The sequence below is a fragment of the Pandoraea sp. 64-18 genome, from assembly GCF_001899225.1.
Lineage (GTDB): Bacteria > Pseudomonadota > Gammaproteobacteria > Burkholderiales > Burkholderiaceae > Pandoraea > Pandoraea cepalis.
This window is the reverse complement of record NZ_MKVU01000012.1, coordinates 343621-457937: the sequence shown is the minus strand read 5'-3', so window position 1 is coordinate 457937 and position 114317 is coordinate 343621. Positions and strand designations below refer to the sequence as shown.

At 64.9% G+C, this 114317-nt stretch carries 108 protein-coding genes and 1 pseudogene (1 of these 109 running past the window's edge); 48 read left to right on the top strand and 61 right to left on the bottom strand.

All coding sequences use genetic code 11. The features are described from left to right. The 3 genes and pseudogenes from ctaD to BGP02_RS10635 form a co-directional block, all read right to left on the bottom strand. On the bottom strand, window positions 1-749 hold the beginning of the coding sequence (ctaD, locus tag BGP02_RS10645) for a cytochrome c oxidase subunit I (RefSeq protein ID WP_017232688.1). 844 nt of this gene lie to the left of the window's left edge; the window shows 749 of its 1593 coding nt (coding positions 1-749); the start codon lies at window positions 747-749; the stop codon falls past the left edge of the window. Between the two features lie 47 nt (window positions 750-796). Continuing rightward, window positions 797-2014: pseudogene (gene coxB / locus BGP02_RS10640) on the bottom strand (cytochrome c oxidase subunit II); the annotation flags it as partial. 40 nt (window positions 2015-2054) lie between these two features. Beyond that, complete coding sequence (locus BGP02_RS10635) at window positions 2055-2528, bottom strand: DUF2244 domain-containing protein (protein WP_017232690.1); 474 nt, start codon at window positions 2526-2528, stop codon at window positions 2055-2057. Window positions 2529-3107: 579 nt separating this feature from the next. Here BGP02_RS10635 and BGP02_RS10630 point away from each other — a divergent pair. After that, on the top strand, window positions 3108-3935 hold the full coding sequence (locus tag BGP02_RS10630; protein ID WP_286798461.1) for a helix-turn-helix transcriptional regulator: 828 nt from the start codon (window positions 3108-3110) through the stop codon (window positions 3933-3935). Here BGP02_RS10630 and BGP02_RS10625 read toward each other — a convergent pair. The 9 genes from BGP02_RS10625 to BGP02_RS10585 all read right to left on the bottom strand — a co-directional run bounded on the left by BGP02_RS10625 (window position 3883) and on the right by BGP02_RS10585 (window position 13650). Beyond that, window positions 3883-4530, bottom strand: a complete 648-nt coding sequence (locus tag BGP02_RS10625) for a flavin reductase family protein (RefSeq protein WP_017232692.1) — start codon at window positions 4528-4530, stop codon at window positions 3883-3885. The genes BGP02_RS10630 and BGP02_RS10625 overlap by 53 nt on opposite strands. A gap of 48 nt (window positions 4531-4578) precedes the next feature. Beyond that, window positions 4579-5535 carry an FAD-dependent oxidoreductase gene (locus BGP02_RS10620; RefSeq protein WP_017232693.1) on the bottom strand — a complete coding sequence of 319 codons (957 nt, stop codon included), beginning with the start codon at window positions 5533-5535 and terminating at the stop codon, window positions 4579-4581. Then, window positions 5532-6644 carry a threonine synthase gene (locus BGP02_RS10615; protein ID WP_286798460.1) on the bottom strand — a complete coding sequence of 371 codons (1113 nt, stop codon included), beginning with the start codon at window positions 6642-6644 and terminating at the stop codon, window positions 5532-5534. Before BGP02_RS10615 ends, BGP02_RS10620 begins: the two co-directional genes overlap by 4 nt. Before the next feature lie 146 nt (window positions 6645-6790). Further along, entirely contained in the window at window positions 6791-7837 is a 1047-nt protein-coding gene (locus tag BGP02_RS10610; RefSeq protein ID WP_261939309.1) for an ornithine carbamoyltransferase, read from the bottom strand. 121 nt (window positions 7838-7958) lie between these two features. After that, the gene (locus tag BGP02_RS10605) at window positions 7959-8924 is read right to left on the bottom strand and encodes a diiron oxygenase (protein WP_261939310.1); all 966 of its coding nucleotides are present in this window, start codon (window positions 8922-8924) and stop codon (window positions 7959-7961) included. Further along, window positions 8917-10386 (bottom strand): adenylosuccinate synthetase, encoded by a 1470-nt coding sequence (locus BGP02_RS10600; protein WP_286798459.1) that lies wholly within the window; start codon window positions 10384-10386, stop codon window positions 8917-8919. The genes BGP02_RS10605 and BGP02_RS10600 overlap by 8 nt, the downstream gene beginning before the upstream one ends. Continuing rightward, window positions 10383-11438, bottom strand: a complete 1056-nt coding sequence (gene sbnB, locus BGP02_RS10595) for a 2,3-diaminopropionate biosynthesis protein SbnB (protein WP_286798458.1) — start codon at window positions 11436-11438, stop codon at window positions 10383-10385. Before sbnB ends, BGP02_RS10600 begins: the two co-directional genes overlap by 4 nt. Then, entirely contained in the window at window positions 11435-12520 is a 1086-nt protein-coding gene (gene sbnA / locus BGP02_RS10590; protein ID WP_286798457.1) for a 2,3-diaminopropionate biosynthesis protein SbnA, read from the bottom strand. Before sbnA ends, sbnB begins: the two co-directional genes overlap by 4 nt. Before the next feature lie 209 nt (window positions 12521-12729). Next, the gene (locus BGP02_RS10585; protein ID WP_017232700.1) at window positions 12730-13650 is read right to left on the bottom strand and encodes a methyltransferase domain-containing protein; all 921 of its coding nucleotides are present in this window, start codon (window positions 13648-13650) and stop codon (window positions 12730-12732) included. Between the two features lie 103 nt (window positions 13651-13753). On the opposite strand from BGP02_RS10585, the gene BGP02_RS10580 reads away from it, so the two are divergent. Both BGP02_RS10580 and trmL read left to right on the top strand, forming a co-directional pair. After that, window positions 13754-14602 carry a ComF family protein gene (locus BGP02_RS10580; protein WP_157211379.1) on the top strand — a complete coding sequence of 283 codons (849 nt, stop codon included), beginning with the start codon at window positions 13754-13756 and terminating at the stop codon, window positions 14600-14602. A 16-nt stretch (window positions 14603-14618) separates the two neighbouring features. After that, the gene (gene trmL / locus BGP02_RS10575; RefSeq protein WP_017232702.1) at window positions 14619-15089 is read left to right on the top strand and encodes a tRNA (uridine(34)/cytosine(34)/5-carboxymethylaminomethyluridine(34)-2'-O)-methyltransferase TrmL; all 471 of its coding nucleotides are present in this window, start codon (window positions 14619-14621) and stop codon (window positions 15087-15089) included. Here trmL and BGP02_RS10570 read toward each other — a convergent pair. The 5 genes from BGP02_RS10570 to BGP02_RS10550 form a co-directional block, all read right to left on the bottom strand. Next, window positions 15071-15601 (bottom strand): O-acetyl-ADP-ribose deacetylase, encoded by a 531-nt coding sequence (locus BGP02_RS10570; RefSeq protein ID WP_150551805.1) that lies wholly within the window; start codon window positions 15599-15601, stop codon window positions 15071-15073. The genes trmL and BGP02_RS10570 overlap by 19 nt on opposite strands. A gap of 154 nt (window positions 15602-15755) precedes the next feature. Beyond that, window positions 15756-16775: an NAD(P)H-dependent glycerol-3-phosphate dehydrogenase gene (locus tag BGP02_RS10565; protein ID WP_017232704.1), complete on the bottom strand. Its 1020-nt coding sequence runs from the start codon at window positions 16773-16775 to the stop codon at window positions 15756-15758. 63 nt (window positions 16776-16838) lie between these two features. Further along, window positions 16839-17345 (bottom strand): protein-export chaperone SecB, encoded by a 507-nt coding sequence (secB, locus tag BGP02_RS10560; RefSeq protein WP_017232705.1) that lies wholly within the window; start codon window positions 17343-17345, stop codon window positions 16839-16841. A 65-nt stretch (window positions 17346-17410) separates the two neighbouring features. Continuing rightward, window positions 17411-17671 (bottom strand): glutaredoxin 3, encoded by a 261-nt coding sequence (grxC, locus tag BGP02_RS10555; protein WP_017232706.1) that lies wholly within the window; start codon window positions 17669-17671, stop codon window positions 17411-17413. 17 nt (window positions 17672-17688) lie between these two features. Beyond that, entirely contained in the window at window positions 17689-18096 is a 408-nt protein-coding gene (locus BGP02_RS10550; protein WP_017232707.1) for a rhodanese-like domain-containing protein, read from the bottom strand. A gap of 234 nt (window positions 18097-18330) precedes the next feature. On the opposite strand from BGP02_RS10550, the gene gpmA reads away from it, so the two are divergent. From gpmA to BGP02_RS10535, 3 genes are all read left to right on the top strand, one after another. Then, entirely contained in the window at window positions 18331-19077 is a 747-nt protein-coding gene (gene gpmA, locus BGP02_RS10545) for a 2,3-diphosphoglycerate-dependent phosphoglycerate mutase (protein WP_268567194.1), read from the top strand. 429 nt (window positions 19078-19506) lie between these two features. Then, window positions 19507-21030: a S41 family peptidase gene (locus BGP02_RS10540; protein WP_017232709.1), complete on the top strand. Its 1524-nt coding sequence runs from the start codon at window positions 19507-19509 to the stop codon at window positions 21028-21030. A 70-nt stretch (window positions 21031-21100) separates the two neighbouring features. Further along, window positions 21101-21853, top strand: a complete 753-nt coding sequence (locus BGP02_RS10535) for a HesA/MoeB/ThiF family protein (RefSeq protein ID WP_017232710.1) — start codon at window positions 21101-21103, stop codon at window positions 21851-21853. 154 nt (window positions 21854-22007) lie between these two features. Here BGP02_RS10535 and ptsP read toward each other — a convergent pair whose 3' ends face one another. The 9 genes from ptsP to BGP02_RS10490 form a co-directional block, all read right to left on the bottom strand. Continuing rightward, window positions 22008-23744 carry a phosphoenolpyruvate--protein phosphotransferase gene (gene ptsP, locus BGP02_RS10530; RefSeq protein WP_017232711.1) on the bottom strand — a complete coding sequence of 579 codons (1737 nt, stop codon included), beginning with the start codon at window positions 23742-23744 and terminating at the stop codon, window positions 22008-22010. A gap of 144 nt (window positions 23745-23888) precedes the next feature. Beyond that, the gene (locus tag BGP02_RS10525; RefSeq protein ID WP_017232712.1) at window positions 23889-24158 is read right to left on the bottom strand and encodes an HPr family phosphocarrier protein; all 270 of its coding nucleotides are present in this window, start codon (window positions 24156-24158) and stop codon (window positions 23889-23891) included. 3 nt (window positions 24159-24161) lie between these two features. Further along, window positions 24162-24575 (bottom strand): PTS sugar transporter subunit IIA, encoded by a 414-nt coding sequence (locus tag BGP02_RS10520; RefSeq protein ID WP_017232713.1) that lies wholly within the window; start codon window positions 24573-24575, stop codon window positions 24162-24164. Between the two features lie 169 nt (window positions 24576-24744). Beyond that, window positions 24745-25683 carry a glutathione synthase gene (gene gshB, locus BGP02_RS10515; protein WP_017232714.1) on the bottom strand — a complete coding sequence of 313 codons (939 nt, stop codon included), beginning with the start codon at window positions 25681-25683 and terminating at the stop codon, window positions 24745-24747. Window positions 25684-25743: 60 nt separating this feature from the next. Further along, complete coding sequence (locus BGP02_RS10510) at window positions 25744-27036, bottom strand: helix-turn-helix transcriptional regulator (RefSeq protein ID WP_286798456.1); 1293 nt, start codon at window positions 27034-27036, stop codon at window positions 25744-25746. A 435-nt stretch (window positions 27037-27471) separates the two neighbouring features. Next, entirely contained in the window at window positions 27472-28761 is a 1290-nt protein-coding gene (gshA, locus tag BGP02_RS10505) for a glutamate--cysteine ligase (protein ID WP_017232716.1), read from the bottom strand. 357 nt (window positions 28762-29118) lie between these two features. Further along, entirely contained in the window at window positions 29119-30588 is a 1470-nt protein-coding gene (amt, locus tag BGP02_RS10500) for an ammonium transporter (protein ID WP_246181717.1), read from the bottom strand. An 86-nt stretch (window positions 30589-30674) separates the two neighbouring features. Continuing rightward, window positions 30675-31013: a P-II family nitrogen regulator gene (locus BGP02_RS10495; RefSeq protein ID WP_010804740.1), complete on the bottom strand. Its 339-nt coding sequence runs from the start codon at window positions 31011-31013 to the stop codon at window positions 30675-30677. 13 nt (window positions 31014-31026) lie between these two features. Beyond that, window positions 31027-31848 (bottom strand): TorF family putative porin, encoded by an 822-nt coding sequence (locus BGP02_RS10490; protein ID WP_017235618.1) that lies wholly within the window; start codon window positions 31846-31848, stop codon window positions 31027-31029. A gap of 393 nt (window positions 31849-32241) precedes the next feature. On the opposite strand from BGP02_RS10490, the gene BGP02_RS10485 reads away from it, so the two are divergent. Together BGP02_RS10485 and BGP02_RS10480 are read left to right on the top strand one after the other, a co-directional pair. Further along, the gene (locus BGP02_RS10485) at window positions 32242-32490 is read left to right on the top strand and encodes an accessory factor UbiK family protein (RefSeq protein WP_286798453.1); all 249 of its coding nucleotides are present in this window, start codon (window positions 32242-32244) and stop codon (window positions 32488-32490) included. Window positions 32491-32777: 287 nt separating this feature from the next. Then, a complete protein-coding gene (locus tag BGP02_RS10480) occupies window positions 32778-34316 on the top strand; it encodes a YifB family Mg chelatase-like AAA ATPase (RefSeq protein WP_286798452.1) in 1539 nt (512 codons plus the stop codon). Window positions 34317-34338: 22 nt separating this feature from the next. On the opposite strand, the gene BGP02_RS10475 is transcribed toward BGP02_RS10480, so the two are convergent. Further along, window positions 34339-34878 carry a hypothetical protein gene (locus BGP02_RS10475; RefSeq protein WP_017235614.1) on the bottom strand — a complete coding sequence of 180 codons (540 nt, stop codon included), beginning with the start codon at window positions 34876-34878 and terminating at the stop codon, window positions 34339-34341. Between the two features lie 99 nt (window positions 34879-34977). Here BGP02_RS10475 and BGP02_RS10470 point away from each other — a divergent pair, with 99 nt between their 5' ends. Continuing rightward, window positions 34978-35724, top strand: coding sequence for a thioredoxin domain-containing protein (locus BGP02_RS10470; RefSeq protein WP_286798450.1), 747 nt, complete (start codon window positions 34978-34980; stop codon window positions 35722-35724). A gap of 182 nt (window positions 35725-35906) precedes the next feature. Beyond that, entirely contained in the window at window positions 35907-36401 is a 495-nt protein-coding gene (locus BGP02_RS10465) for a TlpA disulfide reductase family protein (RefSeq protein ID WP_017235612.1), read from the top strand. Between the two features lie 117 nt (window positions 36402-36518). On the opposite strand, the gene BGP02_RS10460 is transcribed toward BGP02_RS10465, so the two are convergent. The 11 genes from BGP02_RS10460 to BGP02_RS10410 all read right to left on the bottom strand — a co-directional run bounded on the left by BGP02_RS10460 (window position 36519) and on the right by BGP02_RS10410 (window position 48718). Next, window positions 36519-37874: a sigma-54-dependent transcriptional regulator gene (locus tag BGP02_RS10460; protein ID WP_017235611.1), complete on the bottom strand. Its 1356-nt coding sequence runs from the start codon at window positions 37872-37874 to the stop codon at window positions 36519-36521. Further along, the gene (locus tag BGP02_RS10455) at window positions 37871-39856 is read right to left on the bottom strand and encodes a sensor histidine kinase (protein WP_268567190.1); all 1986 of its coding nucleotides are present in this window, start codon (window positions 39854-39856) and stop codon (window positions 37871-37873) included. Before BGP02_RS10455 ends, BGP02_RS10460 begins: the two co-directional genes overlap by 4 nt. 247 nt (window positions 39857-40103) lie before the next feature. After that, window positions 40104-41390 carry a dicarboxylate/amino acid:cation symporter gene (locus BGP02_RS10450; protein WP_017235609.1) on the bottom strand — a complete coding sequence of 429 codons (1287 nt, stop codon included), beginning with the start codon at window positions 41388-41390 and terminating at the stop codon, window positions 40104-40106. 44 nt (window positions 41391-41434) lie between these two features. Further along, window positions 41435-42229, bottom strand: coding sequence for an ABC transporter ATP-binding protein (locus BGP02_RS10445; protein ID WP_286798447.1), 795 nt, complete (start codon window positions 42227-42229; stop codon window positions 41435-41437). Window positions 42230-42239: 10 nt separating this feature from the next. Further along, window positions 42240-43076: an ABC transporter permease gene (locus tag BGP02_RS10440; RefSeq protein WP_017235607.1), complete on the bottom strand. Its 837-nt coding sequence runs from the start codon at window positions 43074-43076 to the stop codon at window positions 42240-42242. Window positions 43077-43090: 14 nt separating this feature from the next. Continuing rightward, on the bottom strand, window positions 43091-44059 hold the full coding sequence (locus BGP02_RS10435) for an ABC transporter substrate-binding protein (protein ID WP_017235606.1): 969 nt from the start codon (window positions 44057-44059) through the stop codon (window positions 43091-43093). 289 nt (window positions 44060-44348) lie between these two features. Next, window positions 44349-45128: an IclR family transcriptional regulator gene (locus BGP02_RS10430; RefSeq protein WP_017235605.1), complete on the bottom strand. Its 780-nt coding sequence runs from the start codon at window positions 45126-45128 to the stop codon at window positions 44349-44351. Then, window positions 45128-46012, bottom strand: coding sequence for an N-formylglutamate amidohydrolase (locus tag BGP02_RS10425; RefSeq protein ID WP_017235604.1), 885 nt, complete (start codon window positions 46010-46012; stop codon window positions 45128-45130). Before BGP02_RS10425 ends, BGP02_RS10430 begins: the two co-directional genes overlap by 1 nt. Window positions 46013-46381: 369 nt before the next feature. Continuing rightward, complete coding sequence (lipA, locus tag BGP02_RS10420) at window positions 46382-47392, bottom strand: lipoyl synthase (protein ID WP_017235603.1); 1011 nt, start codon at window positions 47390-47392, stop codon at window positions 46382-46384. Window positions 47393-47416: 24 nt separating this feature from the next. Further along, window positions 47417-48124, bottom strand: a complete 708-nt coding sequence (gene lipB / locus BGP02_RS10415; protein ID WP_017235602.1) for a lipoyl(octanoyl) transferase LipB — start codon at window positions 48122-48124, stop codon at window positions 47417-47419. 261 nt (window positions 48125-48385) lie between these two features. Continuing rightward, complete coding sequence (locus BGP02_RS10410) at window positions 48386-48718, bottom strand: DUF2917 domain-containing protein (protein WP_017235601.1); 333 nt, start codon at window positions 48716-48718, stop codon at window positions 48386-48388. A 100-nt stretch (window positions 48719-48818) separates the two neighbouring features. Between BGP02_RS10410 and BGP02_RS10405 the strand changes: the two genes are divergently transcribed. Further along, window positions 48819-49859, top strand: a complete 1041-nt coding sequence (locus tag BGP02_RS10405; protein ID WP_286798446.1) for a transcriptional regulator GcvA — start codon at window positions 48819-48821, stop codon at window positions 49857-49859. Window positions 49860-49927: 68 nt separating this feature from the next. On the opposite strand, the gene BGP02_RS10400 is transcribed toward BGP02_RS10405, so the two are convergent. The 11 genes from BGP02_RS10400 to BGP02_RS10350 all read right to left on the bottom strand — a co-directional run bounded on the left by BGP02_RS10400 (window position 49928) and on the right by BGP02_RS10350 (window position 60496). After that, the gene (locus BGP02_RS10400) at window positions 49928-50200 is read right to left on the bottom strand and encodes a DUF493 family protein (RefSeq protein WP_017235599.1); all 273 of its coding nucleotides are present in this window, start codon (window positions 50198-50200) and stop codon (window positions 49928-49930) included. Then, a complete protein-coding gene (locus tag BGP02_RS10395) occupies window positions 50197-51045 on the bottom strand; it encodes a D-amino acid aminotransferase (RefSeq protein ID WP_017235598.1) in 849 nt (282 codons plus the stop codon). The genes BGP02_RS10400 and BGP02_RS10395 overlap by 4 nt, the downstream gene beginning before the upstream one ends. 2 nt (window positions 51046-51047) lie before the next feature. Next, on the bottom strand, window positions 51048-52235 hold the full coding sequence (locus tag BGP02_RS10390) for a D-alanyl-D-alanine carboxypeptidase family protein (protein ID WP_150562233.1): 1188 nt from the start codon (window positions 52233-52235) through the stop codon (window positions 51048-51050). 252 nt (window positions 52236-52487) lie between these two features. Next, entirely contained in the window at window positions 52488-53117 is a 630-nt protein-coding gene (locus BGP02_RS10385) for an alpha/beta hydrolase (protein WP_017235596.1), read from the bottom strand. A 62-nt stretch (window positions 53118-53179) separates the two neighbouring features. Beyond that, on the bottom strand, window positions 53180-53509 hold the full coding sequence (locus tag BGP02_RS10380; protein WP_017235595.1) for a (2Fe-2S) ferredoxin domain-containing protein: 330 nt from the start codon (window positions 53507-53509) through the stop codon (window positions 53180-53182). A gap of 166 nt (window positions 53510-53675) precedes the next feature. Then, the gene (locus BGP02_RS10375; protein ID WP_017235594.1) at window positions 53676-55217 is read right to left on the bottom strand and encodes an MFS transporter; all 1542 of its coding nucleotides are present in this window, start codon (window positions 55215-55217) and stop codon (window positions 53676-53678) included. 197 nt (window positions 55218-55414) lie between these two features. Next, the gene (locus BGP02_RS10370; protein ID WP_017235593.1) at window positions 55415-56587 is read right to left on the bottom strand and encodes a VanZ family protein; all 1173 of its coding nucleotides are present in this window, start codon (window positions 56585-56587) and stop codon (window positions 55415-55417) included. Window positions 56588-56600: 13 nt separating this feature from the next. Next, complete coding sequence (locus BGP02_RS10365) at window positions 56601-57470, bottom strand: ABC-type transport auxiliary lipoprotein family protein (RefSeq protein ID WP_286798444.1); 870 nt, start codon at window positions 57468-57470, stop codon at window positions 56601-56603. After that, the gene (locus tag BGP02_RS10360) at window positions 57470-58429 is read right to left on the bottom strand and encodes an MlaD family protein (RefSeq protein ID WP_026131916.1); all 960 of its coding nucleotides are present in this window, start codon (window positions 58427-58429) and stop codon (window positions 57470-57472) included. Before BGP02_RS10360 ends, BGP02_RS10365 begins: the two co-directional genes overlap by 1 nt. After that, entirely contained in the window at window positions 58419-59375 is a 957-nt protein-coding gene (locus BGP02_RS10355) for an ABC transporter ATP-binding protein (protein ID WP_268567186.1), read from the bottom strand. The genes BGP02_RS10360 and BGP02_RS10355 overlap by 11 nt, the downstream gene beginning before the upstream one ends. Beyond that, window positions 59375-60496 (bottom strand): MlaE family ABC transporter permease, encoded by a 1122-nt coding sequence (locus tag BGP02_RS10350; protein WP_017233757.1) that lies wholly within the window; start codon window positions 60494-60496, stop codon window positions 59375-59377. The genes BGP02_RS10355 and BGP02_RS10350 overlap by 1 nt, the downstream gene beginning before the upstream one ends. Window positions 60497-60701: 205 nt before the next feature. Between BGP02_RS10350 and BGP02_RS10345 the strand changes: the two genes are divergently transcribed. Genes BGP02_RS10345 through BGP02_RS10335 form a run of 3 tightly spaced genes read left to right on the top strand, consistent with a single transcriptional unit; the run spans window position 60702 to window position 63734 of the window. Further along, entirely contained in the window at window positions 60702-61700 is a 999-nt protein-coding gene (locus BGP02_RS10345) for a biotin--[acetyl-CoA-carboxylase] ligase (protein ID WP_083902290.1), read from the top strand. Then, the gene (locus tag BGP02_RS10340) at window positions 61697-62818 is read left to right on the top strand and encodes a type III pantothenate kinase (protein ID WP_083902291.1); all 1122 of its coding nucleotides are present in this window, start codon (window positions 61697-61699) and stop codon (window positions 62816-62818) included. The genes BGP02_RS10345 and BGP02_RS10340 overlap by 4 nt, the downstream gene beginning before the upstream one ends. Continuing rightward, window positions 62790-63734, top strand: coding sequence for an SPOR domain-containing protein (locus BGP02_RS10335; RefSeq protein ID WP_261939324.1), 945 nt, complete (start codon window positions 62790-62792; stop codon window positions 63732-63734). The genes BGP02_RS10340 and BGP02_RS10335 overlap by 29 nt, the downstream gene beginning before the upstream one ends. 21 nt (window positions 63735-63755) lie before the next feature. Here the strand turns inward: BGP02_RS10335 and BGP02_RS10330 are convergent, their stop codons facing one another. The 3 genes from BGP02_RS10330 to BGP02_RS10320 all read right to left on the bottom strand — a co-directional run bounded on the left by BGP02_RS10330 (window position 63756) and on the right by BGP02_RS10320 (window position 66236). Beyond that, a complete protein-coding gene (locus BGP02_RS10330) occupies window positions 63756-64763 on the bottom strand; it encodes an asparaginase (RefSeq protein ID WP_017233761.1) in 1008 nt (335 codons plus the stop codon). Further along, window positions 64760-65263: a D-glycero-beta-D-manno-heptose 1-phosphate adenylyltransferase gene (gene rfaE2 / locus BGP02_RS10325; protein WP_017233762.1), complete on the bottom strand. Its 504-nt coding sequence runs from the start codon at window positions 65261-65263 to the stop codon at window positions 64760-64762. Before rfaE2 ends, BGP02_RS10330 begins: the two co-directional genes overlap by 4 nt. Before the next feature lie 106 nt (window positions 65264-65369). Then, the gene (locus BGP02_RS10320; RefSeq protein ID WP_026131919.1) at window positions 65370-66236 is read right to left on the bottom strand and encodes a ferritin family protein; all 867 of its coding nucleotides are present in this window, start codon (window positions 66234-66236) and stop codon (window positions 65370-65372) included. Window positions 66237-66959: 723 nt separating this feature from the next. Here BGP02_RS10320 and BGP02_RS10315 point away from each other — a divergent pair. From BGP02_RS10315 to BGP02_RS10305, 3 genes are all read left to right on the top strand, one after another. Continuing rightward, window positions 66960-67520 carry a chalcone isomerase family protein gene (locus BGP02_RS10315; protein ID WP_261939325.1) on the top strand — a complete coding sequence of 187 codons (561 nt, stop codon included), beginning with the start codon at window positions 66960-66962 and terminating at the stop codon, window positions 67518-67520. A 202-nt stretch (window positions 67521-67722) separates the two neighbouring features. Then, the gene (locus tag BGP02_RS10310) at window positions 67723-68160 is read left to right on the top strand and encodes a nuclear transport factor 2 family protein (protein ID WP_017233765.1); all 438 of its coding nucleotides are present in this window, start codon (window positions 67723-67725) and stop codon (window positions 68158-68160) included. A 113-nt stretch (window positions 68161-68273) separates the two neighbouring features. Further along, window positions 68274-68861 (top strand): LysE family translocator, encoded by a 588-nt coding sequence (locus tag BGP02_RS10305; RefSeq protein WP_286798442.1) that lies wholly within the window; start codon window positions 68274-68276, stop codon window positions 68859-68861. Window positions 68862-68888: 27 nt separating this feature from the next. Here the strand turns inward: BGP02_RS10305 and BGP02_RS10300 are convergent, their stop codons facing one another. From BGP02_RS10300 to BGP02_RS10275, 6 genes are all read right to left on the bottom strand, one after another. Further along, window positions 68889-69731 carry an AraC family transcriptional regulator gene (locus tag BGP02_RS10300; RefSeq protein ID WP_150562223.1) on the bottom strand — a complete coding sequence of 281 codons (843 nt, stop codon included), beginning with the start codon at window positions 69729-69731 and terminating at the stop codon, window positions 68889-68891. Window positions 69732-69758: 27 nt separating this feature from the next. Continuing rightward, window positions 69759-71048: a patatin-like phospholipase family protein gene (locus tag BGP02_RS10295; RefSeq protein ID WP_017233768.1), complete on the bottom strand. Its 1290-nt coding sequence runs from the start codon at window positions 71046-71048 to the stop codon at window positions 69759-69761. 122 nt (window positions 71049-71170) lie between these two features. Then, window positions 71171-72082 (bottom strand): PhaM family polyhydroxyalkanoate granule multifunctional regulatory protein, encoded by a 912-nt coding sequence (locus tag BGP02_RS10290; RefSeq protein WP_286798441.1) that lies wholly within the window; start codon window positions 72080-72082, stop codon window positions 71171-71173. A 144-nt stretch (window positions 72083-72226) separates the two neighbouring features. After that, window positions 72227-73048 (bottom strand): enoyl-CoA hydratase/isomerase family protein, encoded by an 822-nt coding sequence (locus BGP02_RS10285; protein ID WP_017233770.1) that lies wholly within the window; start codon window positions 73046-73048, stop codon window positions 72227-72229. A gap of 163 nt (window positions 73049-73211) precedes the next feature. Next, window positions 73212-74363 carry an ABC transporter substrate-binding protein gene (locus tag BGP02_RS10280; RefSeq protein WP_017233771.1) on the bottom strand — a complete coding sequence of 384 codons (1152 nt, stop codon included), beginning with the start codon at window positions 74361-74363 and terminating at the stop codon, window positions 73212-73214. 276 nt (window positions 74364-74639) lie between these two features. Beyond that, on the bottom strand, window positions 74640-75626 hold the full coding sequence (locus BGP02_RS10275; protein WP_286798440.1) for a fumarylacetoacetate hydrolase family protein: 987 nt from the start codon (window positions 75624-75626) through the stop codon (window positions 74640-74642). A gap of 285 nt (window positions 75627-75911) precedes the next feature. Between BGP02_RS10275 and BGP02_RS10270 the strand changes: the two genes are divergently transcribed. The 3 genes from BGP02_RS10270 to BGP02_RS10260 all read left to right on the top strand — a co-directional run bounded on the left by BGP02_RS10270 (window position 75912) and on the right by BGP02_RS10260 (window position 78477). Then, the gene (locus BGP02_RS10270) at window positions 75912-77033 is read left to right on the top strand and encodes a DUF3108 domain-containing protein (protein ID WP_286798439.1); all 1122 of its coding nucleotides are present in this window, start codon (window positions 75912-75914) and stop codon (window positions 77031-77033) included. A 219-nt stretch (window positions 77034-77252) separates the two neighbouring features. Then, complete coding sequence (gene pcaD, locus BGP02_RS10265; protein WP_017232001.1) at window positions 77253-78047, top strand: 3-oxoadipate enol-lactonase; 795 nt, start codon at window positions 77253-77255, stop codon at window positions 78045-78047. A gap of 172 nt (window positions 78048-78219) precedes the next feature. Beyond that, on the top strand, window positions 78220-78477 hold the full coding sequence (locus tag BGP02_RS10260) for a BTH_I0359 family protein (protein WP_017232000.1): 258 nt from the start codon (window positions 78220-78222) through the stop codon (window positions 78475-78477). Window positions 78478-78611: 134 nt separating this feature from the next. On the opposite strand, the gene BGP02_RS10255 is transcribed toward BGP02_RS10260, so the two are convergent. After that, window positions 78612-79004, bottom strand: coding sequence for a rhodanese-like domain-containing protein (locus BGP02_RS10255; protein WP_017231999.1), 393 nt, complete (start codon window positions 79002-79004; stop codon window positions 78612-78614). 146 nt (window positions 79005-79150) lie between these two features. On the opposite strand from BGP02_RS10255, the gene BGP02_RS10250 reads away from it, so the two are divergent. From BGP02_RS10250 to BGP02_RS10240, 3 genes are all read left to right on the top strand, one after another. Continuing rightward, a complete protein-coding gene (locus BGP02_RS10250; protein WP_286798438.1) occupies window positions 79151-80293 on the top strand; it encodes a homocysteine S-methyltransferase family protein in 1143 nt (380 codons plus the stop codon). Between the two features lie 116 nt (window positions 80294-80409). After that, complete coding sequence (gene metH / locus BGP02_RS10245) at window positions 80410-83169, top strand: methionine synthase (protein ID WP_017231997.1); 2760 nt, start codon at window positions 80410-80412, stop codon at window positions 83167-83169. 183 nt (window positions 83170-83352) lie between these two features. After that, the gene (locus tag BGP02_RS10240; protein WP_026131610.1) at window positions 83353-84063 is read left to right on the top strand and encodes an MgtC/SapB family protein; all 711 of its coding nucleotides are present in this window, start codon (window positions 83353-83355) and stop codon (window positions 84061-84063) included. 216 nt (window positions 84064-84279) lie between these two features. Here BGP02_RS10240 and BGP02_RS10235 read toward each other — a convergent pair whose 3' ends face one another. Then, complete coding sequence (locus BGP02_RS10235; RefSeq protein ID WP_017231995.1) at window positions 84280-84606, bottom strand: DUF1840 domain-containing protein; 327 nt, start codon at window positions 84604-84606, stop codon at window positions 84280-84282. Between the two features lie 227 nt (window positions 84607-84833). Between BGP02_RS10235 and argS the strand changes: the two genes are divergently transcribed. From argS to BGP02_RS10205, 6 genes are all read left to right on the top strand, one after another. Further along, on the top strand, window positions 84834-86555 hold the full coding sequence (gene argS / locus BGP02_RS10230; RefSeq protein ID WP_502688477.1) for an arginine--tRNA ligase: 1722 nt from the start codon (window positions 84834-84836) through the stop codon (window positions 86553-86555). Window positions 86556-86621: 66 nt separating this feature from the next. Beyond that, window positions 86622-87293 (top strand): SPOR domain-containing protein, encoded by a 672-nt coding sequence (locus BGP02_RS10225; RefSeq protein ID WP_261939332.1) that lies wholly within the window; start codon window positions 86622-86624, stop codon window positions 87291-87293. Window positions 87294-87542: 249 nt separating this feature from the next. Next, window positions 87543-88226, top strand: coding sequence for a thiol:disulfide interchange protein DsbA/DsbL (locus BGP02_RS10220; protein WP_017231729.1), 684 nt, complete (start codon window positions 87543-87545; stop codon window positions 88224-88226). 46 nt (window positions 88227-88272) lie between these two features. Further along, window positions 88273-89127 (top strand): SDR family oxidoreductase, encoded by an 855-nt coding sequence (locus BGP02_RS10215; protein WP_286798436.1) that lies wholly within the window; start codon window positions 88273-88275, stop codon window positions 89125-89127. 99 nt (window positions 89128-89226) lie between these two features. After that, on the top strand, window positions 89227-89739 hold the full coding sequence (locus tag BGP02_RS10210; protein ID WP_017231727.1) for a hypothetical protein: 513 nt from the start codon (window positions 89227-89229) through the stop codon (window positions 89737-89739). A 225-nt stretch (window positions 89740-89964) separates the two neighbouring features. After that, window positions 89965-91284, top strand: coding sequence for an MFS transporter (locus tag BGP02_RS10205; RefSeq protein WP_286798435.1), 1320 nt, complete (start codon window positions 89965-89967; stop codon window positions 91282-91284). Window positions 91285-91477: 193 nt separating this feature from the next. On the opposite strand, the gene BGP02_RS10200 is transcribed toward BGP02_RS10205, so the two are convergent. Further along, window positions 91478-92560, bottom strand: coding sequence for an MBL fold metallo-hydrolase (locus BGP02_RS10200; protein WP_017231725.1), 1083 nt, complete (start codon window positions 92558-92560; stop codon window positions 91478-91480). A gap of 128 nt (window positions 92561-92688) precedes the next feature. Here BGP02_RS10200 and BGP02_RS10195 point away from each other — a divergent pair, with 128 nt between their 5' ends. The 19 genes from BGP02_RS10195 (at window position 92689) to BGP02_RS10105 (ending at window position 114249) form a co-directional block, all read left to right on the top strand. Then, on the top strand, window positions 92689-93126 hold the full coding sequence (locus tag BGP02_RS10195; protein WP_150562211.1) for a MerR family transcriptional regulator: 438 nt from the start codon (window positions 92689-92691) through the stop codon (window positions 93124-93126). Between the two features lie 243 nt (window positions 93127-93369). Continuing rightward, window positions 93370-93855 carry a PaaI family thioesterase gene (locus BGP02_RS10190; protein ID WP_017231723.1) on the top strand — a complete coding sequence of 162 codons (486 nt, stop codon included), beginning with the start codon at window positions 93370-93372 and terminating at the stop codon, window positions 93853-93855. 98 nt (window positions 93856-93953) lie between these two features. Beyond that, window positions 93954-95135, top strand: coding sequence for an isovaleryl-CoA dehydrogenase (locus tag BGP02_RS10185; RefSeq protein ID WP_286798434.1), 1182 nt, complete (start codon window positions 93954-93956; stop codon window positions 95133-95135). An 84-nt stretch (window positions 95136-95219) separates the two neighbouring features. Then, the gene (gene aceK, locus BGP02_RS10180; protein ID WP_017231721.1) at window positions 95220-97025 is read left to right on the top strand and encodes a bifunctional isocitrate dehydrogenase kinase/phosphatase; all 1806 of its coding nucleotides are present in this window, start codon (window positions 95220-95222) and stop codon (window positions 97023-97025) included. 48 nt (window positions 97026-97073) lie between these two features. Continuing rightward, window positions 97074-97754 carry a carbonate dehydratase gene (gene can, locus BGP02_RS10175; RefSeq protein WP_017231720.1) on the top strand — a complete coding sequence of 227 codons (681 nt, stop codon included), beginning with the start codon at window positions 97074-97076 and terminating at the stop codon, window positions 97752-97754. 144 nt (window positions 97755-97898) lie between these two features. Continuing rightward, window positions 97899-99083 (top strand): acetyl-CoA C-acetyltransferase, encoded by a 1185-nt coding sequence (locus BGP02_RS10170; protein ID WP_286798433.1) that lies wholly within the window; start codon window positions 97899-97901, stop codon window positions 99081-99083. Window positions 99084-99123: 40 nt separating this feature from the next. Continuing rightward, window positions 99124-99801, top strand: coding sequence for an SDR family oxidoreductase (locus tag BGP02_RS10165; RefSeq protein ID WP_150562206.1), 678 nt, complete (start codon window positions 99124-99126; stop codon window positions 99799-99801). Window positions 99802-99928: 127 nt separating this feature from the next. After that, window positions 99929-100534, top strand: a complete 606-nt coding sequence (locus BGP02_RS10160; RefSeq protein ID WP_017231717.1) for a 2-hydroxychromene-2-carboxylate isomerase — start codon at window positions 99929-99931, stop codon at window positions 100532-100534. A gap of 19 nt (window positions 100535-100553) precedes the next feature. After that, entirely contained in the window at window positions 100554-100976 is a 423-nt protein-coding gene (locus tag BGP02_RS10155) for a YchJ family protein (RefSeq protein ID WP_261939336.1), read from the top strand. Between the two features lie 67 nt (window positions 100977-101043). Next, window positions 101044-102651 carry a carboxyl transferase domain-containing protein gene (locus BGP02_RS10150; protein WP_017231715.1) on the top strand — a complete coding sequence of 536 codons (1608 nt, stop codon included), beginning with the start codon at window positions 101044-101046 and terminating at the stop codon, window positions 102649-102651. 34 nt (window positions 102652-102685) lie between these two features. Beyond that, a complete protein-coding gene (locus BGP02_RS10145; RefSeq protein WP_017231714.1) occupies window positions 102686-103477 on the top strand; it encodes an enoyl-CoA hydratase/isomerase family protein in 792 nt (263 codons plus the stop codon). Between the two features lie 313 nt (window positions 103478-103790). Continuing rightward, the gene (gene bioA, locus BGP02_RS10140) at window positions 103791-105167 is read left to right on the top strand and encodes an adenosylmethionine--8-amino-7-oxononanoate transaminase (RefSeq protein WP_286798432.1); all 1377 of its coding nucleotides are present in this window, start codon (window positions 103791-103793) and stop codon (window positions 105165-105167) included. Next, window positions 105164-106372, top strand: a complete 1209-nt coding sequence (gene bioF / locus BGP02_RS10135; protein WP_286798431.1) for an 8-amino-7-oxononanoate synthase — start codon at window positions 105164-105166, stop codon at window positions 106370-106372. Before bioA ends, bioF begins: the two co-directional genes overlap by 4 nt. After that, a complete protein-coding gene (gene bioD, locus BGP02_RS10130; protein ID WP_017233229.1) occupies window positions 106365-107135 on the top strand; it encodes a dethiobiotin synthase in 771 nt (256 codons plus the stop codon). The genes bioF and bioD overlap by 8 nt, the downstream gene beginning before the upstream one ends. Before the next feature lie 59 nt (window positions 107136-107194). Next, window positions 107195-108253, top strand: coding sequence for a biotin synthase BioB (gene bioB / locus BGP02_RS10125; protein WP_017233230.1), 1059 nt, complete (start codon window positions 107195-107197; stop codon window positions 108251-108253). Window positions 108254-108457: 204 nt separating this feature from the next. Beyond that, a complete protein-coding gene (locus BGP02_RS10120) occupies window positions 108458-110479 on the top strand; it encodes an acetyl/propionyl/methylcrotonyl-CoA carboxylase subunit alpha (protein ID WP_286798430.1) in 2022 nt (673 codons plus the stop codon). Window positions 110480-110757: 278 nt separating this feature from the next. After that, window positions 110758-111954 carry a porin gene (locus tag BGP02_RS10115; RefSeq protein ID WP_017233231.1) on the top strand — a complete coding sequence of 399 codons (1197 nt, stop codon included), beginning with the start codon at window positions 110758-110760 and terminating at the stop codon, window positions 111952-111954. Between the two features lie 974 nt (window positions 111955-112928). After that, window positions 112929-113174, top strand: a complete 246-nt coding sequence (locus tag BGP02_RS10110; protein ID WP_017233232.1) for a hypothetical protein — start codon at window positions 112929-112931, stop codon at window positions 113172-113174. A 262-nt stretch (window positions 113175-113436) separates the two neighbouring features. Continuing rightward, window positions 113437-114249, top strand: coding sequence for a helix-turn-helix domain-containing protein (locus BGP02_RS10105; RefSeq protein ID WP_286798429.1), 813 nt, complete (start codon window positions 113437-113439; stop codon window positions 114247-114249). Window positions 114250-114317 lie beyond the last annotated feature (68 nt).

Here is a 114317-nt window from a genome sequence, read left to right as displayed (position 1 = left end):
TGCTGATACATGACCGGATCGCCGCCGCCCGCCGCGTTGAAGAACGACGTGCCGAAGTGACGGTCCGTGAGCAGCATCGTGATCGCGCCGGCGAGCACCGGCATCACGGCGATGAGCAGATAGGCGGTAATCAGCCACGTCCACACGAACATCGGCATCTTCATCAGCGTCATGCCCGGCGCGCGCATGTTGAGGATGGTCACGATGATGTTGATCGCGCCCATGATCGACGACGCGCCGAGAATGTGCGCGCCGAAGATCGCCAGATCCTGGCCCGGCCCCATCTGCACCGACAGCGGCGCGTACATCGTCCAGCCGGCTGCCGTGGCGCCGCCCGGCACGAGGAACGACGAGAGCAGCAGCAGGCCGCCGACCGGCAGCAGCCAGAAGCTGAAGTTGTTCATGCGCGCGAAGGCCATGTCCGACGCGCCGATCTGCAGCGGGATCATCCAGTTCGCAAACCCCACGAACGCCGGCATGATCGCGCCGAAAATCATCACCAGCCCGTGCATGGTGGTGAGCTGGTTGAAGAACTCCGGACGAATAAACTGCAGGCCCGGTTCGAACAACTCCGTACGGATCATCAACGCCATCACGCCGCCCGAGAGCAGCATGACAAACGAGAAGATCATGTACATCGTGCCGATGTCCTTGTGATTCGTCGCGAACAGCCAGCGACGCCACCCATGCGGATGGTCGTGCGCGTGATCGTCGTGACCCGCCACGTGATCGTGAGCGATGGAACTCATACCCAATCTCCTTCCTCGAACTGGTCGAACGGCACTTAACTGTTCTTCGCTGCGCCAGCGTCGGCAGCCCCTGCGGCCTTGGCCGACTTGTTGCCACGCGCTTCGCGCACCTGTGCCGGCTGAATCACGTCGCCGGTCTTGTTACCCCACGAATTGCGCTCGAATGTGATCACCGACGCAAGCTCAACATCGTTCAGATGCGACCAGTTAGGCATCGCATTCTTGCCATGCAGCACGATGCTGATGTGATCGGCCACCGGTCCGTTCGCGATCTTCGAGCCGTCGAGCGCCGGGAAGGCGCCGCCGCCCTTGCCGTTCGGCTGGTGACACACCGCGCAATTCGACGCGTAGACCTTCTGGCCGCGCTCCATCAACTCCTGCACGGTGTAGGTCTTGTTCGGATCGTCGGCCGACGCGGCCATCAGCTTCTTCTGCGACTCGACCCACGTGTTGTAGTCCGCTTCCGAGACGACCTTCACCACGACCGGCATGAATGCGTGTTCCTTGCCGCACAGCTCGGTGCAGAAGCCGCGATACTCGCCGACCTTTTCAGCCTTGAACCACGTGTCGCGCACGAAGCCCGGAATCGCGTCCTGCTTGATGCCGAAGGCCGGTACGTAGAACGAATGAATGACGTCGTTGGCCGTGGTGATCAGACGCACCTTCTTGTTGACCGGCACGACCATCGGGTTGTCGACTTCCTGCAGATACGTGTTGCTCTTCGGCGACTCCCCGTCGATCTGGCTGCGCGGCGTGGTGAGCGTGGAGAGGAACTTGATGCCCTCGCCGTCGCCCTTGAGGTAGTCATAACCCCATTTCCACTGATAACCGGTGACCTTGATCGTGAGATCGGCGTTGGTGGTGTCCTTCATGGCGACCACGGTCTTCGTGGCGGGCAGCGCCATCAGAATCACGATGATGAACGGCACGACGGTCCAGATCACTTCGACCGTGGTGCTTTCATGGAAATTCGCGGCTTGATGGCCCTTGGATTTGCGGTGCTTGAAGATCGAGTAGAACATCACGCCGAACACGCCGAGGAAGATCACCAGGCAGATGATCAACATCATGGTGTGCAGGCTGTGAAGCTCTTGCGCGAGTTTCGTGACCGGCGGCTGGAAGTTGAGTTCGTTGACGGCCGGCCCCCCGGGCATGTCCGTGACCGCCGCCAGGGCCGGAACGCAGGCGAGCAGCGAGGCGCCCGCAAGGAAGGCCGCCAAGGCGTGTTTCGTTTTTTTCATAGCTTCCTTACCCAAAATTACCATCCAAACCTCCCTGGCGGTCGCCCGAGATTGTCTCCATCTCTCAGGCCTGTTGGGCAAGACAACGGCGCAGCTCGCGCGCAAACGTTTCGCGGCGATGCGGCGCAAGGTAGGCACCGACAGTGACCGAGCGGCTACCCGAGCGCAAGACAATGCGCAAACGCGGCGGCTTCTCGATGTCGATGCGCACCCAGCGGGGATTGAACTCGTACTGCGTCAACCTCTGTGCTGAACGTTGCTCGACCACAAGGCTCACGGGCGACAACCGAATGACCTCGTAATCTGTGGCATGCCGGGCATGAATGACAAACGCAACGCCCACCACGAGCAAGTCCAGGCCTGTGAACGGCAAGACCAACCACCCACCGCGCCACGCCGCAATCAAGGCAACACCCAGCGACACGGCGGCCAACGACAGGTAGAACAGGACAAACTGGCGCGGCGATATCGCGCAGTTGCGCTTGTGCTTCCATTCCTTCGTCACCGAATCGGCATCGGAAGAAGAGGCTGCGAGCATCGCCGTCACCCGTGGGGCATTTTGGGTCTTTCATGTCCGACGGCCGGGAACTTGCTGCGTCCGGGCCGCGACAAACTGCCGCATTATAGAACGCGCCTTCTCCAAGCGACAACATTGATACCGAGTATTTGGCGCACCATAGCATTCTCCTGAACTCATTGATGCAAAAGGGAAATCCGTTTATTCCCCTAGTCTGAAATCGCGACGGCGAAGCGACTACGGGATACTCCCTATGCGTCATCGGTTTGACACATTGCAGCAACGCGACGACTCGTTGCGGTGTCCTGACTACCCGAAGCGCCCCTCGCCAACGACCGTCACCCCACTAGTCCAGCACCGCGTCACGCCAATCGCGCAACGCGGAGCACTCCGGCCGCCTTCGCTGCGATGCGGGATTCGTCCGATATCCGTCAACCGTCGATACGGCACCATGGGGCGCGTGCGACGTTATGTCGCGCCCTGAGGCGGCGCGCCGCGGCGGCTGCACGGCGGATGCGCGCCGGCCCCTTGGCGACCCTCGATGCGCGCGACGATACAACGCGTGCTAAAACCGAAACCTGTTCCCCACCTCGCCATGCCATGCGTGCCACGCGTTGCGTCACTCCCCGCTCGTTTGCCGACGGTCTGAGCGCCTTGCGCTCCGCCACCGACTTCGATGCCTTGTGCGCCCTGCTGCAAACGTTGTGCGGCTCGCTCAGCCACCGTTATTTCAGCTATCGCGGACATTTCCCTCTACCAGGCGGGAAACGGGCAACGCCTCGACTCGGCAACTTGCCGCAGGCGTGGCAAGCGCACTACGACGCTCAGCGCTACGCGAACGTCGATCCGGTGCTGGCGCGCGCCAGCCGGCAACTCACCCCCGTCGAATGGACGCCAACGCTCTATACATCGCCCGATGCCCGGCGGCTGCTTCGCGAACAGCGCGCCGCGGGCATGCGCTACGGAGTGACGTATCCGGTATTCACGCCGTCGGGCGCGTCGGGCATGTTAAGCCTCTCATCGACCCGCCCGCCTCCCTGCTATGGGCGGGCACTCGGCGCGCCTGCCTGGAAGCCGCATGCCGGCGCGTTGTTGGCGATGCATGTGCATGAAGCCGTGTGGCGCATCGTGCAACGCGACGCCGTGCATCACGGCGCCCCTGTGCTGACACCGCGCGAGCGCGAGTGTCTGCGGTGGGTGGCGCGCGGCAAGACGTCGTGGGAAATCGGGCGCATTCTCACGCTCTCCGAGCATGGTGTGGTGTTTCATCTGCGCAGCGTCATGCGCAAGTTCGACGTCTCGAGCCGCCATCGGGCCGCGAAGCTGGCGAGCGATTACGGCCTGCTGGACGACTTCGCCGGCAGCGTGTCGCCCGTCATTGGCTCCGCGCCGCGAGATCGGCGAGCGTCTTGTATCGCGTCAACGTGAAGGTGTCGCTCGCGGCATTCACGAACGATCCGCCGCCCAATCGCCCCACGGGACGGAGCGTCTGCAAATCCACGTGATGCGTGACAGGGTCGAGCAACGCGTCGTCGACATGGACCGCAACGACGGTGCCGAGCACGACCCATCCGCCGCCCGGCGCGGCGCTGATCTCGATAATGTCGCGGACCTGGCATTCGTACGCGACCGCAGCCTCCTGAACCCGCGGCGGCCGCACGCGCGACGAGGCAACCGGGGTCATGCCGGTGAGCGCGAACTCAGACTCGCCGGGCGGCAACGGCGCCGCCGAGAGATTCACGGCCTCGATACACGACAGGCTCGCCACGTTCACGACGAACTCCGGCACCGACTCGACGTTGAGCAACGTGTCCTTCTTTCGCTTCGGTGCCGGCGGCACCACCGGGCAGAACAGTACCGTCATCGGCACACAGCACACGCCCATGAAGTACGCATAGGGCGCCAGATTCGGCCGGTCTTGCGCATCGACGGTACTGACCCATGCGATCGGCCGCGGCAGAATCGTACTCATCATGAAGTTGTAGCGACTTGCCTCGTCGAGCGTCGCCGGATCCAGTTCCATGTCGTCTCCCAAGGTTGTCATCCCTCGCCTGCTATCCGAAGGCGGGGGCTAGTTGTGTGATGCCACGCCCGTGAGCCGAAGCACCTCATTGGCGCATCCCCACGACAACGTGAAGCCCCCGCCCCCATGGCCGTAGTTGTGAAGCAGACACGGGTGGTCCGCGTCGCGCGCCACCCGTGTCACCCGTCGCATCGGCCGAAATCCGAGGCGGACTTCAACGACACGCAGCGCGGCGACGCCATCACACAGCCCGGTGCATCGGCGTACGATGTCCTCGACCTGCCGCTCGCCGATCACGGTCGACGTCAGGTCGGGATCGGCGGTGCCGCCCAGTACGATGTCCTCGTTCCGTTCGACCACGTATGTCGGCGCCTGCGGATCGGAATCGTCGATGAAGCAGCCGCGCACGGCGGCGTCGCGCTCTGCCCGAAGCACAATGGCGCGCGACAACGATAAATCGCTGTCGCCAAACGGCCGGCTTCCATAACCGCAGCAATTCACGACGTGCTCGGCGTCACCGAGCAACGACGCCGGATCGCCGACGCGCTGCGCCACATACCGGCCGCCGAGTTCGAGGAACAGCGTCATCAGGTAGCGAAGATAGACCGCTGCGTCGGCCACGGGCACGTCCATGCGGTAAGCGCAGGCGAAACGCGACGGCACGTCCGCTGGCGCCAGACGCTCAAGACCGCTGGCGCATTCCGTCCACCACGGCGGCCCGGCATCGCGTTGAAAATATTCGGTGAGCACGCGCATCCGCACGCCTGACGCCGCGTCGGCGGACAGGCGACGCATCGTCGCGTAGGTTTGCCGGGCGCGTTCGAGATAGACGAGGTCGGGCGCCTGATAAAACGGATGCCAGATGGCCGCCGCGAGCGCCGACGTCGTCTGCGCCGGCCCCTCTGCCGCGTAGATAACGACGTCGCACCCGGCCAACGCCATCGTCACGGCCGTCGTCAGGCCGCTGACCCCGGCACCGAGCACAATGATGCGCGGGCGGATCACGGCTGCGCCTCCGATTGCACGTATCCTGGGTCGTCAGGCATGCGGCGCGGCGCAGCTTCGACATAGCCCCGCAGTTGGCCGGGCGTCACAGCGTCAAAACACTGCGGAGATTTCAGGCCGCTTCCCGTCCCGAGCAGCACCACGCGCGACCGGGGCTCGATGCGCCCCGTCGCGAGACACTCGCCCAATGCGGCGTAGCCGGCGGCCGTCGACGGTTCGAACCACAGGCCGAAGCGCTGCGCGAGATTGCGCGCCGCCGCCATGATCCGTGCGTCACTGAGTGCGACGCACGCGCCGCGCGTGGCGCGCAAGGCATGCAGGGCCGCGAAATGATCGCGCGGACGACCGACCGCCAGACTGTCGGCCACGGTGTCCGGGCTGACCTGCGTGGGCGACGCAGGCAAGGCCATGGCATCGTCGCAGGCGCGCCAATCGCGCGTGATGCTGCTTGCGCTGTCGGCCTGAGCCGCGAGCAATCGCGGCATGGCGGAGGTAATGCCGAGCGAATAGAGATCGAGAAACCCCGCCGCGATGCCTGACAGAATGTTGCCGTCCCCCGTCGGCACGATGACCCAATCGGGCACACGCCAATCGAGCGCTTCCGCCATCTCGAACGCGCATGTCTTCTTCCCCTCGCGCGTGAAGGGATTGATGCCCGTATTGCGACAGCACACGCTAGCGTCGTCGGCCATGCGCTCGGCGATGTCGAAGGCGTCGTCGTAGCTGCCCTCGACCTCGCAGACCTTCGCCCCATACGCGCGAATCTGCGCGAGCTTCACGCGAGGCGTGCTTGCCGGCACGACCACGGTGGCCGACATTCTCTGCGACGCCGCGAGGCACGCCAGCGACGCACCGGCATTGCCGGTCGATGCGGTCACCGCATGCTGGCACCCGGCGCGTTTGGCGACCGCCAGCACCACATCGGTGGCGCGGTCCTTGAGCGATCCGCTTGGGTTCCGCGCCTCATCCTTCACCCAGAGACGGACGCCGCTGTCGTCGCCGCAATCGACCAACGGCGTGGCGCCCACGACCAACCGGCTCGCCCAGTGGGCTTCCACCGGAAGGAGTGCGCCATATCGCCACATTCCCCGTCCCTGAAACGTATTCACGATGTCCGCGGCGCATGGCGAATCCGCGTCCACCCGCCGTTGAATGCGAAGATTCTGCGCACACACGGGGCAGCGATAACGGATCGCGCCCCACGACTGCGGCGTTGCACACCTCACACACACGTAGTGGTACGAAAACGGCGGCCTCACGCGAGGCATCCCGGATTCAGCAGGTGCGCCATCACGGCATTCTGCGCATGAAGTCGATTCGCGGCCTGGAGGAAAACCCACGACGACGGGCCATCGATCACGTCGTCCGTCACCTCCTGCCCCCGGTCAGCGGGAAGGCAATGCAGGTAGCCTGCGTCGGGCGCTGCGCGTCGCATGACGTCGGCGTCGACGCACCAGTCCCGGTACCGCTCGAAGACGTTGTGCATGACGGCCTCGTCGACCGGATCGCCGTGACGTTGCGGAAGATGCGCGAGACTGCACCACGATTTGGCGTAAACGGCGTGCGCATCGGTCACGCCGTCGCGCAGATCGTGGGTCACGCGCAGACGCGCCCCGGTCTGCTCGGCGAACCGCGTGGCCGCGGTCATCACCTGCGGATCGAGGCCGAGCGATGGCGGATGCGCAAGCGTCACGTCCATCCCGGATTTCACTGCGGCGAGCAACAGACTCTGCGGCACGGCCACTGGCTTGTGCCAGCTACCGGAATACGCCCAACTGATGCACAGCCGCCGGCCGGCCAGCCCGCCCAATTGCTCACGCATCGTCATCACATCGGCAAGCGCCTGACACGGATGAAAGCGGTCGCACTCCATGTTGATGACGGGCACCCGACTCGACTGAGAAAAAGCTTCGAGATGACGATGTGCCGCACCGTACACCCACCCGGCCGGTGCGCCATACATGCGAATGGCAATCGCGTCGCCATAGGATGAGAGCACGCGCGCCACGTCGGCCACGCGCTCCGTTGAGTACGGAATCTCCGCCTCGGGTAGCGCGGGCGTATAGATCCCGTTCAGCGGATCGAGGACGATCGCATGGCCGCCCATTCGCGACAGTCCGGTCTGGAAGCTACTGCGAGTGCGTAACGACGCGTTGTAAAACAGAAAGTAGATCGTTCGGCCGCGCAGCGCAGATTCCGTGTGCTGCGGATAGCGGCGCTTGAAGGCGAGCGCCGCCTCAAGGAGTGCGCGATACTCCGCCGCACTCATGGTCAGATCGGGGGCTAGCCAGTGGCAATTCACAGATCTCTCCTGGTGGTGTATCGGCGAAGCGCGGGGACAGCACAACGTTGCCCGCCGGGTTGAACCGGTTCGGCCGCATGATCGCGTGCGTCGCCACGTCAGCGGCTCGACTGGCCGACGCTCAAGGCGGCCGCCAGCGACTCGCTTGTTGCGCGAAGCGTTCCGCGCAGGCCATGCCCAATCGCTCGAACAAGCGCCGTGGCACCCGCGCCGCTTCCATCATCTGCACGCCCACTTCGAGCGGGTCGATGCTCTCGCGGATCACACGATCGGCTTCAGTGGCATCCAGCCCGACGGCACACAGATGCGCTCGCAACACCGGCAATTCAGGTGCAAGAAACGCGGTCATCAGGTCCGGAAGCAGAGTGTCGAGAAACGCGCGGTCCGCTGGGGATAACGACGGAATCCACTCGCTGGAAAAGCGGACAAACGCCGCCTGATGACGTCGTTCGTCGGCGCCATGTTCGCTCAGCATTGCGCGCACGGGCGGGTAGATATCGTCACCGGCCCCCGCCTGCCGCAGCGTGCCTGTGATCAATGTCTCGGTCACCGTTGCCGCTGCGACGATGGCCATCTCGCGATGCGTTTCGGGCACCGCCTCACACAACGCCAGCACGCGTACGACACTCAGCGATGGCGTTCGCGCCAGCTCATACCCCGCCTGTTTCAACAGATGTCTGCGGAATCGCTCCATCATCCACGTGTGAAATCCCTCGTCCGTGTAGATGGCGAGCAGATCGTCACGGCTGACCGACGCGATGCCAGGCATGTCGAGCATTTGCTCGATGGCGCGATTCACGATGTGTAGTTCGACACGTTCCGTCTTGTTCAGGTAATCGGCCAGACGGCGCGCACTCAACTGCTGCCGAGCCGCCTGACCGCGTTCACAGACCAGCGGATGCGTGGCATACGGCATGAGCGACAGGTTGAAGAACAGGTGCTCGGGCCGCAGCGGCGGGAACGGTGCCTCCCCGCCGCCGCGGGTCACGGCGGCGACGTCTCGCCACGGCCGCTGCCCATGCTCGACCGACCCGCCATCGCCGGGCATGCACGTTGCAACGCTGCTCCCCGTATGCCGATCAGACATGCGGGAACGCCGCGACGACAAGCGCCGGTTGATGCGCGCTCAGCGATACCAGGCTGGCCCGTTCCGGCCCTAGTCCGATGCCGGCCAGCGGCGCGCCGATTTGCCGCTCGACGAAATCGACGAAGCCATGCATGGCGGCATCGAGCTTGCCTTCGCGTCCGAGTGTGAGTGAGTGCTCGGACAGTCCGGGATAGATCAGCACGTCGGGCATAACGTCGCTGGACAGCACGTCGCGATTTACACGCATCGGCACGCCCTGATAAGTCGAATGGAAGTAGTGGGCCAGGCAGTCGACCTTGTTGAGGTAGACGCAGTCGATAGCGTGGGCCTTGACGATCTCTCGCAACTGCGCGAGATCGAGCATGCCGATACGACGCGGGCGCCCCGTCCCCGTGCCGTACTCGCCGGTGAGCATGCGAAGCGCGGTGCCCACGTCGAACGGATCGTTGGAGCGCAGCAGTTGTTCCGGCGAGAAGCGTACCTGCTCGTCGGTCACGCCGAGGTGAGACTGGGACGCGTCATCGCAATATTGCGCCGAGCGCTCGCCCCCCAACTCCGACGGAAACGGGCCACGCCCCACGCGCGACATGATGGCCTTCGCCACGCCGATGGTCCGACGGTGGTACTTCGGCGACAGATCGCCCCCCACATACGCATATGCCGGCACCGTGTGGCTCGACGTGACATACGGCTGACAGCCGTCAACGACATCGAGCAACACCGACTGCGCCCCTTCGAACAACACCCTGGCGCCTTGCTTCACGCGATTCGCAAGCCATCCTCGATCGGGTTCGATGTAGGCGCGCAAGGTGTCGGCGACTTTCGGCAGGCTCAACAACAGATCCGACATTTCGGCGACCCAGGGCGACGTTCCCCCGTCCGCGTTGATCATGCGCGTGAAGACATCGCGCATCGAAGCTACGGTGTCCGCCTCGCTATTGAGCAGATCGCCGAGCATCAGATTGACGCGTTTGTCGTTGCGCACACGCAGGGCGCGATCCGCGTAGCACGGCCCGATGCCGTTACCCGTGGTACCGATCGTGCCGCCGCCGCGTCGATCCAGCGCAATGTGGTGGGGCTGCACGAGCGCGGCTCGCGCACTGATGCGTAGCCGGCCCTCGAGCGCGACGCCCATCTCGCGGAGTTGTTCGATCTCGTCAGCCAGCTTCCACGGGTTGAGCGCGCACCCAGACCCGATGTACAGCGTGGCGTGGGGATGAAACACGCCTGAGGGCAGTTGCTTGAGCGCGATGCGGCCGAAGGGCGTGTCGATGGTGTGGCCGGCGTTGGCGCCGCCATTGAATCGGGCGATCACGTCGTACCCCGCAGCGAGGGCATCGATGATCTTCGCTTTGCCTTCGTCGCCATATTGCAGACCGACAAGGACGTCGGCGAAGCCTTCGGCGGGAGGCGAAGCGAGGTGAGCGGCGGGGAAGGAGGCGCTACAGGTAACGGAGGTCATGCGCGTTGCATATCGTGGAAAAAATGGGGGATGGGCGCCTGCTGCGCAGCCAACTGTTCATAGACCCAACGCCCGACGGCAATGTCCAGGATGCCCAGACCGAACGGCGAAAACACAATCGGTCGATCACGCACCGGCGCCTGTCCGCCACAGAGCAAATGCGGCAGCGACGTCGTGACGAAGCGCCGATGACCGGTCTCGACTTCAGCGAGATGAAGCGAGGTCATCGCCCGCAGACAATGATCGATGTCGTCGACGACATTGTGGGACGCAAGAACGACCGCTGGCGCAAGGTCGCGAAGCGAGAGGTGCAGCACGACAGGGCAGTGAGAGAACCATTCCGGGTCGTTCACATAGGGCGAGGGCGCCGTCGTGGTGAATACGATCACGTCCGACGCACGAACGGTGCGTTCGAGCGAGGCTTCGGTACGCGCGTCGTAGCCGAGGCGCGTACTCATGCGGGCGGCAAGTGCCGTGGCGTAGTCCGGGTTCAGGTCGTGCACCGTCACGTCACCAATGGGCAGTGCCGCGAGCGGCAGACACTCGGCCACATGGCGTGCGATCACGCCGGCGCCGACAAATGCCACGCGCAGGCTTCGCGCTGAGGTCTTGGCCGTCGCCTTCGTGGCGAGCGCGTCGCTGGCGAGACACCGTAGCGCGCTGATCGCGCTCGCCGCCGTGCGCGCCGCGCTGATGAGGCTCGCTTCCATGCACGCCATCGGATAGCCCGTCGCCCCATCGTTCAGAATGAGGACGGCCGACGCGCGCGGCATGCCACGTTCGATGTTCGCGGGAAAGCTCGATATCCACTTGATGCCGGTCACCGCCTCGCCGCGGTCATCGCGAAGGTGCGCAGGCAACGCGATGATGCGATTGCGTTGCGCGTCGGGAAAGCGGAGAAACTGACTCTCCGGATTGACGGTGCGCCCGGCGTGATGCGCGCGATACGCCGCTTCGACCGTTTCGAGAACGGCAGCCTTCCCCGTCCCGAGAGTCGAACTGACCTGCGCTCCGGTGAACACACGAAATTGCGGTAGCGGTAGTGCGTTCATGGCAATGAAGGATCGACGGTATCGACGAGTGGCGACGGTCCGCATGGCGAACGCGGGCGGCCATCGATACAGGTGGCGGCCCAATCGGGGTCGTAGAGGGTGTCGAGATATTTGTCGCCCATATCGGGAGCGACGGCGACGACTGTGTCGCTGGCGGCGATCTCGACCGACGACAACTGCACGGCACGCAACACGCTGCCCGTGGACCCGCCCGCGAGCAAACCGCGCGCGGCCAGCGTGTGGCACATGCGGAGGGTTTCGGCCTCGTCAACGTAGACGATGGCGTCCGGCGGCTCGGCCTGCGACGCCTCAGACAACGCCGGGCGGCAACTCATGCCCAGTCCGGGGATGCGGCGAGGCCCGGGCGGGCCGCCGAACGTCACCGAACCGACGGCATCGACCGCAATGACACGGGTCGGCAGTCGATGGGCGCGCACGTAACGCAGGCAGCCCATCAATGTGCCGGTGGTGCCCGCGCCGACAAACAAGTGGTCGACGTTGCGATAGGCCGCGAAGATTTCCGGCGCCGTCCATCGATAGTGCGCACGCCAGTTGCCTGGGTTGGCGTACTGATTGACCCACACCCAACGCGGGTTACGCGCCACTTGCTCACGGATCCACGCGATGCGGGTGCCGAGATACCCCCCCTGCGCATCGCGACGTTCAACGCGCACCACGTGCGCGCCCGCCGCCTGCATGGCACGGATCGCATGACGCGACGTGTTGGGATCCGTGACGCAAGTGAACGGGTAGCCGCGATTTGCGCACACCATCGCCAGCGCCATCCCGAGATTTCCCGAGGACGATTCGACGATCCGCGTATTCACGTCAACGCGGCCGGCCACCTCCAGATCCTCGATGAGTTGAAGCGCAGGCTTCAGCTTGATGGAGCCGGCCGGGTTCAGACCTTCGAGCTTGAGGTGAACCGTGGCGCGACACAGCCCGTCAATCGCCGTGAAAACGGGGGAGGTCGGTCGCAGAAAGGCGCCATCGACGCGCAGCCCCTGGCGATCGCGCGTTGTTTCGCGTTGCGCAGGTTCGACCTGCGGCGACGCCACCCACGTTTCGTGCTGGTTCCCCACCCCGACCTCCCAATGTCTCGCCCGAAGGCGATTCGATGGCGTGGCGTAGCGAAGGCAATCCGCAAGGCCCTGTGCTCATGCACGCCGTGAAGCGCCATTTAAGCGAATCGGGCGTGCGCAGAACACCTGCAAGGTCGTGTAGGACGCAGGATACGGTGGGGTGTCAGGGCGCCAGCGGGAGGGGCCGGGTCCGCGAAACTCAGCGAAACTCAGCGAGGCCGGCCGCCGCGTCCGATGTCCTGAAGGCGAACGACGGCATTGCCGGCCGCATCGGTCTTCTCGGGAATTTTCCAGGCGTGCCCGTAGACGAGTTCGAACGTCAATGCGATCGTGCCGTCCGCACCGCGCTGACGTTCCAGCGCCGCACGCAAAGCCGCAAGACGCGCCCGCCCGGTAAGGCCCCTACGACGCTCGGGTCGTGGATTCACGCCGAGCAAACGCACGTCGCGCAGCAATGTGTCAGGCGTTTCGAACGTCAGCGTGAGGCGCTCCATGTCCGTGACGGGGGTATCGAATCCACTCGCCACCATCATGTCGCCCAAGTCATGCATGTCCGTCGGCTCAAGGGCATGCGGCGCGTCATCGACTTCCGCCCACGCCGCTCGCAACTCCCGCAGGGTATCGGGACCATAGGCCGAAAACATCAGCAAACCGTCGTTGCCAAGCACGCGATGCCATTCGGGAATGACGCGATGCGGCTCGCGATACCAATGGAGCGCGAGGTTCGACCAGACGAGATCGAAGGTGCGCGGCGCGAACGGCAGCGCGGAGAAATCGGCCTGCACGACGCCATAGGGCGGCGCACTGCGCAGCAGTCGGCGCCAACCGGTTGCTGCGCCTGCCGCCGCGGCGGCCTTGACCATCGCGAGCGACGCATCGAGCCCCACGCGATAGGCCTCGGGGTAACGCTCGCCGAAGCTCAGCAAATCGCCGCCCGTGCCGCATCCGGCATCGAGCACGCGGGTCGGCTTCAGCTTGATGTAATCGAGTCGGCTCGCGAGCCGCGATGCCACCTCCCGCATCAGGAAGTCGGCCTGCGGCCAGTTCGGCGCTCGGCGGTCGAACGCAGTGCGCAAAAAGCGAGCGGAGAACGCGGCGGACGGGGTCGGGGGAGCGGCGGAAGGCTTCATGGGACGGGCGAAAAGGCGAGTCGGCAGTATACTCGTTGCTGTCCGAATGCATCGTGCACCGCCACGCGCCCCGGCGCACGCCGTTCCATGCCGAGCATCGACGATGTCGACCGCCCCGCCTTCCCACCACTTCATCGCCGCTATCACCTTGCCCTTCCTCCCTGCCACCTTGCCAACGCTCGCCAAGCTTGCTGGCGGGTGGCTGCGCATGGCGTTGCCCGATCACTGCGCGCTTTGCCACCGGCGCGCACCGCGGCAGATCTGTGCCGATTGCGCACACGCCTTCGACGCCGACCGGCCTGATGCGCCGTTGCGCTGTCGCCAATGTGCGGTCGCATTGCCATCGCGGCCCACTTACGCGGACGAAACGGACTCGCAAGGCATCGGAGGTGCGACAATTTGCCGCACCCCACCCCCGCTCGTGTGCGGACAATGTCTGCGGTTGCAACCTGCGTTCGACACGACACTGACGCTCGCAGACTACGTGGCACCGCTCGATGCGCTGATGATTCGTCTGAAATACCATGGCGCCCTGCCATTCGCACGCGAGTTCGGCGAACGCCTCGGCAACGCCCTCTCGAATTGCCGAGACGAGGCTGCGCTGCTGGTGCCCGTACCGCTTGCGCCGTCGCGACTCGCGACGCGGGGTTTCAACCAGGCGTGGGAACTCGCGCGGGTCGCGTCGCGGCGGGCGCATCTGCCCGCCAGCGCCCACGTGCTGCACCGTGAGCGAACGACCGCCGCGCAGCGACGCCTGTCGCGCGATGAACGCCGACGCAACCTGCGCGGCGCCTTCGTCGCGAGCGACCAAGTCCGTGGGCGTCGGATTGTGCTTATCGACGACGTGATGACGACGGGTGCGACGTGCGACGCCGCGGCCGCCGCCCTCAAACGCGCCGGCGCAGCGCATGTGATTGCGGCAGTCGCATTGCGCACGCCGCTCACCTCATAACTCTGTCTCAACGCTCATGTTCAACGTCGTTCTCGTCAGCCCCGAAATTCCGCCGAACACCGGCAACGTCATTCGCCTGTGTGCCAATACGGGCGCGCGCCTGCACCTGATCGAACCGCTAGGCTTCCCGCTCGACGACGCGCGTATGCGCCGCGCCGGGCTCGACTATCACGAGTATGCCGAGATGAAGGTCCACCGGGATTGGGCCGCGTTTCTGAGCGCAGAAGCGCCGGATCCCACGCGCATGTTCGCGTTGACGACGCGCGGTTCGCGCCCCTTCGGCGAGCTGTCGTTCGCCAAGGGCGATTGGTTTGTGTTCGGATCGGAAACTCGCGGCCTCGCCCCGGAACTGCTCGATACATTCGCCGCGACGCAGCGCGTGCGACTGCCGATGCGCCCGGGCAATCGCAGCCTCAATCTTTCGAATACGGTTGCCGTCGTGGTCTTCGAGGCGTGGCGTCAACAGGGTTACGCCGGCGGGTCCTGACTCGCCAGTTCGGCGCGATAACGCGCCAGCATCGCACCGTCGAAACAAACGAACTCGACGTGCTCGATGCTCGGGAAATGCGGCAGCGCGTCGCGCACGGCGAAGACAGCCAGCGGCACCGCCAGCTCGGGGGGATAACCGTAGATGCCGCAACTGATGGCCGGAAACGCTACGCTGCGACAGCCGTGCGCCGCCGCCAGACGCAAGCTCTCGCGATAGCAGCTCGCGAGCAGCGCAGGCTCATCGTTCGCGCCGCCGTGCCATACCGGCCCCACCGTATGAATCACGTATTTCGCCTTGAGTCGAAATCCCGGCGTGAGCTTGGCCTGTCCCGTCGCGCAACCCTGCAGTTTGCGACAGGCGTCCAGCAATTCCGGGCCGGCGGCACGATGGATCGCCCCGTCGACACTGCCGCCGCCCAGCAGCGATTCGTTCGCGGCATTCACGATGGCATCGACCGACGATTGCGTAATATCGCCTTCGGAGGTGTGGAGATGGGCAACTGGCGACATGGGTTCGACTCCCTTGTGCGAGTGCCGACGACGGGATTCCGCCATCGGGGAAACGGCGCGCCGACTATCCTGCGAAGCATCGCAGGCCGGTCATGCTGCGCCGGGCGAGACCGGACAACGTCGCAACGTGCCAGTGAAGCGTCAGGGTGACGCCTCACCCCGCAGGGGTGTCGTCCTCTCGTTCCGCGCGGGCATCGCGCCGCAGCAGGGATTCCACCGCCGCACGGGCCGGTAGCCCCTCGAACAGCGTAGCGCATACCGCGTCGGTAATGGGCATTTCAACACCGTGCGCGCGGGCCAGATCGCGCACCGCACGTGCACATCGTACGCCTTCCGCGACGTGCCCCAACGATGCCAGCACGTCGTCGAGCGACTTGCCCGACGCCAGTTGCAGACCGACGGTACGATTGCGCGACAGATCGCCCGTTGCCGTCAGGATCAGATCACCCATGCCGGCCAGCCCCATGAACGTCTCGGGCTTGCCGCCCAGCGCGACGCCCAGGCGGGTCATTTCGGCCAGACCCCGCGTGACGAGCGCCGCGCGGGCATTGAGTCCCAGACCGAGTCCGTCGCTGACACCCGTGGCGATGGCGAGCACGTTCTTCACGGCGCCGCCGACCTCGACGCCGACCACGTCGTCACTCGAATAGATGCGCAGCGCGCCGAAGTGACACGCGGCGATCGTCAGTTCGCACAGCGACGGCACCGCGCTCGCAATGGTCAGCGCCGCCGGCAGTCCCTGGGCGACTTCGCGGGCGAAACTCGGCCCGGAGAGCGCGCCGCCCGCCACCTGAGGGAAGACCTCGGCAACGATCTGGTGTGGCAGCAGTCCGGTATCGGACTCGAAACCCTTGCACAGCCAGATCAGGTTGTGCGGCGCATCGGCCGCAAGCGCCATATGGCCGGCCAGTGCCCGCAGGCCGGCCACGGGCACAGCCGCTACGCACAAGGCGCGTTCACCCGTGCCATGCGTGAGCGCCGTTGCGAAGTCGGCTTCGAATCGCAGACGAGGCGACAGCGGCGAACCAGGGAGGTAGAGGGAATTTTCGTGCGAGGCGTTCAGTTGCTTCACGAGCGCCGCATCGCGCGCCCAAAGGACAACCTCATGGCGTGCCGCCATGTGACTCGCCATCGCGGTGCCCCAGGCACCTGCACCGAATACGGCAATCTTCATGAGAGAGGCCTCGACGCGAAGGCCGACGCCGGGCCGGCCGTCGCGTCGATCAAGCGCAAGCGCTTAGTGGGTCTGGGCGGCCGAGCCGTCGGGCATCACGATGCCCGGGGCCGGCGTTTCGCCGTTGGCCGCCTGTTGCTCGGCCAGTTGCGCCAGTCGCTGTTCGTACAGTGCCTGGAAATTCACTTCGGCCAGATGGATCGGCTGGAACCCGGCACGGCTGATGGCATCGGCCACGTTGGCGCGCAGGTACGGGTAGACGATCGTCGGGCAAGCAATGCCAATGAGGGGGTCGAGTTGTTCGACGGGCACGTTGCGAATCTCGAAGATACCGGCTTGCTTACCTTCGACCAGGAACGCGACCTTGTCCTTGATCTTGGCCGTCACGGTGGCAATCACGGCGACTTCGAAGATTTCCTCGGCCAGGCGTTCGGCGGCGACGTCCAATTGCACTTCCACGGTCGGCATCTCTTGCTCGAGGAAGATCGCGGGCGAATTCGGCTGCTCGAGCGACAAATCTTTCAAGTAAGCGCGCTGGATGCTGAAAAACGGCTGATTCTGGTCGGACATTTTGTTTCCTTGGGATAAGACAGCCGCGCAGACACGCGGCTGGGCGCACTATTTTGCGGGCGGTATCAGGCGGCTTGCAAGAGCGGCACGAGGCCGCCGGCACGGTCGAGTGCCGACAGATCGTCGTAACCGCCAATGTGGCGCTCGTCGATGTAGATCTGCGGCACGGTGCGGCGCCCTGTGCGCGTCATCATTTCCTCGCGGCGGGCGGGTTCCTTGTCGATCAGAACCTTCTCGATTTCCTGAACGCCACGCTGACGCAGCAGTCGCTCCGCCATCTGGCAATACGGGCACACTTGCGTGCTGTACATCACGATCTTCGGCATGACTGGCGATTCCTCGATTACTTCACGACCGGCAGGCCGGCTTCCTGCCAGGTGGCAATGCCGCCCTGGAGGCTGAACGCCTCGGCGTAGCCGAGACCGCGCAGCAACGTCTGGACGCGCGCGGCGCCCTGCCCGTTCTTGCACACGATCAGGACCGGCGCGGCCTTGTTCTTGATGACCTGCCCGACCTTTTGTTCGACGTCGTCGAGCGGCAGATTGCGCGCGGAGGGCAAGTGGCCTGCGGCGAACTCTTCGCCAGAACGCACATCGAGCACCACGGCGCCTTTACGGTTGATGAGCTGGGTCGCTTCCACAGTCGACAGACCGCGCCCGCCACGCTTGAATACGGGCCATGCCAGCATGCCCCCCGAAACGAGGGCAATGGCGATCAGCGCGAGGTTGGTGTAATCAGTAAAGAACGTCACAAACCACCTGAAAAATATCAAAAGAATCCGATCATTATAAAATAATCCGTGATTGCGCCGACGGGTTGCGTTGCCAATCGCTGCGCCGGACGTCGGCGGCCCCCTCGCCGCGCCCCCGAACGTCTCTGAATTGTTGCCGCAAATCCCCTTGCCGGGCCTTGCTGCGCAAGGCGCGGCGTGTAGCAATGCGCTCGCCGGCTGCCCCCGCTTTCCAACTCTGACTGACGTTTTCTCATGTACAAGCTCGTTCTCATCCGCCACGGCGAATCGACGTGGAACAAGGAAAATCGCTTCACCGGCTGGGTCGACGTCGACCTGACCGAGAAGGGCGCCGCCGAAGCCATTCAGGCCGGCAAATTGCTCTCTGACGCCGGCTACGCGTTCGATCTCGCCTATACGTCGGTCCTCAAGCGGGCGATCCGCACGCTCTGGCATGTGCAAGACGCCATGGACCAGATGTGGATTCCCGTCATCCATAGCTGGCGCCTGAACGAGCGTCACTACGGTGCGCTCGCCGGCCTGAACAAGGCCGAGACCGCCGCCAAGTACGGCGACGAACAGGTGCACGTCTGGCGCCGCAGCTACGACACGCCGCCGCCGCCGCTGGCCGCGGATGACGAGCGCAGTTCGTACCGCGACCCGCGTTACGCCAAGCTCAAGCGCGACGAGATTCCGCTCACGGAATGCCTGAAGGACACCGTGGCGCGCGTGCTGCCGTTGTGGAACGAGTCGATCGCCCCGGCCGTGCGGGCCGGCAAGCAGGTGCTCGTCGCCGCGCATGGCAATTCGCTGCGCGCGCTCATCAAGCATCTCGACAACATTTCGGACGACGATATCGCCGGCCTGAACATCCCGAACGGCACGCCGCTCGTGTACGAGCTGGACGCCGACCTCCAGCCCATCCGGCATTACTACCTGGGCGACGCGGAGAAGATCGCCGGCGCGTTGGCCGCCGTGGCCGCGCAAGGCAAGTCGAAGTAATCGTCGATCCTCGCCTGCGCCAATTGATGACACCGAGCGCGCCGCCCCCTTGCGGCGCGTTCGCCCCCCGTTTGGCGCGCCGCTACGTCTCTCCCTTCCGCCGCTTTCGCGGCACTTCCCCCCAGCACGTCCCCCGCTGCCCCCTCCAGTAACGCGCCGTAACACGATTTCCATCGCTTTCGGGCATCCTGCCCCGCGAGGTCCAATCCTCGCCAATGCTCGCTCCGCCAGCGAAAGCCCGCCGTTATCGAGCCGCGTGCCGGAAACATCCCCCACAAAGTCGCCGCAACCGGAACTTTTCGTAGAACCACTCAGGAAAACTCCCTGTCGAATGGGCAATGCCCGCCCTGCGGGCAAACGGTTATACTTCGCCAAAGTGCGCGCGCCCCTTGGCGGGCGCCCCGAAAAATCCGGAATTTCCACGCCTATATGCGCCAAACCCTCAAACACATCGGCCTGATCGTGCTGGGCCTCGCAACCGGTGCGGCTGCCACCCTCGCGTTCTCGCAGGCTTCCGCACAAACCGCTACCACGCCGTTGCCGCTCGAACAGCTCCGGCTGCTGGCCGAAGTGTTCGGTCAAATCAAGCGCGAGTACGTGCAGCCGGTCGACGACAAGAAGCTGCTGACCGCAGCCATCAAGGGCATGGTATCCAGCCTCGATCCGCATTCGTCCTATCTCGACAAGGACGAATACAAGGAGTTGCAGGAACAGACGCGTGGCCGCTTCGCCGGTCTTGGCATCGAGATCTCTCAGGAAGACGGCCTCGTGAAGGTCATCTCGCCGATCGAGGACAGCCCGGCCTTCAAGGCGGGCCTGAAGCCCGGCGACCTCATCACCCGCATCGATGACAAACCCGTGCGCGGCATGACCCTCGATCAGGCGGTCAAGCGCATGCGTGGCGCACCCGGCAGCAAGGTCACGCTGACCATCTACCGCAAGTCGGACGAGCGCACGTTCCCGGTGTCCATCGTGCGTGCGGAAATTCGCGTCCAGAGCATCAAGGGCAAGATGCTCGAGCCGGGCATCGCTTACGTGCGCATCACGAGCTTCCAGGAACGCACGGTGCCGGATCTGGCCAAGAAGCTGCAGGAGCTGGCCAAGGATCAACCGATCAAGGGTCTCGTGCTCGACCTGCGCAACAACGGTGGCGGCATTCTGCAGTCGGCCGTCGGCGTGTCGGCAGCCTTCATGAAGGAAGGCGCCACGGTCGTGACGACCAACGGCCAGATCGAAGACGCCAAGCAGAAGTACACGGCCACCTTCGACAACTACCGCCTGTCGGCGAGCCCGGACGATCCGCTCAAGGGCGAAGCCGCCTTCTGGAAGACGGTGCCGATGGTCGTGCTGGTGAATGCCTACTCGGCCTCGGCCTCGGAGATCGTGTCCGGTGCGCTGCAGGATTCGAAGCGCGCGCTGATCATGGGCAAGACGACCTTCGGCAAGGGCTCCGTGCAGACCGTGCGTCAACTGTCGCCGGACACAGCGCTGCGTCTGACCACGGCCTACTACTACACGCCGAGCGGCCGCTCGATCCAATCCATCGGCATCACGCCGGACGTGCCGGTCGACCAGAATCCGAAGGGCGATCCGGAAGACGTGCTGGTTACGCGTGAAATCGACTACCAGAACCATCTGCACAACACGCAGAAGCCCGACGAGCAGAAGGCCATCGACGCCCGCGAAGCCCGTCGCCTGGAAGAATTGCGCCGCCTCGAGGAAGAAAACGCCAAGAAGACGCCGGAAGAGCGCAAGAAGGAGCGAGACGCGCGCCTGCCGGATCTGGGCAGCGCCGACGACTTCATGCTCCAGCAGGCCGTTCATCAGCTCAAGGGCGAGCCGGTCCAACGCACGAAGTCCCGTCTGGAAGCCAACGCCGGCCCGATGCCGAAGGACGCGTCCAAGGCTGCCAGCCCCGCCGCGACGCCGGCCAAACCGTCGGACAAGAAGTAAGCATCGGCTTTACACTACAAACCGTGCCCGCGAAAGCCGGCACGGTTTTTTTATTCTTTTCCGTTTTGCGATGAACGACGACCAGTTGCTGCGTTACTCCCGCCACATCCTGCTCGACGAACTCGGTATCGAGGGTCAGGAGCGTCTGCTCGCGGCCCACGCCGTGATCGTGGGCGCAGGCGGTCTCGGCTCGCCCGCCGCGCTTTACCTCGCGGCCTCCGGCATCGGACGCATCACGCTGATCGACGACGACGACGTCGATCTCACCAACCTGCAACGCCAGATTCTTCACGACACCGACAGCGTCGGTCGGCCCAAGGTGGTCTCCGGACGCGACCGCATTGCGCAGATCAACCCCGGCGTGGTCGTCGACGTCGTCACCGCACGGGTGGACGAAGCGCAGCTCACAGCGCTCGCCCGCGGCGCCACCGTGGTGCTCGATGGGTCGGACAACTTCACCACGCGTCACGCCGTCAATCGGGCTTGTGTCACGGCGAGGGTGCCGCTCGTGTCCGGCGCGGCCCTGCGCTTCGACGGGCAGATCAGCGTATTCGACGTGCGCGACGACGCGTCGCCGTGCTACGAATGCATCTTTCCCGCCGACGAACCTTTCCCCGAGCAGGCCTGCGCCACGATGGGGGTTCTCGCCCCGCTCGTAGGCATTATCGGCAGCATGCAGGCGGCCGAAGCGATCAAGCTCATCACGGGCATCGGGAAGCCGCTCGTTGGGCGCCTACAGATGCTCGACGCCCTCAGAATGAGCTGGCACACCATGCACTGCGCCCGCAATCCGGAGTGCAAGGTCTGCGGCCAGCGCCACTGAAGGCATAGGGTCCGGCCGACGTTGACCGGGCGTCGCACGAACCCTCAAATCGCGCTCAATGCCCGCTGAGCGCGGGCGAAAAAAACGGGCCCCCTGTGACAGGACGCCCGCTTTTTCGTACTTGTGGGGGATGCGCGACGCCCCGGCCTGCCCGTCAGGCCGCCGCCAGGCGCGCCAGCGCCGCCTGCATCTCCTCGGGTTCAGTGGCGGCGAGCAGCTCCTGGACCGGCCGTTCCAGATCCGGCAGATGCGCCCGCAGGATTTCCTGCTTGACCTGCAGCAGTTGGCTCGGATGCATTGAAAACTCGCGCAGGCCCATGCCGAGCAGCAGACGGGTCGCCGTCGGATCGCCCGCCATCTCCCCGCACACTGCCACCGGCACGCCGAACGCATGCGCTTCGCGAATGGTCATGGCGATCAGTCGCAGCACCGCCGGATGCAGCGGGTCGTACAGATGGGCGACGGCGTTGTCCGCGCGATCGATCGCAAGCGTGTATTGAATCAGGTCGTTCGTGCCAATGGACAGGAAGTCGAGCCGCTTCAGGAACATCGACACCGTGAGCGCCGCCGCCGGCACTTCGATCATTGCGCCCAGCTTCACGCCCGGGTCGTAGAGCAGGCCCGCCGCGTCGAGCTGCGCCTTCGCTTCGCGAACGAGTTCGAGTGTCTGGTCGATTTCCTGCGCATGCGCGAGCATCGGGAACAAAACCTGCACCTTGCCGAAAGCCGACGCGCGCAAAATGGCGCGCAACTGCGTGAGGAACATGCGCGGCTCGGAGAGGCTCCAGCGAATGGCCCGCAGCCCCAGAGCGGGGTTCGGCGCCGTCTCGTACGACTCATGACTGTCGAGTGGCTTGTCGGCGCCAACGTCGATGGTCCGGATCGTCAGCGGCAGACCTCGCATCGATTCGACGGCGCGCTTGTACGCCTCGAATTGCGCCTCTTCCGCCGGCGCCTCCTTTTCGTTCATGAAGAGGAATTCCGTGCGAAACAGCCCCACGCCCACCGCGCCGGCGGCGACCGCTGTCGCAGCGTCCTCCGGCAATTCGATGTTGGCCAGCAACTCGATGTGGGTACCGTCGATCGTCTGCGCGGGCGAATGCTTCAGACGCTGCAGACGGCGCTCCTCGAGCGCACGCTCGCTTTGGCGGTAGCTGTACTCCTCGAGCACGATCGGCGCCGGGTCGACGATGACGATACCGTGATCGCCGTCGATGATGATGATGTCGTCCTGCTTGATGAGCAGGCTGGCCTGCGCGACACCGACCGCCGCCGGAATGCCCAGGCTGCGCGCGACGATGGCCGTATGCGACGTCTTGCCGCCAAGATCCGTGACGAAGCCTTTGAACGTCTGCGACTTGAACTGAAGCATGTCGGCCGGCGCGATGTCGCGGGCCACCACGATCATATCGTCGCGTGGCGTCTCAGCCACCACATGGCGAATGCCGGGCGCACCGGCGAGCGCCTTGAGTACGCGCTCGGTCACCTGTTCGATGTCGGCGCGGCGCTCTCGCAGATACTCATCGTCGATCTCCTCGAAACGGGCGACGAGCACCTCGAGCTGTGTGGTCAGCGCCCATTCCGCGTTGTAGCGGCGCTCGCGAATCAGCTTGATGACGGCGTCGGCGAGCAACGTGTCGTTGAGGATCAGCGAGTGAACGTCCAGGAATGCGCCCATCTCGCCCGGCGCATCGTGGGGCAGTTCAACCTTGAGGGTATCGAGTTCGTGCTGGACAGTCGCCTGCGCGCCGTGAAAGCGCGCGATTTCTTCATCGACCTGGGTGGCGTCAAGCAGATAGTGCGGGACATCGAGCGTGGCGGGCGCGAGCAAGTAGGCGCGTCCGATTGCGATGCCGCGGGAAACGGGAATGCCGTGCAGGGTGAAAGACAAGGAAGTCTCCCGGTTCAGAGGCGGATGATTCGACCGAAGTCCGTGTATTTTGCCGCGTACGGGCGGCGCTCGGCACGGTGAGTCGCCATTGGGCACAGGCGCGATCGACGCTCGCGGCGCACCGCGACTCACCGCAACGGCGTGTTACTCCCCTTCGCCGAACTTGCTCGCGATGAGCGCCAGGATTTCATCCATGGCTTGTTGCTCGTCAGCGCCTTCGGTCTCCACTTCGACCGTCGCGCCAATCCCGGCAGCCAGCATCATGACGCCCATGATGCTCTTCGCGTTGATGCGCCGACCATTCCGGGTCAGCCAGACCTCACTCTGAAATTTCGCCGCCAATTGCGTCAGCTTTGCCGATGCCCGGGCATGCAAGCCCAATTTATTTACGATCGTCGTTTCTTGTCGAAGCATGTTTCAGTGTGACGTAGTGTGTGTGGCCGGCGCACCCGCGCCGACTTCCAGAATACCTTTAGATCCGCCCGAAAGCACCTTCTCCACCAGCGTGTCGAGCGGCACCGAGCGATAGCACACCGCCTTGATGAGCATCGACAGGTTCACCCCCGAGAGCACACGCACCTTTGGATCGACGAGTTGCGCAGCAACATTCGACGGCGTGGCCCCGAACAGATCGGTGAGGACCAGCACGCCGTTGTCTTCGTGCAACTGCGCGAGGCGTTCACGCGCCGTGACGACGAGTGCCGCCGTGTCCTGGTCGGGCACAACGTCGATCGCGCCGATGTGCGCCGGACAACCGCCGTAGATATGCGAAACACACTCGCGAAGTGCCGAGGCGAGCGGTGCGTGAGCAATAATCAGAATTCCAGCCATGATGCTAGGTACGCCAAGCGCCGCGCGTGTTTGGAAGACAAACACAACGGCGAACGCGAACCTGTCGTTTTTGGGACTGTTATTTTAGCAGGCGCGCAAAAAACCCGAATTTTCATCAAGTTAGGGGCTGTCTGAAACGACTCGTCGCCCGACCGGCCCCGGATTTGCCTTACACCGCCCGTTCCAGCGCGTCGATGAACATCTTCGGCACGTCGAAGCCGGTTTGCTCCGTAATTTCCTGGAAGCACGTCGGACTCGTGACGTTCACTTCCGTGAGGCAATCACCGATGACGTCGAGCCCTACGAGCAGCAGACCACGTTGCCAGAGGATCGGCGCCAGTGTTTCGGCAATCTGACGATCGCGCGCCGTCAGGTCGCGCGCCTCGCCCACGCCGCCGGCAGCAAGGTTGCCACGCACTTCATTGCCCTGCGGGATGCGCGCCAGCGAGTGCGGCACGACCTGGCCGCCGATGACGAGAATCCGCTTGTCGCCCAGCACGATCTCGGGAATGAAGCGCTGCGCCATCACCGAGCTGGCCCCGTATTCACCGAGCATTTCGATGACCGACCCAAGGTTGCGGCCATCCGGCCCGATGCGGAACACCCCCGTGCCGCCCATGCCGTCGAGCGGCTTGTAGATCACGTCGCCATGTTCGTCGTGAAAGGCGCGCAGGCGGTTCGCGTCGCGCGTGACCAAGGTCGGCGTCACGAACTGCGGAAACTCGGCGATCGCCATCTTTTCGGAGTGATCACGAATCGAACTCGGCTTGTTGAACACCCGGGCACCGGCGCGCTCGGCGACTTCCAGCAGCCACGTGGCGTTGATGTACTCCATGTCGAACGGCGGGTCCTTGCGCATGAGCACGGCGTCGAACTCGGTGAGCGCGCTCACCCGCGTTTGCACCACGTCGTACCAGGCTATCGCATCGCCCGTCAGGCGAATTTCCCTGACGCGCGCATCGACCGCCGCGTTTTGCCATGCCATCTCGTGCGTCTCGCACGCAAAAATGCGGTGCCCTCGACGCGCGGCCTCGCGCATCATCGAGAACGTGGTGTCCTTGTAGATCTTGAACTGGTCGAGCGGGTCGGCGATAAAGAGAATCTGCATCGATCGGCGGGAGTCTTTGGGGGTTCGGATGCACACACCGCGGGCAGCGGCGACAGGCGTCTATTCTAGCCGAGGCGCCATTTTGCCGCTGTGCATCGCCTCGACGAGCGGCGCGCCGCGCCCCCCCAGCGCACGTGCGCCGCTTCCGAGCGCCGCCGTCCCGCCCAGCCCGAGCAGCAGCGATGCGTCGCGCACGGGGTCCAGACGGGCGCGCATGAGCGACAAATGCGTCTTGAGCGTTTGCACGCCAATCGCGCAAGCCTCGCGCGTCTGGGCGCGCGACTGCCCAGCCAGCAACCGCATCGCGATCTCGCGCTGCACCGGGGTCAGTCCCGTCTCCCAGAGCCGCAGCAGCAGCCGGATGGCGGGCGGCACGGCTAGGTGCAGGGCAATGCGCACGCGCTCGGTCGCTCGCCCCCCCATCCCGCACAAGTGCGTGGCGTGCAGATGCAGCGTGCCGCCCGGCACCTCGACCGCCGTGCAGACCGGCACGCCCGGCGACGAGGCATCCGATGGGTGGAGTCTGAGTTCGTCGACCAGCGTCTGACACGCCTGCACCACGACGCACGCGTCGGGCCAAGCCCGCCCCGGCATGCGTTGCCAGACCCGTCGCATGAGCGTCAGCGCCGCGGGGTCGGCCCACTCCGGCTGACGCCGATGCCAGACAATCGTACCCGCCACGTCATCGCCAATCGCGCCCGACGGCTCGGGCCGAAGGGACTGCGCAGGCGATGTCATCGCGGTCATCGGCGGAAAACCGGGGCGCTTGGGTGGCGTGGCGAATTCGGCGGCGGCTGTCTCGAACGCCATCACTTCGCGCGCAGTGAAACGCGGCTGCGACCTGCGGCGCGAAACAAACAATCGCAACACGCCGGGGGGTGCGATGGGCAACAGATCGGCGCCGTCGCTGCGCGCCGCTTCCTCGTCGCACGCCCGGGGCGCCGGCAACAGACAAACGTCGAGCAAGTCCCCGTCGGCGAGGCATCCCGCCAGTTCCGGCGGACGACGCAACGACCAGGGCGCCGCGGCCAGACCGCCCCGCGAGCGCCGCGCATGACCGCATAACAGCTCGCCGTGCGCGAGCGAGCGCTGTAACTCCGCCACCGGCGGCATCGCCCAATCGCTGGCGGCAAACCGCTCGCAGGCCGACAGCGGTGCCTGCGGTGCGTACCAGCAGGTGGCCTCGGCCGTCGCGGCCGGGTCGTCCGACGCATGACACCAGAGCGCGGCGACGCCATCCGCTGCCAGACGTCGGCGCAGCGTCTCCAGCCACAGCGGCAGATAGCCCAGCGTCGGTACCGGCAGTTGATGGATTTGACGAAGGCCCGTGCGCAAATCCCCGTGCATTTCCATGTGCCTCCCAGACACCCCCATTCCGAGGAAATTTCCTATTCCGCATCGCGACGGACGCGCATCCCCCGTTCGGGGGATGTGGTGCACATCAAACGGTCGCATCATCGCTTCAATGCTGAGGCGAACGAGACGGCGGATCGGCACAGTACACCGATCCAACCGTCGAAGGGGGAGCGCAGGAAACCAGTTTGCGGGGGGAACCGCCCAGGGAAGCCCCGATTTCCGGTCGTTGCATGAGGCGACCGGTAAATGTGACGCCCGGCTAGTCGGGGGGCCAGCCGGGCGTCTTTTTCTTTTCGCCCCACGGAATTTGAAGCGTTCAAGGCCGCCGCCGCACAGGCAGGGCCTCACCTCAAATTCGGAAACATCTCAAACCAACGCGTGACCGAAAAGGCGTGAACGGATGCCACTGGTCGCCGCGCCGATCGTGCCGCGTCAATACGTTTCCGGATCCGGATCGGTGCGCTCAAGTTCGACCGACGCCGCGAGCAGCGCCAGACGCGCCACCACACCGTACATATAGAACCGGTTGGGCGGTGCCGCCCCCGGCTTGGCGTGGACATCGGGCAGTGCCGTATGCTCGAAGGCGAGCGGCACGAAGTGCATGCCCGGCGCGTTGAGGTTCTCGTCGGTCCCGCGTCCGGTGTGCACCCGGTAGAAACCGCCGACCACGTACCGATCGATCATGTAGACGACCGGTTCGGCCACGGCTTCGTTGATGCGCTCGAACGTGTAGACCCCTTCCTGCACGATCACGTCGTGCACTTCGAGGCCTTCCTTGACCACACTCATCTTGGTGCGCTCGCGCCGGTTCAGGTTTTTGATCTCGGCGGCGTCGTGCACCATCATCACGCCCATGCCGTAAGTACCGGCATCGGCCTTGATCACGACGAACGGCTTCTCGCTGATGCCGTACTCGCGATACTTCTTGTTGATCTTCTTGAGCACGGCGTCGACCGTATCGGCGAGCTTTTCTTCGCCCACGCGCTCGTCGAAATCGATGCCCTCGCACTTGGCGAAGTACGGGTTGAGCATCCAGGGATCGACGTCGATCATCTTGGCGAACTTCTTGACGATGTCGTCATATGCCGAGAAATGCTGGCTCTTGCGGCGCACCGCCCACCCCGCATGCAGCGGCGGCAGGAGGTACTGTTCGTGCAGACCTTCGAGAATCGGCGGAATGCCGGCGGACAGGTCGTTATTGAGCAGGATCGAACACGGATCGAAATTCTTGAGGCCCAGCCGGCGCGGTGTACGCTCGAGCGGCTCGATCACAACGTGCTGACCGTCGGGCAACTCGATGGTGGTCGGCTCGGTGATGTCGTCCGAGAGACTGCCCAGACGCACATGGAGCCCTGCGTGACGCATGATCGTCGACAGCCGCGCAAGATTCTGCAGGTAGAAGGTATTGCGCGTATGCCGTTCGGGAATGAGCAGCAGGTTCTTGGCGTCGGGGCAGATCTTCTCGATGGCGGCCATCGCCGCCTGCACCGCAAGCGGCAGCACCTCCGGCGCCAGATTGTTGAAACCGCCGGGGAAGAGATTGGTGTCGACCGGAGCAAGCTTGAAGCCGGCATTACGCAGGTCGACCGAACAATAGAACGGCGGCGTATGTTCCTGCCACTCGAGCCGGAACCAGCGCTCGATGGCGGGCGTCGCATCGAGGATCTTTTTTTCCAGGTCGAGCAAAGGGCCTTTCAGAGCCGTGACGAGATGCGGAACCATGCTTCTCTCATATCCAGATGGAATATCGATTGTAGAGCATACGCTCGGCGCCCCCCACCCTTGGGCGGGATCGGAGGACGTAGAGTGCGCACGCCGCGGTGAGAGAAGATGGGGACGAAGCGGGGAATCGCAAGCGAAAAAAACGGGTACCCGCCGGGTACCCGTCCAATGCCGGGGGCGGCTGTCCGACCAGCCACCGGCAACCTCTCTTGCTCGCCCTGGGCCGAGGTTGGCAGCGCATCGTTGCCGATTCGCGGGCGCTTGTTGGAAGTCACGCCTGGCCGGAGCCGGGCCTAAACCATGCGATGTCACAGCGTCGAGCGGTGGGGCAAACGCCCCCCACCGACGTCTGCGTCATCAGTTGTGATAAGCGGATTCGCCGTGCGAGGTGATGTCCAGCCCCTCGCGCTCTTCGTCTTCCGGCACCCGCAGACCCAGCACGATGTCGGCGATCTTGAAGGCGATGAAGGCGACCACGCCCGACCAGACGACCGTGGTGAGCACGGCCTGCAGCTGGATCCAGACTTGACCGGCGATCGAGTAGTCCGGCGCCACCTTGTTGGCCACGTAGTCGTAGATGCCCGTGCCGCCAAGCGACGGGGCCGCGAACACGCCCGTCAGAATCGCGCCGAGCATACCGCCCACGCCATGCACGCCGAACACGTCGAGCGCGTCGTCGGCCTTGAGCAGGCGCTTCAGGCCATTCACCCCCCACAGGCAGATCAGACCGGCAAGCAGGCCGAGCACGATCGAGCCCATCGGGCCGACGAAGCCGGCGGCCGGCGTCACCGCCACCAGACCTGCGACAGCCCCCGAGGCACCACCGAGCATTGACGGCTTGCCCTTGCCGATCCACTCACCCGCCGTCCATGACAGCGTTGCAGCCGCGGTGGCGAGCAGCGTGTTCACGAAGGCGAGCGCGGCACCGCCGTTGGCCTCCAGCCCCGAGCCGGCGTTGAAGCCGAACCAGCCGAACCAGAGCAGCGAGGCACCGATCATCGTCATCGTGAGCGAATGCGGCTTGAACGCTTCCTTCCCGAAGCCAACACGCTTGCCGACCATGTACGAGCCGACCAGACCGGCGATAGCGGCATTGATGTGCACCACCGTACCGCCTGCGTAATCGAGCGCGCCCTTCTGGAAGAGCCAGCCGGCATGTGCCGTGGCGGCGTCGGCGGCGGCAGGGTCAGTGTAAGCGTCCGGACCCGACCAGAACCACACCATATGGGCGATCGGCAGGTACGAGAACGTGAACCAGATCACGGTGAAGAGCAGCACGGCCGAGAACTTGGTACGTTCGGCAAACGCCCCGACGATCAGCGCACAGGTAATGGCGGCGAACGCGGCCTGGAACGCCATGTACGCGTATTCCGGCACATTCACGCCCTTGCTGAAGGTCGCGGCGATCGAGTCCGGCGTCATGCCCTTCAGGAACAGACGATCAAAGCCCCCGAAGAACGCCCCGCCCTCGGTGAACGCGATACTGTAGCCGTAGATCGACCACAGCACGACCACGAGCGAGAAGATGATGAAGCACTGCATCAGCACCGAGAGCATGTTCTTCGAGCGGACGAGACCGCCGTAGAACAGGCCCAGGCCGGGCAGCGTCATCAAAATCACCAGCGCGGTACAGGTCAGCAGCCAGGCCGTATCGCCTTTGTTCGGTGGCACGGGCGTTGCGGCGGCGGGTGCCGGCGCAGCGGCCTGAGCCGACGGTGCAGGCGCAGCCGCCGGCGTCGCAGCCGTCGCTGCGGGTGACGCCGTCTCCGACGCGGCGGCAGGCGCCGAAGCGTCCTGCGCGAGCGCGGCGGTCGAGCCGAGGCCCATCGTGCCCGCGACGCCTGCGAAGGCGGCGACGAGCAACAGTTTGGCAAGCAGTTTTTTCATGATTTGTTGTCTCTTTTGTAGGACCTTCACAGCGCGTCTTCGCCGGTCTCTCCCGTACGGATTCGGACGACGTGTTCGACGTTGGACACGAAAATCTTGCCGTCGCCGATCTTGCCGGTGCGGGCCGCCTGCTCGATGGCGTCGATCGCCTGATCGAGCAGGGCGTCGCCGATGACCGCCTCGATCTTCACCTTCGGCAGAAAGTCGACGACATATTCTGCACCCCGATACAGTTCCGTATGGCCCTTCTGGCGGCCGAAGCCCTTGACTTCGGTCACCGTAATCCCCGCCACGCCAATGTTCGAGAGGGCTTCGCGCACCTCGTCGAGCTTGAAGGGTTTCACAATTGCGGTTATCAGCTTCATATTGAGTCGCTCCTTAGAATGTCTTCGACAACCCCACGACGACCGTCGCCTTGGAGAGTACCTTGCCGGAATTCGCGGCGGTGTAGTACTTCTCGTTGGCGTTCGTATCGACGTAGGCGACCGACACGGAGAAGTTCTTGCCCAGGTCTTTCGACAGGCCGATCTTCCAGTCGGTGTAGCCAGCCGCGCTGAAGTTGTGCACCCACTGATGCCCCACGTGACCCACCGCGGAGAGGCCCCAGACGCCGATGTCATAGGTTGCCGTGAGGTCGAGGTAGCCGCTGTTCGACGTATCCTGGCCGTCCGGACTCACGAGGCCGAACAAACGGGTCATGGAGTGCGAGTACTTCAGCGTTACGGTTTTCCAGCCCAGGGCGGCATACAGTTCGAACGTATGCGGACGCGGGAAGAAGGCCCCGGACGGATAGGTGCCCGGGTAGTAGTACTGCAGGCCCCCGACATCGATGGTCCAGTCCGGGATGATTTCCTTCTTCCAGCCGCCGTAGAAATCCATTTCGATCGGCGCGCTCACCGCCGAATTGCCATCCGAAATCCAGCTGATGTTCGACGCCCATACGCCCGCATACAGTCCGGATTCGTGTGCGATATCGAAACCGCCCTGCACCGCCGGGCGCTTGCCCGTTTGCGAGATCCCGCGGAAGCGGTAGTCGGAGAACAGACCGATGTTGGCGGTCACGGTCAGCGGTTCGGCCGCGGCACTCGCCGCTGTGGCGGGCGCCGCGCCATCGGCGCTCGTCTGCGCAAAAGCGCCGGCAGACATCGCCATCGCACTGGAGAACACAACGCCAGCCATCGCAGTTGACACTTTCTTCATCACTTTCCCCTGAGTTGTTATCTAACGTTTTGGTGCAGCGTGCGGCAGTTTCTGACCTGAGTACAGCAACTCTCGTGCCAGGTCTCGCATCCCCATGCGCTGCGATGCGCAAGATACAAATTCCGGGATAAAAAATTGGCAAAATTGCGGGGACAAAGTGGCGCGCCGGTGCCGGCACCGGCGACAACCCAGCGTGTCGAACGAGATCAAATCCTTGCCGGGTAACGGTTGCGCCGTTGTGTGCGCTGGCTGGGTGCAGGAAACGGTGTTAGAGTTGCGCCAACGTTGGCGGCCGCCCTGATGCACCACCTTGCACCGGTCAGACCGGCGCGCCGAAGCACACTGACGGTGCAAGCACCACGTTGGTGCGAAGAATCGAAGAGAGGAAGGCTTATGAAACCGAACGAGATCCTGCAAGACATGCAAGCCAAGGTGAGTGAGTTGCTCAAGCAATCCCCCGCCAAGGATATCGAGCGCAACGTCAAAAGCCTGCTCAACCAGGGCTTTAACCGGCTCGATCTGGTGACCCGCGAGGAATTCGACGTGCAGGCGCAGGTGCTCGCGCGCACGCGCGAAAAACTCGAGGCGCTCGAAAAGCGCGTGGCCGAACTCGAATGCCTGCGCAACGAAGCGCAAGACTGACGAAACACAAGGGGCGCGTGGGCGCCCTTTGTCATCGTCGGCGGCCGAAGGCCAACGCCATGCCCCGCTGCGGCGCACCCAACTGCCGCGTGTCGTCACTTCCCGATTCTCAGTCTGAGATCAGAATCCTCCTAAATCGTAGCGGACCTTGCCGAACCGTCGGTGCCGTCGCTCCGAAAACACCCTCCACGCCCCCGATTTCCTCCGATTGAACATTGTGCGCCGCGGCGTTCTGCGACGACTATCGACATCGATGTGATGCGTCGCAATAGTTCGAAGGAGGAGAGATGTCAGTGGCAGTTGTCAGCAGCCGTGCGATCACGGGGATGGCGGCCCGCGCGGTCACCGTCGAAGTGCACTTGGCGAACGGGCTGCCCGGCCTGTCGCTGGTCGGCCTGCCCGATACCGAGGTCAAGGAAAGCCGGGAGCGCGTGCGCTCGGCGTTGCAGAACAGCCGGTTCGAATTTCCCGCCCGGCGCATCACGGTCAATCTGGCGCCGGCCGATTTACCCAAAGCGTCTGGCTGCTTCGATCTGCCGATTGCGCTTGGCATCCTCGCGGCCAGCGGTCAGCTCCCCGACACCGGATTGCGCTCGCACGAGTTTGCGGGAGAGTTGTCGCTCACCGGCGAGTTGCGTCCGGTTCGCGGGGCATTGGCGATGGCGAGCGCCATGCTGGCCGAACCGTCGGCGCGTGCGCTCGTGCTGCCCGCGGCAAGCGCGCAGGAAGCCGCATTGGTGGAGGGCGCCACGGTCTATGGCGCGCGCACCTTGCTCGATGTCTGCGCGCATCTCGCCGAGCCCGACGTGGCGACGCCGCTGCCGCGCGCCGTTGTCCCACTGGCGCTGGCGGCGTCGGCCGACAGCGGCGTCGCGCAAGCAAGCGACCTCCCCGACCTGGGCGATATCAAGGGACAAGAGCACGCCAAGCGCGCCCTGGAAGTTGCGGCGGCAGGCGGACATCACATCTTGTTCTACGGCCCACCGGGTACCGGCAAGTCGATGCTGGCGACGCGGCTCGCGGGACTGCTCCCGGCGCTGAGCAAGGCGCAGGCCGTGGAGGCCGCCACGCTGGCCAGCCTGAGCGCACAGGGATTCGATATGCGCCACTGGGGCCGGCGACCGTTTCGCGCGCCGCATCATACGGCGTCGGCCGCGGCGCTGGTGGGCGGAGGTAGCGCGCCGCGGCCCGGTGAAATCAGTCTGGCCCATCGCGGGGTGCTCTTTCTCGACGAACTCCCTGAATTTCAGCGCCGCGTGCTCGAAGTCCTGCGCGAACCGCTGGAGTTGGGCCATGTCACGATCTCCCGCGCGGGCGGACACGCCACGTTCCCCGCCGCGTTTCAACTCGTGGCCGCGATGAACCCGTGCCCGTGCGGCGACCTGGGACATCCGTCGCGCAATTGCCGCTGTACGAGCGAGGCCGTGGCGCGATATCGCAATCGTCTCTCGGGCCCGCTGCTCGATCGCATCGACCTGCACGTCGAAGTGCCGGCGCTGAGCGCCGAGACATTCGCCGCGCCGGCCAGCGGCGAGCGCAGCGAAGTCGTGGCGACACGCGTCAGGCAGGCGCGGGAGCGCCAGCTATCTCGCCAGGGCCAATTGAACTGCGGCCTGTCGAGCCGTGCGCTGGAGGCGCAATGCGCCCTGCAGCCGAACGCGCAGGACGTTCTGCACCGCGCAGTGACGCAACACCATTGGTCGGCACGCACCTATCATCGCGTGCTGCGCGTGGCGCGCACGGTAGCCGATCTCGCAGGCATTGGCGATATCGATGCCCATCACGTCGCAGAGGCCGTGCAATACCGCGAAGCCCCGTCATCGTAACGGGCGCGAGGCGCAGCGGCGATCACTCCAGCGTGAACGAATCGAGAAATTGGTCGACCTGGTCCTTCGCGGGAGCCTTCGTCGCCAGCACGACCACTTGATAAACGTGATTGCCGCGACCGACGAAACGGGCGGCAACGTAACGCTCCGTCTTGTCGCTGGCCTTGCCTTGCGCGGATACGCCCAGTCCGGGAATCGCAGGCGCGTCGCCCGCCTGACGCACCATGACCTGCACCGGCGCGGCGGCCCCGTCGTTCACGTTCGCGAGCAAGCCATGCTGCAACTCGGCGAGGACTGCTTGACGTAGCGTTGCGTCGTCCTTGGGCAGCGTCACCACGCCCACGGCGAAGAGTGCCGCATCGACGCGGGCAGCTTGCATGCGCATAGGCAGTGGGCCGGAGGCGAACTTCACTTCGCGCGCGTCCTGCGTCGGTTTGGCGGGATAGGTTGCGGCATACCCGCCGTCTTTGTCGTGCACCTCGCGCCAATCGTAGCGAGGGGAACAGGCGGCGAGCACCATGGCCGCGGCAAGCATGACGTAGACACGGATAACGCGATTCATAGACAGGAGGATGAGCCTGAAGGGAAGGAGATTGCCATTATCCGCCATGTGTTGCGACACGAAAAACGCGCCGTTGCAGATCCCGGTATCATCGGCGGCATGGAACCCACCACGGCCGCCTCATCCCGCCCATTGCCTACCGGCGTCTGCGACACACGCGGGGCGATTGCATCCGCACTGGCGCTCAAGCCCGGGTGCCACGCCCCTGCGCCCCGGCAAAGGACCGGTCGCCTGATGCGGGGGCTGGCGGTGCTGACGACGGGCTTCGCCATTGGCGCGGCTGTCGCGGCGCCGGCATCAGATGGTAGCCCGCGCCCTGCCGCGGGGAATTTCGCGTCGGCGCAAACCGCGGGCGTCACGTCACCGCGTGACGGCGGCGGCGGGTCGGCAACGCCCGCGCAGAACGACGGGGCGCGTGCGGTGCAAGCACAGGCCAGCGTGCCGCTGGCGACGGACTTCGCCGCTCACGCCCACCGTGCCGCTTCGCTCGACACCCCGCTGATCGTGCTGGTATCGCTGCGCGACTGCGTCTATTGTGGCCCGATCCGCCAGCGCGAACTTGCGCCGCTCGTGCGCGGCGGCAAATACGAGGTGCGCGAGATCGGCATGGACAGCACAGCGCCGGTGCGCGAGTTCGACGGCTCGACGACGACGGGCGTTGCCTGGGCGCGCGCTCACGGCGTGAAGGTGTCGCCGACGGTTTTGTTCCTCGATACGAGCGGACACCCCGTCGCCGACCCGCTGATCGGCGCAGGACTCCCCGACTTCTATGGCGCCTATCTCGACAACGCCATCGCGCAGGGCCGCACCCAGCTACGCGCCGGCCGCGCCGCCGCAACGCGCTGAGAATCGGGGCTGCGGAATCGGGGCCGTGGAATCGAAGCAGCAGAATCGGGGCGGCAGAATCGGGGCGGCAGAATCGGGGCGGCAGAAACCCGGTTGGAAATCAGAGTAGAATCGTCGTCACCCATTGAACAATCCGCCCACACGGCTGTGTCATGAGCGCTACGCCCCCCCGCAAGTCTCCCATGAGCAAGATCCTCGCCATTGCGATCGTCGCAATCGTGGCGATCGCTGGGTATTTCACGTTTGTTGGACAGAAGCGCGCGCCCGACGCGACGTTCACGCTGCTCTCGGGACAAAAGCTCGGCACCGAGCAACTCAAGGGCAAGGTCTATCTCGTCAACTTCTGGGCGACGAGCTGCACAACGTGCATGAAGGAAATGCCGTCGATGGTGCAGACGTACGAGAAGTACAAAGGCCGAGGGCTGGAATTCGTGGCGGTTGCCATGAGCTACGACCCGCCGATGTACGTGGTGAACTATGCGCAGTCGCGTCAACTGCCGTTCAAGGTGGCGATGGATTCCGACGGCAGCGTGGCCAAGCAGTACGGCAACGTCCAGCTCACGCCGACGACCTTCGTCGTGGATCGCAATGGCAAGGTGCTCAAGCAATACGTGGGCGAGCCGGAATATGCGGAACTCGACAAACTCATCGAGACGGCACTGGGCAAGCAGGCTTGACGTCGCGGCTCCGGGCCACGTCACCGAATCGCCTGGCCTCCCTCGCCTCAACGCAAGCGCCCTTCGGGGCGCTTTTGTTTTGTCGCCGAATTCGGCGTCCTGCATCACCGAGTCCCCTCAACGCCCGCTGTCGCCGCCCTCGCCCTGACTGCGCGTGTGAAGTCCGTAACGCTTGAGCTTTTCATACAGCGTCGCCTTGGGCACGTGCAGCGCCTCGGCCGTCGCCGCCACGTTGCCCTTGCTGTGCTCCAGCGCCTCTTGCAGCACGGCGCGCTCGAAGCGGTCCACCTGCTCCTTGAGCGGCAGCGGCGCGAGCGAGTCGCCCTCGGGCGCACTCGCCACACCGAGCACCAGACGATCCGCCGCATTGCGAAGCTCGCGCACGTTGCCCGGCCAGTCTGCCTGCATCAGCTCCTGACGCATCCGATCCGAGACCACGGGCGCCGGACGTCCATAGCGCACGGCGGCGTCCAGCATGAAGTGCTCGAACAGCGGCAGGATATCCTCGCGACGCTCGCGCAGCGGCGGCAACGCCAGCGTCACCACATTCAGCCGGTAATACAGATCGCGACGGAATGTGCCCTCGCGCACCAGCGCTTCCATATCGCCCTTCGCAGCAGCGACCACGCGGCAGTCGACACGCACCGACTGATTCGAGCCCAACCGTTCCAGCACACCTTCCTGCAAAACGCGCAGCAGCTTGACCTGCAACGCAAGCGGCATGCTCTCGATCTCGTCGAGAAACAACGTGCCGCCCGACGCATGTTCAAGCTTTCCGATGCGACGTTTGGCCGCGCCGGTAAACGCGCCCACCTCGTGACCGAACATCTCGCTCTCGAAAATCGCCTCGGGCAACGCGCCGCAGTTCAGCGCGACGAACGGCGCATCGCGGCGGCGCGACAGTTCATGCAGACTGCGCGCCACCAGCTCCTTGCCCGTCCCCGTGTCGCCGTTGATGAGCACCGGCGCATCGGTCATCGCCACGTTGGCGATGAGCGTGCGCAGCGTCTCCATTGCCGGACTGCGCCCGATGATGCGCGAGGCGCGGCCGCCCTGTTCCGCCAGTTCGCGCCGCAACGCCTGGTTCTCCAGCATGAGCTTGCGCGTTTCCAACGCACGCTTGGCCGATTCGATCAGACGGTCCGGCGCAAACGGCTTCTCGATGAAGTCGTAGGCACCGTCGCGAATCGCCTGAACGGCCATCGAAATATCGCCGTGACCGGTCACGAGGATCACGGGCACCTCGGGCGCGTGCTGACGCAGATGCGAGAGCAGCTCAAGTCCGCTCATGCCGATCAGGCGAATGTCCGACACGACGATGCCGGCGAAATCCGGCGTGATGCGTTCGCGCGCGGCTTCGGCCGAGGCAAGCCCGAAGGCGTCGAGTCCGGCGAGTTGCAGGCTCTGCAGCGTGGCACGCCGCACGAGTTCGTCGTCTTCGACAAATAAGATCTGAAGGTTCTTGTACATCATGCGATTGTCGCGCCGGTGCGTTGCACGCGGCGCAGCGTCACGAGAAATTCTGCGCCACCGCCAGGAACGTTGCGTGCGACCAACTGGCCGCCGTTCTCCTGGGCGATGGATGACGAGATGGCGAGTCCGAGCCCCATGCCCTGCCCCCCCTCCTTGGTACTGAAAAACGGCTCGAACAGTCGCGGCATATGTGCCTCAGAAATGCCCGGCCCGTTGTCGCGCACGTAAATGCGCACCCACAGGTCGTCGGCCTCCACATCGATCCAGATCGACGGCGGTGCCTGCGGGCTGGAAACGCTTCCTACCGCGTCGATAGCGTTACCCACCAGATTGATCAGCACCTGCTCGAGACGCAGTCCTTCGCAGGCGACGTACACGTCGTCTAATCCGTCGGCAAACGTCGTCGTCAATGGGATGTCCTCCAGACGCCCGCGCAGCAGCGTCACCGTATTGTCGAGCGCGCGGCGCACCGACGCCTCCATGTCGCCACGGCGTGCGCGGCCTGCGAAGAGCCGCAGTTGTCCGGTGATCTTGCCCATGCGATCGGTGAGCGACGCGATGGCCTCCAGGTTCTCTTGCGCCGCCCCGTACTCGGCACGTTCGAGCAACACGCGCGTGTTGTCGGAAAAGCTGCGCAGCGCCGAGAGCGGCTGATTGAGTTCGTGCGTGATACCTGCGGCCATCTGCCCCAGCGCCACGAGTTTGGACGCCTGCACGAGTTCGCTCTGTGCCTCGCGCAGTTCGTGCTCGGTGCGCGAGCGCTCCTGCACCTCGGTCTGCAAGCGTTCATTGGCCGACTGCAGATCGGCGGTGCGCTCGGCCACGCGCTCGCCCAGTTCCGCGTACGCCGATTGCAACAGCTCACGGCTCTTGAGCATGTCGCGTACGCGCTGACGCCGCTGGTTCCATGCCACCCCCAGCAAGCAGGTAAACGCCGCGAGACAGCCCGCCGCCACCGCCGCGATCCGGGCGTTGGCGATCACCTGATCGAGCGGCGCGAAGTACATCAGCGTCCAATTCGGCTCGCCCAGCCTGCGCTGCACAGCAAGAAAGCGGCGCATCTTTCCGGCGCCGCGTCCGTCGCGCACGGTCACGACCTCGCCGTCGGCGTCGAGCCGCTCGTCCTCGCTCCAGGCGAGCGGCGTGATGTGCTGGTTGTAGTACTGACGCGAGCTGTCGAGCGCCGCCTTCACCGCGGGGGTGAGCGGTGCGAGCGCCCGATACTGCCAGCGCGGCTCGGACGACAGGAATATCACGCCGTGATCGTCGGCCACGACGACGGGCTCGGAGGCGTCGGCACCTGCACGCTGGAACCACTCCAGGTTGAGCTTGAGGACCACGACGCCGCGAATCTGGCCATCCACCACAATCGGCTGCGAGACGAAGTACCCTGGCTCGCCCGACGTCGTACCCACGCCATAGAAACGGCCCAGTGCGCCCCGGATCGCATCGATGAAGTACGGGCGAAAACGATATTGCTGCCCCACGAACGTGGCCTTCTCGCGCCAGTTGCTCGCGGCCAGCGCGATCCCGTTCGCGTCGATCACATAGGCGGCCGACGCCTTGGCGCGCTGGTTCACGTCGAACAGATAATCGTTGGCGCGCTGCACGACCGCGGGATCGTTCGGATGAAGCAACAGATCGCGCACATCCGGATGCAGCGAAAGCAAGTACGGCAGGAATTCGTAGCGATCGACGGTGCTGCGCAGACTGCCCGCGTAGCGCTCGACCCGCGCGCCGGCGTTCACGCGCAGGTCGGTCACGCCGCGCTGCCAGCTCAGGGCGTACGTCAACCAGCAGAACAGAACGCTCGCCAACAGCATGACGGCGATCCACGACCAACGGCGCATCGGCACGGTCCTCTCGAAATCGATGGGGACTTCGTCGCGCCGGGGGGGCGAAACGTCCGTACGTGAAGCGGAGGCACCTGCCGGTGCCTGGCGCTCGCGTGGGCGAATCGGGTTGTCGTGCTGAGTGGCCATTGGGTCGCAGCGTACGCCTTGTCGACGTCGATGACGGCCGGTTCTGGCGATGGCGGCAGGCGGCGCGGTCGTGCCGCCTGTCGTCATCGCAAAACCAGGAAAAACCAAAGGACCACCGGGCGGCGAAGCTCAGGCGCTATTGTGCCTGTGCCGCGCCGCCCGGTGGCGAATCTTGCGTTGGCGGGGGGGCCGGTGGCGTCACGCGAAACGACTCACGTGACGCTCCTGCACCCGCCGCCGCCGGCCGTCAGGCCAGCTCAGGTTCGCGGTTCTTGGACATGGCCTGCGCGAGCTGCTTGCGGTCCAGTTCCTTTTCCCAGGCCGACACGACGATGGTCGCCACGCCGTTGCCGACGAGGTTCGTCAGCGCACGGCACTCGCTCATGAAGCGGTCGATACCGAGGATCAGCACCATCCCGGCCACCGGAATCGTCGGGATCACGGCGAGCGTGGCAGCCAGCGTGATGAAGCCGGCGCCGGTCACGCCCGACGCGCCCTTCGAGGTCAGCATCGCCACGGCGAGCAGCGTGAGCTGCTGGCCCCAGGTCAGGTCAATGTTGGTCGCTTGCGCAATGAACAGCACGGCCATCGTCATGTAGATGTTGGTGCCGTCGAGGTTGAACGAGTAACCGGTCGGAATCACCAGACCCACCACCGACTTCGAGCAACCGGCGTTCTCCATCTTCTCCATCAGTTGGGGCAGCGCGGCTTCCGACGAGCTGGTGCCCAGCACGATCAGCAGCTCTTCCTTGATGTAGGCGAGGAAACGGAAGATCGAGAAGCCCGTGAACTTGGCGATCAGACCCAGCACGACGATCACGAACAGGAACGACGTCAGGTAGAACGTGCCCATGAGCTTGGCGAGCGGCACCAGCGAGGCGATGCCGTACTTGCCGATCGTGAAGGCCATCGCACCGAAGGCGCCCAGCGGCGCAACCTTGGTGATGATGTGCACCACGCGAAAGAGCACGCCCGAGACGCTGTCGATCCAGTTCGTCACCACGCGGCCACGCTCACCGATCATGCTCAGGGCGGCGCCGAACAGGATGGCGATCACGAGGATCTGCAGAATCTCACCCTTGGCGAACGCGTCGGTGATCGTGCTCGGGATCAGGTGCATCAGGAAGTCGACGAACGTCTCGCCGTGGGCAGCCTTCGCGGCATAACCGGAAATCGCCTTCGGATCGAGGGTATTGATGTCGACGTTGAACCCCGCACCCGGCTTCAGGATGTGCGTCGCCGCCAAACCGATGACCAGCGCAAACGTCGAGACGATTTCGAAGTAAAGGATCGCCTTGCCGCCGACGCGGCCGACCTTCTTCATGTCTTCCATGCCGGCAATACCGGTCACGACGGTACAGAAGATCACCGGGCCGATGATCATCTTGATCAGCTTGATGAACGCATCGCCGAGCGGCTTCATCTGCACGGCCAGATCGGGCTTGAAGTGACCGAGCACGATGCCGATGACGATGGCGATCAGCACCTGTACGTACAGGATGCGGTAGAAGGGTTTTTTGGTCTGAGTTTGCATGTTGTTTCCTCTTCAGGCGGCGGGGCAAGCCACCGCCCTTGTTATCAATCCGCGGTGACGCTGCGAATTTCGCTTTGCGCAAAGCGCATTTGCTCCTCCATCACCATCTGGGCCAGCGACTTCTTCAATTCATTGAATTCGCTGCCTGCCGTATCGCGCGGACGGGGTAGGTCGATGACCATGTCTCGCTTGACCGTGCCCGGCCGGTACGTCATGACGACGACCCGGTCGGCCAGATAGATCGACTCCTCGATGCTGTGTGTGACGAAAATGATCGTCTTCTTGAACTCCTCCCAGATGCGCAGCAGCTCGTCCTGCAACGTACGTCGTGTGAGCGCGTCGAGCGCGCCGAACGGCTCGTCCATGAGCAGGATCGGGCTGTCGAGCGCGAGCACGCGGGCAATCGCCACGCGCTGGCGCATGCCGCCCGACAGATCGCGCGGAAACCGGTCGCGAAACTCGCGCAGGTTGAGCTTGCCGAGCAGCAGGTCCACGCGCTCGTTGATCTCGGCGCGGCGCATCCCCTTGATTTCCAGCCCGAACGCAATGTTCTGCGCCACCGTCATCCACGGAAACAGCGCGTACTCCTGGAACACCATGCCGCGATCCGGGCCCGGCTCGGCCGCCGCATGCGCACGACCGTCGATACGGATGGCGCCCGAGGTCGGTTGCACGAATCCTGCCAGCGCGTTGAGCAGCGTCGACTTGCCGCAGCCCGACGGTCCCAGCAGGCAGACGAACTCCCCCGCGCCGATGGTCAGGTCGATGTCCTTGAGCGCGTCGACGACACCGCCCGGAATCGGGAACTGCTTACCCACGTGTTCAATTTCGATCAGCATGTCGCTCGCCTCACTTGGTTTCGAGACCACGGTGCCACTTGAGCAGGTGGTTGTTGAGACGATCCATGCCGAGGTCGATCACCAGGCCGAGCAGACCGATGGTCAGCATGCCGGCGATGATCTTGTCGGACCACATGTACTCGCGCGCTTCCAGAATGCGGTAGCCGAGCCCGTTGTTCACGGCAATCATCTCGGCCACGATCACAACGATGAACGCCGTGCCGATGCCGATGCGAATGCCCGACAGGATGTACGGCGTCGCCGCCGGCATGATGACGCGGCGAAAGATCGTGAACTGGCTCGCCCCGAGGTTGCGGGCCGCGCGCAGATAGATGCCGTCGACGTGACGTACGCCTGCGATGGTATTCATCAGCACCGGAAAAAACGCCCCGAGCGCGATCAGGAAGAACGCCGGCGGATTGCCCAGGCCGAACCAGAGAATGGCCAGCGGAATGTAGGCGATCGGGGGAATCGGGCGCACCACCTGCACCAGCGGATTGAACAGCCCGTAAATGCGGCTGCTGGTGCCCATGAGCAGGCCGAGCGGCAACGCGATCACCGCGCCCACGAGGAAGCCCATGACCACGCGATACAGGCTGTTGGCGGCGTCCATGAGCAATTCGCTCGAATTCAGCCACGCGCCGACGCCGTCGGCCATCGTTACGGTCGGTTTGAGGTATTGCCACCACTTGGCGACAACCGCCAGCGGCGACGGAAGAATGATCGGGTTGATCCACCCGAGGCCCGTGACGATCTGCCAGATCACCACGACCGCGAGCGGAATCAACACACCGCGCATCATGCGCGCGGTGCGCGTGGCGCCCGAAGAAGCAAGGACAGCGGCCATCCGTTCGCCTCGCTTTACTTGATGTTCAGTTGGGTCTTCGCCTTGGCGAGCAGGTCGAGCTTGACCCAGTCGTCCGCCTTCGGCACCGGATCCTGCAGCCGGCCCACGCCATACTGTTTCATCAGGTCGGTCGTGAGCTGTACGTGCGAGGTGCTCAGGTCGTAGCTATACGGCGAGTTGCCGATGGCATCCGAGAAGTCCTGCGGCGTGATCTGGTTCTTGAACATGTCCTCGCGCACGAACTTCTCGGCCGCTTGCGGATGCTGGATAAAGAAGTTGGTGGCTTCGACGAACGCATACATCAGGCGCTGCGCCACGTCCGGCTTTTCCTTGTAGAGCTTCTCGGTGATCACGAGCGCCCGCACCGGTTCGCCGAGCGGCGTGTCGTACGGCTTGAGCACTTCCACGCCGAAGCCCTTGTTGATGGCCTGCGACGCCTGCGGCTCCGACTGGCACATCGCATCGATGCTGCCGGCGGCAAGCGCCTGGTTCAGGTCGGCGTAGGCCATGAAGAGGATCTGCACGTCCTTGCCCGGCTTGTCCGACCACGTCAGGCCGGCCTTGGCCAACTCGGCGTACAGAATCAACTCCTGGGCACCGCCACGGGCCACGCCCACTTTCTTTCCCTTGAGGTCGGCCACCTTGGTGATCGGCAAGCCCTTCTTCGCCACGAGGCGCACACCGCCCTTCGCGAACCCGGCCACGGCGTAGATCGGCGCGCCCTGCGCACGCCCCGCAATTGCGGCATCCAGCGCGCTTGCCGACACGTCGACCTGCCCCGCCACAATCGCCGGCATGATGTCCACCCCCTTGGCGAACATCCGCTCCTCGATCTTCAGGCCGTATTTCGGCCCGATGACCTTCATGTACGACACTGCGCCGTAGTGGGCGAACTTCAGATTCCCCAGACGCACGACGTCGTCGGCAAACGCGTGTAGCGAAGCTGCGCACAGTGCCGCAGCGGCAAGACATTGCTTGAACATAAGGTCTCCTCTCTTATTAGGTCGGCTTGCCTGGCACGTCTGGATTCCCGTAGGGACGCCGGATCATGCGGCAGCACGTACTCTACAAAAGCAATACCCATGCCAACAACGCAAGTCTTTGATTTTAATAATGGAAGCTGTGGAAAACCCGAAGATCGATAATACGGAAACCTGGAAAACGACGTCATAAACTTTCTGGATTTCCAGAAAATCCACGACGCGCAGTGTGTCGCACAAGGCGCCAGGGCAAATCCCGAGGTCGCATCAACGACACGGCCCGACCACTCGCTCAGGCGGACAGCGCTTCCGGCAGGGGCGTCTGATAGCCCAGTGCAGCCGAGATCTCGGTGGCACAGGCCGACAGGCGCGACGAGATGTCGGGCAGCAGCGCCCGCGTCATGCGCGACGACGGACCAGACGCCGACAGCGACGCGATCACTTCGCCGGAGGCATCGCGCACCGGCACCGCGACCGATACGGCCTCGGGCGCGAGTTCACCGAAGCTCACCGCGCAGTCCTGACGGCGCACGTTGAGTAGCTCGGCAGCCAGCTCGTCGCGCTCGATGAGCGTGCCTGCGGTGTAGCGCTTGCGCGGACGGCCCAGCACCTGCGCGCGAACATCGTCGGACGCGAATGCCAGTAGCACGCGGCCTGATGCGCCGACATACAGCGGACGACGATTGCCGACCACGCCGTGCACGCGCAACTCGTGGGTCGACTCGACGCGTGCCACGCACAGCGACTCAAGCCCGTCGCGTACGCGAAGCTGGATATTCTCGTTCAGCGCGCGATTGAGCACCTGAAGATGGCGATGGGCGACCTTCACAAGATTGACCTGCTCGTGCCCGGCCACGCCCAACACCAACGCCTGAGCGCCCAGCACATAGGTCACCGGGCTGCCTTCGCGCACCACCCAGCGGTGCTGCTCGAGCGTTGCCAGCAGACGAAAGGCGCGCGACTTGTTCAGGCCGGCGCGATGCGCCAGTTCCGTCACACCCAGGCCAGGACACTCCCCGACCAGCGACAGCAGCGTAAGCGCCGTATCGACCGAAGCGACTGTATAGTCCATCAAACATCCTCACTATGTTGTTCGGCATAGGCGGCGAGCGCCGCCGCGAATTGGCCAAGTTGCGATTGCAGCGTGGAGAAGCCGTCATGCTTCTCCACGCGCGATTCATTCAGATAAAGCGCCTGATTCAGCTCGATCTGCACACTGTGGCGCCGCGCCTCGGGACGTCCGAAGTGACGCACCAGATCGCCGCCGCCGTCCTCACCGCACGGGGTGTTGTACGCCACGCGATAGCCCAGTCGCGTGAACTCGGCGATGATCCAGCGAGAGAAGGCCGGATCGGCCGTGGTCCCACCGCCGTCGCTCACGAGCACGTCGGCACGCGACATGCCGGCATCGACATCGAGCGCCCCGCCGCGCGAACGCATCGAATGACAGTTCAGGTGCCAGACCGCACCGTGCCGCTGCCAGGCGGCATCGAGCACATCGCGCAGGGCGTGACGGTAGGGCAGGTAATAGTCATGAATACGCCGCTCGACTTCGGCCACCGACAGTCGCCGGTCGTAGAGCGGCACGTTCGGCGCGGCAAACCGATGCAGCAGGCCGACACCGCGCTCGCTATAGGCTTGCGGACGCGCATCGTGCGGCCACAGGCTTGCGAGCAATTCGGGATCGATGTCGTGCTCGGCGCGGTTCGCGTCGATGTAGGCGCGCGGGAAAAGCGCGGCAACGAGCGTCGCACCGTGATGCGTGGCCACGGACCACAGCTCGTCGACGTAAGCATCGCCGCACGCAAGAATCGCAGCCGTCGGCGCAATGGTGTCGAAATCGGGGGGAAACACATGCCCGCTGTGCGGTGCGTCGATCACCAGAGGCAAGCGCCTCCCCAGGCCCCCTTGTGGCGCTTCCACAAAATATCGGCCCTCGGTGACCTGACGGGACATGCAGTCTCCTCGCGTGCGTCGGGAACGTCTGTTCGCGAATTCCCATGACAGCCGCATTGTTTTGTCAAGCAAAACAAGGTTTCAATATTCTGAAACAATGCCGGAGAACCGACAAGGTGAGGGTTGTTACAGCATATTTCGTGGCGCGATGAGGCGCGACTGGCGGGTGAGGCGCCCGATTCGTCGACGTTCACCGCAGATAGCGACACATTTGGAGCGACTTAGTCAGCATGGGCCCACTTGTGCGCGCGTATTGCGTATTGAACCGAGCCCATCCTGTGACGCGTCGTAATTGAAAGGCAAACAAAAACGCGGACCGTCTTTCGACGGCCCGCGTTCTGTGTCTGACGACGAGGTGACGCTGGCGAATCAGATAGCGTCGGCCACACCCGCTTCGTGCGCCTGCACGTCGGCGTGATAGCTCGAGCGCACCATCGCGCCGACGGCCGCATGCGTGAAGCCCATCTTGTAGGCCTCCTCCTCGAACATCTTGAACGTGTCCGGCGTGACGTAACGACGTACCGCCAGATGGTGCTCCGACGGCTGGAGATACTGGCCGATCGTGAGCATGTCGACGTTGTGGGCACGAAGATCGCGCATCACTTCCAGGATTTCTTCGTCCGTCTCGCCCAGGCCGACCATCAGGCCCGACTTCGTGGACACGTCCGGATGCTTCGCCTTGAATTCCTTCAGGAGCGTGAGCGAGTGCTGGTAGTCCGACCCCGGGCGCGCTTCCTTGTACAGACGCGGCACCGTTTCGAGATTGTGGTTCATCACGTCGGGCGGCGCCGCATTCAGAATGCCCAGCGCGCGATCGAGACGCGCGCGGAAGTCGGGCGTGAGGATTTCGATGCGGGTTTGCGGCGACAGCTCGCGCACGTGGCGGATACAGTCGACGAAGTGCTGAGCCCCGCCGTCGCGCAGGTCGTCGCGGTCGACGCTCGTGATCACCACGTACTTCAGGCGCATCGCGGCGATGGTCTTCGCGAGGTTGATCGGCTCGTCGACGTCGAGCGGATCCGGGCGGCCGTGGCCGACGTCACAGAACGGGCAGCGGCGCGTGCACTTGTCGCCCATGATCATGAACGTGGCCGTGCCCTTGCCGAAGCACTCGCCGATGTTCGGGCAGCTCGCCTCTTCACACACCGTGTGCAGGTTGTGCTCGCGCAGGATCTGCTTGATCTCGTAGAAACGCGACGTATGGGTGGCCGCCTTCACGCGGATCCAGTCCGGCTTCTTCAGACGTTCGATCGGCACGACCTTGATCGGGATGCGGGCCGTCTTGGCTTGCGACTTCTGCTTGGCGGTGGCGTCGTAGTCGCCGTCGATCGTGCGAACTTCCTTGTTCGCGGTGTCGTTCTGAGTCACGGTGGTGGTCATGTTGGGGGCTTTCCAGACGTCCAATCAGGCGGCGGCGTTTGCGCTGGGGGCCGGATCGGCCTGCGGCGCGGCTTCGGCCGACGCGGTGTGCTGTTCGAGATGATGACCGAGTTGCTGCGCCAGTCGCGCGGCCACTTCGTCCCAGCGGGGGGCCACGCCGAGCGTGGCCATGTCTACGGTTTGCAGGCCGGCATAGCCGCACGGATTGATCCAGTCGAACGGCCGCAGATCCATCGCAACGTTCAACGACACGCCGTGATAACTGCATCCGTTGCGGATCTTCAACCCGAGCGCGGCGATTTTCGCACCGGCATGCGCTGCGGCACCGTCGCCCGGGCTCACATAGATTCCCGGTGCGCCGGCCCGGCGCTCAACGTCGAGATTATACGCGCCCAGGGTGTCGATCACCGCCTGCTCGATCAAACGCACCATTTCGCGCACGCCGAGCTTGCGCCGGCGCAGATCCACGAGCAGGTAAATCACCACCTGCCCTGGGCCGTGATATGTGATCTGGCCTCCACGGTCGACCTTGACGAGCGGAATACCGGTATTCGAAACGAGCAAGTGAGCGGGGTCGCCGGCCAGTCCAAGCGTGTAGACAGGCGGATGCTGAACGATCCAGAGCTGGTCGGGGCCGTACGCGCCACGCGTGTCGGTGTACGCGCGCATGGCGTCGAACGACGCGGCGTAGTCTTCGGTGCCGCGCCAGCACACTTCGATCGGGGAGGTCATGCCCGCAATTTTAACGAAACCGGCGCAGTCGTGCTCGAAGCCGCGCTCGCGGGCGCGAGATGGCGGCTTCTCCGGCGTAGTTACGCTCTGCGGGCATTCAGCTCATCGCGCAGATTGTTGTGAATTCCATTGACACATCGACGACGTCGACGTCACCCTCTGAAATGAAACGCGCGCCCGTTGGCAACGAAGGCCAAGGGGCGCGCGATGTCGATGACCCCGCGCGCCAAACCTGCGCGCCGGACCCGCGACCGGCGTTCGTCAGGCGGCGGCCGCGCAGGCGTTCGCTGCGCGCGATGCCCGGCGCCCGGCGAGCCACCGGCGCAGCACACGAGCCAGTGAGAAACGGTGCGCCACTTCGCGCTGCAGCTCGGCTTCCGCCACCCCGTCGGACGACATCCAGTAACGGCGACCCGGTTCGACGGCGAGACGCTGACCGGGCATGAGCCAGTAATCGCGCGGATCGCCTGCACGCGTAACCCAAACCGCCGCGCCGCGTGCCACCAGCGTATGCTCGTGATGCAGGTCGAGGCTGATTACGTCCCCGGGGCGGATACCGTAGAAGTACTGCACCTTTGTTAAATTGTTTTGCATTTTACGACCCCCACTCAGTGCGAGACAATGACTGAATCATAGGGACTGGCGGGCGCTGCACCAAACGACATATTTTCACGGCGTTGCTAACAAAACTCACATGGATATTCGGAGACTTCCCAACCTGAGCGCCCTGCGCGCCTTCGAGGCGGCGGCCCGCCTGGAAAGCTTTTCGCGCGCGGCAGAAGAACTGTTCGTCACGCACGGCGCCATCAGCCATCAGATTCGCGCGCTGGAGCACGAGTTGGGGACGACGCTTTTCGCGCGCAACGGCAAACGCATCAGCATCACGCCGGCGGGACGCCAGTACGCCGCGTCGATCCGTACCGCGCTCGGCGACATTGCGCAGGCGACGCGCAAGTTGCAAGCGGGCACGCGCAGCGAGCGGCGGCTGGTACTGACCACCATGCCGTCGTTTGCGAGCCGGTGGCTCACACCACGCATCGGGCGCTTCATTGACCGGCATCCGGAGCTGGAAGTGGAGTTGCGGTGCAGTGCCCAGTTGATCGACTTCGAGCGCGAGGATGTGGACGTCGCCCTGCGAATGGGCAAGGGCAACTGGCCAGGGCTGCACATTGAGAAAGTGCTCGACGATGTGTTTTTCCCCGCCTGTAGCCCGTCATACAACCAGGGGCATCTGCCGAAGACGGCGGAAGAATTCCGCCGCAGCACGTTGCTGCGCTCTGAAGGCGAGCCGTGGGCGCCGTGGTTCGCGGCGGCGGGCTTCGATCTGCCCGAGCCGACGCAGGGCATGATGTACGAAGATTCCGGCATGTTGTCGCAAGCGGCCATCGTCGGCCAGGGGCTGGCGCTCGTACGCCGCTCGCTGGCCGTGGGCGACATCATGGCGGGACGTCTTGTCCGGCTGTCCGACGTCGATACGCCGTGTGACTGGGATTATTACTTCGTGTGTCCGCCCGCCGTGCTGGAAACGCAGCGTGTTCAGGCGTTCAGAACGTGGTTTCTGGAAGAGTTGAAGGCGTTCGAGTCGGTGAAGGACATGCAGCGCCGCCCGGCGCGCCCGACGTCTGTCGACTGGGAGGCCGACATGGTCACCACTGCGGGTGAGCCCGCACCGGGCATCCAACCGGGGCTCACGGCCTCATCGCCGCCCGACGACGGCGCACCGACGCACGCGTGATGCGCGTACCGCAAGCGCGTTCGTGAGGCGCCTGCGTGCGTCGCCTGCGCCTCACACGCGGTGCACGCTTACAGCACCACCTTGACCATCGGATGCCCAGTCAGCGCGCGATAGATATCGTCGAGATGGGCTTTCGAGTGGGCGCGCACCGTGACGGTCAGGCCGAGATATTTGCCCGTGCTGGACGGGCGCATCTCCACGGTCGCCGCGTCGAATTCGGCATCGAATTCTCGCAGCAATGCCACGATGGCGTCGGCGAAACCGTCCTGCGTCGTCCCCATCACCTTGATGGGAAAGTCGCACGGAAACGCCAGCAGGCTTTCCTTCTTGTCCAGGGTCACAATGCCTCCTTGGCGCGTTGATACGCGGCATACAGCGCCTGGAAGACGGGGCCCGGCCGGCCATCGCCCACGGGCTTGCCGTCAAGCGTGACGACCGCCAGCACTTCCTTGGTCGCGGACGTGATGAGCAGCTCGTCGGCGTTGCGCACGTCCGCTTCGCTGACCGGGCACTCATGGAACCGGATGCCGCATTCGCGTGCAAGTCCTTCGAGCACGCCGTAGCGAATCCCTTCCAGAATACGATTGTCGCGCGGCGGCGCAAACATTTCACCGCCCTTGACGACCCACACATTGCTCGACGACGCCTCGGTCAGATTCCCGTCACGGAACTGGATCGTTTCCTGAACGTCGTGATCGGCGGCGTACTGTGCCATCAGCACGTTGCCCAGCAGCGACGTCGACTTGATATGGCAATTCAACCAGCGTCGATCCTCATGCGTGACCGCGCCCACGCCGTGCGCCACTTTGTCGCGGCTGGGCAGCGTGAGCGGGGTTGCGATGCCGAACACCGTGGGCACGATGTCCTTCGGAAATGCGTGCTGACGCGGTGCCACGCCGCGCGTGACCTGCACATAGACGCTGTGCGGATCGGCCGAACATGTGGCCGACAGGCGCGCGAAGAGCGCCTCCCATTCGGCGCGTGTGTATGGGTTCGCGATGCGGATCTCGGCGAGGCTGCGCTCGAGCCGGTCCAGATGCTGCGCAAGCCGGAAAGGCTTGCCGCGATAGACCGGCACGACTTCATAGATGCCGTCGCCGAACAGGAAACCCCGATCGAGGACGGAGATTTTCGCGTCGCCGAGCGGGATCAGGTCGCCATTGAGCCAGACGGTGGGGTTATCCATGCTTACTTCTTCACGAACATCAGGCGCAGCGCGTCCCATGCGCGGCCGACGAAGCTGGCTTGCGCAACGTCGGCGAGGGCCACAACCGGGAATTCGGCCAGCGACTTGCCGTCGGCCATGACCTTGACGGTACCGACCTGCGCCCCATTGGCGATCGGCGCGATCAGCGGCTCACGCAGTTCGAGTTGCGGCTTGATCTTGTCGGCGGTGCCCTTCGGCACGGTGATGAAGGTGTCCTTCTTCACGCCGATCTTCAGCTCGCTGTCCTTGCCCTTCCAGACCTTGGGCGTGGCCACGACCTGATTGGCGCCGTACACACGCAGCGTGTCGAAGTTCTGGTAGCCGTAGTTCAGGGCCGAGAGGCTGTCCTGCACGCGCGCGCGCTCGGTCGGCTCGCCCACGACCACGGACAACACCCGGCGGTTGACGCCCGCCGCCCCCGGCATCGGACGCGACGCCGTCGCCACGAGGCAGTAACCCGCCTCCTTCGTGTGGCCGGTCTTCAGGCCGTCGACCGTCGGATCGAGGTACAGCAGACGATTACGGTTCGGCTGGCGAATGTTGTTGTACGTAAAGCTCTTCTCCGCGTAAATCTTGTAGTACTCGGGGAAGTCCTGAATCAGGTGCGTCGACGCCGCCGCGATATCCGCCACGGTCGTGTAATGCTGCGGATCGGTCAGCCCGTCGACGTTCGCGTAATGGGTGTGCTTCAGCCCCATACGCTGTGCCGCGCGGTTCATCAGTTCGACGAAGCCCTGTTGCGAGCCGCCGACGAGTTCGGCCAGCGCGATCGACGCGTCGTTACCCGACTGGACGATCATGCCGTAGATCAGATCGTGCACCGAAACCGGCTTGCCCGCCTCGATGAACGTGCGCGACTCGTCGCGACCCACCTTGCGAACCGAATCGCTCGGAATGACCGTCTGCTCCATCGAAATGCGCTTGTCGCGCAGGGCTTCGAAGATCACATAGGACGTCATGATCTTCGTGAGCGACGCGGGCTCCACGCGCGTATCCGCATTACCGGCGGCCAGCACCTGACCACTGTTGACGTCGACAATCGTCCACGCCGTGGCCGACATCGGCGGCGGCGGAATCTGTTGGGCACGAGCGGGAAGCGAGGCAAGCGAGCCGCAAGCGACGAGCGCCGCGGCAGCGGCGGCACGGGACAGCGAAGCGTTGAATTTCATGGGCGATGAGGAAAACGATGTGAGGCTCAGGGGCATCTGCGCTTGAAGAAACGCCGTGCCGCCGACACGTTGACGAGCGCGCGGCACAGCGAAGAAGACGGCGGCACCGGAGCGCCGGGGCCATGCCTGTCGGAACCATAGACCCGACGCGGCATGACAAGGTTCAGGGTCGAATTATACGCGTCGTGATTTCACGTCCCCAGCGGGGCGGGCCTCGACGGTCGAAATCGGCCGAAATTCGCCCCGGGTGTATCAATGACGCCACGCGTCGACCACGAGCTGTTTCAGCAGGGGTAACAGACCGTGGAAAAAGTGTTCGCCGCCCGGTATGACCACTACGGGCAAGGTCTGGGGACGCGCCCAGTCCAGCACCGATTGCAGCGGCACCGTGTCGTCGAGTTCGCCGTGAATGACCAGCGTGTCGGCCGGTACGGTCGCCACCTCCCAATTGCTCGCTGCCGTGCCCACGAATACCAGACGCTGCGCGGCGGTCCCCGCCGCCTCCAGCGTCTTCGCGACATGCGAGAGCACGAAGGTGCCGAACGAGAAACCGGCGAGTGCGAGCGGCAATGTCTCCCAGCCCGGTTGCTGGCGCATCCAGTCGATCACGGCGAGCAAGTCGTCGCGCTCGCCGATGCCGTTGTCGTGCTCGCCCGTCGACTTGCCGACGCCACGAAAATTCGGGCGCACCACGGCGTAGCCGAGCTGGACGAACGCGCGGGCGAGCGTCTGGGCGACCTTGTTGTCGAGCGTGCCGCCGAACAGCGGGTGCGGATGGGCAACGAGCGTGATGCCGCGCGGCGCGCCGGCCGGACGGTCGATGGCGATTTCGATGGCGCCGACCGGGCCGTCGATAGTGAAGCGTTCAGTCTGGGCGTTCATGAGCGATGGTGGGCTGAAGTGCGGCGAGGGCCGTGCGCGGGGCCGTGCCTGTGTCGCCGGGATCAGTCGATCAGCAGACGCTCGACGATCTCGCCTTGCGCCAGATGCTTTTCAACGATCTCGTCGATATCGGTTTCGTCGATATACGTGTACCAGGTCCCTTCGGGATAGATCACCACGACAGGTCCTTGCTCGCAGCGATCGAGGCACCCGGCCTTGTTGATCCGCACCTTGCCGGGACCGGCCAGGCCGAGTTGTTTGACCTTGGCCTTGGCGTACTCCTGCATCGCCTGCGCGTTGCAGTTGGCGCAGGACGGGCGATCGGCGCCGGGTTCGCGCTGATTCAGGCAGAAAAACACGTGATGCTGGTAGTACTGCGGCTGGGTGGCCATGTCGGGGCTTTGGCGGAGTGGCAACGTATTGCGGGCCATTCTAACCGACCTGCCGGGGCACTGCGGCGTCGGCCCCCGTGCGCTCACGAAGCGCAGCATGGCGGGACATCAGGAAATGCGAAATCCGGGACGTCCGGCGCGGCGCAAGGCGGCGCGTGCCGTACGCCTAGCGCAGGCGTCGCTGCACAGCCATAAAGATAGCGCAGAGCGCCGCCACGCACGCGAAGCCGAAGAACACGTTAACGCAGGCCAGCACGAGCGCCTGTTGCGACGCGAGGCCGCCCACCCAGGCCGACGCCATGTGCGCGGCGGTCGTCGCATCGACACTGGCGCCGAACGCCTGTTGCGCTTGTGAGACGGCCGCGTTGTATGCCGGATTGAGCGGCGTCATCGACGGCGTGAGTTGATGCATGAAGACCGCCTGCCGGTCCTGCATCAGCACGGCCATCACCGACACCGACATCGAACTCACCAACTGACGCACGATGTTCTTCGTCTGATAGCCGTGCTGGAAGACGTACTCGTCCATGCCTCGAAACGTCAGCTCGGCGATGGGAATCATGGCGAACACGCCGCCCAGCCCGCTCAGCACCATCGGCAGGATCAGCCACTGACTCGACACACCCTGATAGCTTTGCGAGAGCAGGAAGGCATAGCCGAGGAGGCACAAGTAACCGAGCAGCACAAACGGCTTGAGTTGCACGAACTTCGGACGCGCGAGGGTGTATATCACGGCCACGACGAGGCTCGTCACCGACGCCACGGCCTGCAGATAGCCGGTGTGCTCCACGCTCCAGTTGAGCCCTTGCTGCATGTAGATCGGGAACAGATACGACGTCGAATACGAAAAGAAGTAGTACACGGCATAGCCGCCCAGCCCCAGCACATAGGCCGGATTGCGCACCAGCACGCGAAAGTCGATCAGCGGCTTGTGATGCGAATACTGATGCCACATGTATCCCATCGCGCAGATCGCCCCCACCAGGCAGAGTTCGAGCAGATGCAGCGGATCGGAGAAGAAGTCGAAGCGCGAGCGCTGCATCATGACTTCGACGAACAGCACGCCGGCGGCGAAGAAGACGATGCCACGCATTTCAAACTCGCCTTCGTCGCGCAGGCGCTCGCGAAAGTCCGGGATGACGAGCCACGACGCGATCGCCCCCACAAGCGCGATCGGCACGACGGCGAAGAACACCGACGACCAGACGAAGTGATCGACGAGATAGCTCGCGAGCAGTGGCGCGGAGATTTGTCCGCCGAAGAAGCCATAGGTAAAGAAGAGCAACGCCCTGAGCCGAAGCTCCGGCGCGAAACACAGGTTGATGAGAATCCGGCTGGCAGTAAACAGCGACCCCGCGCCCAACCCGAGCACAAAACGTGCGACGGCGAGCTGCGTCGACGTGTGCGCCATGCCGCACAGCCATGCCCCAAACGCCATGAGCGTGAGCGCGCCGGTGAGGAACGCGCGATACCCCAGGCGCGAGGCCAGCCAGCGCTGCTTGAGAATGACGAGGATCCCCGCCACCGCATAGAGCGTCGAGACAAACGCGTACTCTTCGGGGGCGGCACCGACGCCGCCCGCGATATGGGACGACGCGAACACGAACATGCCGTTCTCCAGCATTTCAATGCCTGTGGCGGCGGCAATCACGGCCATCAACACGCGCTGCCGTGTCGTGTGTGCCAACCGCAATCCCCAGGAATTCATCTTCGCCTCGCCAATGAAAACCGCCCGGGATCTGCCTGAAGATGCCGGGCGGTCATGACACACCGAGTGTCAGCGTGCCTTACATGGGAGTCTAGGCGTTGCCGGCTTGCGGACCAATGGGATGGCGGCCAATACGCTATTGCCGATTTGGCAACAATGCGCCGCTCAACAAGCCGTTCGGCCAGGCCGGGGCGACCTTAGCGCCGCACGCCAGCGGTGCGGGCGGGGCCGCGGTGGCTCGGATCGAACATCGCGAGCAGGTAGATCAGCACGAGGTACGGCCATGTCCAGGCGAGCCAGCGCGCCAGCACATTGAAGTGAACGTAGCGGCCTTGCCGCCAGGACTGGAGCGCCGCCTCGTAGTATGGATTCGCGGGCAGGAGATTGACGAACACCAGCAGCACGACAAGCGCGCCCAGCGCGACAGCCCCGCGCAGCGCACGCGGTCCGCGGCCGGCGACGAGCAACACCAGCGCGCCGATGACCACGCCGTAAATGGCGCCCGCCGTCACCCAGTCGAATGCCTGCGCGGGCGAGAATTGCCACGCCGACGCGATGGCTTTGATCGCGAACGCGCTGGTAAACATGGCGCACAACAACGGCACACGCGGTGCCGTCCGGCGCATCGCGAGCGTGGCGAGCAGCCCGGCCAGCACGGTACCGCTGGCGCTCACTACCGTCTCCCACAGGGCATGACTGGCGACGGCATCGAGTTCGGAAAGATAGTCCTGCAACTGCCCCAAGCGCGGTACCCAGTCGATCACCCGACCGGTGACGTCGGGATCCTGCCAAAGCCATATTTGGCGCACCAGATCGCCATCGCCAAAGAGAAACTGCTGCGGGTAAGCCTGTGCCCACGGCCACAGGGCCAGCAACACAAGCAGCAGGCTCGCGTGGCGTTCGAACCATGCGAAGCGCAAATGCCGCAGCCATCCCCGATCGAGCAGCGGACTCGTGAGCGGCACCGCAATGGCGCCGCCGATAAGTGCGCCGAGCGCGTTCGTGGCGAGATCGACGTTCGATGCCACCCGCGTCGGCAAGTACGTCTGCAACGCTTCGATGCCACCGGAAAGCCATGCGCCGAGCACGAAGGCGGCGACGACGGCCCGCACGCCCCGCCAGGCCGGATGCAGGGCCAGTACGGTCAACATGCCCAGCGGCAGGTATCCGAGCACGTTGGTGATCACGTCGAACTGCGTGATCCAGCGAGGTAACGGCGCGAACAGGTAGTCGAACGGCCCCACCGCCGCACCCTGGAATTCGAACGGATACAGGCTCGCATAGGCGATCAGCAGTATCAGGCATAGCAGCGCCTGACGCGCAAGCGGCGAGGCGCGTCGTTGCCAGGGTTTGACGTCCTGCTCGGTCATTGGCGGCACGGCCCTATCGTGCTGTCGCGCCCGAGGCCGACGACGCGGCAGGCAACGTCCGCGACGGCAACGGCGACCGGGCACGTGCCGCTGTCCCGGCCGTAGCCGTTGGCGCCGGCACGCGCCCGGCGAGCCACTGAATCAGTTGCGTCTGCACCGCGTCGCTGGCCGCGGCAAGCGCGCGGGTGCCGCCGGCCGCGTCGGCACTCGCGGCAGGGGCCTGCGCACGTAACGTCGTCTGCGCGAGCAGCTTCGGCCCATCGAACAGCGTGGCGCGTATCTGGACAACGCCGTGGCTTGTCGACGCACTGTCGAAGTACTGCGCAAACTCCTCGAGCTCCACACGTAGCGCCGGCGCAGCGGTCGGATCGCCTGCCGCGAGCACCGGGCGGTCGACCGACAACGCCGCGCGCAGACGATCCCCGAAGAGCCGCGCGGGCGACGCCAGCCATCGGCTGTTCGCATACCCGCGAGCCTGATCGCCATCGCTGGCGGGCAAGCGGTAGTAGATTGTGTCGACGTCGAGCCAACTTGGCGCGTTGACCACCACTTTCAGCGGCGACATTCGCAGGCCACCGGCCGCGGCCACGTCCGATGCCGGGGCGGCGGTGTTGGCGGCGGTGTTGGCGGTGGTGTCCCCGGCATTGGCAGCGACATTGGCCGACGCGGCAGGGATCGTCGGCGGGCCGAGATCGAAGCGCGTCAGCGAGGCCGACGGTGCCGGGGCGGCGCACCCCGCCACCAGCACCACCGCGGCGGCGCAAAGCCACCCGGCGGCGAGCGCACGCTTGCCGCCGGGTGGCGCGACACCTGCCTCGCTGACTTTGCCCGCGTCGATCGGCTCAATCATCTCGATACCCTCTTGCATGACGGTGTTGCGCATTATTGACGTTCTCCCCCGGGCCACGAAAAACCCGCTTCGCCCGGACCGGGCGGCGGCGGCGACGTGCCGAAGAGCAGCGCGCGCGGATTGCGATTGATCGTCTCAGCCGCTTGCCCGACCGCCTGCGTCGTGAAGCGCAGATCGTCCGAGAGCGTGTTCAGGCGCGGCAGCGCTTCCTGTTGCAGCGACCCTTCGAATGTTTCCATCGTTCCCTGGAACGCCGCCAGACTCGACGCCGCCTGATCGGCCGCGCGTCCCACGCTATCCAGGTTGCGCACGAGCGGCCCCTGAGGATCGGTCAATTGATCGGTCAGACGATGGGCCCCGGCAAGCGTGCCGGTGAGTTCGCGCACGGTGTCCGGCAACTGCGCCGTGACGGGCTCGAGCTGCTGCGCCACGCGATCCACGCTTTGCGCCGCGGCCTTCACGCTGTTGATCGAATCGAGCATGGCCTGCCGGTTGTCGGGCGACAACAGCGTATTGACCGAAGACGTTGCCTCTTCGAGCTGATGTACCAGGTTGTTGCCGCGCCGCTGCAGTTCGTCCACAAAACTCGGGCGCAGTCGCAATTGCGCGACGTGCTTCTCGGACGACGGCAGCAACGTTCGGTCATGCCCGTCGTCGTCCAGTTGTACGAAGGCCAGCCCCGTAACCCCTTGATAGCTCAACGTGGCGAACGTCGACCGGGTCATCGGCGTGCCTTCGTTCACGAGAATGCGGATCAGAATCTGCCCAGGCGTGCGCGGGTCGAACTTGATCGACTCGACCTTCCCGACGGACAGACCGCGATACCGCACGGCGGATTCCGGATTGAGTCCGGTCACGTTGGTGTGCGAGACCAGATCGTAGGGAAGGCGCACACGATTGTCGCGATTGAACCAGTACACCGACGCGGCGACAGCGGCAAGCAACACCAGCGTGAAGAGGCCCGCCATGAAAGCGTGCGATTTATTTTCCATCGTCGAGTAACTCCGAAATCTTGGCGCGCCGCGCCGCAGGCAACGCGAGCAACGCGCGTCTGCCGCGTTCACCGAGGAAGAAGCTGTGGATGAACGGGTGATCGACACGGACCACGTCTTCCACCGGCGCATTGACGAGCACCCGACGCTCGGCGAGCACCGCCACGCGCGTGGCGAGCATCATCACCGTGTCCAGATCATGCGTGACCATGACGACGGTCAGGCCCAGCGAGCGGTGCAGGCCGCGAATCATGTCCACGAACTCGTCTGACGCCTGCGGATCGAGCCCAGCCGTGGGCTCGTCGAGAAAGAGCAGTTCCGGCTCCAGCGCAATGGCCCGCGCGATCCCAACGCGCTTGATCATCCCGCCCGACAGCTCCGACGGCATGCGGTTGGCCATGCGCCCCGACAGCCCCACCATCTCAAGCTTGTACATCACGACATCGCGAATCAGATCTTCCGAGAGCGTGTGCAGTTCGCGCAGCGGTTGCGCAATGTTGTCGAACACCGTCATCGCGGAGAACAGTGCACCGCGCTGAAACAACATGCCCGAGCGGCGGCGCAGCAGGTGCGCGCTGCGCCGGTCGATCGTCGTGATGTCGTGACCGAAGACGCTGATGTGGCCAGTGGTCGGCGACTCCAGCCCGATGATCTGGCGAATCAGCGTGGTCTTGCCCGAGCCTGAGCCGCCGACAAGCGCAATGATCTCGCTTTGCCGTACGGTGAGATCCAGATGCTCATGAATCGTGTGCGTACCGTAGCGCTTCGTGAGATCGTGCACCTCGATCACCGGGTCGGCGTCGCCCGGCAGGCTTGACGACACAGGCGGACAACCCGCCGCGGCGCCGGATATCACATCGCTGGCGTAAGCCTGCGCGGCGGGAGCGGCCGCGACGGCCGACGTGGCGAGCGCTGGGGCCCGATCGGGCACGGGGGATTGGGACATCAGCCGATCCCCGTGTTGCGAAACAGAATCGCGAAGATGGCATCGGCCAGAATCACGACGGTGATCGAGGTCACCACGGACTGAGTCGTGCCCTCCCCCAGGCTCTGCGTGTTCGGTTTGACCCGCATGCCGAAATGGCAGGCCACGAGTGCGATCAGCATGCCGAAGACGCCCCCTTTTCCCAGGCCGATCCAGAGATTGGCGATGGGCACGGCATTGGGCAACGTGGTGAAGAAGTAGCGCAGTCCGATACCGAGTTCGTACTTTGCCGCGAGCGCGCCGCCGAGCAGCGCGATGATGTTTGTCCACATGACCAGCAGCGGCATGGCAATGGCCAGCGCAATGACCTTCGGCAGAACGAGCCGCAACCCGTGCGGAATATCCATTACGCGCATCGCGTCGAGTTCTTCGGTCACGCGCATCACGCCGAGCTGGGCGGTGATGGCCGACCCCGAGCGACCCGCCACGAGAATCGCGGAAAGCACCGGGCCGAGTTCGCGGATCACGGCGAGACCGAGGATGTTGACGATGAACGTGCTCGCCCCATACAACTTGAGTTGCTGGGCCGACAGATAGGACAACACGATGCCGATCAGAAACGCCACCAGCGCCGTGATACCGAGTGCCTTGGCCCCCGCGCTGTAGATATTGGCGGACATCTCCAGCCATGGCGCGCGAACCGGATGACGAATGACGCGGCCGAGGTCGATCACGAAGCGTCCGAACATCGTGACGCCGTCGCGCAAATGCTCGCCCAGCGTGAAGAGCGACGCCCCCAGCCGGCTGATCGGATCGAGGCGGCGGGTGGGCGCCGGACTCTGTCGCGAGCGATCGAATTCGGCGAGGTGATCGAAGAGCGCCCGCTGTGTCGGCGTAAGCGCGACGCGCTCGGGAAACCGACGTTGCCAATAGCGCCACAGCGCCTGCGCGCCGACGTGGTCGAGCCGTTCGACGCGGGTCAGGTCCCACGCCAGGTCGCCCTGCGGCAGCGAATCGACCAGGCGCAGCAGCGTCTTCTTGCGCTGCGAGAGGGCGAGCGCTGTCCACAGGCCGTGCAGCATGACCACCGGGCCTTGCGCCGTGGTGGTCAGCTCCAGAGTGGGCACGGCATCGAGGTTCAAAACAGACGATCTCCTGGCGACAAACTCGTCGAAATCCGGCAAAACGCGGTCATTGTACGGTACAGGGGCGACCGGTCGATGGCAACCCGGCGCAGGCTGAAAACGCGTCGGCGCTGGCCGATCGGGTCCTCGGACAATACCGAAAAACGGGGACGACGGCAGTGCAGACCGGCGCGGCGCCGGCCTCGCCGCTACAATAGCAACCATGAATAAAGCCGCGCCCTCCTCGCCGAACGCCCCCCTCGCCCCTATGGCGGCGGATTCGTCTGAACGCCCCGCCGACGCGGGTGGCGAGCCGTCGCGCGACACCGCATCCCGCCAGCTCGATGGCGACCGAATTCGCTCGGCGCTGGCCGCCACTTGCCGCGACTGGCAGATCGACGTGGTCGAGACCACGGGCTCCACGAACCTCGATCTGCTGACCCGCCTTCGCCGGGACGCGTCGTGCGCGCCCCTGCTGCGCGCCGCGATGCGCCAGACGGGCGGTCGCGGACAACGTGGCCGCGCATGGCAGAGCGTGCCGGGCGACAGCCTGACGTTTTCGCTCGCCTATACGATGCCTGGCGGACCGGCCGAACTGGCCGGGTTGTCGCTTGCGACAGGCGTCGCGGTGGTGGAAGGGCTCTCTGATCTGCCGCTGTCGGCGCCGCACGCGCTCGGCCTCAAATGGCCCAACGATGTGCTGCTGCGCGGCGGCAAGCTGGCGGGCATCCTGATCGAGACGCTCCCGGCCGGACCGGGCCGCATCGGCGTCGTGATCGGCATCGGGGTCAATCTTCGGCGGGCTGCGGACGTCGCCGCCCGCATCGACAACGCCGCGCCTTCCGACGACGGCACGACCTCATCTGCCGCCGTGCCGGTCACGCCGCCGGCGGCGCTCGAATCGGTGCTGGTCGATCCGGATATGTCGACGGTGTTGATCGCATTGGTCCAGCGTCTCGCCACCATGCTGAATCGCTTCGCCGTGCATCGTTTCGGTGTCTTCCGTGACGACTGGGAAGCCATGCACGCCTATGGCGGAGCGTCGATTCGCGTCATCGAAAATGGTCGCGATCTGTTGCAGGGCGTGGCGCTCGGCGTCGACTCGCAAGGTCGGCTGCGCGTCGCGACCCCTGACGGCGAGCGCACGATTGCCAGCGGAGAAGTCTCCGTGCGATTGCTCGATGCGTCCGGCACGCGTGACGCCCAACGGGGCCGTGGATGAGCGCCGCCCGACAGACGCCGCCCCCACGACCGGTGGACACCGCGAAGTCCGCGGCAACGGCGGCGGACACTCGCCTTGCGAAGACATCGCGCGGCAGCCTCGACACACAGGGCGCAAGCAGCGCTGACGGTGCACCTTGGCTGCTCGTCGATGCCGGCAACAGCCGGATCAAATGGGCGCTTGCGCCGGCCGTGCGCCCAGAGGGTTGGAGCGCAGCGGCGCCGTCCTTTCTGGCCAGCGGTGCGGTCGATCACGCCGAATGGCGCACGCTCGCCACGCAAATTCGCGCGGGCTGGGCCGCGCTGGTCTCGGGCTCGGGAGAGGCTCACTTCGCGCCGAACATGGCACCGCTCGCCACCGGCCAGGGCCGACAGGACGAAAGCTTCGTCTGCCCTGCACCCGCGGGTGTCTGGCTTGCCAATGTGGCGGGCGAACCCGCGGAACAAGCCGTGCGCATGACACTGCAAACGCTGTGGGGCATGGCGTCGACCGATTGGCTGCAGGTCTTGCGCGCCAGCGAATCGCGAGCGGGGGTGCGCAATGGTTATCAAGTCCCCACACAGCTCGGCAGCGACCGCTGGGCCAGCCTGATCGGCGCGCACGCCGCGTGGCCGGGCGAACATCTGCTGATCGTCACGTTGGGCACGGCCACCACCGTCGAAGCCTTGTGTGCCGACGGCGATTATCTCGGCGGGCTGATCGCCCCGGGGCCCGCACTGATGCTCCAGTCGCTGGCCCACGGTACCGCACAATTGCCGACGCTCGACGCCACCATGCCAACCGGCGGACAAGCATTCGCATGCAGCACGACCGATGCCATCCTGCGCGGATGCGCCGCGGCGCAAGCCGGCCTGGTCGAGCGCAGTCACGCACAACTGCAGGCACAACTCGGCGCACCCGTGCGTTGCGTGCTCTCGGGCGGCGCACGCCAGGCGCTCGCGCACACCCTGACCATGCCCGTTACCGAACACGATCAACTGGTACCGGCCGGCTTATACGAGGTGGCGCTTCGGGCTGCCGAGTGCGGCGCAGCGGCGAGCGCGACATCCGCCCCCCACATGACCGATATTTCGGTATCCCCATCGCAAGATGCCGATCCATCCCCCGGGGGTGCTTGAGATGTTGCGTGCGCTGTTGCTTGTCATGTTTCTCGCGGCGAATGCAGCACTCGCCGCTGTGCAGTTCGGCTGGCTGAAATGGCACGATGTGCTGCCTGCCACCGGCCGCGAACCGGCGCGGGTCGAAAGGCAACTCGAACCGGAGCGAATCCGCTTGACCGGAGCAGCGATCAGCGGTCAGTCGCCCGCCGCCTCCCTCCCTGTCGGTGCGTCGGGCGGGAGACACGAATCGCAAGCCTCAGGAGCGGCGACGTCGGCCGGCGCTTCAGGCGCTTCAGGCGCTTCAGGGGCGACCGCCGCATCGGCAGGGTCTTCCAGCCCCGGAACGTCCGAGTCGGCATTGACGACGATGGCCGCAAGCCGGGCCGTCGCCGCCGCGACAACGAACGCGGTATCGGGCGATGCGGCGGCTTCGCAGGCCGCCGCCGCGAAGGTCGCGCCCATCTGTCTGGAAGTCGGCCCGTTCGCCGCCAACGACGCGCAGCAAGCGCGCGGCCTTTTGCTCGCCGCGCTGCCTTCAGGGCAAGGTGACATTCAATCGGTGGCGCTCGACAAGCGGTACTGGGTACATCTCGATCCGGTGCCCAACAAACCCGCCGCCGATAAACAGGTTGCGCAATTGCGTGCAGCAGGGGTGACGGAGTATTTCCTGCTCAACGGCGAAGGCTCGACGCTCGTCGTCTCGCTCGGACTGTTCAACGACAAGGAGCGTGCGGTGCGCTTGATGACCGCCGCGCAGAAGCGAGGCATCACGCCGCAACTGAGCGAAAGGCCCAATGCCAAGAGCCGGATCGTCTACCGGATTGTCGGCATCAACGCGAACGCGGCCGCCCAGATTCGCGGCGTCGTGACACAACAATGGACGGCGCAGTGGGTGCGGACATGCCCCGCCCCGGCCGGTAGCGCGCCGGGGTAATTGAACCGGCCTGCGCCTGGCTCAGCCGACGCGCTTCAACGACACGACCGGCCGCACAATCCCGGTCTGGATACCCCGTGCGTTCTTGACGATCGGCGACACCCACGGCGCCAGTCCGGTCGCCTCGGGCGACTCGACCAACCCGAGAGCCTTGAGTACGGCCACCGCTGCGGTATATAGCGCACGCATATTGCCGTCGACAACTTTGATGGCAATGCCCAGGCCCGCCGAGCGAACGCCGATCGTCTGCACGCCATCGGCGCCGATCTTGGCCACCCAGTCCCCGGGCGCCATGCGCATGAACGCCAGATCGTTGCGCGCCGTGCCGGACACCATCTCCGGCTGCTGCGTCATGGCGGCGAACAAGGTCGAGAGTGCCGCGTCGTCGCTCGCGGCGAGTCGGGCGTACGCGGCAGCGAGCCTGTCGAGCGGCAACGCGTAGTTCGGCGCGGAGCATCCGTCGATGCCCAACGCCAGCGTCTCGCCCTTCACGCCGACGACATCGCCGACGCGTGCGCGAATCGCCTGTTGCAGCGGATGCGCCGGATCCAGGTAGGTATCGAGCGGCAAGCCGTGCTGCGCGCAATACGCGAGAAAGCCCGCATGCTTGCCCGAACAGTTGTGATGCAGCGACGTCGGCTTCAGATCCGCCGGGGCACGTTTTCCGGTGGCGGAGTAAAACGTCGGCATGTGACAGCCGCACTGCAAATGATGCTCGTCGCAACCCGCCTTGCTCAGTAGGCTTTTCACACCATCGACGTGAAACGCCTCACCGGAGTGGCTCGCGCACAGTAGCGCCAGCTCCGGCTGCGTCAGACCGAAATGCGCGACGCCGTCGCCCTCGACGAACGGCAGCGCCTGAAAGGGCTTGAGCGTGGAGCGCGAAAACGTCAGAAACGACGGGTCGCCTGCGGCGTATCGCAAGTGCCCTTGCGCGTCGACCACCGCTACGGCGCCGTAATGCACGCACTCGACGGTATCGACGCCCATCGCGCCGCGCGTGACTTCAACGAGCGGGGCCAGATTCATGATTGGGCGCGCACCTTCTTGAGCAGCGACGTCGTCGAGCGCTGATGTTCGAACGGAATGGCCAACGCCTTGCCGCCCCAGCCACGCACGAGCGCAGACTCCGGCAGCGTGTCCATCTCGTAGTCGCCGCCTTTGACGAGAATGTCGGGACGCACGGCGGCAATCAGCGCCTCGGGCGTCGATTCGCCGAACGTCACGACATAGTCGACGCTTTGCAACGCCGCCAGCAGTGCGGCGCGGTCGTTTTCATTATTGATCGGCCGGTCGTCGCCTTTGCCGAGCGTGCGCACCGAGGCGTCGCTGTTCACCCCGACGATGAGGCACGCCCCCAACGCGCGCGCCTGCGCGAGATAGGTCACGTGACCGCGATGCAAGATGTCGAACACGCCGTTGGTGAACACCAGCGGTCGCGGCAGCGTCGGCGCCAATGCGGCGAGCGCCTCGCGCGGGAGAATCTTGGCCTCGAAATCGGCCGGAGGAATGACTTGGGAAGCGGACATGACGATCGTTCGAAATAGATGCGCTATTGTCCCACGCCGCGTATGTGGCAACAAAAAAGGGGCCGAAGCCCCTTTCCTGTCGATACCGTCGGCGCCGAACGCGCGATTACGATGCCGTGGCTACGGCCGGTGCGGCCACTGCCGCCAGACGGCTGGTGATTTCCTTGCGGTAACGGTTCAAGTCCTGCGCCGTCGCGAACGTGTGCTCGAACAGCAACGACATGTTGTGCAGAATACGCTCGACGACCTTCTTCTCCCAACTGTCGTCGAACTTGATTTGCTCGTCGAGCCAGTGTTCGAGCCACTCCGGTTCCGGCAAACGCGATTGCACCGTGTCGTTCGGGAACAGGTCCTTGTTCACGTGCAGGTTGGTCGGGTGCAGCGGCTTTTCGGTGCGACGCGCCGACGCCATCAGCACGCCGATCTTCGCGAACGCGGCGCGCGCGTTATCGCCGAAGCTCGTCAGTGCCTTCTTCATGTAGCGCAGATAAGCGCCGCCATGACGCGCTTCGTCGCGCGAGATGATTTCGTAGATGGCCTTGATGACCGGCTCGGTGTGCCATTCGGCCGCACGGCGATACCAGTGATTCAGGCGAATTTCGCCGCAGAAGTGCAGCATCAGTGTCTCGAGCGGCGGGGCCGGATCGAACGGGAAGCGCACGGCGTGCAGCTCGGCTTCGGTCGGCACGAGGTCCGGGCGGAAGCGGCGCAGGTATTCCATGAGCACCAGCGAGTGCTTCTGCTCTTCGAAGAACCAAACGCTCATGAACGCGGAGAAATCGCTGTCGTCACGGTTGTCGCGCAGAAACATCTCGGTGGCCGGCAGCGCCGCCCATTCCGTGATGGCATTCATCTTGATGGTGCGCGCCTGATCGTCGGAGAGTTGGCTTGCGTCGAACTTGTCCCACGGAATGTCCTTCTCCATGTTCCAACGCACTGCCTCCAACGACTTGTACAGTTCGGGATACAGCATTTCGTTCATTTCAATTACCCCCAAGGTCGCGAGACCTTACACCAGGACTCAAGATAGTATTGTGAAAGTTTACGCCGAATTTCGACAGACAAAACGGTGAGCGTGTCGTGGGCGGCCCCCGCCGTCCGACTTCACGTCTTGAACCCTGCCGTCGCTGAAGGACGACGAATTAACGCCTGTAATCTGGCCGCATCCTGGCGATATGGCTTAGAGCGAGCCTACTAAAATATGGCCAAACTCTTGAATCATAACATAAAAGCCGTTTAATCCCGCCAACGTCGCCCCTCGCGTGACAGTAATGCGTCGTAATGTTGACGCCCGTCAAATTGTCACGCAAAGCACCTATGCTCAATGGGCGACAGGCTTTCCGACACACCTTCGGCGGCCAGCCCGGCGCGTGGCCAGCCGCTTGGGCGTGTTGAGCATCAACGCCTGCGAATGCGGACATCACGGCAGCGCGTCAGGGTTTGCCCTTGTGCCATGGGCCTGCGCGCGCGGCGTCCGATGGTCTACGCTGAAATCAATCGTTCCGTAAGTGCGACCGGGTGACAGCCCCCATCCCTGCCGACGCCGACGTTTCCTTTTTCCGCGCCGCGCTTTGAGGAAAGTTCTCAGTCGCAAATACGCAACACGTTGTATCGGCCGGCGCACCGGCAGAACGAGCCATGCGCCGCCAACGGGCCTACCGACTCGACTGGATCCTTGACCGATAAGGAGCCGAGCATGCCCACTCGTCCCGCACTTGCCGCATGGCTACGCACCGTCTGCTTTCTGGCGACGGTGGCAACGGCCCCCGGCGCCCTGGCGTTCGACGCCGGGCAACTCGCGTCGCAAGAAATCCCCACCGCCCATCTGGTCGGCCACGGCTCCTTCACGCGCCTGGGTTTTCATCTCTACGACGCGGAACTCTTCTCAGGCGCCGAGCGCGTCAGCGCGAACTGGAGTGCGCATCCGCTGGTGCTCGATCTGCGCTACGCGCGCAGTTTCAAATCTCATACGCTCGTGCAGCGCAGTCTGATCGAAATGACCAAGCTGCAAGTGGCCACCGATGCGCAACGGGAGCGCTGGGCCGAAGAACTGGCGCGCATCCTGCCCGACGTGACGGCCGGGCAGCACTTGACCGGCGTGTTCCTGCCCGGCGACGGCACGCGGTTCTTCTCGGACGGCAAACTGATCGGTCAAATCGCGGGCGACGCCTTCGGCCGTGCTTTTTTCGCCATATGGCTGGATCCGCGCACCAGTGCCCCCGACCTTCGCGCCGAATTGATCAGCGACGCGCGATAGGTCGCCGGGGCGGCCGACGCCGTCGGGTGTCTCATCCGCGCCACGCACGCTGCAACATCGCGGTGCAAACGTGCGTTGCCGTTGATAATTGACCGAAAGCCGATCCCGACGCCGCGCGCCCGGGATGACGGAGAGCGGCCCCGCCCCGGCCATGGACGGGTCCATCGAATCGCGCTGTCCAGGCGCCCACGCGAGCATGCCTATGGATATCGATCATGCGGCTGCGCTCACGCGCCTGACGCGCTACTTCGAGACCCTCACCCGCCAAAGCGTCGGGAATCTGGGCGAGTTCTACGCGCCCAACGTCTATCTCAAGACGCCGCTGCACGAGGTGCGCAGCGCCGCCGAAGTGGCGACGCTGCTCACGCACCTATTCGAGCGTGTCGACGTGCCGCGCATTGAATTTACCGCCACGCTGCTGCAACACAATCAGGCGCTGCTGGTGTGGAATCTGCATTTCCATACCAAACGGTGGCTTGACGACGAACAGGTCATTCATGGCGCATCGCACCTGCGTCTCGCTGTGGACGGACGCGTGGCCTATCAGCGCGACTATTGGGACGCCACTGAAGATATCTACGTCAAGCTCCCCATCTTTGGACGTTTATTGCGTTGGCTACGCCATCGACTGTTTCGTTGAGACGTCGGCACGCGGCCATTTGCCAGAGGGCAGTTTTCTTCAATACACGGCGTCCGTCGCCGCCTACATTCGGAACCTCGCTTCACCCGCTTTCTTCAGTATCGAGGGATCCGATGACACTTTTCTATTCAATGGCCGCGTTCGCACTGGCCGCTTCGATCACGCCGGGTCCGGTCAATGTCGTGGCGCTGGGCGCGGGCGCGCGCTATGGCCTCGGACCGAGCCTGCGTCACGTGACCGGTGCGACGGTGGGCTTCGTCGCGTTGCTCGTTGCGGTCGGCTTCGGCGTGCACGAGTTACTGCACCGGATGCCCGTACTGATGCGCGCGATTCAGTGGTTCGGCGTGGCGTTCCTGCTTTATATGGCCTACAAACTGGCGATCGATAACGGCGTGTTGAACGACGCCGACACGCAGCGTGGCCCGACAATATCGAAAGGCGCCGTCATGCAGTGGCTCAATCCGAAAGCCTGGCTCGCGGCGCTGGCCGGAATGGGCGCGTACACGGCAGGTGATCCCGCGCGCATCTGGCAATTCGCTGCGATCTACTTTGTCGTTTGCTGGTGCTCGGTGGGATGCTGGGCCGCCGCGGGTGCGATGTTGCGTCATCGCATGCGCGACGCGCGGCGCGTGCGGCGTCTGAACTGCGCGATGGCGGCGCTGTTGGCGGGAAGTGCCGTGTATCTTGTCGCGACCAGCTAAGGAAACATGCGCCTTCGCGGCGTCGAATCACGCTGCGTGCGGCTCCCGGTAATGCCCCGGCGTCGTGGCGAGGCGTTGTTTGAAGGCGCGTTGGAAATGCGCCTGGTCCGCGAAGCCCGCATCGAGCGCCACCTCGGCAATGGCATGTCCACGACGCAGTCGGCGCCGTGCATATTGAATCCGCTGGTCCATGAGAAAGGCGTGCGGCGTGAGTCCGTATTGCTCTCGAAAGACGCGTGTCAGATAAGAGGCCGACAGGCCCGCCGCCGCGCAGATCTGCGCAAGCGTCAGCGCCTCTGTGCAGTGCGCACGGATGAAATCGGCGGCGCGGCGCAGCTTGTGCGAGTCGTCCCGCATCGGTTGCGGCGCAGGGTTCAACCGCTCATGCACGTCGATGAAAAACTGCTGCACCACGCTCTCGCGCTCAAGCCGGTCGCGCGTCGCGTCGGTGCAAACGTCATAGAGCCGGTTAAGCCCCCGGTACAACACCGGATCGTCAGCGGACATCGGGTCGAACAAATGCAGATCCTGTCCATGCCCGAAACCCAGTTCCCGCTGCGTTTCGCGCAACCACGCCGTGTCGACGAACAGCATCCGATAGGCCCACGCCTCGTCGTCAATGGGATTGCAAGCATGCACCGCGTCAGGGTTCATCACGACAACGCTGCCGCGGCCCACCGTCTCGTGTGCCCGACCATTCCGATAGGTACTACGCCCTCCCGTCACGGCGCCGATGGAAAACGTCTCATGGCTGTGCAACGCGTAGCAGACGCGACGCCCATCGCGCACCTCTCGCGCTTCGAGAAACGGCAGCGCCGGATCGCGCCAGAACGTCGACGGGTACGGACACGCAACAGTGGATTTCGACATAGGGGCGGGATCAGTGAGGACAACAACTCATGCGGCCGGCTTGCCAGTATCCGCCACGGCGGCGGGCGACTCCGCCGATAGCGGTGAATTCGCCGGCAATCCGCCGCCCCCGACCGCGCCGGCCTCGACACGATGGAGCGGGCTCGTGCCATCCGCTTCCGCCACGAGCCATGCGGCAATCGCGTCGCGCTGCGCGTAGGCGTCGGCCTCGCCCAGCGCAATGAGTTCCTGCGTATAAGACGACTCGAACAGCAGGTAGCTGGCGAAGGCCGCGCCGCGCGCTTCGTCCGCCCCGATCGCGCCGAGGATCGTACGAACGGCCCGCGGCAACTGCTGCAGATGACGCGCTGCAATCGGCTCGATGCGCTGGCTTGGCGAGATCAAAAGCGTCTCGATGGGCCGCCAGCCGCTGGATTCGCGTTGCGCCTCGGGCACATGCCGCAACACATTGTTGATGTGCTGGAGGCGTTCCAGATCCGCCGACAGGCCGTCGATGAACACGCTTGCGAGCGCCTGCCCGCCGATCTGCGCCAGACTGGGATAGCCACCGATGCGCTCGCCGCTGCTGTCGAGTCCGTACTGTCCGTGCGCCGCGCCAATGATGAGGATGCGGGTGGCGCCCAGATGGATCGGTGGACTGAGCGGTGCAATCTGGCGCATCGATCCGTCGCCGAAATACTCGGGCTGCCCGTCGAGATCGAGCTCGACGGCGGGGAAAAGAAACGGGATCGCACTCGATGCCAGCAAGTGCTGCACGCTCAGCGGCACCGCGCGCGCCAGGCGCAGCGAACGCTTCCAGGCCTGAATCGGCTCGGCGCTCTGGTAGAAGGTGACATGCTTGCCCGACGAGTACGAAAGCGCCGTCACCGACAAAGCCTCGAGCGCCCCCGACGCGAACACGTCGGGCAGTCGATCGAGACGGATCGCACTGCGCAACATGTCGCCGAGTGGCGACCAATCGAACAGCGAGCGCGGTGAGCGACGCAGCGCCCAACCGAGCGAAAGCGCCGCCAGCCAGCGTGCCCCGGTGCCCGCCATGCCCAGCGAGTCCGCGCGGAACACCTGACCGGCGTGAAATTGACGCCACACCGCGTCCAGCTTCATGACCCCATGCTGGAAATCGTCGGCGTGCGACGCGAGCGCGGCAGCATTGATCGCGCCGGCCGAGGTGCCACAGACAATGGGAAACGGAATCGCGCGACGCGACGGCAGAACCTCGCGTTGGATCGCGGCGATCGCGGCCAGCACGCCCACCTGATACCCCGCGCGTGCGCCACCGCCCATCAGGACGAGGCCGGTACGTTCGCCTGAAATCATGGGGGCCTCCTCCCGCCGTGGTCAACGTTGTGGTTGTCGTTGTCGTTGTCGTTGTCGCTATCGCTATCGCCGTGACCGAAGCCGTCGTCGCGTCTACCGCATGTGCCGTTCGTGCGACCGCCCTACCACTTCCAGGCGGCCTGCTTACCCGGCGTCTTGCCTGCGGCGGGCGCGGCCTTCGCCGACGTCTTGGCAGACGTTTTTGCCGCGGCCGACTTCGCCGGCGGCGTCTTGCTGGCCGGCGCACGCTTGGCAGCGGTCTTGCCCGCCGCCTTGCTCGTACCCGCCGCCCGCTTGGCGGTGCCGGCCTTTGCCGTGGCCTGGCCAGACGCCTGCGTGGGCTTTGCGGGTTTTGCCGGTGCGCTCTGCGTCGCCTTGGCAGCGGCATCCGACATTTGCGCCGCGGCGGCTTCCGTCATTTGTGCCGCAGATACACCGGCCGCCTGCGCAGCAGCGGCAATCTGGTCGAACTGCGTGCGCATGGCGTTGAACCAAAGCGACGGGTCCAACGCACCATAAGCGTTGCCCGCCTGCGCGAACGGCGACTGTGTGTCGCCGCCCGCCGGGGCTTCCTCGGCCGCGGCCGCCTTGGGTTCCGGTTGCGGATCCGGTTCCGGCTCGGGTTCCGGTGCGCTCGCCTGCGGCTCGACGTCTTGCGCCGGCGCCTCGGCGGCAAACGGCGAGCGCCAGAAGTTCGCCGCGCCCGCCTGTCCGAACGGCGACGCACTCGCCTGCGCGTCGCTCGCGGCGCCGAAGGTGCCGGTGCCGAACGAGCGAAGCGTGGCATAGGTGGCCCGTTGCACTTCGAAGGCCTGGATCGTCGAGCGCAGCACATTCAGATTGAGCGTGAGCCACTGCTCCACCGCTCGCATCTCGGCGATGCGATTCTCGATCTCGTCGGGATCGAGCAATGGCGCCGCGCTCTGCATCAACTGCGTGAGCGGCGAGGTGAATGTCGCGGGCGGGCTGAACGCTTCCCACATCTTCTTGAGAATGTCGAAGCCGTTGGGCATGGCACTCGTCGAATCGCTCATTACAGTCTCCAGTCACGGTCGGGGACGCACGGCCCGCGGGGCAATCCCGGCAAGTCGCGCACATCCTGAGCGCCTTTGCGCGCACGTCGGCGCGCGGAGGGCGTATGGATATGGATCATACGCCGAGCGTGCGCCAGTGGTGTGTCAGAACGGGGCGTCGCCGCTGTAATCCGGCGCGCGGCGCTCGCGCAGCGACGCAATGCCTTCGCGCACGTCCGGCCCCGCGAAGCCCATGAATTCGAGTGCGAGCGACGCATCGAACGAGGGCCCCGCGCTGCGCAACCAGTTGTTGAGCGCGTACTTGGTCCAGCGAATGGCCGTGGTCGAGCCACGCGCCAGCTTGTCGGCCACTTCGAACGCGCGCGGCAGCAGGTCGGCCTCGTCGACGGTGAGCGACACGAGCCCGATGCGCTCGGCCTCTTCGCCCGTGACCGGCTCGCACAGCAGCAGGTAGTACTTCGCCTTCGCCATGCCGCAGAGCAGTGGCCAGACGATGGCGGCATGATCGCCCGCCGCAACCCCCAGCCGCGTATGGCCGTCGATGATGCGCGCCGTCTTCGCGGCAATCGAGATGTCCGCGAGCAGGCCCGCGACCAACCCGGCCCCCACGGCCGGGCCGTGCATGGCGGAGACGATCGGCTTGCTGCAATTGATCACGTTGTAGACGAGATCGCGCGCTTCGCGCCACACGCGGGAGCGCACGGCGAAATCGTCGGCCATGTCTTCCACGAGCGACAGGTCGCCGCCGCCGGAGAACCCCTTGCCTTCGCCTCGAATGACGACCGCGCGCGTCTCGGTGTCGCGATCGATGTCGCGCCACACATCGGCCAGTTCCTGGTGCATGCGATGGTCGGCCGTCGACAGGCCGCTCTTGTTCGCCCCGGCGCCCATGATGAGTTCGAGTACGCCATTGGGATGCCGATTGAATTGCAGCGACTGGTAGTGTTGATAGGGGTCTTGCGACATGGCTTACCGCTCCAAAAAAATATCCCCGCGCAAGCGGGGATGGGGAGACGGCGGCACCGGACAACGCCGATACCACCGACGGTCAATCTGTGGTGGATGCGCGCAGCGTCGGCCGCCTCACCGTCATGCGAGATCGGCAGGACTCACAACTTTCGCGCGGCACTCACGGCGCGAGTTGCCACTTGCCATTCTCGATTTCGACCATCACACGGGCCCGCTGGTCGAGGCCGAGGTGATCGGTCGGGCTCATGTTGATCACACCATTCGTGACGTGCATGTTCTTGCTCGTCTCGAGCGCGTCGCGCAACGCCTTGCGGAATTCCGGCGTGCCCGGCTTGGCCGTCTTCAGCGCGATCGGAATGGCGCGCTGGAGCAGAATGCCGGCATCCCATGCATACGAACCGAAGGCGGCCACCGTGCCGGCACCGAACTTGGCTTCGTACTTCTTGATGTAGTCGAGCGCCACCGCCTTGGCCGGATGATCGTTCGGCAGTTGCGACGCCACGAGCACCGGGCTCGCCGGCAGGTACGTGTTGTTGCAATCCTTGCCGCACACGCGCAGGAAGTCGTTATTGCCCACGCCGTGGTTGTGATACACGAGCCCCTTGTAGCCGCGCTCGGCCAAGGCCTTCGGCGGCAGCGCGGCCGGCGTGCCGGCGGCGCCCACGACGACGGCGTCCGGGTGCGCGGCCATGATCTTCAGGATCTGCCCCGTCACGCTCGGATCGGTGCGGGCGAAGCGCTCGCTGGCGACCATCTTGATCTTGTGCAGAGCGGCGAACTTGGCGACTTCCTCGTAGAACGCTTCACCCAGCGCGTCCCCCTGACCGATGAACGCCATCGTCTTCACGCCATGACGGCTCGCATGCTCGGCGATGGCTGAAGCCATCTGCGCGTCGGTCTGCGGTGTCTTGAACATCCAATAACGCTTGGCGTCGACCGGTTCGATGATGCGGGCCGACGATGCCAGCGAAATCGTGGGCGTCGTGCCGCTGGCGATCACGTCGATCATCGCGAGCGTGTTCGGCGTGATCGACGAACCGATGATGGCGTCGACATGATTCTCGGAGATGAGCTTCTTGGTGTTCTGAACGGCGGTCGTGGTATCCGACGCGTCGTCGAGCATGATGTACTCGACCTTCTGGCCACCGATCTCGGTCGGCAGCATCGTGATCGTGTTGCGCTCGGGAATGCCAAGTGACGCGGCAGGCCCGGTGAGAGAGATATTCACGCCGATCTTGACCTGAGCGGCAGCACCGCCGGCCATCGCCAGCAACATCGCACCCAGCAGGGCAGTGCGCACGGGGTTTCGCATGGAGAGTCTCCTGATCTGGTCTGGCCCGCGCTCGGTTTTTCTCTTGCGCGGGCCCCCTGGAAAAGAGGCCTCGCGCCGCGCCGGCGAAAATTAGGGCCGGCTCGCCTACCCGATAGGGGTGCGAACCGACTCAAGGAGACAAAGCATAGCGGAGCCGGAATTCCCCGCCATATCCGGGTTCACCCTATTGACGCATCGCCGCGAACGCCGCAAAGGCCCGCGGGACGCCGACTTTCAAGGCCCACAGGCATTTCCCGCCGCGTTGGCGACAAGAAGTCACTCATCCAGCGGCGAGACAGCCTGATCGATGGCGCCGAAGATCGACTTGCCCTGCGCGTCAAACATTTCGATGCGCACGCGATCGCCGTAGCGCATGAACGCGGTCTCCGGCGCGCCCTTGTCGATCGTCTCCAGCATGCGCTTCTCGGCAATGCATGCGCTGCCGCGGCTGCGATCCTTATTGGAGATCGTGCCCGAGCCCACGATGGTGCCCGCGCGCACATTGCGCGTCTTGCACACGTGCGCCACGAGTTGGCCGAAGTCGAACACCATGTCTTCGCCGCATTCGGGCGCACCGAACTTCTTGTCGTTCCACTTCACGGTAAGCGGCCGGTGCACCCGGCCAGCGTGCCAGGCATCGCCCAGCTCGTCGGGCGTGACGGCCACCGGCGAGAAGCTGCTTGCCGGTTTGCTCTGGAAGAAGCCGAACCCCTTGGCCAGTTCGGCGGGAATCAGGTTGCGCAAGCTCACGTCGTTGACGAGCATCAACAGACGCACGCCTTCGAGCGCGCGTGCCGGGGTGGCGCCCATCGGCACATCCGACGTCACCACGGCAACCTCGCCTTCGAAGTCGATGCCGAAGTCTTCGGACGCGCAGACGATGTCGTCCGTCGGTCCAAGGAAGTCGTCGCTGCCGCCCTGGTACATGAGCGGATCGGTCCAGAATTCGGGCGGCATGTCGGCCCCGCGTGCGCGGCGCACCAGCTCGACGTGGTTCACATAGGCCGAGCCGTCGGCCCATTGGTACGCGCGCGGCAGCGGCGCCATGCATTCGGCCGGATCGAACGCGAAGACGTTGCGCGCACGCTGGTGATTGAGTTCGGTGTAGAGCGTCTGGAGCTGAGGCGCGTAGAACGTCCAGTCGTCGAGCACGCGTTGCAATGTGGGTGCGATGGCGTCGGCAATGCAGGCGCTCGACAGGTCGCGCGACACGACGATCAGTTGGCCGTCGCGGGTGCCGTCCTTGCGGGTAGCGAGTTTCATGGGATGGAGTCTGCGGGCCCCCTGAGGCCCGATAGAATGGCGCGTGAAGCCGAAGATTCTACCTGAGGGCATCGCCCGCCCGTTGAACGGCCGCCGACACGATCTGTCGAACCGAGTGCATCGCAATGTGAGATCCTGAGCCCGTGACGTTCCGGTGGATTGTGGCTCGTGCCGTCGCTCGCTAAACGTCGGAATCGCCCGCATTGTCCGTCTCGCCCTTATTGCTCCTTTTGCCAAGCAGTGCCCAACGTGCCTCCGGCCCCCATCGATTCCCAGGACGCGGTCTTGCCGCCCGCTGGCCCGACACCGTCAGCGGCGGCTCGCCAGCGCGGGCTTTGGCGCACGCGTGGATTCGTCTGGGTGGGCGTGATGGCCGCCGTGCTCGCCGTCCACGGGCTCATCGCATTGTGGGTCGCGAGCGACCGGTCGTCGATGGAAGACACGCCGATTCCCGAGATTCCGGTCACGCTGATTCCGCTCAAACCTGTCGCACCTCCCGCACCGCCGGCGCCGCCCGCACTCCCCGCGCCGTCAGCGCCCAAGCCGGCCGTCAAGCCGCCCCCCCGCAAGCTCGCCCCCCCCGCGCCGCGGGCCGCCCCCAATACGCTTGCCGCACCGGCCACGGCGAACACGCCCGGGCCGCAGGCGGCCTCACAGACCGTCGCAAGCGAAGGCGACACGTCTGGAGCGCCCGCCAGCAGCGCGCAAGCCACCTCGCCGCCCGGCCCGCCGCTCACGGCAGCCGCCGCCAATGGCGACAGGTTCGATCCGCCGCCCTCCGCCACGATGGCGTACGACGCGTACATGAACGGCGTGCGCAATCAGACCGGCGAACTGCAATGGGTCAACGCAAACGGCCATTACCGCCTGCGCGTGGCGGTGCCGATCATCTTCTTCGGCACGTTCGAGTTCATCAGCGAGGGCGGTTTTGACGTGAACGGCATTGCGCCATCTCGTTATGTGGAAAAACGCGGTCGTCGCGCCGAATACGTCAGTGACTTCCATCGCGATGGCACGCCGATGCTGCACTTCTCGCGCTCCGGCCAGTCCATGCCGCTCGCGCCCGGCGCCCAAGACCGATTCAGCGTGATGATGCAGCTGGCAAGCTATGCGAGAGGCAATCCGGAACGCTACGCGCAGGTCGGCGTGACGCACGAGTTCACGGTGGTCGACACGGACAGCAGCGAAGTCTGGCCAGTGCAGTACGTTGGCCAGGAAACCTTGCGCACGCCGCAGGGCTATGTCGAGACCCGCCACTTCACGCGGTTGCCGCGTAAGGCGGGTGACGAGCGACGCGTCGACATCTGGCTCGCGCCATCGCTCAACTGGATGCCGGTGCGCGTCAAGCAAACCGAGCCGTCGGGCAACGAATTCGAACTGGTCTTCACACAGCAATCGTCGCCTTGAGCCGGCCCGGCTCGGCTCGGACCTCCGGGGCGCTAAACCCCGCGCCCCCATTCGTTAGAATTTCGAGCGATGTGCACGTCGCACCGCGGCGCGGCGCAGTGTTGTCGTGCTACTACGGTTCGCCAGCAGAAGTCCAAGGTTCCTGACATAATCAGAAACATCCCACTGCACCTACGCCACTTCGCCAACGCATCGACGAGATTTGGGGGACCGCTCACCATGAAAGTCAGTGCCAACGGTGCATCGATTCATTACGCGGTGGAAGGCCACGGTCCGTGGGTGACGCTCGCGCATCCGCTGGGCGCGGATCTCACGATCTGGGACGATCTGGTGCCCGACCTCGCGGCCCATTTCCGGGTGCTCCGATACGACAGCCGCGGCCATGGCCGCAGCGACGTCCCCGCCGGCCCTTACACCATCGAACAACTGGCCGCCGACGCGACCGCATTGCTCAATTCGCTGGAAATCCCACAAACGCACTTCGTCGGCATTTCGATGGGCGGTGCCGTCGCGCAACAAGTCGCGCTCGATGCGCCGGAGCGCATCGCCAGCCTGACGTTGATCGACACCACGGCCGGTTACGACGACGCCGACGCGAAGGTGTTTCGCCAGCGCGCCACGCAGGCACGCGAACGGGGCATGAAGGCGCTTGCCGACGGCACGCTCGAGCGCTGGCTGGGCGAGCGCTTCCGCAAGCGCCACCCCGAGGCATCGGAACGCGTTCGCGCGCTGGTGGCCAAGGCGCATCCTGAGGGTTTCGCGGCCGCCTGCGAAGCGCTGGCCGCGTTCGACGTGCGAGCCAAACTGTCGGAAATCGACGCGCCGACCCTGGTGCTGGTCGGGGAAAACGATCCCTCTACGCCGCCGGCCGTCGCGCGACGCATCGCCAGCGGCATCGCCGGTGCCCGGCTGGAAATCGTGCCCGACGCCGCCCATCTGTCGATCGTCGAGCAGAAACAGTTCGTAACCAATGCCCTTGCAACGTTTTTGCTCGGGGCGTCCTCTAACGTGTGAACCAGCAAGCTGCGGGACCTGTAGCGGGATCTTAGACAAGGAGGGCCAAAACCATTGAATTCGTCAGCCGGTGTGCCGATAAGCGAATCATGGGGCACTGCCTCTTGAAATCGCGCCGCGTCGCCCCTATGTGGGTTACTGAGGACCATGCAGGAACACCAGGAGAGTTGCCATGCTCATGATTTACAACAGCCCGAACTACTATGTGGTCGAGTTTGCCGCGGATAACGGCGATCACGCGCTATCTGCCGGTGGCTATGAAATCGTGGACAAAACCGCTGGCCGTGAGATTTTTCTCGACGGCACGCTTGCCCGGCAATTCCGTGAAGAAGTGCAGAAGTTGATCGCCAGCGAGCCCTCCGAGGACGAAGTCGATGAATTCCTCGGCCAGTTCGATACCTTCATGACGAACCCGGTCGTGCTCCACTGACGCCAACACCGCACGCGGTGCCGCCACCCACACCCAACCCTCGCCACGGCGAGGGTTTTTTCATGGCGTCGAAGCTTACCGGCATGTCATGCATCACCGCCGTATCCCGCACGGCAATGGCCTCGCGCAGGCCCTCAGCACTGTTCCCACGGGAGTCCTTCGAAGCGCCACCCGTTCACGGCGTTGCGGTGATGGGTGCCGTCCAGATCGCCCTCGAAGCCGTGCAGCACGGCATACACGTTGCGGAACCCGGCCGCCTCGAGCGCCTCGCCGGCCGCAGTGCTCCGGTTGCCGCTGCGACAGATCAGCAGCACGGGACGCTCGCCTCCAGCGCCGGCGAGCTTGCGCACGCTCTGGACGAAATGGGGGTTGATCTCCCAATCCGGGCCGTCGTTCCACGCCACGTGGATCGCCCCGGCCGGGTGTCCCACGAACAAGTATTCCATTTCGCTGCGGCAATCGACGAACAGGGCATTGGCCTTGGCTTGCAGAAACTGGTGAGCGGCGCTCGGGAGCAGGAATTCCATATCGTTGGCGAAAGCGGGTCAGGACGGCGCGGCGCGCGCGTCACGAATCGCCGCCGGCGCCGCCCGGCAGGCGGCGGCACGCGGGCGGCGGGCGCGAAAACCATTACAATTATAGGTTTTCCGGCCACTCCAAGGCGACGTCCGTCATGACCACCGCTAGCCCATCCGCCGCCAACGCCCATACGGGGACCGCATCGACCACGGCTCCGGCCCGCTCGCAGCCACGCTACACGCGGGGTCAGGCACTGCCCGCGCTGCTCGAATCGCGCATCCTGATTCTGGACGGGGCCATGGGCACGATGATCCAGCAGTACAAGCTGAGCGAAGCCCAGTACCGTGGCGAGCGCTTCGCCGACTTCGCGCACGACGTCAAGGGCAACAATGAGCTGCTCTCGCTCACGCGCCCCGACATCATCAGCGAGATTCATCGCAAATACCTTGCGGCAGGCGCCGATATCCTCGAGACGAATACGTTCGGGGCGACGACGATCGCCCAGAGCGACTATCACATGGAGGATCTGGCCGACGAGATGAACCGCGCGTCGGCACGTCTGGCGCGCGAGGCCTGCGATGCCTTCAGCACGCCCGACAAGCCACGCTTCGCCGCCGGCGCCATCGGCCCGACGCCGAAGACCGCGAGCATCAGCCCGGACGTGAACGATCCGGGCGCGCGCAACGTCGACTTCGACCAACTGCGCGACGCCTACTACGCGCAAGCCAAGTCGTTGCTCGAAGGCGGCGTCGATCTGTTCCTCGTCGAGACGATCTTCGATACGCTCAACGCCAAGGCCGCGCTCTTTGCCATCGACGAGCTGTTCGAAGACACCGGCGAGGTATTGCCGATCATGATCTCGGGCACCGTCACCGATGCCTCCGGGCGCATTCTGTCGGGCCAGACGGTCGAAGCGTTCTGGAATTCGCTGCGTCACGCCCGCCCGCTCACGTTTGGCCTGAACTGCGCGCTCGGTGCGACGCTCATGCGTCCGTACATCGCGGAACTGGCCAAGCTGTGCAACACCTACGTGTCGGTCTACCCGAACGCCGGCCTGCCCAACCCGATGAGCGATACGGGCTTCGACGAGACGCCCGACGTGACGTCGAGCCTGCTCAAGGAATTCGCGCAGGCGGGCCTGGTGAATCTGGCGGGCGGCTGCTGCGGCACCACGCCGGAACACATCGCGGAGATCGCGAAGGCGCTGGCTGACGTGAAGCCGCGCCGCTGGCCGTCGCAGTATCGCCCCACCGGCGGCGGCGACGGCACGGATGGCAACGACGGCGACGACGCCTGAGCGTAGCCAGCGTCCGCCCGACGAAGACAAGATTGATTGCAGCAAGCCCGGCGCGCCGCCGTCGCCTCTCACGCACGAGGCACGGCCAACGCGCCAACCACTGAACGGATTGCCCCATGAGCCAAACGCCCTTCCTGACGCCTGTCGAATCCGTCGAGCCAGTGCAGCCGATGCGCCTGTCCGGCCTCGAGCCCTTCAACATCGGCGCGGGCACGCTCTTCGTCAACGTCGGCGAGCGTACCAACGTCACGGGTTCGAAAGCGTTTGCGCGCATGATCCTGAACGGCCAGTTCGATGAAGCCCTCGCGGTCGCCCGCCAGCAGGTCGAGAACGGCGCCCAGGTCATCGACATCAACATGGACGAGGCGATGCTCGACTCCAAGGCCGCGATGGTGCGCTTCATGAACCTGATCGCCTCCGAGCCGGACATCGCGCGCGTGCCGATCATGATCGACTCGTCGAAGTGGGAAGTGATCGAGGCGGGACTGAAGTGCGTGCAGGGCAAGGCCATCGTCAACTCGATCTCGCTCAAGGAAGGCCGCGAAGCGTTCGTGCATCACGCCAAGCGGATTCGCCGTTACGGCGCCGCCGCCGTGGTCATGGCCTTCGACGAACACGGGCAGGCCGACACCTACGCGCGCAAGACCGAGATCTGCGCGCGCAGCTATCGCGTGCTCGTCGACGAAGCGGGTTTCCCGCCCGAGGACATCATCTTCGATCCGAACATCTTCGCGGTGGCCACCGGCATCGAAGAGCACAACAACTACGCGGTCGACTTCATCAACGCCACACGCTGGATCAAGGCGCACCTGCCCGGCGCGAAGATCAGCGGCGGGGTGTCGAACGTCTCGTTCTCGTTCCGCGGCAACGACCTCGTGCGCGAAGCGATTCACACCGTGTTCCTGTACCACGCGATTCAGGCGGGCATGGACATGGGCATCGTCAACGCCGGTCAGCTCGGCGTGTATGAGAACCTCGATCCCGAACTGCGCGAGCGCGTCGAAGACGTGGTGCTCAACCGCCGCGACGACAGTACCGAGCGTCTGCTGGAAATTGCAGAGCGCTTCAAGGGCGGCGCGCAACGGCGCGAAGAGAACCTGGAGTGGCGCAACCAGCCGGTCGAAGCGCGTCTCGCGCATGCGCTGGTGCATGGCATCACCACGTTCATCGTCGACGACACGGAAGAAGTGCGCCAGAAGATCCACGCCGCGGGCGGCCGTCCGATCCAGGTGATCGAGGGCCCGCTCATGGACGGCATGAACGTCGTGGGCGATCTGTTCGGCGCGGGCAAGATGTTCCTGCCCCAGGTCGTCAAGAGCGCGCGCGTGATGAAGCAGGCCGTCGCGCATCTGGTACCGTTCATCGAAGAGGAAAAGGCGCGCATGGCCGCCGCCGGGGAAGACGTTCGCTCGAAGGGCAAGATCGTGATGGCCACGGTCAAGGGCGACGTGCACGACATCGGCAAGAACATCGTGACCGTGGTGCTCCAGTGCAACAATTTCGAGGTGGTGAACATGGGCGTGATGGTGCCCTGCGCCGACATTCTCGCCAAGGCGAAGGAGGAAGGCGCCGACATCATCGGCCTGTCGGGTCTCATCACGCCGAGTCTGGAAGAGATGGCCTACGTCGCCTCCGAAATGCAGCGCGACGATTACTTCCGCCTGCGCAACATTCCGCTGATGATTGGTGGCGCCACGACGTCGCGCGTGCACACGGCCGTGAAAATCGCGCCGCACTATGACGGCCCCGTGATTTACGTGCCCGACGCGTCGCGCTCGGTGTCGGTCGCCTCGAATCTGCTGTCGGACGAAGCCGCCGAGCGATACCTCGAAGAGGTCAAGACGGATTACGAGCGCGTGCGGGCACAGCATGCCAATCGCAGGGCCACGCCGATGGTCTCGCTCGCCACCGCGCGGGAAAACAAGTTCAAGATCGATTGGTCGACGTACGTCCCGCCCAAGCCGAAGTTCATTGGCCGGCGCGTGTTCAAGAACTACGACCTGGCTGAACTGGCGGACTACATCGACTGGGGCCCGTTCTTCCAGACGTGGGATCTGGCCGGCCCCTTCCCCGCGATTCTCAGCGACGCGATCGTCGGCGAGTCGGCCCAACGCGTCTTCGCGGACGGCAAGGAGATGCTGGATCGCATGATCAAGGGCCGCTGGCTGACGGCCAACGGCGTGATCGCGATGCTGCCCGCCAACGTGGTCGGCGACGACGACATCGAAATCTATACGGACGAGTCTCGCTCGGAAGTCGCTTTCACGTGGCATAACCTGCGACAGCAAAGCGAGCGGCCCGTGGTCGACGGCGTGCGTCGCCCGAACCGCTCACTGGCCGACTTCATCGCGCCCAAGGACAGCGGGGTGGCGGACTACATCGGCGTGTTCGCGGTCACGGCCGGTCTCGGTGTCGACGCCAAGGAAGCCGGCTTCCTCGCCACACACGACGACTACAGCGCGATCATGCTCAAGGCATTGGCCGACCGACTCGCCGAGGCGTTCGCCGAGTGCATGCACGCGCGCGTGCGTCGCGAGTTCTGGGGCTACGCCAGCGGCGAGCAACTGGACAACAATGCCCTCATCAAGGAAGCGTACGTCGGCATTCGCCCGGCCCCGGGCTACCCGGCTTGCCCCGAGCACTCGGTCAAGGGACCGATGTTCCACTACCTGCAAGCCCATGAAGTCGGCATGAGTGTGACGGAATCGCTCGCCATGCTGCCCGCCGCGAGCGTCTCGGGCTTCTACCTGTCGCATCCGGACAGCACGTACTTCAGCGTCGGCAAGATCGGCCCCGATCAGGTCGAGGACTTCATGGAACGCGCCAACGTGGACGAGGCCACCGCCCGGCGCCTGCTGGCCCCGCAACTGTCGTAATCGCATGCCTTCGCGTGACCCGGTGGGCGGCATGACGACTGCACGCCGACGCCGGTGTCACGCCCCTGTCGCAACCGACGCGTAGTGTCCCGCCCGTTCGGGCTGAGCCGGCAGATCGGATCCTCGGCCACCGGCGCCTTGCCATCTGTCGACCGGCTCACTTCGAGAGGTTCCATGCACGCATTGCAAAGCATTCAGAATTTCCACCTCCTGCCGCTGCTCAACACAGCCGTCTCGCTGCTCGTCGCGTTCATCCTGGGCACGATCATCGGTGTGGAGCGTCAGGTCCGCCAGCGCACGGCCGGTCTTCGCACCAACGTGCTCGTGGCCGTGGGGGCCGCCGCCTTCGTCGACTTGTCGATGCGGCTCATGCCCGGCGATACGCGCGTGATTGCCTACGTCGTGTCGGGGGTCGGCTTCCTCGGGGCCGGCGCCATCATGAAAGACGGCGCCTCGGTGCGCGGCCTGAACACCGCCGCCACGTTATGGGGCTCGGCCGCCGTGGGCGCCGCCGCCGGGGCCAGTCTGATCGTCGAAGCAGTCGTCGTCGCGGGCTTCGTGCTGGCGGCCAATACGTTGCTGCGTCCGGTTGTGAACCGCATCAACCGCGCCCCGATCAACGAGGCGACGTCGGAGGCGACTTACGCGCTGTCCGTCATCTGCGCCCGCACGACGCAACGAGAAGTGCTCGACAAGGTGGAAGCCTGGCTCGAAGCGTCGAACTATCCCGTGCGCGCGCTCGATATTCACCCGTTCGGCGAAGCCGACGTCGAGATCGAAGCGCTGTTGCTGCCCACCGCCGTGCAGGCTGGCGAACTCGACGCCCTCTCCGATCATTTGGAAACGCTGCCGGGGGTGAATCAGGTGTTCTGGTCGAGCCGTTCGGACGACTAGGGGAAACATGCCGAGTGATGCGCGATGACGGCCCATGTGAGGGCGTCGCCGCATCGATCGCTGGCACTGAAAGTTGCAGATTCCGGGACGGGGAACTCACGCGAAAGCGAGAGGGTTGGCGAGCGACGCGCTCGGACGAGGGGCGCGTCGTGCCGGACGAGGGGGGGGGCGCCTGCCCTGCGCTGTCTGCGAGGGCCTGCCGTTGCCTTCGACCGCTTAGCGGCGGCCAGTCTCCCACATCACGGCGACGTTTTCCTTGCGGGACTCGCGCAGCATATCGAGCAGCGGATACGCACGTTGCGCCAGGCGCAGACGATCCTCTTCCTCTCGTTCGCCGGACTTCTTGCCTTCGTTTTCCTTCTTCGCGGCGGCATTGTCTTCCGCGATGGCGGCTTCCAGCTTCGCAATGGCCTCGCCCATTTCGTCCTCGCCGATGGCACCGCGCTCGCCAAGCTTCTTGCCGACCAGCCCGAGCAGAAACTGCGCGAGATTTTCCAGCATGGTGATTGTGGGCGAAGCGTGCGACTTGAACGTTACCAGCATGGTTGTCTCCCTATTGGCGTTGTGACCCCCTCCGCCGCCCCGAGCGCATGTCACGCAACGCGTGGGATCAGCGGGTACCGTGACTTCATCATACACCTGTTAAAATCCGGTGCTGACGATTCAATTGCCTGTCCGGACGCGTCCGGACGCACCCGAAACACCCGCCAATGCTACCTGCACAAAAGAATGCTCTCGTCGCGCTGATCGGCGACGTCGTCGCCGGTCTGATGCCCGCAGACGGCACTGCGACCCCCGCGCAAAATGCGCCGGCCTTGCCGACTATCCTGCTCGAACGCCCGAAAGTCGCCGCGCATGGCGATCTGGCCTGCAACGTGGCAATGCAACTCGCGAAGCCGCTGCGCGCCAATCCGCGCGAGCTGGCCCAGAAGATTGCCGACGCCATCCTCGCCGACGCCCGCGCGAGCGGACTCGTCGACGCGGTTGAGATCGCCGGCCCCGGCTTCATCAACCTGCGTCTGGCCAAGGCCGCGAAGCAGTCGGTGGCGCGCGCGATCCTGACCGAAGGCGCCGCCTTCGGCCATTGCGCTGTGCGCCACGACGACGCGCCGGTGCTCGTCGAGTTCGTCTCGGCCAACCCGACCGGCCCGCTGCACGTGGGTCACGGCCGTCAGGCCGCGCTCGGCGACACGATCTCGGCGCTGCTGGGCACGCAAGGCCATCCGGTCCATCGCGAGTTCTATTACAACGACGCCGGCGTGCAGATCCAGACGCTCGCCACCTCGGTGCAGGCGCGCGCACGCGGCCTCAAGCCGGGCGACGCCGAGTGGCCGGAATCGGCCTACAACGGCGACTACATCGGCGACATCGCACAAGACTTCCTCGCACGCAAGACCGTGCAGGCCTCCGACGGCGCCCCGGTCACCGGCAGCGGCGACATCGAGGACATCGATTCGATCCGCGCATTCGCCGTGGCCTATCTGCGCCGCGAGCAGGACATCGATCTGCAGACCTTCGGTGTGCGCTTCGATCAGTACTACCTCGAGTCGTCGCTCTATGCCGACGGCAGTGTCGAGCGCACGGTGCAGGCGCTCGTCGACGCGGGCGTGACGTACGAACAGGACGGCGCGCTGTGGCTGCGCACGACCGATTACGGCGACGACAAGGACCGCGTGATGCGCAAGTCCGACGGCACGTACACGTACTTCGTGCCGGACGTTGCCTATCACACCCGCAAGTGGGCGCGCGGCTTCCATCAAGTCATCAACGTGCAGGGGTCGGACCACCACGGCACTATCGCCCGCGTGCGCGCGGGGTTGCAGGCCCTGGGCATCGGCATTCCGACGGGCTACCCCGACTACGTGCTGCACAAGATGGTCACCGTTATGCGCCACGGCGAAGAGGTGAAGATCTCCAAGCGCGCGGGCAGCTACGTGACGGTGCGCGACCTGATCGAGTGGTCGGGCGGCATCACGGCCGAAACCCCGGTCACGGATCCGGCCGAGCGTGAAGCCGCCCTGCGCCGTGGCCGCGACGCCGTGCGCTTCTTCCTAATTTCGCGCAAGGCGGACACCGAATTCGTGTTCGACGTGGATCTCGCGCTCAAGCAGAACGACGAGAACCCGGTGTACTACGTGCAGTATGCGCACGCCCGCATCTGCTCGATCCTCACGCAATGGGGCGGCGACGACGCCCGTTTGGCCCACGCCGACCTCGCGCCGCTCGACAGCGAACGCGCGCTCGCGCTGCTGCAACTGCTCGCCGAATACCCGGACATGCTCACACGCGCGGCCGAGGAACTTGCGCCGCACGCCGTGGCCTTCTATCTGCGGGATCTGGCGGGGGCGTTCCACTCCTTCTACAACGCCGATCGCGTGCTGGTCGACGACGAGACCGTCAAGCACGCGCGTCTGGCGCTGCTGGCGGCCACGCGTCAGGTGCTGCGCAACGGTCTTGCCGTGCTGGGCGTGTCGACCCCGGCCAAGATGTAAGCCCCAGTTATCCAACCCTTCCGAACGGCAAACGCATCGGAACTCTGTAAGGACGGAATCGACTCGATGGCACACACACGTCGGCCTCCCCGCCAGCGGGGCGGTACTTTTCTGGGCATCGTGCTCGGCCTGATCGTTGGGCTGGCCGTTGCCGTCGTCGTCGCGCTCTACATCACGAAGACGCCGACCCCATTCGTCGAAAAGACGCCGCCGCGCCCGGCCGATAACTCGCCGGCCGCGCAAGCGCCCGATCCGAACAAGTCGCTGCAGCCGCGCACGCCGCTGCCGGGCGCCGCGTCGGCCGTGGCCGGGCCGGAGTCGGCCTCGCAGGCCGTGACGTCGCCGCTCGTACCCGGCACACCGGTCACGTCGCCCACCGCGTCCGCGCCCACGGCACCGGCCCCGACAAAGCCGTCGCCCGCCGATATTCTCAGCGGCAAGTCGACGGTGCCGGTCGCGCCGCAGACCACGCCGCCCGCCAGCGCGACGGACACCGCCAACACGGGCTACTACCTGCAAGTCGGCGCATTCAAGTCGCAGAGCGACGCCGAGCAACTGCGCGCCAAGTTGGCGCTCTCGGGCTTCGAGGCGAAAGTCACGCAGCGCGATGCCAACGGTCTGACGCTCTACCGCGTGCGCCTCGGCCCGTATGGCAAGCTCGACGAGATGAACCATGTGCGTCAGCGCCTGCAGGATGGTGGCTACGACACGGCCGTGATCCGCTTCACGAAGCAATAAACGCAAGAGGCGTTGCTCGATAAGGGCAACGCTTTTTGTTTCGTCGCCCGGCACCGCGTCGCGCCCGTGCGGAATGCATGCCCCACCGGCGGCATCGCTCGGGAAACGCCGGGGTTGCCGGGAGGTTGAACCCGGCAGCGCGGCGCTGGTCATACGCACTAGCTTATCTGTCTGAATCCGGGATATGGTTTCGCAGGAACGCCGACCAACCGATGGCTGGCGCGTCTGCCTCACTCCTCAACAACGATCATGAAAAAACTTCTTGGTACCGTTCTGCTGTCTTTCGGTTTCCTTTGCGGCGCCGCCTCGGCCTCGCCCGAAGCCCCGGTCGCGGGAACCGATTACCTGGTGTTGCCGCAAGCACAGCCCACGTCGGCCGGCGCGGGCAAAATCGAAGTCACCGAATTCTTCTGGTATGGCTGCCCGCACTGCAATGCGCTCGAACCGTCGCTGGAAGCGTGGGTCAAGAAGCAAGGCAAGGATGTCGTGTTCAAGCGCGTGCCGGTCGCCTTCCAGGACCGCTTCGAGCCGCACACCCGTATGTTCTACGCACTCCGCGCGCTGGGCCGCGAAGCCGAACTCACGCCGAAGGTCTTCAACGAGATCCACGTCAAGCACAACTATCTGCTGACGGCGCAGACCCAGGCCGACTTCCTCACGCAGTTCGGCATCGACAAGCAGAAGTATCTCGACGCCTATAACGGCTTCTCGACCCAGGCCAGCGTGAAGACGGCCAACAAGACGTGGCAGGACTACAAGATCGACGGCGTGCCGACGATCGCGATCCAGGGCAAGTACCTGGTCTCGCCGGCCACCTCGGGCGACGCCCTGCAAAAGGCCGGCAAGCCGGCCACGACCGAGCAGCAGACGTTCGATGCGGCGCTCAAGACGGCCGACGCCATCATCAACCAGATCCGCGCGAAGAAGCTGTAAGCTTCGCCGCTCACCCAGCCCGGCCCCGGCCGGGCTTTTGCATTAGATGGCAACACACACGACATCACCGAAGGTCTTTATCACGGGCGCCTCGAGTGGATTGGGCGAAGCACTCGCACGCCACTACGCCGCGCAGGGCGCCATCCTCGGGCTGGTGGGCCGACGCGGCGACAGGCTCGCCGATCTGGCCGCCTCGCTCCCCCATCCGCATGCCGTACATAGCTACGCGCTCGACGTGCGTGACGCGCTCGCGTTGCGCGCGGCGGCCGACGACTTCATGGCGCGTCACGGCGTACCGGACATCGTTATCGCGAATGCCGGCATCAGCCACGGCGTGACGACTGAAGACCCGGCCGATCTGCCGCACTTTGCGTCGGTCATGGACACCAACTGGCTGGCGATGGTGGCCACGTTCAGCCCCTTCGTCGCGCCAATGCGCGAACGCAAGCACGGCACGCTCGTCGGTATCGGCAGCGTGGCCGGTGTGCGCGGTCTGCCCGGGCATGGCGCCTACAGCGCATCGAAGGCCGCCGCGATGACGTACCTCGAAAGCCTGCGAGTGGAATTACGCGCCGCCAAGGTCGCGGTCGTGACGATTGCGCCCGGCTACATTCGCACGCCAATGACGGATGGCAATCCGTTTCCGATGCCGTTCCTGATGCCCCCGGACACGTTCGCGCGCAAGGCGGCCGCGGCGATCGCTCGACGCAAGCGCTTCGTGGTGCTGCCGTGGCCAATGGGCGTGGTGGCCTGCGTCATGCGATGCCTGCCGCGCTGGCTTTACGACGTGCTCTTCGCCCGTGCGCCGCGAAAGCCACGGTTGCCCGAGCGCAACGTACAAAACGCCCCCTCGGCCCATGCCGACCCGCCGCCCGACGATCCCTCAACAGGCCCCAAATAGCGGCCAACGCAGGGATATTCCCCAAATCCAAGGGTGAAACCGGGGGAAGCTCAATGTCACGCGTTACATTGCTCCGAATCCCTAACGCGCGACGTCCCCATGAACGCCATGTCAACGCAAGCCGCGTCACGCGCTTGCCCCAATCGCGGCGTCGCGCTACACCGACGCATCGCCCTCATCCTTAGCCTGCCGCTTGCCCTGATGGTTTCCGGGTGCGCGGCGTTGGACCCTGGCAACTGGCAAATCGTCGGCCCGCCGGAGTCGTACATCCGCCCCGCCCCGACCCTCGTCGCGCCCGCCCCCATGGTCGTCGCCCCTGCACCGGTGATCGTGACGCCGGCGCCCACCATCATCGCGCCCGCCCCCGTCATCATTGCGCCGCGACCGCCCGTCGTCATCGCGCCCGCGCAGCCATACATCGTCGTGCCGCAGGCGCGACCACGCACGTCGCGCGATGCCGCTCACTTCCTGAGCGAGAAATGCTATCTGCAGAAGGGCGGCTGCTACACCAGCGAATACCGGGAAGGCTACGAGTTCAACCCCTACACCGGCACGTGGGAATGGGTCGGTCAACGAGACTACCGGTGGAAAGGCAGCCGCGGGAATCGATAGTCCGACACGCCCAAGTTTCTCCCTTGGAACACGCGCCGGCCGCCGTGGCAGCGCGGATTATTGAACCGTTGTGGTGCATTGCGAACCTGCGCTAGAGTGCTTGTGTAACTTCGATAGAGGTACACACGACGTTAAACCGGTCTTGCCGTCAGCGAGCGGACGGATGTCGACGGACGTTAGCAGACCGATCCGACTGCGGCACGCCCAACCAAGCAGGAGAGGCATATGCAGGCAACCCCCACCGGCGCGCCGGTCATCGATCCGGCACTGCGACGCAAAGCGGTGATCGGTTCCACGCTGGGCAATGCATTCGAGTGGTTCGACTTTACGGTCTACGGTCTCTTCGCGGTCATCATCGCGAAACTCTTCTTCCCTGCGGAAAACGATACGAACTCGCTGCTCGCGAGTGTGGCGTCGCTTGGCGTAGCGTTCTTCTTCCGTCCCATCGGCGGGCTCGCATTCGGTTTGTACGCCGACCGGGCCGGGCGCAAGTCGGCGCTCTCGGTCATGGTGTTGCTCATGGCGCTGGGCACGGGCCTGATCGGCATCGCGCCGACGTATGCGGCGATCGGCTTCGCCGCGCCGCTGCTTATCCTGCTGGCACGCGTCATTCAGGGCTTCTCGGCGGGCGGTGAATTCGGCGGCTCGACGGCCATGCTCATCGAGTTTTCGCCGCCCCACCTGCGCGGCTTCTACGGCAGTTTTCAAATGTGCTCGCAGGCACTGGCCGTCGCGTTCGCCGGGCTGTGCGCGTATGTGCTCAACACGTCGCTCACCAAGGAAGCACTCGAATCGTGGGGCTGGCGTCTTCCGTTTCTGTTCGGGATTCTGATCGGTCCGGTGGGCTTTTATATTCGACGTCGCATGACCGAGTCGCCAGAGTTTCTGGCCTACGCGGCCGCGCGTGCACCGACCCGCCGCACACCGCTCGCCGACGTCTTCTCGCATCACTATCGCGCCCTCATCGCCGGCTTCGGCCTGACGGTTGCCGCAACAACGTCGTTCTACGTCACGCTGATCTATACGCCGATCTACGCAGTCAAGCAGTTGGGATTGACGCAGGGCGCCGCGAGCCTGTCGACGTTCATCTCCGCCATGCTGATCGCCGCGCTGTGCCCGCTCACGGGCTGGATTTCGGATCGCGTGGGCCGCAAACCGCTGATTCTGCTGTTCGTGCTGCTCTACGGCCTGACGTCGTTCTGGATGTTCACGCGGCTGCACGGTGCGCCGTCGATGGGCAATCTGCTGCTCGCGCAGATTCTGCCGGCCGTCTGCATGGGCTTCGTGTGGGGCGCGTTCCCGACGGCGGTCACCGAGGTGTTCCCGGTCGGCGTGCGCTCGACGGGCGTCTCGATTCTCTACAACGTCTCGGTGATGTTGTTCGGCGGTCTCGCGCCGTTCTGGATCACGTACCTGATCAAGGCGACGCAGAACCCGCTGGCCCCCGCGTATTACATTCTGATGACGGTGACGATCAGCCTGGTGACGTACGGTTTGCTTGGTCGCGACGGCCGCAACACGGCGGCATCGACGCAGCACGCCTGACGTCGCACGCGACGCCGAAAGCACGCGCGCAAAAGCAATGCCCCGGCGACCTGATTCGGTCACCGGGGCATTGTTTTCTGGTCAACCGATCCAGTCGGCCGATCATATGCGACGCTCGCACCTGTCGCTCGTACCTGTCACTCGCACCTGCCGCGAAGGCAGGTCTCCGTGCAGGTCGGTCACGCAGGTCCGATCAAACTGGGGAAAAGCGCCAGACGCCCTTCGCATCCTGCTCGCGCTTGAGTTCCCCCGAACGCCAGAGCATGTGCAGGTGCGCCAGCGCTTCGCCCATGGCGAAGGTGGTCTGGTGCGCATCGAGCTTGCGATGGAACATGATCGGCACGATATCGCCCGCGCTTTGCGGCGACCGGGCGCAGGCGTCGCGCACCTCCTGCAGCCGCGCGGTGTGGTGATCGCGCAGTTGGCCGATGCGGGTGTGCAGTCCGGTGAACGGCCGGCCATGCGAGGGCAGCACGAGACAATCGGCGGGCAGATCGAGATAGACGCCGAGCGAGTCGAGGAACAGTTGCAGCGAGTTGGCTTCGGGTTCGATGTCAAAGACGCTGACATTGGTCGAGATGCGCGGCAGCACCATATCGCCGGAGATGAGCACGTTGTGCTGTTCGGAGTACAGCGCCATGTGCTCCGGCGAGTGGCCATAACCCGCGATCAAACGCCAGTCGCTGCCGCCGATGCGCAGGGCCTCGCCATCGCGCAAGCGGAAGAAGCGCGACGGCACTTCGGGCACGAGATCGCTGAAGTAGGTCTTGCGGTGGCGGATCTGGTCGATCATGGCCTCATCGGCGAGACCATGCGAAATAAAGTGCGCCACGGCGAACTCTCCGCCGGCATTGGCGGCGTTGTTGTTGACGGCCTCCGACATGAGGCGGCCCCATGCGTAGTCGCCCTGCGACATGGCGAGCCGGGCCGACCAGCGGGGTTTGTCGCCGCCCTTGCAGATCCAGTGCGCGAGGCCGAGGTGATCGGGGTGGCAATGCGTGACGACGACACGCAGAACCGGCTCGCCGCCGAGCGCGTTCTCGAACACTTGTTCCCAATAGGCCTTGATCTGCGGATGGGTGATGCCGCAATCGACGACGGTCCAGCCTTTGACGCCGTCGATATCGTCGCGCAGCAACCACAGGTTGATGTGATCGAGCACGAACGGCAGCGGCATGCGCACCCAGAAGACGCCTGGCGCCACTTCGTGCACGGTGCCGCCTTCCGGCAAGAATTCTCCGAGGGGGTAATTCAGTTGTTGTTCAAGGGCATTCACGAGGACCACGCTCCAGATGGACTTGTTCTGTCGTTATCGGTTAACGCCGTCACCGATTGCATAGGAAGCAACTTGACGCTAACGTAAACGGCAATTCTATCTGCAATGGTAAGCACCTGCTTAACCCGATGCTCACATACACGATTACCGAGCTTGCCCGCGAGTTCGACATTACGCCCCGCGCGATCCGTTTCTACGAGGATCAGGGGCTGCTCACACCGGCCCGCGAAGGTCCCGGCGGGCGCCACCGCGTCTACACCGGGCAGGATCGCACGCGTCTGAAGCTGACGCTGCGCGGCAAACGTCTAGGACTCACGCTCTCGGAGATCAAGTCGATTCTCGATCTCTACGAGTCGCCCAAGGATACGGTGTCCCAGCTTCGCGTGTTCCTCGAAACGCTGTCCCAGCATCGGCAGGTGCTCGAGCAGCAACTCGAAGACCTTCACGCCACGCTCGACGAGGTCGCGCAACACGAAGCCCAATGTCTCGCGTTGCTCGAGGCTGCCGGCGAAGCCGCACCCGCCGACGTCGCTCAACGGTCGAAGACGACGGCCGTGTCGCACTGATTCGTCAGGTTTCGACTTCTGTTTCGGCCTTGGCGTCGGCCTCGGTTTCAACCACTTACTGCCCCAACCCGCCCAAACCCGGCCCCAACCCGCCTCAACCCGCCTCGCCCTGCATCCTGTCCGGGGTCGCCTCCCGCCCGGCCGACCTTCGCGCTTTCGATGCTGGAAAGCCCTTACTTTACGTTTACGTAAACGTAAAGTAATATCTGGGCACTCGGTTTTGTCCGTACTTTCGCTCCCATCATGGCCAACCTCCCTGTCTCTCACGCTGCACCGCTCGACGACGCCGTCGCCGCAAAAATCCGCGCCAGCTTCGACCAACAGGGCGTCATGACGCATTGGGGCGCGTTGCTCTCGCATCTTGCCGACGGACACTGCGAAATCTCGCTGCCGTTCTCGGACAAGGTCAACCAGCAGCACGGCTTTTTCCACGGGGGAGTGATCGGCGCCATCGCGGACTCCGCCGGCGGCTACGCAGGCTACACCCGCATCTCCCCGGACCAGGAACTGGTCACCGCCGAATACAAACTGAACATTCTCGCGCCCGGCAAGGGCGATACACTGATCGGACGCGGCCAGGTCGTGAAAGCCGGTCGCACGCTGATCGTCGCCACCGCCGAACTGTTCGTTGTCGACGACGACAAATGGACGCTTTGCGCACTGATGCAGCAAACGCTGTTCGTGCTGGCGGCAAGTCCCTCGGCAACGTCGTCTCCCAAGACTCGCTGAGCGCCCCCGCCACCGGATCACCGAATCAACCTCATCAGCCGCACCATCGAACCCATGCGCGGGCTAACGGCCACGCGCCACCCTCTGGAGACTGTGTCATGACCCTGTTGCCCGGACTCAATTTCATGCTCGGCGAAGACCTCGATATGCTGCGCGAATCGGTCGCGAACTTCGCGTCCAAGGAAATCGCCCCGCGCGCAGGCGAAGTGGACCGCACCGACCAGTTCCCGATGGACCTCTGGCGCAAGATGGGCGACCTCGGCGTGCTCGGCATGACGGTTTCGGAAGAGTACGGCGGCGCGAACATGGGCTATCTGGCCCACATGATCGCGATGGAGGAAATCTCGCGCGCCTCGGCGTCGATCGGCCTGTCGTACGGCGCGCACTCGAACCTCTGCGTCAACCAGATCCACCGCAATGGCACCGCCGCGCAAAAGGCGAAGTACTTGCCCAAGCTGGTGTCGGGGGAGCATATCGGCGCCCTCGCGATGAGCGAGCCGAACGCCGGCTCGGACGTGGTCAGCATGAAGCTGCGTGCCGAGAAGCGCGGCGACCACTTCGTGCTCAACGGCACGAAGATGTGGATCACGAACGGCCCGGACTGCGACACGCTGGTCGTCTACGGCAAGACCGATCCGGAAGCGGGCGCCCGCGGCATGACGGCCTTCCTTGTCGAGAAGGGCATGAAGGGATTCTCGGTCGCGCAGAAGCTGGACAAGCTCGGCATGCGCGGCTCGCACACGGGTGAGCTGGTGTTCGAGAACGTGGAGGTGCCGGAGGAGAACGTGCTGGGCCAGGTCGGCGGCGGCACGAAGGTGCTCATGAGCGGTCTGGACTATGAGCGCGCGGTGCTCGCCGGCGGCCCGCTGGGCATCATGCAGGCGGCCATGGACGTGGTCGTGCCCTATATCCACGACCGCAAGCAGTTCGGCCAGTCGATCGGAGAGTTCCAGCTCATCCAGGGCAAGGTCGCGGACATGTACACGATTCTGCAGGCAAGCCGCGCGTATCTCTACGCGGTGGGCCGCCAGCTCGATTCGCTCGGTCGCGATCACGTGCGTCAGGTGCGCAAGGACTGCGCGGGGGTGATTCTGTACACGGCCGAAAAGGCGACGTGGATGGCCGGCGAGGCAATCCAGATTCTGGGCGGCAACGGCTATATCAACGAGTACCCGGTCGGCCGCCTGTGGCGCGACGCGAAGCTTTACGAAATCGGCGCGGGCACGTCGGAGATCCGCCGCATGCTGATCGGCCGCGAGTTGTTCGCGGAAACGATGTAAGCCCAAGACACATCGACTGACATTCAGGCGCAGGCAGCGGCGCTACAATCCCTTGAGATCGCCCCTGCGCCTGTCCCGACCGGTATGAATCACTTCCCGAAACTCCTGTCGTCGCAGTTTGCTTACGATGTCGCCCGCACGATGCTGGACGGCTTCGACAAGCATTACCGCATTTTCCGCGATGTATGCATCGCGGCGCAGGCGTGTTTCGAGGCGGGCGATTTCATGGGTATCCAGAAGCTCCAGCGCGACCGCATCGCCTATTACGACGAACGCGTGCGCGAATGCGTCGTGACGCTCGAAGACGAGTTCGACGCCCAGTCGCTCGACGACGATGTCTGGCAGCAAGTGAAGCTGCATTACATCGGCTTGCTCACCGAGCACCGTCAGCCGGAGCTGGCCGAGACGTTTTTCAACTCGGTGTGCTGCAAGATCCTGCACCGTTCGTATTTCAACAACCGCTTCATCTTCGTGCGCCCCGCCGTGGCGACGGAGTACATCGAGAACGACGCGCCCGCCGCGAAGCCGACGTATCGCGTCTATTACCCGGCGCAAGACGGCATGGCCCCCACGATCGCGCGCATCGTCACGAATTTCCAGCTCAAACGCCCGTTTGCCGATCTGACGCGCGACGTCGGTTATGTGATGCGCGCCCTCGATGAGACGCTCGGCGACTTCGTGCCCGCGCCGAATTTCCAGATTCATGTGCTCGCGTCGCTGTTCTTCCGGAACAAGGCCGCCTATATCGTGGGACGTATCGTGAACGGCGATGTGACCACGCCCTTCGCCCTGACGATCATGCACGACGCGAACGGCATGCTGACGCTCGACGCCGCTCTGCTGCGCCGCGAGGAACTCCGCGTGGTGTTCGGCTTCACACATGCCTATTTCATGGTCGATATGGAAGTGCCGTCGGCCTACGTGCAGTTCCTGCGCACGATCATGCCGGGCAAGCCGAAAGCGGAGATCTATACGTCGGTCGGTCTGCAGAAACACGGCAAGAACCTGTTCTATCGCGATTTCCTGCATCACCTGAAGCATTCGAGCGACCTGTTCGTGAGCGCGCCGGGCATTCGCGGGCTGGTCATGCTGGTTTTCACGCTGCCCTCGTATCCGTACGTATTCAAAGTGATTCGCGAGCGCTTCGCGCCACCCAAGGAGACCACGCGCGAGCAGGTGAAAGCGAAGTACCTGATGGTCAAGCAGCATGATCGCGTGGGCCGGATGGCCGATACGCTGGAGTTCTCGAGCGTGGCCTTCCCGCGCGCGCGTTTCGACGACGCCCTGCTCGCCGAACTCCAGCGCGAGGTGCCCTCGCAGCTCGAAGTCGACGGTGACGCCCTCGTGATCCGCCACTGCTACATCGAGCGCCGCATGACGCCGCTCAATCTGTGGCTGCAAACGGCATCGGACGCCGAGGTCGACCACGCCATGCGCGAGTACGGCAACGCGGTGAAGGAGCTGATGGCGGCGAACATCTTCCCCGGCGATCTGCTGTACAAGAATTTCGGTGTCACGCGCCACGGCCGGGTGGTCTTTTACGACTACGATGAACTGGAATATCTGACGGATTGCCACATCCGTCGAGTGCCGGAACCCCGTAACGAAGAAGAGGCGATGTCGGGGGAAGTCTGGTACCGTGTAGGCCCGCACGACGTGTTTCCGCAGACGTTCGAGACGTTTCTGACAGGAGACGCGCGCGTGCGGCACTCCCTGAGCCAGCATCATCCGGATTTTTTCGACCCCGGCCTGTGGCAGGACTACCAGGACCGGGTGCGAGCCGGACAGATGCACGACTTCTATCCGTACGATGTCTCGCTGCGTTTCGTCAATCGCTACGGCACCGGCCACGGTGCCACCAGCGCCCCGCCCCGCGCGGCGGCCGCTTGAGCATGCGATGTCTCCCAGCACACGACACGTTCACCGGATGACACGATCATGACCGAAGACAAAGACCAACCTCTCCTCCATCTGCTCGATAACAACCGCGCCTGGGTCGCCAGCGTGAACGCGGAAGATCCCGCATTTTTCGAGCGGTTGTCAAAGCTGCAAACGCCGGAGTACCTCTGGATCGGCTGCTCGGACTCGCGCGTGCCGGCTAACCAGATCACGGGCCTCGCGCCGGGCGAAGTGTTCGTCCACCGCAATATCGCGAACGTCGTGGTGCACAGCGATCTGAACTGTCTGTCGGTATTGCAGTTCGCCGTCGAAGTGCTGAAGGTTCGCCACATCATGGTGGTCGGCCATTACGGTTGCGGCGGAGTAGGCGCGGCGCTCGACGGCGCGAAGATGGGCCTCGTCGACAACTGGCTGCGCCACGTGCGCGATGTGTACGAGCGCCACGTCGAGCAAATCGACGCGCTGCCGTCGCGCGACGCGCGTCACGACCGACTGTGCGAACTGAACGCCATCGAGCAGGTGGTCAATATCTGTCATACGACGGTATTGCGCGACGCCTGGGCCCGCAATCAGCCCGTAACGGTGCACGGCTGGGTGTACGGCCTGCGCGACGGGCTGGTGCGCGACCTGCGCATGTCGGTCAACAGCCTCGAAGCCCTGCCGCGCATCTACGACCGCTGCGTGGCCGCGATGGCCGAATTACGCAATCCGCGCGCCTGAGCGAGCCACGTTGCCCGGCCACGCCGGACACCCCTCGCCGGGCGCGCGGACGATGCAAGGACTGAAGCATTGGATATTCAGGGGCTGACGACCCGGTTCGCAAGGACGATCGTCGGCCCCCGCAAGCAATTACAGGAGACTGCCATGCAACACGACCCGATCGTTATCGTTTCCGCCGCGCGCACGCCGATGGGCGGCCTGCAAGGGGTATTCGGCGATGTGACCGCACCGCAACTGGGTGCCGCCGCCATTCGCGCCGCCGTCGCACGCGCCGGAATCCAACCCGAGCAGGTCGACGAAGTGGTCATGGGCTGCGTGCTGCCCGCCGGCCAGGGTCAGGCGCCTGCGCGTCAGGCCACGCTCGGCGCCGGTCTGCCGCTCGCCGCCGGGGCGACCACCGTCAACAAGATGTGCGGGTCGGGCATGCGCGCCGCCATGTTCGCGCACGACATGCTCGTGGCCGGCAGCGCCGACGTGATCGTCGCCGGTGGCATGGAAAGCATGAGCAATGCCCCGTATCTGCTGCCGAAGGCACGCACCGGCATGCGCATGGGACACGGCCAGGTCATCGACCACATGTTTTACGACGGTCTGGAAGACGCCTACGACAAGGGCCGCCTGATGGGCACCTTCGCCGAGGAATGCGCCGACCGTTACGTCTTCACCCGCGAGGCCCAGGACGCCTTCGCCATCGCCTCGCTCGAACGCGCGCAAAAGGCCACGAAGGACGGCGCGTTCTCGTGGGAAATCGCGGCGGTGACGGTACCGGGTCGCAAGGGCGACACGGTGGTCGATCAGGACGAGCAGCCGTTCAAGGCCAACCCCGAAAAGATCCCGACGCTCAAGGCAGCCTTCCGCAAGGACGGCACGGTGACAGCGGCAAATTCGTCGTCGATCTCGGATGGTGCCGCCGCCTTGGTACTGATGCGCGAATCGACGGCCAAACGTCTCGGCCTCGCACCGCTCGCGCGCATCGCCGGACACACCACCTTCGCCCAACAGCCGGGCCTCTTCACCACGGCGCCGGTCGGCGCGATGCGCAAGCTCTTCGAGAAGACCGGCTGGTCGACGAACGACGTCGATCTGTATGAAATCAACGAAGCCTTCGCGGTCGTCACGATGGCCGCGATGCACGAGTTCAACCTGCCGCACGAGAAGGTCAATATTCATGGCGGCGCCTGTGCGCTCGGCCACCCGATCGGCGCCTCCGGCGCCCGCATCCTGGTCACGCTCATCGGTGCGTTGCGCCAGACCGGCGGCAAGCGCGGCGTAGCCAGCCTGTGTATCGGCGGCGGCGAAGCGACAGCGATGGCCATCGAACTCGTTTGACCCCGCAGGCTCACGCACTGGCCCACAGGAATCACAGGTCATGAAAACAGCGCTCATCATCGGTGCCTCGCGCGGCATCGGCATGGAATTCGTCAGACAGTATCGCGACGACGGCTGGCGTGTCTTCGCTACAGCACGCCATGAGGACGGTCTGGCGGCCTTGCGCGAGTTGGACGCCGAGCCGTTGCAGCTCGACGTCACGCGTGTGGAGTCGCTCTCCGGCCTGTCGTGGCAACTCGATGGCGTGGCCCTGGACGTCGCGATCTACAACGCAGGCGTGAATTCGGAGCGCACCACGGGCCTCGCGCCGATCACCATGGCCGAGTTCAACCGCGTGTTCCACACGAATGTCCTCGGCGCCATGCAGGCCGCGCCGCTCGTGTTGCCGTTCGTCGAGGCCGCCGGCGGCGCGTTTGGCTTTCTTTCGAGTCGCATGGGCAGCATCGCCCTGATGGAGACGAATGGCAGCTGGCTTTATCGGGCAAGCAAGGCGGCCGTGAATTCGGTCGTCAAGGCCACGTCGCTCGAAGCGCGGCGCGCCACCTGCGTCGCAATGCATCCGGGCTGGGTGCGCACGGACATGGGCGGCGAGAACGCGGACATCGACGTGCAGACGAGCGTGGCCGGCATGCGGCGTGTGCTCGCCCGAGCACCGGGCGAGCGCGCCACGCACAACGGAGGTTTCTTCAATTACGACGGCAACGCACTTGCGTGGTAATCGCAGGAAAAAATAAATTCGCGACCGGGCAGACATCGTCCGGCGCGAAACGGAATAACAAGCTGTAGCCACACCGCCGCATCTTTTGATTCGCGGGCCAGACACGTCACTCGGAAACGGAGCCCACATGACGTCCGCCATCGACTTTTATTTCGATTTCGCATCCCCGTATGGGTATTTTGCGAGCACCTGCATCGACGACATCGCGACGAGACACGGGCGTGGCGTGGCGTGGCATCCGATCCTGCTCGACATCGTCTACAAGGTGAACGGCACGGGCGCACCGACGCAGCATCCGATCAAGACCGCGTATCTGCGGCATGACGTGGAGCGCACCGCGCGGTTTCATGGCATCGCGTACAAGCGGCCGACGCACTTCCCGATTCCGACGCAAGCCGCCGAGCGCGCCGTGCTCTGGGTGCAGGATCATCACGGCGGCGACCTGTCCGCCGAGTTCGCGAAGTCGATCTTCCACGCGCTTTACGTCGACGACGTGAACATCGGCGACCCGGCGGAACTCGTGCGTCTCGGCGAGGCCCTGGGCATCGACGGCACGAAGCTCGACGCCGGCATGCACTCGCCCGCCGCCAAGGACCATCTCAAGGCCGAAATCGATCTGGCGATGGCGCGCGGGGTGTTCGGCTCGCCCTTCGTGATCGTGGACGGCGAACCGTTCTGGGGCTTCGACCACTTCCCACAGGTCGAGGCCTGTCTGAAGCAAGGCAAGATCTGACAACAAGGCAAGACTCACGATGGCAAGACCCCAAACGTCGCGCAGCGCAACGACGCCAGACCTCGAGCGCGACACCTGCCCTTGCGGCGGGCCCACGTTCGACGACTGCTGCGCGCGCTACCTGGAACACGGCGACATGGCGCCGAGCGCCGAAGCGCTGATGCGCTCGCGATACACGGCGTTCGTGCGTCACAACGCCGCGTACCTGCTCGACACCTGGGCGGCGCGCACGCGTCCCGCCACGCTTGACTTCGACGACGCACCGCAATGGCTTGGCCTGCAGATCAAGGCCCATCGCCAAAGCGATGCGTCGCATGCCGAAGTCGAATTCGTCGCCCGCTACAAGGTCGGCGGACGGGCGCACCGGCTGCACGAACGCAGCCGCTTCGAGCGCTCGGACGACGGCCGCTGGCGCTACATCGACGGCGACCTGTTCGACTGACCCCGCCGCGGTGCACGTCCACGAAACGCCTCCAACGACTCCCTCACTCTCCACCGGATTTCGTCACATGCCGATTCTTGAAAGCAAGCTCAACCCGCGCGGCGAAGACTTTGCACGCAACGCGGCCACGATGCAGACCCTGGTCGACGACCTGCGTGCCCGCATTGCACAACTGGCCGGTGGCGGCGGTGAGGCCGCGCGCAAGAAGCACATCGCGCGCGGCAAGCTGCTGCCGCGTGAGCGCGTACAACAGTTGCTCGATCCGGGCTCGCCGTTTCTCGAACTCTCGCAGCTCGCGGCCATCGGCATGTATCACGACGACGCCCCGGGCGCCGGCATCATCACCGGCATCGGCCGTGTATCAGGCCAGGAGTGCGTGATCGTCTGCAACGATGCCACGGTCAAGGGCGGCACCTATTACCCGATGACGGTCAAGAAGCACCTGCGCGCGCAGGAGATCGCCGAGCAGAACCATCTGCCGTGTATCTACCTGGTCGACTCGGGCGGCGCCAACCTGCCGAACCAGGACGATGTCTTCCCCGACCGCGATCACTTCGGGCGCATCTTCTACAACCAGGCGCAGATGTCCGCGCAGGGGATTCCGCAGATCGCCGTGGTGATGGGGTCGTGTACCGCCGGCGGCGCCTACGTGCCTGCGATGAGCGACGAGTCGATCATCGTCAAGGAACAGGGCACGATTTTCCTCGGCGGCCCGCCGCTCGTGAAAGCGGCCACCGGTGAGGAAGTGAGCGCCGAAGACCTCGGCGGCGCCGACGTCCACACGCGCCTGTCGGGCGTGGTCGATCACTTCGCGCAGAACGACGCGCACGCGCTGTCCATCGCGCGCAGCATCGCCGCGAATCTCAACCGTCGCAAACCGGCCACGGTTGCGGTCAAGCCACCGGTCGAGCCGAAGTACGACGCCCGAGACCTGTACGGTGTGATTCCGTCCGACACGAAGAAGCCGTTCGACGTACGCGAAGTGATTGCGCGCCTGGTCGACGGCTCCGAGTTCGACGAATTCAAGGCGCGCTACGGCACCACGCTCGTGTGCGGCTTCGCGCATCTGTGGGGCTATCCGGTCGGCATCGTGGCGAACAACGGCATCCTGTTCTCCGAGTCGGCCCAGAAAGGCGCGCACTTCATCGAGCTGTGCTGCCAGCGCAAGATCCCGCTGATCTTCCTGCAGAACATCACCGGCTTCATGGTCGGGCGCAAGTATGAGAACGAGGGCATCGCCAAGCACGGCGCGAAGATGGTGACGGCGGTCGCCACCGCGAACGTGCCGAAGTTCACGGTCATCATCGGCGGCTCGTTCGGCGCCGGCAACTACGGCATGTGTGGCCGGGCCTACTCGCCGCGCTTCCTGTGGATGTGGCCGAACGCCCGTATCTCGGTGATGGGCGGCGAGCAGGCCGCGTCGGTGCTCGCCACGGTCAAGCGCGACGGCATCGAGGGCCGTGGCGGCCAGTGGAGCGCCGAGGAAGAGGATGCCTTCAAGCAGCCGATTCGCGATCAATACGAGCGCCAGGGCCATCCGTACTACGCCAGCGCCCGCCTGTGGGACGACGGCGTGATCGATCCGGCGGATACCCGCACCGTGCTCGGACTGGGGCTGTCGGCCACGCTCAACGCGCCCATTCCCGAAACGCGCTTCGGCCTGTTCCGCATGTAATCGCCCGCAACGGCCCATCGAGGAATTCCACGTCATGAATCTCGTCACGTTAAAAGTCAGCGTCGACGCCCACGTCGCCACCGTCACGCTCAATCGTCCGGACGTGCGCAACGCGTTCAACGAAACGGTCATCGAGGAACTGACGGGCGCGTTTCGCGCGCTCGCCACGAACGACGACGTGCGCGCCATCGTGCTCGCCGCAGAAGGCGTCGCCTTCTGCGCGGGTGCCGATCTGAACTGGATGCAGAAGATGGCCGGCTACTCGGACGCCGAGAACCGCGCCGACGCGATGACTCTGGCCGTCATGCTGAGCACGATCTATCGCTGCCCGAAGCCGGTGATCGCCCGCGTGCAGGGCGACGCGTACGCGGGCGGCGTGGGTCTTGCCGCCGTGGCCGACATGGTCGTGGCGGTCGACACCGCGCACTTCTGCCTGTCGGAGGCAAAGCTGGGCCTGATGCCGGCAACGATCGGCCCCTACGTCATTCGCGCCCTCGGCGAGTCGGCTTCGCGCCGCTATTTCCTCACGGCGGAGCGCTTCACCGCCGCGACCGCCCACCGTCACGGTCTCGTGCACGAAGTCGTGAGCGCCGAGGCGCTCGACAGCACCGTGCAGGCACTGGCCAAGGCGCTCGTCGACAACAGCCCGAACGCAGTAAAAGAGTGCAAACGGCTCGTGCAGGACTTCGCGAGTCGAGAGATCGACGACGGCGCCATCGCCGACACGGCGGACCGCATCGCGAAGATCCGCGCGTCCGACGAAGGCCGCGAAGGGGTGCGCTCGTTCCTCGAGAAGCGCGCGCCAGCATGGCGCGAAGCGTCCTGAGCGACGCACGTGCGTCAGGCCACATCATCGGTTACAAATTTTTTGGGGGAGGGGTGACGGCGGAGATGCCGCAACGTTATCGGCGGGTTTTGCGAATTTATCGATAACGTCACGCTACGGCACACAAAACAGCGATTTTTCGCACCAATTCCGCCTATTGCCCTACTAAAACGCTTTGCCTACCATGCGTCCATCCCCCCACCTCCGGCCCCGTGCGGCAGCGCCCTGCGCAATGCCCGTCACCGGCCAGCCGAACGGACGGCACACATTAGCTTGTGAGCGTCGTCCGTCGCGGCCAACCAAGGAGTCACCGATGGACGCCTCTTCGCGCCCCCCCGCCGTTCCCGGCGATCTCGCCGCGCGCAGTCTGCGACAGGTCTGGCACCCCTGCACGCAGATGAAGCAACAGGCACAGCTACCGCTCGTCGCGTTGTCCCACGGCGAAGGTCCCTGGCTCGTCGATACCGACGGCGAGCGTTACCTCGACGCCATCAGCTCATGGTGGGTCAATCTGTTCGGCCACGCGAATCCGCGCATCAACGCGGCACTCGTCGATCAGCTTGGCCGCCTCGAACACGCGATGCTCGCAGGCTTCACCCACGAACCGGTCGTTGCCCTGGCCGAGCGTCTGTCGGCGCTGACCGGCGGCGTGCTCGGCCATGCGTTCTTCGCGTCTGATGGCGCGTCGGCCGTCGAGATCGCCCTGAAGATGAGCTTTCACGCGTGGCGCAATCAGGGCCACAGCGACAAGCGCGAATTCGTCTGCGTGCGCCACGGCTATCACGGTGAGACGCTCGGTGCGCTCGCCGTGACCGACGTTGCGCTCTTTCGCGATGCCTACGACCCGCTGCTGCGCCACGCCCACGTGGTGGCCTCGCCCGACGCGCGTGACGCCCGCGACGGGGAGACGCCGGCCGACGTCGCGCGTCGCGCCGCGGCAGACCTCGAGACGTTGCTTACGCAGCGCGAGGGACGCATCGCCGCCGTCATCGTCGAACCGCTGGTGCAATGTGCGGCCGGGATGGCAATGCACGATCCCGAGTATCTGCGCCGCGTGCGCGCGCTGTGCGACCAGCACGGCGCGCATCTGATCGCCGACGAAATCGCCGTTGGGTGCGGACGCACCGGCACCTTCTTCGCGAGCGAGCAGGCCGGCATCTGGCCCGATCTGCTCACCCTGTCCAAGGGCATCAGCGGCGGCTATCTGCCCCTGTCGCTGGTGCTCTCGCGCGACGCGATCTACAACGCCTTCTACGACGACGAGACCGCACGCGGCTTCCTGCACTCGCACTCGTACACCGGCAATCCGCTGGCGTGCCGCGCCGCGCTCGCCACGCTCGACATCTTTGCCGACGACGACGTGCTCGCCAGCAACATACTTCGCGCACAACGCCTCACCCAGGCACTCGCGCCGTTGGCCGACGATCCGCGGGCCAGGCACTTGCGTCATCGCGGCATGATCTGGGCGTTCGATGCGGTGTTGCCGGACACCCCCGGCGCCGCCAGCGCCTTCGCGAAACGCTTTTACGCCGAAGCCCGGGCGCGCGGCGTGCTGCTGCGCCCCATCGGCGCCACGGTCTACCTGATGCCGCCGTACGTGCTCGACGACGACACCATCGACTGGCTCGCGGCGCAAACGCTTGCGGCCTTCGACGCCACGACGACGCACGGCACGGAGGTGCCCGCATGACAACCCATCCCCTGTTCGCCCGGCTCGACGCCGGCCTGGCCGACATCGACCGCGCGCATCTGCGACGCCGCCGCCGCGTGGTGTCCACGCCCTGCCAGCCCCATGTGCGCGCCGACGGCCGCGACGTGCTCGCATTCGCCAGCAACGACTATCTCGGTCTGGCAGCGCATCCGAAGATTGTCGAGGCGCTCGTCGAGGGCGCGCGGCGCTACGGCGCAGGCAGCGGCGCATCGCACCTCATCAGCGGTCATTCGCAGGCCCACGCGGAACTCGAAGACGCGCTCGCCGACTTCATGTCGCCCCATCTCGTCGACGGCCGCGCGCTGTACTTCTGTACCGGTTACATGGCCAACCTGGCGACCCTCTCCGCGCTCGCCGACAAGGACGCCGACATCTTCTCCGAAGCGCTCAATCACGCCTCGCTGATCGACGGCGCACGTCTGTCCCGGGCGCGCACGCACGTCTACCCGCACGGCGACGTCGACGCCCTGGCCGCGCTGCTCGACGCCAGCACCGCCGAGACGAAGCTGATCGTCACCGACGGCGTGTTCTCGATGGACGGCGATATCGCGCCGCTGCCACAACTGCTTGCACTGGCCGAACGACACAACGCGTGGCTGGTGGTAGACGATGCGCATGGCTTCGGCGTCGTCGGCGAGACGGGTCGAGGTGTGTTCGAGCATTTCGATCTTCGCTCGCCGAACCTTGTCATCATCGGCACGCTCGGCAAGGCCGCCGGTGTCGGCGGCGCATTCGTCGCCGCCAACGAGCGTGTCATCGAATGGCTCGTCAATCGTGCGCGGCCGTATATCTTCACCACGGCCGCCGCGCCGTCGCAGGCCCACGCACTGCTCACGAGCCTGGCGCTGATCGCCGGCGACGAAGGCCGCGAGCGCCGCGCCGCGCTGCAAGCGCGCATCGCCCAACTGCGCGACTCGCTCACGCTGCGGCATTGGCGGCACAGGGTCTCGCCCACGGGCGTGCAGCCGATCATCCTCGGCGAGAATGCCGCGGCACTGCATGCGCAGGCTGGGCTGGCCGAAGCGGGACTGTGGGTGCCCGCCATCCGCCCGCCGACCGTGGCACCCGGCACGTCGCGACTGCGCCTGACGCTCTGCGCAACGCACACGGCCGACGACGTCGACCGGCTCGCCACCGCCATCAACCAGTTGGATCGAGACTGGACGGAGCACGCCCATGGCTGATCCGCGTCTCGTCGCTCCCCTCGATATATCTATCGATACGCCCGCCGCCCGGGCCACGTCGGCGCGCCATGCGTTCTTCGTTACCGGCACCGACACGGAAATCGGCAAGACGCTCGTGTCGTCTGCGCTGCTCCATGCCGCCTCTCGGCGCGGGCTGGTGTGCGCGGGGCTCAAGTCGGTCGCGGCGGGCGCCTCGGAGCATAACGGGCGCTTCGTCAACGACGACGTCGAGCAGTTGCATCAGGCAAGCAACCTGAAGCTGCCCGACGACTGGTACTGCCCGTATGTGCTCAAGGACGCCACGGCGCCCCATATCGCCGCCGCCGCTGAAGGCATCGCGCTCGATTGCAGCGTGATTCGTGCGGGTTACGCGCGGGTCGCCGCGCGGGCCGATCTGGTGATCGTCGAGGGCGTGGGCGGCTTTCGTGTGCCGCTCGGCGCCGATGCCAATGCACCGGATACGGCCGAGCTGGCGCGCCAGCTCGGCCTTCCGGTGATCCTGGTCGTCGGTTTGCGGCTCGGCTGCATCAACCACGCCCTGCTCACCGCCGAAGCCATCACCGCCCGCGGGCTCACGCTCGCGGGCTGGGTCGCCAATCACGTCGATCCGGAGATGCGTCACGTGGCGGCAAACATCGACACCCTTGCCGCGCGCTTGCCCGCGCCGCTGCTCGGGCGCGTGCCGCATCTGGCGCACCCCGATGCGGCGACCGCCTCCGGCTATCTCGACATCGGGCCGCTCGTCGACATGACGCGGCCCTGAGCGCGCCACTGCCCTATCGCGCGACATCAACGAACTCACCGAATTCAAGGAATCACATCATGCAAGTTCACGCCCACACCGCCGCTCACGGCCACGACGAAGCCCTGCGCCGCAACGACACGCCCTGGAGCGTCGCCGACATCGAGGCGCTCTTTGCACTGCCGTTCAACGACCTGATCTTCCGCGCACAGCAAGTGCATCGCGAACACTTCGACGCCAATGCCGTGCAGCTCTCGACGCTGCTCTCGATCAAGACTGGCGGGTGCCCGGAGGACTGCGCCTATTGCCCGCAATCGGCGCGCTACGACACCGGCGTGGAAGCCGAGAAGCTCATGCCGGTGGAGGAAGTGGTCGCCGCGGCGCAGCGCGCCAAAGATGCCGGGGCCACCCGCTTCTGCATGGGCGCCGCCTGGCGCAGCCCGAAGCCGCACCAGGTCGACGCGGTGGGCGAGATGGTGCGCAGCGTCAAGGCGCTGGGCCTGGAGACATGCGTCACGCTCGGCATGCTGCGTGACGGGCAAGCGCAGCAATTGCGCGACGCCGGCCTCGACTACTACAACCACAACCTCGATACGTCGCCCGAGTTCTATGGGCAGATCATCACCACACGCACCTATCAGGATCGCCTGGACACGCTGGCCCGCGTGCGCGACGCTGGACTGAAGGTGTGCTGCGGCGGCATCGTCGGCCTGGGCGAGACAAGCCGCGAGCGCGCCGGCCTGATCGCACAGCTCGCCAACCTGTCGCCGTATCCCGAATCGGTGCCCATCAACAACCTGATGAAGGTCGAAGGCACGCCGCTGGAGAACAACGACGCCGTCGATCCGTTCGACTTCGTGCGCATGATCGCCGTGGCGCGTATCACGATGCCGCGCGCGATGGTGCGGCTGTCGGCCGGGCGCGAGATGATGGACGACGCCCTGCAATCGTTGTGCTTCCTCGCCGGCGCGAATTCGATGTTCTACGGCGAAAAACTGCTCGTCACCCAAAACCCTCAGGCCGAACACGACCGCGCGTTGCTCGCGCGTCTCGGCATGCACACGTCGACCGAGGAAAAGCTCGGCGCCGCCGAGCCCGCAGGCGAGTGCGATGGTCTGGCGGCCTGCGCCACGCACTGAGCGTTATCGGCACGGCGAAGGGCTGGCGTTGAAGGATGTGTTGACAGGTTAAGCCGCCACGACGGCGACGAGATCGCAAAAAGACGATCCGCCGACGCGGCGAAGTTGGATAGCAAAGAGAATGGCGCGAGTGCAGTGGCCCTTCGTCACAAGCGAAGTGCGATGCGCAGGCGCCGCCCCAATCGATCATTTTCCGGAGGCAGCATGTTCGACAAGATCCTCATCGCCAACCGCGGCGAAATCGCCTGCCGCGTGGCCGCCACGGCCGCTCGGCTGGGCATCCGCACGGTGGCCGTCTATTCCGACGCCGACGCGCACGCCAAGCATGTCGCCGTGTGCGACGAAGCGGTGCACGTGGGTGGCGCCGCCGCGCGCGAGAGCTATCTGCGCATCGATGCCATCATCAACGCCGCCAAGGCCACCGGCGCCCAGGCCATCCACCCGGGCTACGGCTTCCTGTCCGAGAACGAAGCCTTCGCCGCCGCGTGTCACGAGGCCGGCATCGTCTTCATCGGCCCGCCGGTCGGCGCCATTCACGCGATGGGCAGCAAGAGCGCCGCGAAAACCCTGATGGAAGGCGCCGCAGTGCCGCTGGTGCCGGGCTACCACGGCGACAATCAAGACGCCGCGTTCCTGCACGAGCGCGCCGACGAAATCGGCTACCCCGTGCTGCTCAAGGCCAGCGCGGGCGGCGGCGGCAAGGGCATGCGCGTGGTTGAGCGCAGTTCGGCGTTTCGCGCCGCGCTCACGTCCTGCCAGCGCGAAGCCGCCAGCAGCTTCGGCGACGAGCGCGTGTTGGTCGAAAAGTATCTGACGCGTCCGCGCCATATCGAGATTCAGGTATTTGCCGACACGCACGGCAACTGCGTCTATCTGTTCGAGCGCGACTGCTCGGTGCAGCGCCGTCACCAGAAGGTCCTGGAAGAAGCCCCCGCCCCGGGCATGACCGACGAGCGTCGTCGCGCCATGGGCGAAGCCGCCTGTAATGCCGCGCGGGCCGTGGGCTATGTCGGCGCGGGCACGGTCGAGTTCATCGCCAATCAGGACGGCTCGTTCTACTTCATGGAGATGAACACGCGCCTGCAGGTCGAGCATCCGGTCACGGAGATGATCACCGGGCTCGATCTGGTGGAATGGCAATTGCGCGTGGCGGCGGGCGAACCGTTGCCGCGCAAGCAGGACGCGTTGCGCATTCACGGGCATGCGCTCGAAGCCCGTATCTACGCCGAGAATCCGGATAACAACTTCCTGCCATCGACGGGCACGCTCTGCACGTTGCGTCCGCCCGCAGCGGTCCAGTTCGAGATCGGCAGCGCCGACGTGCCGGCCGCGGTGCGCATCGACTCCGGGGTGCGCGAAGGCGACACCATCTCGCCCTTCTACGACCCGATGATCGCCAAGCTGATCGTGTGGGGTCGGGACCGCGACGAAGCGCTCGCCCGCATGCGACGCGCGCTAGGCCAGTATCGCGTGGTGGGCGTGCAGACAAACATCGCGTTCCTCGGACGCCTGGTCGCCAGCGAGCCGTTCGCCGCGGCCGATCTCGACACCGGGCTGATCGAGCGCCATCGCGACACGCTGTTCCCGGCCGCCGCCCCGGTACCGGCGACCACGCTGGCACTGGCCGTCGCGGCGCAGCTGGCCCGCGAAACCGTGATCGGCCGCCGCAAATATCAGGACAGCATCGATCACCACTCGCCGTGGCAGCTCGCCACCGGGTGGCGCCTGAACGGCGACTACCAGCGCACCCTCGCCTTCGATCACGACGAGACGCGGCTGTCGGTTCTCCTCACGAGCGGGCCACAGGCGAGCACGCTCACCGTGGACGGGCAGACGTATCCGTATCGCTACGCCCACGACGCCGGGGTGTATCGCGTGACGCTCGGCGATCGCCGCGTTCAAGGGCATGTCGACTTCGAACACGACGCCGCGCACGTCTTCGCGGACGGTCAGTCCTGGACGCTGCGCTGGCACGATCCGCTGGCACAGGCCGGGGCGCAGGAAGGGGGCGAGGGGCGGCTGACGGCGCCGATGCCGGGCAAGGTCATTGCCGTGCTCGCGCCAGCCGGTACGAAGGTCGAGAAGGGCGCGCCGCTGCTCGTGATGGAAGCGATGAAGATGGAGCACACCATCAGCGCACCCGAGGACGGTGAAATCGAAGAGGTGCTGTTCGCCGTCGGCGACCAGGTGCCGGAAGGCGCCCAGTTGCTGGCGTTCAAGCGATAACGATCGTCCTGGCGCGGTGCTCCGGCATCACGCCGCAGCGCACGCCGGTGCGGATCCACATTGACTCGCGCAGGACGGTGCTTTCCGCGCTACCGCTTACTGCGGTAGCGCGCGATGAAATTTGAGGACACTTCCTAGAAACTTCGGCAGCGCCCCCGACAGGGGGTCGCTGCCATGGGGATTTCAGTGCATTCGGAATTTTCATAAGGAATCCGAATGGCTGTTCGGAAATATTCTCGGTGTCGATTTCCACCATGCGCGGTTAAGCGCTCGACACCATGACTCAACGTCCTCACTCGTTCATCGGCCCGCGCGCCATTGCGCTCGCCGCCACACTCACCCTCCTGACTTTGTCTGCCAGCGCCAATGCGCAAAGCAACGTCACCCTCTACGGCACGATCGATTCCGGCTTCGTCCACGCCAATCACACGGACGGCCTCAACGGCCCGCAATCGCGATCGATGATCACGAGCAACATCATCTCCGGCAGCCGCTGGGGCTTGCGTGGCACCGAGCCGCTGGGCCGCGGACTGTCGGCGATGTTCCAGATCGAAAGCGGCTTCAATGCGGTCAACGGCGAGATGGGTAACGGCGGCCGGGCGTTCGGACGCAAATCCATCGTCGGCCTGACGAGCACCGAATGGGGCGAAGTGACCATCGGCCGTCAGTACGACCCGGTCGTCAATCTCGTGCAGGGCATGACCGCAGACGGTTACTTCGGTGGGTTCTTTGCCACGCCGGGCGACGTCGACAACTACGACAATGGCGCACGCATCAACAACTCGATCCGCTACGCCACACCGAACTTCGGCGGCTTGCAGTTCGAAGGCATGTACGCATCGGGCAACGTGGCCGGGGAAACCGGGGCCGGCCGGTCGTACGGCGTCGCCGGTGCCTACAACAACGGTCCGCTCGCGCTCGGCGCCGGTTTTTTCTTTGCGGACGGTGGCAACACGCGGGCGGCCTACGGCTATCGCGAGTGGACCAGCAGCGCGGGCTCGCTGTTCAACTCGCCGATCAACAGTGGCTTCCGTACGGCGAGCAAGGTACGCATCGCGCGCGTGGCCGGCAAGTACGCCGTTGGCCCGGCGATCCTTGGGCTGTCGTATTCGAATGCCCAGTACGCGAGCGATGGTCTGTCGGAATTCACCGGCACGGCGACATTCGACACCGTGAACGCCTTCGCCACATATGCCCTGACGCCGGCGATCAACACGGGCATCGGCTATAGCTACACGCGAATGCGCGGTGCGCGCAACCTCGGCGCTCACTACAACCAGTTCAATGCCGGCGTCACCTATGCGCTGTCCAAGCGCACGTCGACCTACGTCATCGGTGGCTATCAACAGGCCATCGGCAAGACGCTGGATAGCGGTCAAACGGTGGAAGCCACCGCGTCGGTCGGTTCGTACGGCTTCAACGCCGGCGCACGAACGCAGTTGCTGGTCGGCATGGGCCTGAAGCACAGCTTCTGACCCCCTTCGTCCTGATCGGGCCGAACACGTGGAAGCCCGCGGGTTCGGCCCGATTTTTCCAATGAATTTAAGCACCTGGAATTCAAACGATCGTTTGGACGATTCCGATTCCTCTGTCTTAAAAAATACACAATTTGCTTGATTGGTATTTACCCTATCCGGGAATCTATTTAGAATTCGCTCCTGTTGAAGTTTGTTGCGGTAGCAACCGACTTGCGACGACTGGCGTCCCCGCTTTCTGAATTTCGCCTTGCGGTCAACGCGGGCCGATCTCTCTCGTGCCGATGTCTCTCGCGCTGCTGCCACTCGGGCCGGTCGTCACTGGACACAGTCATCGCTTACGTCTGTTGTTACGCCGCGCTGTCGTCGCTTAGGGAGAGGGTTTGTGATTTTCGTCATTTGGCTAGGGGTCGCGACGCTCGCCGTCACGGCGACAGTGGCACGTGTCATGCAACTGCAACGCGCTGCGGCACGCACCGCAGCGGCGACCCACGTCTCACGTGTCCTGCGATATCGCCGTAGTCATCGTCGTACCCCTTGCTCGCGCATTCGCTTGAAGGACGCCGCGTAATTTAACGTTGGCCAGCCACCGCTGGGGCCGACGCTGCCGGAACCGAAGCGGTCAGTCGCCGTTCAACGAGTCGCACCGAGTTGTCGTCGTACTTGAAATCGTAGTCCGTAGTCCGCAGTACTCATGCTGTATTCCGGCACCGATGTCCTGGCCGGATAGAGAGTCATCCCTCCCCGCCGTTACGAGGCATCGCTCTCACGCGTTAGCGCCGTACCGCCGCCCACGACTTGGGCGGCCAATTTCGCGCCCACAGCCTCGTATTGCCCACGCATTGCATTAGCCCCCGACGCCCTCCATCGCGCGCCGTCGGATCACGCTCGCTCGCGTTATCGCGTGGGCGCTTCGGCATGCGCTTCACCCGCGCGGCATGCCCAATGTTTTGAACCAGAGAAAATTGGCAGACATGAACACCGCCTCAGAGCGCATTACCGTCACCCTTGAGCTGCATCCGAACGATTTGAAACAGCTCGATATCGCCTGCGAGCGCGTCGGTATGAATCGAGAAGATTTCTGCCGGCTGGCCACTCACCTGGAGGGCGCTCGCGTGCTCAATGGCGAGGGCCTGGCCGCGCTGTCGCGCCCGTTCGGTTTCGCCGCCGCGCTGCCCGCCGTCCTGCGCGGCGCGCTAGCCCGCTTCTGCCTGCGCTGATCGACATCATCGGCCTACGCCACGGCCAGCACCATCCGATGCACTGGCGCCGTTCCATGTCAGCGTGTCGCCCCATCGGCTGACAACGTCTCGTGTGATGGCGCGGCCCCATGAATTGGGAAGCGTCCGATAAGTTTTGCGCTATAGAGGTCGCCGACTCTGTATAGAGGCCCGCCTGTAACGCATGGGGAGGAGAGCGATATAACGTCGCAAGACGCGGGGGGATTGATTACGCTGTGTGACTCGTCAACGGAGTTCCGCCATGCAAACGAATCCACTCGCGCTGTTCGGAGACCATCTGGCCTGCTTGCGCAAGGCGCGCGGCTGGTCGCAGGAGAAACTGGCGCTCGAGAGCGGTCTGGCTCGCTCGTACGTCAGCGGCATCGAGCGCGGTCGACGCAACGTCGCCCTGGTCAATATCTGCGTACTGGCCGATACGCTCGGCGTGCCAACGTCCGAAATGCTGCGCTTTGCGCAGGCGGCCGGTGCCGCTGACACCGCAGCGCTACCCGATCGTACGCCATTGCCGCAGATCAGCCGTTCGCTGTGCCGCCTCGAAAACCGCGATCAGGTCTGGCTCGCCGAGATCATTCGAAGCCTCAGCTCCCGCCTGAGTCAGGCGGCGCCGCCGTCGGCGACCGACGCTTACGCAGACCGATGCGGCCCCTTGTCTGTCGCACACGGCGGTACCTGTGGCGATGCGCGAGATAGGCGCAATCGGCACGAAGCGCGCGACGGCATCGACGATACCGAGGATCTCGACGATTTCGACGACCTCGATGACGCCGCCGCCCCGCCCGCGGCTCTCCCCAACGCCGCTAGACGGACGCCCACCGCCCCAGCGTTCTCCGCAGGCTTTCCTGCCCATCTTCAACTCGCCGCGCCGAGGGAAGCTGGCTACCGCGTTGCCGACGGCACCGGCACCGACGCCGCCCATCCCGTCGCGCGCATCTGTGACCCCGGGCGCACCCCATCCGAACGCCACGACACATCCGTCACGTCGGCCAATGCCGCCAGATCCGACGCCATCGCACGCGATGACTCGCGGCGTTTCCCCACCGGCGATGACGAGTGAGCGAAAGCGAGGCAATTGATTCTTAGGACATTGCGCAAAGTCCCCCCAGCATCGCGGGGACGTTGCGT

Excerpts from the sequence above, each read along its gene's own strand:
- BGP02_RS10255 (WP_017231999.1), bottom strand. The coding sequence starts at position 79,004 with ATGGAATTCCTGCTCCCGAGCGCCGCTCACCAGTTTCTGCAAGCCAAG.
- BGP02_RS10485 (WP_286798453.1), top strand. The coding sequence starts at position 32,242 with ATGAAACCGAACGAGATCCTGCAAGACATGCAAGCCAAGGTGAGTGAG.
- BGP02_RS10565 (WP_017232704.1), bottom strand. The coding sequence starts at position 16,775 with ATGAAGATTGCCGTATTCGGTGCAGGTGCCTGGGGCACCGCGATGGCG.
- gshB (WP_017232714.1), bottom strand. The coding sequence starts at position 25,683 with ATGCAGATTCTCTTTATCGCCGACCCGCTCGACCAGTTCAAGATCTAC.
- aceK (WP_017231721.1), top strand. The coding sequence starts at position 95,220 with ATGAATCACTTCCCGAAACTCCTGTCGTCGCAGTTTGCTTACGATGTC.
- BGP02_RS10605 (WP_261939310.1), bottom strand. The coding sequence starts at position 8,924 with ATGTCTGATCGGCATACGGGGAGCAGCGTTGCAACGTGCATGCCCGGC.
- BGP02_RS10540 (WP_017232709.1), top strand. The coding sequence starts at position 19,507 with ATGCGCCAAACCCTCAAACACATCGGCCTGATCGTGCTGGGCCTCGCA.
- BGP02_RS10310 (WP_017233765.1), top strand. The coding sequence starts at position 67,723 with ATGGATATCGATCATGCGGCTGCGCTCACGCGCCTGACGCGCTACTTC.
- BGP02_RS10440 (WP_017235607.1), bottom strand. The coding sequence starts at position 43,076 with ATGGCCGCTGTCCTTGCTTCTTCGGGCGCCACGCGCACCGCGCGCATG.
- BGP02_RS10220 (WP_017231729.1), top strand. The coding sequence starts at position 87,543 with ATGAAAAAACTTCTTGGTACCGTTCTGCTGTCTTTCGGTTTCCTTTGC.
- BGP02_RS10475 (WP_017235614.1), bottom strand. The coding sequence starts at position 34,878 with ATGAATCGCGTTATCCGTGTCTACGTCATGCTTGCCGCGGCCATGGTG.
- BGP02_RS10295 (WP_017233768.1), bottom strand. The coding sequence starts at position 71,048 with ATGATTTCAGGCGAACGTACCGGCCTCGTCCTGATGGGCGGTGGCGCA.
- BGP02_RS10215 (WP_286798436.1), top strand. The coding sequence starts at position 88,273 with ATGGCAACACACACGACATCACCGAAGGTCTTTATCACGGGCGCCTCG.
- BGP02_RS10520 (WP_017232713.1), bottom strand. The coding sequence starts at position 24,575 with ATGGCTGGAATTCTGATTATTGCTCACGCACCGCTCGCCTCGGCACTT.
- BGP02_RS10290 (WP_286798441.1), bottom strand. The coding sequence starts at position 72,082 with ATGAGCGATTCGACGAGTGCCATGCCCAACGGCTTCGACATTCTCAAG.
- BGP02_RS10150 (WP_017231715.1), top strand. The coding sequence starts at position 101,044 with ATGCCGATTCTTGAAAGCAAGCTCAACCCGCGCGGCGAAGACTTTGCA.
- BGP02_RS10195 (WP_150562211.1), top strand. The coding sequence starts at position 92,689 with ATGCTCACATACACGATTACCGAGCTTGCCCGCGAGTTCGACATTACG.
- BGP02_RS10570 (WP_150551805.1), bottom strand. The coding sequence starts at position 15,601 with ATGTCGCCAGTTGCCCATCTCCACACCTCCGAAGGCGATATTACGCAA.
- BGP02_RS10280 (WP_017233771.1), bottom strand. The coding sequence starts at position 74,363 with ATGCGAAACCCCGTGCGCACTGCCCTGCTGGGTGCGATGTTGCTGGCG.
- BGP02_RS10105 (WP_286798429.1), top strand. The coding sequence starts at position 113,437 with ATGCAAACGAATCCACTCGCGCTGTTCGGAGACCATCTGGCCTGCTTG.
- BGP02_RS10160 (WP_017231717.1), top strand. The coding sequence starts at position 99,929 with ATGACGTCCGCCATCGACTTTTATTTCGATTTCGCATCCCCGTATGGG.
- BGP02_RS10300 (WP_150562223.1), bottom strand. The coding sequence starts at position 69,731 with ATGTCGAAATCCACTGTTGCGTGTCCGTACCCGTCGACGTTCTGGCGC.
- BGP02_RS10495 (WP_010804740.1), bottom strand. The coding sequence starts at position 31,013 with ATGAAGCTGATAACCGCAATTGTGAAACCCTTCAAGCTCGACGAGGTG.
- bioB (WP_017233230.1), top strand. The coding sequence starts at position 107,195 with ATGCAAGTTCACGCCCACACCGCCGCTCACGGCCACGACGAAGCCCTG.
- BGP02_RS10385 (WP_017235596.1), bottom strand. The coding sequence starts at position 53,117 with ATGAACGCCCAGACTGAACGCTTCACTATCGACGGCCCGGTCGGCGCC.
- BGP02_RS10435 (WP_017235606.1), bottom strand. The coding sequence starts at position 44,059 with ATGTTCAAGCAATGTCTTGCCGCTGCGGCACTGTGCGCAGCTTCGCTA.
- BGP02_RS10340 (WP_083902291.1), top strand. The coding sequence starts at position 61,697 with ATGAGCGCCGCCCGACAGACGCCGCCCCCACGACCGGTGGACACCGCG.
- BGP02_RS10285 (WP_017233770.1), bottom strand. The coding sequence starts at position 73,048 with ATGTCGCAAGACCCCTATCAACACTACCAGTCGCTGCAATTCAATCGG.
- BGP02_RS10345 (WP_083902290.1), top strand. The coding sequence starts at position 60,702 with ATGAATAAAGCCGCGCCCTCCTCGCCGAACGCCCCCCTCGCCCCTATG.
- BGP02_RS10115 (WP_017233231.1), top strand. The coding sequence starts at position 110,758 with ATGACTCAACGTCCTCACTCGTTCATCGGCCCGCGCGCCATTGCGCTC.
- BGP02_RS10525 (WP_017232712.1), bottom strand. The coding sequence starts at position 24,158 with ATGCTTCGACAAGAAACGACGATCGTAAATAAATTGGGCTTGCATGCC.
- BGP02_RS10390 (WP_150562233.1), bottom strand. The coding sequence starts at position 52,235 with ATGAAATTCAACGCTTCGCTGTCCCGTGCCGCCGCTGCCGCGGCGCTC.
- gshA (WP_017232716.1), bottom strand. The coding sequence starts at position 28,761 with ATGGTTCCGCATCTCGTCACGGCTCTGAAAGGCCCTTTGCTCGACCTG.
- BGP02_RS10395 (WP_017235598.1), bottom strand. The coding sequence starts at position 51,045 with ATGGATAACCCCACCGTCTGGCTCAATGGCGACCTGATCCCGCTCGGC.
- BGP02_RS10580 (WP_157211379.1), top strand. The coding sequence starts at position 13,754 with ATGTCGACCGCCCCGCCTTCCCACCACTTCATCGCCGCTATCACCTTG.
- BGP02_RS10445 (WP_286798447.1), bottom strand. The coding sequence starts at position 42,229 with ATGCTGATCGAAATTGAACACGTGGGTAAGCAGTTCCCGATTCCGGGC.
- BGP02_RS10430 (WP_017235605.1), bottom strand. The coding sequence starts at position 45,128 with ATGGACTATACAGTCGCTTCGGTCGATACGGCGCTTACGCTGCTGTCG.
- BGP02_RS10630 (WP_286798461.1), top strand. The coding sequence starts at position 3,108 with ATGCGTGCCACGCGTTGCGTCACTCCCCGCTCGTTTGCCGACGGTCTG.
- BGP02_RS10535 (WP_017232710.1), top strand. The coding sequence starts at position 21,101 with ATGAACGACGACCAGTTGCTGCGTTACTCCCGCCACATCCTGCTCGAC.
- BGP02_RS10185 (WP_286798434.1), top strand. The coding sequence starts at position 93,954 with ATGACCCTGTTGCCCGGACTCAATTTCATGCTCGGCGAAGACCTCGAT.
- BGP02_RS10330 (WP_017233761.1), bottom strand. The coding sequence starts at position 64,763 with ATGAATCTGGCCCCGCTCGTTGAAGTCACGCGCGGCGCGATGGGCGTC.
- BGP02_RS10250 (WP_286798438.1), top strand. The coding sequence starts at position 79,151 with ATGACCACCGCTAGCCCATCCGCCGCCAACGCCCATACGGGGACCGCA.
- BGP02_RS10455 (WP_268567190.1), bottom strand. The coding sequence starts at position 39,856 with ATGGCCACTCAGCACGACAACCCGATTCGCCCACGCGAGCGCCAGGCA.
- BGP02_RS10465 (WP_017235612.1), top strand. The coding sequence starts at position 35,907 with ATGAGCAAGATCCTCGCCATTGCGATCGTCGCAATCGTGGCGATCGCT.
- grxC (WP_017232706.1), bottom strand. The coding sequence starts at position 17,671 with ATGCCGAAGATCGTGATGTACAGCACGCAAGTGTGCCCGTATTGCCAG.
- BGP02_RS10320 (WP_026131919.1), bottom strand. The coding sequence starts at position 66,236 with ATGCTGTATCCCGAACTGTACAAGTCGTTGGAGGCAGTGCGTTGGAAC.
- BGP02_RS10510 (WP_286798456.1), bottom strand. The coding sequence starts at position 27,036 with ATGGAAATGCACGGGGATTTGCGCACGGGCCTTCGTCAAATCCATCAA.
- metH (WP_017231997.1), top strand. The coding sequence starts at position 80,410 with ATGAGCCAAACGCCCTTCCTGACGCCTGTCGAATCCGTCGAGCCAGTG.
- BGP02_RS10165 (WP_150562206.1), top strand. The coding sequence starts at position 99,124 with ATGAAAACAGCGCTCATCATCGGTGCCTCGCGCGGCATCGGCATGGAA.
- lipB (WP_017235602.1), bottom strand. The coding sequence starts at position 48,124 with ATGACCTCCCCGATCGAAGTGTGCTGGCGCGGCACCGAAGACTACGCC.
- BGP02_RS10360 (WP_026131916.1), bottom strand. The coding sequence starts at position 58,429 with ATGGAAAATAAATCGCACGCTTTCATGGCGGGCCTCTTCACGCTGGTG.
- BGP02_RS10260 (WP_017232000.1), top strand. The coding sequence starts at position 78,220 with ATGCTCATGATTTACAACAGCCCGAACTACTATGTGGTCGAGTTTGCC.
- BGP02_RS10235 (WP_017231995.1), bottom strand. The coding sequence starts at position 84,606 with ATGCTGGTAACGTTCAAGTCGCACGCTTCGCCCACAATCACCATGCTG.
- BGP02_RS10600 (WP_286798459.1), bottom strand. The coding sequence starts at position 10,386 with ATGACCTCCGTTACCTGTAGCGCCTCCTTCCCCGCCGCTCACCTCGCT.
- pcaD (WP_017232001.1), top strand. The coding sequence starts at position 77,253 with ATGAAAGTCAGTGCCAACGGTGCATCGATTCATTACGCGGTGGAAGGC.
- BGP02_RS10120 (WP_286798430.1), top strand. The coding sequence starts at position 108,458 with ATGTTCGACAAGATCCTCATCGCCAACCGCGGCGAAATCGCCTGCCGC.
- BGP02_RS10410 (WP_017235601.1), bottom strand. The coding sequence starts at position 48,718 with ATGCAAAACAATTTAACAAAGGTGCAGTACTTCTACGGTATCCGCCCC.
- BGP02_RS10490 (WP_017235618.1), bottom strand. The coding sequence starts at position 31,848 with ATGAAGAAAGTGTCAACTGCGATGGCTGGCGTTGTGTTCTCCAGTGCG.
- BGP02_RS10625 (WP_017232692.1), bottom strand. The coding sequence starts at position 4,530 with ATGGAACTGGATCCGGCGACGCTCGACGAGGCAAGTCGCTACAACTTC.
- BGP02_RS10450 (WP_017235609.1), bottom strand. The coding sequence starts at position 41,390 with ATGCAAACTCAGACCAAAAAACCCTTCTACCGCATCCTGTACGTACAG.
- bioD (WP_017233229.1), top strand. The coding sequence starts at position 106,365 with ATGGCTGATCCGCGTCTCGTCGCTCCCCTCGATATATCTATCGATACG.
- BGP02_RS10585 (WP_017232700.1), bottom strand. The coding sequence starts at position 13,650 with ATGAAGCCTTCCGCCGCTCCCCCGACCCCGTCCGCCGCGTTCTCCGCT.
- BGP02_RS10190 (WP_017231723.1), top strand. The coding sequence starts at position 93,370 with ATGGCCAACCTCCCTGTCTCTCACGCTGCACCGCTCGACGACGCCGTC.
- BGP02_RS10355 (WP_268567186.1), bottom strand. The coding sequence starts at position 59,375 with ATGTCCCAATCCCCCGTGCCCGATCGGGCCCCAGCGCTCGCCACGTCG.
- BGP02_RS10480 (WP_286798452.1), top strand. The coding sequence starts at position 32,778 with ATGTCAGTGGCAGTTGTCAGCAGCCGTGCGATCACGGGGATGGCGGCC.
- BGP02_RS10425 (WP_017235604.1), bottom strand. The coding sequence starts at position 46,012 with ATGTCCCGTCAGGTCACCGAGGGCCGATATTTTGTGGAAGCGCCACAA.
- BGP02_RS10145 (WP_017231714.1), top strand. The coding sequence starts at position 102,686 with ATGAATCTCGTCACGTTAAAAGTCAGCGTCGACGCCCACGTCGCCACC.
- BGP02_RS10225 (WP_261939332.1), top strand. The coding sequence starts at position 86,622 with ATGGCACACACACGTCGGCCTCCCCGCCAGCGGGGCGGTACTTTTCTG.
- can (WP_017231720.1), top strand. The coding sequence starts at position 97,074 with ATGACCGAAGACAAAGACCAACCTCTCCTCCATCTGCTCGATAACAAC.
- amt (WP_246181717.1), bottom strand. The coding sequence starts at position 30,588 with ATGGGCCTCGGCTCGACCGCCGCGCTCGCGCAGGACGCTTCGGCGCCT.
- BGP02_RS10170 (WP_286798433.1), top strand. The coding sequence starts at position 97,899 with ATGCAACACGACCCGATCGTTATCGTTTCCGCCGCGCGCACGCCGATG.
- BGP02_RS10110 (WP_017233232.1), top strand. The coding sequence starts at position 112,929 with ATGAACACCGCCTCAGAGCGCATTACCGTCACCCTTGAGCTGCATCCG.
- BGP02_RS10335 (WP_261939324.1), top strand. The coding sequence starts at position 62,790 with ATGCCGATCCATCCCCCGGGGGTGCTTGAGATGTTGCGTGCGCTGTTG.
- lipA (WP_017235603.1), bottom strand. The coding sequence starts at position 47,392 with ATGACCACCACCGTGACTCAGAACGACACCGCGAACAAGGAAGTTCGC.
- BGP02_RS10380 (WP_017235595.1), bottom strand. The coding sequence starts at position 53,509 with ATGGCCACCCAGCCGCAGTACTACCAGCATCACGTGTTTTTCTGCCTG.
- BGP02_RS10370 (WP_017235593.1), bottom strand. The coding sequence starts at position 56,587 with ATGACCGAGCAGGACGTCAAACCCTGGCAACGACGCGCCTCGCCGCTT.
- BGP02_RS10470 (WP_286798450.1), top strand. The coding sequence starts at position 34,978 with ATGGAACCCACCACGGCCGCCTCATCCCGCCCATTGCCTACCGGCGTC.
- bioF (WP_286798431.1), top strand. The coding sequence starts at position 105,164 with ATGACAACCCATCCCCTGTTCGCCCGGCTCGACGCCGGCCTGGCCGAC.
- rfaE2 (WP_017233762.1), bottom strand. The coding sequence starts at position 65,263 with ATGTCCGCTTCCCAAGTCATTCCTCCGGCCGATTTCGAGGCCAAGATT.
- BGP02_RS10405 (WP_286798446.1), top strand. The coding sequence starts at position 48,819 with ATGGATATTCGGAGACTTCCCAACCTGAGCGCCCTGCGCGCCTTCGAG.
- sbnB (WP_286798458.1), bottom strand. The coding sequence starts at position 11,438 with ATGAACGCACTACCGCTACCGCAATTTCGTGTGTTCACCGGAGCGCAG.
- BGP02_RS10305 (WP_286798442.1), top strand. The coding sequence starts at position 68,274 with ATGACACTTTTCTATTCAATGGCCGCGTTCGCACTGGCCGCTTCGATC.
- BGP02_RS10155 (WP_261939336.1), top strand. The coding sequence starts at position 100,554 with ATGGCAAGACCCCAAACGTCGCGCAGCGCAACGACGCCAGACCTCGAG.
- trmL (WP_017232702.1), top strand. The coding sequence starts at position 14,619 with ATGTTCAACGTCGTTCTCGTCAGCCCCGAAATTCCGCCGAACACCGGC.
- BGP02_RS10275 (WP_286798440.1), bottom strand. The coding sequence starts at position 75,626 with ATGAAACTCGCTACCCGCAAGGACGGCACCCGCGACGGCCAACTGATC.
- BGP02_RS10365 (WP_286798444.1), bottom strand. The coding sequence starts at position 57,470 with ATGCGCAACACCGTCATGCAAGAGGGTATCGAGATGATTGAGCCGATC.
- bioA (WP_286798432.1), top strand. The coding sequence starts at position 103,791 with ATGGACGCCTCTTCGCGCCCCCCCGCCGTTCCCGGCGATCTCGCCGCG.
- secB (WP_017232705.1), bottom strand. The coding sequence starts at position 17,345 with ATGTCCGACCAGAATCAGCCGTTTTTCAGCATCCAGCGCGCTTACTTG.
- gpmA (WP_268567194.1), top strand. The coding sequence starts at position 18,331 with ATGTACAAGCTCGTTCTCATCCGCCACGGCGAATCGACGTGGAACAAG.
- argS (WP_502688477.1), top strand. The coding sequence starts at position 84,834 with ATGCCCGCAGACGGCACTGCGACCCCCGCGCAAAATGCGCCGGCCTTG.
- BGP02_RS10210 (WP_017231727.1), top strand. The coding sequence starts at position 89,227 with ATGAACGCCATGTCAACGCAAGCCGCGTCACGCGCTTGCCCCAATCGC.
- BGP02_RS10315 (WP_261939325.1), top strand. The coding sequence starts at position 66,960 with ATGCCCACTCGTCCCGCACTTGCCGCATGGCTACGCACCGTCTGCTTT.
- BGP02_RS10460 (WP_017235611.1), bottom strand. The coding sequence starts at position 37,874 with ATGATGTACAAGAACCTTCAGATCTTATTTGTCGAAGACGACGAACTC.
- BGP02_RS10635 (WP_017232690.1), bottom strand. The coding sequence starts at position 2,528 with ATGCTCGCAGCCTCTTCTTCCGATGCCGATTCGGTGACGAAGGAATGG.
- BGP02_RS10205 (WP_286798435.1), top strand. The coding sequence starts at position 89,965 with ATGCAGGCAACCCCCACCGGCGCGCCGGTCATCGATCCGGCACTGCGA.
- BGP02_RS10375 (WP_017235594.1), bottom strand. The coding sequence starts at position 55,217 with ATGAATTCCTGGGGATTGCGGTTGGCACACACGACACGGCAGCGCGTG.